At 72.4% G+C, this 113,620-nt stretch carries 94 protein-coding genes and 3 tRNA genes (1 of these 97 cut by a window edge); 49 read left to right on the top strand and 48 right to left on the bottom strand.

All coding sequences use genetic code 11. From position 1 onward, the window contains the following. Window positions 1-74: 74 nt before the first annotated feature. From kdpF to ACIP8Z_RS15325, 4 genes are read left to right on the top strand one after another with little or no spacing between them, the layout of a single operon-like run. The gene (kdpF, locus tag ACIP8Z_RS15340; protein WP_033204243.1) at window positions 75-164 is read left to right on the top strand and encodes a K(+)-transporting ATPase subunit F; all 90 of its coding nucleotides are present in this window, start codon (window positions 75-77) and stop codon (window positions 162-164) included. 8 nt (window positions 165-172) lie between these two features. After that, a complete protein-coding gene (gene kdpA / locus ACIP8Z_RS15335; RefSeq protein ID WP_402083316.1) occupies window positions 173-1,837 on the top strand; it encodes a potassium-transporting ATPase subunit KdpA in 1,665 nt (554 codons plus the stop codon). Next, entirely contained in the window at window positions 1,834-3,939 is a 2,106-nt protein-coding gene (gene kdpB / locus ACIP8Z_RS15330; protein WP_402083314.1) for a potassium-transporting ATPase subunit KdpB, read from the top strand. Before kdpA ends, kdpB begins: the two co-directional genes overlap by 4 nt. Window positions 3,940-3,941: 2 nt before the next feature. Next, window positions 3,942-4,616: a potassium-transporting ATPase subunit C gene (locus ACIP8Z_RS15325; protein WP_402083312.1), complete on the top strand. Its 675-nt coding sequence runs from the start codon at window positions 3,942-3,944 to the stop codon at window positions 4,614-4,616. A 48-nt stretch (window positions 4,617-4,664) separates the two neighbouring features. Here ACIP8Z_RS15325 and ACIP8Z_RS15320 read toward each other — a convergent pair whose 3' ends face one another. After that, on the bottom strand, window positions 4,665-5,816 hold the full coding sequence (locus ACIP8Z_RS15320) for a winged helix DNA-binding domain-containing protein (RefSeq protein ID WP_402083310.1): 1,152 nt from the start codon (window positions 5,814-5,816) through the stop codon (window positions 4,665-4,667). A 160-nt stretch (window positions 5,817-5,976) separates the two neighbouring features. On the opposite strand from ACIP8Z_RS15320, the gene ACIP8Z_RS15315 reads away from it, so the two are divergent. Beyond that, window positions 5,977-7,314, top strand: coding sequence for an esterase-like activity of phytase family protein (locus ACIP8Z_RS15315; RefSeq protein ID WP_402083307.1), 1,338 nt, complete (start codon window positions 5,977-5,979; stop codon window positions 7,312-7,314). 69 nt (window positions 7,315-7,383) lie between these two features. On the opposite strand, the gene ACIP8Z_RS15310 is transcribed toward ACIP8Z_RS15315, so the two are convergent. The 4 genes from ACIP8Z_RS15310 to ACIP8Z_RS15295 form a co-directional block, all read right to left on the bottom strand. Next, window positions 7,384-8,049 (bottom strand): class E sortase, encoded by a 666-nt coding sequence (locus ACIP8Z_RS15310; protein ID WP_402083304.1) that lies wholly within the window; start codon window positions 8,047-8,049, stop codon window positions 7,384-7,386. 241 nt (window positions 8,050-8,290) lie between these two features. After that, entirely contained in the window at window positions 8,291-9,550 is a 1,260-nt protein-coding gene (locus tag ACIP8Z_RS15305) for an MFS transporter (protein WP_402083301.1), read from the bottom strand. 267 nt (window positions 9,551-9,817) lie between these two features. Continuing rightward, complete coding sequence (locus ACIP8Z_RS15300) at window positions 9,818-10,435, bottom strand: hypothetical protein (RefSeq protein WP_402083298.1); 618 nt, start codon at window positions 10,433-10,435, stop codon at window positions 9,818-9,820. Then, the gene (locus tag ACIP8Z_RS15295; protein ID WP_402083296.1) at window positions 10,432-13,380 is read right to left on the bottom strand and encodes an AfsR/SARP family transcriptional regulator; all 2,949 of its coding nucleotides are present in this window, start codon (window positions 13,378-13,380) and stop codon (window positions 10,432-10,434) included. Before ACIP8Z_RS15295 ends, ACIP8Z_RS15300 begins: the two co-directional genes overlap by 4 nt. 80 nt (window positions 13,381-13,460) lie before the next feature. Here ACIP8Z_RS15295 and ACIP8Z_RS15290 point away from each other — a divergent pair, with 80 nt between their 5' ends. From ACIP8Z_RS15290 to ACIP8Z_RS15280, 3 genes are all read left to right on the top strand, one after another. Next, window positions 13,461-14,069, top strand: coding sequence for a carboxymuconolactone decarboxylase family protein (locus tag ACIP8Z_RS15290; RefSeq protein WP_402083293.1), 609 nt, complete (start codon window positions 13,461-13,463; stop codon window positions 14,067-14,069). Window positions 14,070-14,171: 102 nt separating this feature from the next. Then, window positions 14,172-15,149, top strand: a complete 978-nt coding sequence (locus ACIP8Z_RS15285; RefSeq protein WP_402083290.1) for a GNAT family N-acetyltransferase — start codon at window positions 14,172-14,174, stop codon at window positions 15,147-15,149. A 152-nt stretch (window positions 15,150-15,301) separates the two neighbouring features. Beyond that, window positions 15,302-16,519 carry a serine hydrolase domain-containing protein gene (locus ACIP8Z_RS15280; RefSeq protein WP_402083287.1) on the top strand — a complete coding sequence of 406 codons (1,218 nt, stop codon included), beginning with the start codon at window positions 15,302-15,304 and terminating at the stop codon, window positions 16,517-16,519. Window positions 16,520-16,724: 205 nt separating this feature from the next. Here ACIP8Z_RS15280 and ACIP8Z_RS15275 read toward each other — a convergent pair whose 3' ends face one another. From ACIP8Z_RS15275 to ACIP8Z_RS15265, 3 genes are all read right to left on the bottom strand, one after another. Further along, window positions 16,725-17,261, bottom strand: coding sequence for a hypothetical protein (locus tag ACIP8Z_RS15275; RefSeq protein WP_402083286.1), 537 nt, complete (start codon window positions 17,259-17,261; stop codon window positions 16,725-16,727). Window positions 17,262-17,301: 40 nt separating this feature from the next. After that, window positions 17,302-17,787 carry an Imm21 family immunity protein gene (locus ACIP8Z_RS15270; RefSeq protein WP_402083284.1) on the bottom strand — a complete coding sequence of 162 codons (486 nt, stop codon included), beginning with the start codon at window positions 17,785-17,787 and terminating at the stop codon, window positions 17,302-17,304. Between the two features lie 181 nt (window positions 17,788-17,968). Further along, a tRNA-Arg gene (locus ACIP8Z_RS15265) sits at window positions 17,969-18,041 on the bottom strand. A 302-nt stretch (window positions 18,042-18,343) separates the two neighbouring features. Between ACIP8Z_RS15265 and ACIP8Z_RS15260 the strand changes: the two genes are divergently transcribed. From ACIP8Z_RS15260 to ACIP8Z_RS15245, 4 genes are all read left to right on the top strand, one after another. Then, complete coding sequence (locus ACIP8Z_RS15260) at window positions 18,344-19,954, top strand: dynamin family protein (protein WP_402083850.1); 1,611 nt, start codon at window positions 18,344-18,346, stop codon at window positions 19,952-19,954. A 262-nt stretch (window positions 19,955-20,216) separates the two neighbouring features. Continuing rightward, window positions 20,217-21,923: a GTPase gene (locus ACIP8Z_RS15255; protein WP_402083847.1), complete on the top strand. Its 1,707-nt coding sequence runs from the start codon at window positions 20,217-20,219 to the stop codon at window positions 21,921-21,923. Between the two features lie 355 nt (window positions 21,924-22,278). Next, a complete protein-coding gene (locus ACIP8Z_RS15250; RefSeq protein ID WP_402083281.1) occupies window positions 22,279-22,839 on the top strand; it encodes a single-stranded DNA-binding protein in 561 nt (186 codons plus the stop codon). 227 nt (window positions 22,840-23,066) lie between these two features. Further along, the gene (locus ACIP8Z_RS15245) at window positions 23,067-24,500 is read left to right on the top strand and encodes an LAETG motif-containing sortase-dependent surface protein (RefSeq protein ID WP_402083279.1); all 1,434 of its coding nucleotides are present in this window, start codon (window positions 23,067-23,069) and stop codon (window positions 24,498-24,500) included. Window positions 24,501-24,611: 111 nt separating this feature from the next. On the opposite strand, the gene ACIP8Z_RS15240 is transcribed toward ACIP8Z_RS15245, so the two are convergent. Beyond that, window positions 24,612-24,809, bottom strand: coding sequence for a hypothetical protein (locus ACIP8Z_RS15240; RefSeq protein ID WP_402083276.1), 198 nt, complete (start codon window positions 24,807-24,809; stop codon window positions 24,612-24,614). Window positions 24,810-24,995: 186 nt separating this feature from the next. Here ACIP8Z_RS15240 and ettA point away from each other — a divergent pair, with 186 nt between their 5' ends. The 4 genes from ettA to ACIP8Z_RS15220 are packed head-to-tail and all read left to right on the top strand — an operon-like array spanning window position 24,996 to window position 28,175. Beyond that, window positions 24,996-26,660: an energy-dependent translational throttle protein EttA gene (ettA, locus tag ACIP8Z_RS15235; RefSeq protein ID WP_055600388.1), complete on the top strand. Its 1,665-nt coding sequence runs from the start codon at window positions 24,996-24,998 to the stop codon at window positions 26,658-26,660. Between the two features lie 2 nt (window positions 26,661-26,662). After that, a complete protein-coding gene (locus tag ACIP8Z_RS15230; RefSeq protein ID WP_336624850.1) occupies window positions 26,663-27,085 on the top strand; it encodes a thioesterase family protein in 423 nt (140 codons plus the stop codon). Beyond that, window positions 27,082-27,756, top strand: a complete 675-nt coding sequence (locus ACIP8Z_RS15225; RefSeq protein WP_402083273.1) for a hypothetical protein — start codon at window positions 27,082-27,084, stop codon at window positions 27,754-27,756. Before ACIP8Z_RS15230 ends, ACIP8Z_RS15225 begins: the two co-directional genes overlap by 4 nt. Beyond that, entirely contained in the window at window positions 27,753-28,175 is a 423-nt protein-coding gene (locus ACIP8Z_RS15220; protein ID WP_402083271.1) for a GNAT family N-acetyltransferase, read from the top strand. Before ACIP8Z_RS15225 ends, ACIP8Z_RS15220 begins: the two co-directional genes overlap by 4 nt. On the opposite strand, the gene ACIP8Z_RS15215 is transcribed toward ACIP8Z_RS15220, so the two are convergent. The 5 genes from ACIP8Z_RS15215 to ACIP8Z_RS15195 form a co-directional block, all read right to left on the bottom strand. Next, on the bottom strand, window positions 28,081-28,704 hold the full coding sequence (locus ACIP8Z_RS15215; RefSeq protein ID WP_402083268.1) for a hypothetical protein: 624 nt from the start codon (window positions 28,702-28,704) through the stop codon (window positions 28,081-28,083). The two genes, ACIP8Z_RS15220 and ACIP8Z_RS15215, sit on opposite strands and share 95 nt — an antisense overlap. A gap of 201 nt (window positions 28,705-28,905) precedes the next feature. Then, on the bottom strand, window positions 28,906-29,892 hold the full coding sequence (locus ACIP8Z_RS15210) for an ABC transporter ATP-binding protein (RefSeq protein ID WP_319309434.1): 987 nt from the start codon (window positions 29,890-29,892) through the stop codon (window positions 28,906-28,908). After that, complete coding sequence (locus ACIP8Z_RS15205) at window positions 29,889-32,720, bottom strand: FtsX-like permease family protein (RefSeq protein ID WP_402083845.1); 2,832 nt, start codon at window positions 32,718-32,720, stop codon at window positions 29,889-29,891. The genes ACIP8Z_RS15210 and ACIP8Z_RS15205 overlap by 4 nt, the downstream gene beginning before the upstream one ends. A gap of 86 nt (window positions 32,721-32,806) precedes the next feature. Further along, the gene (locus tag ACIP8Z_RS15200) at window positions 32,807-36,160 is read right to left on the bottom strand and encodes an FtsX-like permease family protein (RefSeq protein WP_402083265.1); all 3,354 of its coding nucleotides are present in this window, start codon (window positions 36,158-36,160) and stop codon (window positions 32,807-32,809) included. A gap of 207 nt (window positions 36,161-36,367) precedes the next feature. Continuing rightward, complete coding sequence (locus ACIP8Z_RS15195; RefSeq protein WP_402083262.1) at window positions 36,368-36,772, bottom strand: globin; 405 nt, start codon at window positions 36,770-36,772, stop codon at window positions 36,368-36,370. Between the two features lie 85 nt (window positions 36,773-36,857). Between ACIP8Z_RS15195 and ACIP8Z_RS15190 the strand changes: the two genes are divergently transcribed. Further along, window positions 36,858-37,832: a methyltransferase domain-containing protein gene (locus tag ACIP8Z_RS15190; protein ID WP_402083259.1), complete on the top strand. Its 975-nt coding sequence runs from the start codon at window positions 36,858-36,860 to the stop codon at window positions 37,830-37,832. Here ACIP8Z_RS15190 and ACIP8Z_RS15185 read toward each other — a convergent pair. The 14 genes from ACIP8Z_RS15185 to ACIP8Z_RS15120 all read right to left on the bottom strand — a co-directional run bounded on the left by ACIP8Z_RS15185 (window position 37,813) and on the right by ACIP8Z_RS15120 (window position 56,889). Next, window positions 37,813-39,189 (bottom strand): FHA domain-containing protein, encoded by a 1,377-nt coding sequence (locus ACIP8Z_RS15185; protein ID WP_402083256.1) that lies wholly within the window; start codon window positions 39,187-39,189, stop codon window positions 37,813-37,815. The two genes, ACIP8Z_RS15190 and ACIP8Z_RS15185, sit on opposite strands and share 20 nt — an antisense overlap. Before the next feature lie 40 nt (window positions 39,190-39,229). After that, window positions 39,230-40,561: a VWA domain-containing protein gene (locus tag ACIP8Z_RS15180; protein ID WP_402083253.1), complete on the bottom strand. Its 1,332-nt coding sequence runs from the start codon at window positions 40,559-40,561 to the stop codon at window positions 39,230-39,232. A 60-nt stretch (window positions 40,562-40,621) separates the two neighbouring features. Continuing rightward, complete coding sequence (locus ACIP8Z_RS15175; RefSeq protein WP_402083250.1) at window positions 40,622-42,040, bottom strand: PP2C family serine/threonine-protein phosphatase; 1,419 nt, start codon at window positions 42,038-42,040, stop codon at window positions 40,622-40,624. Window positions 42,041-42,042: 2 nt separating this feature from the next. After that, the gene (locus tag ACIP8Z_RS15170) at window positions 42,043-44,628 is read right to left on the bottom strand and encodes a tetratricopeptide repeat protein (protein ID WP_402083248.1); all 2,586 of its coding nucleotides are present in this window, start codon (window positions 44,626-44,628) and stop codon (window positions 42,043-42,045) included. A 79-nt stretch (window positions 44,629-44,707) separates the two neighbouring features. Further along, window positions 44,708-45,985, bottom strand: a complete 1,278-nt coding sequence (locus ACIP8Z_RS15165; RefSeq protein WP_402083245.1) for a hypothetical protein — start codon at window positions 45,983-45,985, stop codon at window positions 44,708-44,710. Window positions 45,986-46,038: 53 nt separating this feature from the next. Next, window positions 46,039-47,076: a glutamate ABC transporter substrate-binding protein gene (locus ACIP8Z_RS15160; RefSeq protein ID WP_402083242.1), complete on the bottom strand. Its 1,038-nt coding sequence runs from the start codon at window positions 47,074-47,076 to the stop codon at window positions 46,039-46,041. 11 nt (window positions 47,077-47,087) lie between these two features. Next, window positions 47,088-48,524 carry a hypothetical protein gene (locus ACIP8Z_RS15155; protein WP_402083239.1) on the bottom strand — a complete coding sequence of 479 codons (1,437 nt, stop codon included), beginning with the start codon at window positions 48,522-48,524 and terminating at the stop codon, window positions 47,088-47,090. 326 nt (window positions 48,525-48,850) lie between these two features. After that, the gene (locus tag ACIP8Z_RS15150) at window positions 48,851-49,840 is read right to left on the bottom strand and encodes an N-acetylglucosamine kinase (RefSeq protein ID WP_402083236.1); all 990 of its coding nucleotides are present in this window, start codon (window positions 49,838-49,840) and stop codon (window positions 48,851-48,853) included. Beyond that, window positions 49,831-51,096 (bottom strand): 6-phospho-beta-glucosidase, encoded by a 1,266-nt coding sequence (locus ACIP8Z_RS15145; protein WP_402083233.1) that lies wholly within the window; start codon window positions 51,094-51,096, stop codon window positions 49,831-49,833. Before ACIP8Z_RS15145 ends, ACIP8Z_RS15150 begins: the two co-directional genes overlap by 10 nt. A gap of 8 nt (window positions 51,097-51,104) precedes the next feature. Next, window positions 51,105-52,001 (bottom strand): carbohydrate ABC transporter permease, encoded by an 897-nt coding sequence (locus ACIP8Z_RS15140; protein WP_402083230.1) that lies wholly within the window; start codon window positions 51,999-52,001, stop codon window positions 51,105-51,107. A gap of 3 nt (window positions 52,002-52,004) precedes the next feature. Then, window positions 52,005-52,964, bottom strand: coding sequence for a carbohydrate ABC transporter permease (locus ACIP8Z_RS15135; protein ID WP_402083227.1), 960 nt, complete (start codon window positions 52,962-52,964; stop codon window positions 52,005-52,007). Window positions 52,965-52,983: 19 nt separating this feature from the next. Next, window positions 52,984-54,327: an ABC transporter substrate-binding protein gene (locus tag ACIP8Z_RS15130; RefSeq protein ID WP_402083224.1), complete on the bottom strand. Its 1,344-nt coding sequence runs from the start codon at window positions 54,325-54,327 to the stop codon at window positions 52,984-52,986. 49 nt (window positions 54,328-54,376) lie between these two features. Continuing rightward, window positions 54,377-55,591, bottom strand: coding sequence for an ROK family protein (locus tag ACIP8Z_RS15125; protein WP_402083222.1), 1,215 nt, complete (start codon window positions 55,589-55,591; stop codon window positions 54,377-54,379). 218 nt (window positions 55,592-55,809) lie between these two features. Beyond that, window positions 55,810-56,889: a mechanosensitive ion channel family protein gene (locus ACIP8Z_RS15120; protein ID WP_402083219.1), complete on the bottom strand. Its 1,080-nt coding sequence runs from the start codon at window positions 56,887-56,889 to the stop codon at window positions 55,810-55,812. 237 nt (window positions 56,890-57,126) lie between these two features. Here ACIP8Z_RS15120 and ACIP8Z_RS15115 point away from each other — a divergent pair, with 237 nt between their 5' ends. After that, entirely contained in the window at window positions 57,127-57,690 is a 564-nt protein-coding gene (locus tag ACIP8Z_RS15115) for an HNH endonuclease (RefSeq protein ID WP_030325842.1), read from the top strand. 79 nt (window positions 57,691-57,769) lie between these two features. Here ACIP8Z_RS15115 and ACIP8Z_RS15110 read toward each other — a convergent pair whose 3' ends face one another. Beyond that, on the bottom strand, window positions 57,770-60,964 hold the full coding sequence (locus ACIP8Z_RS15110; RefSeq protein ID WP_402083217.1) for a beta-N-acetylglucosaminidase domain-containing protein: 3,195 nt from the start codon (window positions 60,962-60,964) through the stop codon (window positions 57,770-57,772). A gap of 238 nt (window positions 60,965-61,202) precedes the next feature. Between ACIP8Z_RS15110 and ACIP8Z_RS15105 the strand changes: the two genes are divergently transcribed. From ACIP8Z_RS15105 to ACIP8Z_RS15095, 3 genes are read left to right on the top strand one after another with little or no spacing between them, the layout of a single operon-like run. Continuing rightward, complete coding sequence (locus ACIP8Z_RS15105; RefSeq protein WP_266974076.1) at window positions 61,203-61,400, top strand: hypothetical protein; 198 nt, start codon at window positions 61,203-61,205, stop codon at window positions 61,398-61,400. Window position 61,401: 1 nt separating this feature from the next. After that, window positions 61,402-63,522 carry a 4-alpha-glucanotransferase gene (malQ, locus tag ACIP8Z_RS15100; protein WP_402083213.1) on the top strand — a complete coding sequence of 707 codons (2,121 nt, stop codon included), beginning with the start codon at window positions 61,402-61,404 and terminating at the stop codon, window positions 63,520-63,522. Between the two features lie 20 nt (window positions 63,523-63,542). Further along, complete coding sequence (locus ACIP8Z_RS15095) at window positions 63,543-63,770, top strand: hypothetical protein (protein ID WP_266965942.1); 228 nt, start codon at window positions 63,543-63,545, stop codon at window positions 63,768-63,770. A 153-nt stretch (window positions 63,771-63,923) separates the two neighbouring features. Here ACIP8Z_RS15095 and ACIP8Z_RS15090 read toward each other — a convergent pair whose 3' ends face one another. Further along, entirely contained in the window at window positions 63,924-64,442 is a 519-nt protein-coding gene (locus ACIP8Z_RS15090) for a MarR family winged helix-turn-helix transcriptional regulator (protein WP_402083210.1), read from the bottom strand. A gap of 132 nt (window positions 64,443-64,574) precedes the next feature. Here ACIP8Z_RS15090 and ACIP8Z_RS15085 point away from each other — a divergent pair, with 132 nt between their 5' ends. Genes ACIP8Z_RS15085 through alc form a run of 4 tightly spaced genes read left to right on the top strand, consistent with a single transcriptional unit; the run spans window position 64,575 to window position 68,627 of the window. Continuing rightward, complete coding sequence (locus ACIP8Z_RS15085) at window positions 64,575-65,546, top strand: EamA family transporter (protein WP_402083207.1); 972 nt, start codon at window positions 64,575-64,577, stop codon at window positions 65,544-65,546. Between the two features lie 5 nt (window positions 65,547-65,551). Further along, window positions 65,552-66,493, top strand: a complete 942-nt coding sequence (locus tag ACIP8Z_RS15080; protein WP_402083204.1) for a DMT family transporter — start codon at window positions 65,552-65,554, stop codon at window positions 66,491-66,493. Window positions 66,494-66,513: 20 nt separating this feature from the next. Further along, entirely contained in the window at window positions 66,514-67,440 is a 927-nt protein-coding gene (locus ACIP8Z_RS15075) for a LysR family transcriptional regulator (RefSeq protein WP_402083201.1), read from the top strand. A gap of 59 nt (window positions 67,441-67,499) precedes the next feature. Further along, window positions 67,500-68,627 carry an allantoicase gene (alc, locus tag ACIP8Z_RS15070; RefSeq protein ID WP_402083198.1) on the top strand — a complete coding sequence of 376 codons (1,128 nt, stop codon included), beginning with the start codon at window positions 67,500-67,502 and terminating at the stop codon, window positions 68,625-68,627. Between the two features lie 105 nt (window positions 68,628-68,732). Here the strand turns inward: alc and pepN (ACIP8Z_RS15065) are convergent, their stop codons facing one another. The 3 genes from pepN (ACIP8Z_RS15065) to ACIP8Z_RS15055 all read right to left on the bottom strand — a co-directional run bounded on the left by pepN (ACIP8Z_RS15065) (window position 68,733) and on the right by ACIP8Z_RS15055 (window position 73,135). Beyond that, window positions 68,733-71,309: an aminopeptidase N gene (gene pepN, locus ACIP8Z_RS15065; RefSeq protein ID WP_402083195.1), complete on the bottom strand. Its 2,577-nt coding sequence runs from the start codon at window positions 71,307-71,309 to the stop codon at window positions 68,733-68,735. A 160-nt stretch (window positions 71,310-71,469) separates the two neighbouring features. Further along, window positions 71,470-72,489, bottom strand: coding sequence for an aspartate-semialdehyde dehydrogenase (locus ACIP8Z_RS15060; RefSeq protein ID WP_402083193.1), 1,020 nt, complete (start codon window positions 72,487-72,489; stop codon window positions 71,470-71,472). A gap of 103 nt (window positions 72,490-72,592) precedes the next feature. Next, a complete protein-coding gene (locus ACIP8Z_RS15055; RefSeq protein WP_402083190.1) occupies window positions 72,593-73,135 on the bottom strand; it encodes a CGNR zinc finger domain-containing protein in 543 nt (180 codons plus the stop codon). A gap of 139 nt (window positions 73,136-73,274) precedes the next feature. Here ACIP8Z_RS15055 and ACIP8Z_RS15050 point away from each other — a divergent pair, with 139 nt between their 5' ends. From ACIP8Z_RS15050 to ACIP8Z_RS15030, 5 genes are all read left to right on the top strand, one after another. Continuing rightward, window positions 73,275-73,730 (top strand): VOC family protein, encoded by a 456-nt coding sequence (locus tag ACIP8Z_RS15050; RefSeq protein ID WP_402083187.1) that lies wholly within the window; start codon window positions 73,275-73,277, stop codon window positions 73,728-73,730. Between the two features lie 14 nt (window positions 73,731-73,744). Continuing rightward, window positions 73,745-74,665, top strand: a complete 921-nt coding sequence (locus ACIP8Z_RS15045) for a pyridoxamine 5'-phosphate oxidase family protein (protein ID WP_402083184.1) — start codon at window positions 73,745-73,747, stop codon at window positions 74,663-74,665. Continuing rightward, the gene (locus ACIP8Z_RS15040) at window positions 74,662-75,231 is read left to right on the top strand and encodes an HPP family protein (RefSeq protein ID WP_402083182.1); all 570 of its coding nucleotides are present in this window, start codon (window positions 74,662-74,664) and stop codon (window positions 75,229-75,231) included. The genes ACIP8Z_RS15045 and ACIP8Z_RS15040 overlap by 4 nt, the downstream gene beginning before the upstream one ends. Window positions 75,232-75,240: 9 nt before the next feature. Next, on the top strand, window positions 75,241-75,708 hold the full coding sequence (locus tag ACIP8Z_RS15035; protein ID WP_402083179.1) for an NUDIX hydrolase: 468 nt from the start codon (window positions 75,241-75,243) through the stop codon (window positions 75,706-75,708). A gap of 134 nt (window positions 75,709-75,842) precedes the next feature. After that, window positions 75,843-77,000, top strand: coding sequence for a serine hydrolase domain-containing protein (locus ACIP8Z_RS15030; protein ID WP_402083177.1), 1,158 nt, complete (start codon window positions 75,843-75,845; stop codon window positions 76,998-77,000). A gap of 4 nt (window positions 77,001-77,004) precedes the next feature. Here ACIP8Z_RS15030 and ACIP8Z_RS15025 read toward each other — a convergent pair whose 3' ends face one another. Both ACIP8Z_RS15025 and pepN (ACIP8Z_RS15020) read right to left on the bottom strand, forming a co-directional pair. Further along, window positions 77,005-78,009 carry a hypothetical protein gene (locus ACIP8Z_RS15025; protein WP_402083174.1) on the bottom strand — a complete coding sequence of 335 codons (1,005 nt, stop codon included), beginning with the start codon at window positions 78,007-78,009 and terminating at the stop codon, window positions 77,005-77,007. Between the two features lie 234 nt (window positions 78,010-78,243). After that, on the bottom strand, window positions 78,244-80,805 hold the full coding sequence (pepN, locus tag ACIP8Z_RS15020) for an aminopeptidase N (protein WP_402083171.1): 2,562 nt from the start codon (window positions 80,803-80,805) through the stop codon (window positions 78,244-78,246). Between the two features lie 174 nt (window positions 80,806-80,979). Here pepN (ACIP8Z_RS15020) and ACIP8Z_RS15015 point away from each other — a divergent pair, with 174 nt between their 5' ends. Further along, window positions 80,980-81,615: a DsbA family protein gene (locus ACIP8Z_RS15015; RefSeq protein WP_319309385.1), complete on the top strand. Its 636-nt coding sequence runs from the start codon at window positions 80,980-80,982 to the stop codon at window positions 81,613-81,615. Between the two features lie 137 nt (window positions 81,616-81,752). On the opposite strand, the gene ACIP8Z_RS15010 is transcribed toward ACIP8Z_RS15015, so the two are convergent. Then, a complete protein-coding gene (locus tag ACIP8Z_RS15010; RefSeq protein ID WP_318209803.1) occupies window positions 81,753-82,397 on the bottom strand; it encodes a superoxide dismutase in 645 nt (214 codons plus the stop codon). A 191-nt stretch (window positions 82,398-82,588) separates the two neighbouring features. Between ACIP8Z_RS15010 and ACIP8Z_RS15005 the strand changes: the two genes are divergently transcribed. After that, a complete protein-coding gene (locus ACIP8Z_RS15005) occupies window positions 82,589-83,485 on the top strand; it encodes a hypothetical protein (protein WP_402083168.1) in 897 nt (298 codons plus the stop codon). Window positions 83,486-83,582: 97 nt separating this feature from the next. On the opposite strand, the gene ACIP8Z_RS15000 is transcribed toward ACIP8Z_RS15005, so the two are convergent. Both ACIP8Z_RS15000 and ACIP8Z_RS14995 read right to left on the bottom strand, forming a co-directional pair. Continuing rightward, entirely contained in the window at window positions 83,583-85,001 is a 1,419-nt protein-coding gene (locus ACIP8Z_RS15000; RefSeq protein WP_402083165.1) for an amino acid permease, read from the bottom strand. 116 nt (window positions 85,002-85,117) lie between these two features. After that, complete coding sequence (locus tag ACIP8Z_RS14995) at window positions 85,118-86,491, bottom strand: amino acid permease (RefSeq protein WP_402083162.1); 1,374 nt, start codon at window positions 86,489-86,491, stop codon at window positions 85,118-85,120. A 253-nt stretch (window positions 86,492-86,744) separates the two neighbouring features. Between ACIP8Z_RS14995 and ACIP8Z_RS14990 the strand changes: the two genes are divergently transcribed. After that, on the top strand, window positions 86,745-87,356 hold the full coding sequence (locus ACIP8Z_RS14990) for a biotin transporter BioY (RefSeq protein ID WP_319309378.1): 612 nt from the start codon (window positions 86,745-86,747) through the stop codon (window positions 87,354-87,356). A 96-nt stretch (window positions 87,357-87,452) separates the two neighbouring features. Here ACIP8Z_RS14990 and ACIP8Z_RS14985 read toward each other — a convergent pair whose 3' ends face one another. Beyond that, entirely contained in the window at window positions 87,453-88,913 is a 1,461-nt protein-coding gene (locus ACIP8Z_RS14985) for an amino acid permease (protein ID WP_402083158.1), read from the bottom strand. Window positions 88,914-89,109: 196 nt separating this feature from the next. Between ACIP8Z_RS14985 and ACIP8Z_RS14980 the strand changes: the two genes are divergently transcribed. Together ACIP8Z_RS14980 and ACIP8Z_RS14975 are read left to right on the top strand one after the other, a co-directional pair. After that, entirely contained in the window at window positions 89,110-89,604 is a 495-nt protein-coding gene (locus tag ACIP8Z_RS14980; RefSeq protein ID WP_402083156.1) for a ribose-5-phosphate isomerase, read from the top strand. Next, complete coding sequence (locus ACIP8Z_RS14975) at window positions 89,604-90,413, top strand: Fpg/Nei family DNA glycosylase (protein WP_402083153.1); 810 nt, start codon at window positions 89,604-89,606, stop codon at window positions 90,411-90,413. Before ACIP8Z_RS14980 ends, ACIP8Z_RS14975 begins: the two co-directional genes overlap by 1 nt. A 13-nt stretch (window positions 90,414-90,426) precedes the next feature. Here ACIP8Z_RS14975 and ACIP8Z_RS14970 read toward each other — a convergent pair whose 3' ends face one another. After that, entirely contained in the window at window positions 90,427-91,656 is a 1,230-nt protein-coding gene (locus ACIP8Z_RS14970; RefSeq protein ID WP_402083150.1) for a GNAT family N-acetyltransferase, read from the bottom strand. 106 nt (window positions 91,657-91,762) lie between these two features. On the opposite strand from ACIP8Z_RS14970, the gene ACIP8Z_RS14965 reads away from it, so the two are divergent. Together ACIP8Z_RS14965 and ACIP8Z_RS14960 are read left to right on the top strand one after the other, a co-directional pair. Further along, window positions 91,763-92,908, top strand: coding sequence for a PP2C family protein-serine/threonine phosphatase (locus tag ACIP8Z_RS14965; RefSeq protein ID WP_402083148.1), 1,146 nt, complete (start codon window positions 91,763-91,765; stop codon window positions 92,906-92,908). A 155-nt stretch (window positions 92,909-93,063) separates the two neighbouring features. Beyond that, window positions 93,064-93,258, top strand: coding sequence for a hypothetical protein (locus ACIP8Z_RS14960; protein ID WP_015033610.1), 195 nt, complete (start codon window positions 93,064-93,066; stop codon window positions 93,256-93,258). A 49-nt stretch (window positions 93,259-93,307) separates the two neighbouring features. Here ACIP8Z_RS14960 and ACIP8Z_RS14955 read toward each other — a convergent pair whose 3' ends face one another. Together ACIP8Z_RS14955 and ACIP8Z_RS14950 are read right to left on the bottom strand one after the other, a co-directional pair. Next, window positions 93,308-93,772 carry an amphi-Trp domain-containing protein gene (locus ACIP8Z_RS14955; RefSeq protein ID WP_402083145.1) on the bottom strand — a complete coding sequence of 155 codons (465 nt, stop codon included), beginning with the start codon at window positions 93,770-93,772 and terminating at the stop codon, window positions 93,308-93,310. 151 nt (window positions 93,773-93,923) lie between these two features. After that, a tRNA-Gly gene (locus ACIP8Z_RS14950) sits at window positions 93,924-93,997 on the bottom strand. 132 nt (window positions 93,998-94,129) lie between these two features. Here ACIP8Z_RS14950 and ACIP8Z_RS14945 point away from each other — a divergent pair. From ACIP8Z_RS14945 to ACIP8Z_RS14920, 6 genes are all read left to right on the top strand, one after another. Then, window positions 94,130-94,206: transfer RNA gene (locus ACIP8Z_RS14945), tRNA-Pro, on the top strand. Between the two features lie 171 nt (window positions 94,207-94,377). Beyond that, window positions 94,378-95,763 (top strand): trigger factor, encoded by a 1,386-nt coding sequence (gene tig, locus ACIP8Z_RS14940; RefSeq protein WP_402083142.1) that lies wholly within the window; start codon window positions 94,378-94,380, stop codon window positions 95,761-95,763. 240 nt (window positions 95,764-96,003) lie between these two features. After that, on the top strand, window positions 96,004-96,621 hold the full coding sequence (locus tag ACIP8Z_RS14935; RefSeq protein WP_383181482.1) for an ATP-dependent Clp protease proteolytic subunit: 618 nt from the start codon (window positions 96,004-96,006) through the stop codon (window positions 96,619-96,621). 62 nt (window positions 96,622-96,683) lie between these two features. Next, window positions 96,684-97,346 (top strand): ATP-dependent Clp protease proteolytic subunit, encoded by a 663-nt coding sequence (locus ACIP8Z_RS14930; RefSeq protein WP_361851363.1) that lies wholly within the window; start codon window positions 96,684-96,686, stop codon window positions 97,344-97,346. A 156-nt stretch (window positions 97,347-97,502) separates the two neighbouring features. Beyond that, on the top strand, window positions 97,503-98,786 hold the full coding sequence (gene clpX / locus ACIP8Z_RS14925; RefSeq protein ID WP_024755522.1) for an ATP-dependent Clp protease ATP-binding subunit ClpX: 1,284 nt from the start codon (window positions 97,503-97,505) through the stop codon (window positions 98,784-98,786). A gap of 180 nt (window positions 98,787-98,966) precedes the next feature. Next, on the top strand, window positions 98,967-99,239 hold the full coding sequence (locus ACIP8Z_RS14920) for a hypothetical protein (RefSeq protein ID WP_402083139.1): 273 nt from the start codon (window positions 98,967-98,969) through the stop codon (window positions 99,237-99,239). 80 nt (window positions 99,240-99,319) lie between these two features. Here ACIP8Z_RS14920 and ACIP8Z_RS14915 read toward each other — a convergent pair whose 3' ends face one another. Next, on the bottom strand, window positions 99,320-100,282 hold the full coding sequence (locus ACIP8Z_RS14915) for a hypothetical protein (RefSeq protein WP_402083136.1): 963 nt from the start codon (window positions 100,280-100,282) through the stop codon (window positions 99,320-99,322). Window positions 100,283-100,420: 138 nt separating this feature from the next. On the opposite strand from ACIP8Z_RS14915, the gene ACIP8Z_RS14910 reads away from it, so the two are divergent. Continuing rightward, the gene (locus tag ACIP8Z_RS14910) at window positions 100,421-103,042 is read left to right on the top strand and encodes a valine--tRNA ligase (RefSeq protein WP_402083134.1); all 2,622 of its coding nucleotides are present in this window, start codon (window positions 100,421-100,423) and stop codon (window positions 103,040-103,042) included. Window positions 103,043-103,105: 63 nt separating this feature from the next. On the opposite strand, the gene ACIP8Z_RS14905 is transcribed toward ACIP8Z_RS14910, so the two are convergent. The 4 genes from ACIP8Z_RS14905 to ACIP8Z_RS14890 form a co-directional block, all read right to left on the bottom strand. Then, window positions 103,106-104,449, bottom strand: coding sequence for a glycosyltransferase family 2 protein (locus ACIP8Z_RS14905; RefSeq protein WP_402083132.1), 1,344 nt, complete (start codon window positions 104,447-104,449; stop codon window positions 103,106-103,108). Between the two features lie 22 nt (window positions 104,450-104,471). Beyond that, complete coding sequence (gene wecB, locus ACIP8Z_RS14900; RefSeq protein WP_402083130.1) at window positions 104,472-105,611, bottom strand: non-hydrolyzing UDP-N-acetylglucosamine 2-epimerase; 1,140 nt, start codon at window positions 105,609-105,611, stop codon at window positions 104,472-104,474. 186 nt (window positions 105,612-105,797) lie between these two features. Then, window positions 105,798-106,490, bottom strand: coding sequence for a response regulator transcription factor (locus tag ACIP8Z_RS14895; protein WP_402083128.1), 693 nt, complete (start codon window positions 106,488-106,490; stop codon window positions 105,798-105,800). Beyond that, window positions 106,487-107,614, bottom strand: a complete 1,128-nt coding sequence (locus ACIP8Z_RS14890; RefSeq protein WP_402083125.1) for an ATP-binding protein — start codon at window positions 107,612-107,614, stop codon at window positions 106,487-106,489. Before ACIP8Z_RS14890 ends, ACIP8Z_RS14895 begins: the two co-directional genes overlap by 4 nt. A gap of 102 nt (window positions 107,615-107,716) precedes the next feature. On the opposite strand from ACIP8Z_RS14890, the gene ACIP8Z_RS14885 reads away from it, so the two are divergent. Further along, complete coding sequence (locus tag ACIP8Z_RS14885; protein ID WP_402083122.1) at window positions 107,717-108,847, top strand: sensor histidine kinase; 1,131 nt, start codon at window positions 107,717-107,719, stop codon at window positions 108,845-108,847. A 174-nt stretch (window positions 108,848-109,021) separates the two neighbouring features. On the opposite strand, the gene ACIP8Z_RS14880 is transcribed toward ACIP8Z_RS14885, so the two are convergent. After that, window positions 109,022-110,044: a rod shape-determining protein gene (locus ACIP8Z_RS14880; protein ID WP_402083119.1), complete on the bottom strand. Its 1,023-nt coding sequence runs from the start codon at window positions 110,042-110,044 to the stop codon at window positions 109,022-109,024. A gap of 100 nt (window positions 110,045-110,144) precedes the next feature. Here ACIP8Z_RS14880 and ACIP8Z_RS14875 point away from each other — a divergent pair, with 100 nt between their 5' ends. The 4 genes from ACIP8Z_RS14875 to ACIP8Z_RS14860 form a co-directional block, all read left to right on the top strand. Next, complete coding sequence (locus tag ACIP8Z_RS14875) at window positions 110,145-111,644, top strand: bifunctional folylpolyglutamate synthase/dihydrofolate synthase (RefSeq protein ID WP_402083116.1); 1,500 nt, start codon at window positions 110,145-110,147, stop codon at window positions 111,642-111,644. A 5-nt stretch (window positions 111,645-111,649) separates the two neighbouring features. Further along, window positions 111,650-112,015, top strand: coding sequence for a DUF4233 domain-containing protein (locus ACIP8Z_RS14870; protein ID WP_402083113.1), 366 nt, complete (start codon window positions 111,650-111,652; stop codon window positions 112,013-112,015). 66 nt (window positions 112,016-112,081) lie between these two features. Further along, window positions 112,082-112,495 (top strand): nucleoside-diphosphate kinase, encoded by a 414-nt coding sequence (gene ndk, locus ACIP8Z_RS14865; RefSeq protein WP_109185942.1) that lies wholly within the window; start codon window positions 112,082-112,084, stop codon window positions 112,493-112,495. Between the two features lie 299 nt (window positions 112,496-112,794). Beyond that, window positions 112,795-113,620, top strand: the 5' portion of a protein-coding gene (locus tag ACIP8Z_RS14860) for a rod shape-determining protein (RefSeq protein ID WP_030317599.1). It continues 194 nt past the right edge of the window; 826 of the gene's 1,020 nt are visible here — the first part of the coding sequence; its start codon is at window positions 112,795-112,797; the stop codon falls past the right edge of the window.

The raw sequence follows: 113,620 nt of genomic DNA, 5'->3' as shown, positions 1-113,620 counted from the left end.
GACGTGGCCTTCGTCGTCACCACGATCGCGGTCTTCGCGCTGGTGGCCTTCATCGCCAAGGGGGTGGCCAAGCTGTGAGTGCCGAGAACATCGTCGGTCTCCTCGTGGCCGCCGCCCTCCTGGGCTACCTCGTCCTCGCCCTCGTCAAGCCCGAGAGGTTCTGAGGCCGATCATGAGTCCCGTTCTTGCCGGCGCCCTCCAGCTCCTCGCCCTTCTGGTCGCGCTCGGCCTGTCGTACCGCCCGCTGGGTGACTACATGGCCAGGGTCTACTCCTCCGACAAGCACCTGCGGGTGGAGAAGTGGATCTACAAGGGCATCGGCGCCAACCCGTCGGTGGAGATGCGCTGGCCCGCGTACCTGCGCGGCGTCCTCGCCTTCTCCGCCGTGAGCGTCCTCTTCCTCTATCTGCTCCAGCGGGTGCAGGGTGCGCTGCCCGGCTCGCTCGGCTTCGTGTCGATCGACCCGGACCAGGCGTTCAACACGGCCGCGTCGTTCGTGGCGAACACGAACTGGCAGTCGTACTACGGCGAGCAGGCCATGGGCCACGTCGTGCAGACCGGCGGCCTGGCGGTGCAGAACTTCGTGTCGGCGGCCGTGGGCATCGCCGTGGCGGTCGCGCTGGTGCGCGGCTTCGCCCGGTCCCGCACCGGTGAGCTGGGCAACTTCTGGTCCGACCTGGTCCGGGGCACGGTCCGCGTCCTGCTCCCGATCTCCGTCGTGGGCGCGCTGGTGCTCGTCGCGTGCGGTGCGATCCAGAACTTCGCCGGCATCCACGAGGTCGGCCAGTTCATGGGCGGGACGCAGCAGTGGAACGGCGGGGCGGTGGCCTCACAGGAGGTCATCAAGGAGCTGGGCACGAACGGCGGCGGCTACTTCAACGCCAACTCGTCCCACCCCTTCGAGAACCCCGACGGGCTCTCCAACCTCTTCGAGATCTACCTGATCCTCGTCATCCCCTTCGCGCTGACGCGGACGTTCGGCCGGATGGTCGGCTCGCTGAAGCAGGGGTACGCGATCCTCGGCACGATGGCCGCGATCTGGCTCGGCTTCACGGCGCTGATGATGTGGACCGAGTTCGCCCACCACGGTCCCGCGTTCGACATCGCCGGCGGGGCGATGGAGGGCAAGGAGACCCGGTTCGGGATCGGCGGCTCGTCGATCTTCGCGGTCGCCACCACGCTGACCTCGACGGGAGCGGTGAACTCCTTCCACTCCTCGTACACCGGCTTCGGCGGCGGCATCACGATGCTGGGCATGCAGCTCGGCGAGATCGCGCCCGGCGGTGTCGGCTCCGGCCTCTACGGCATGCTGATCATGGCGGTCATCGCGGTGTTCATCGCCGGTCTGATGGTCGGCCGCACCCCCGAGTACCTGGGCAAGAAGATCGGCACCCGCGAGATCAAGTTCGCCGCCTGCTACATCCTCATCACCCCGGCCCTGGTGCTCTGCTTCACGGCGGTGGCGATGGCGCTGGACACGCCGTCGAACTCGATGACGAACTCCGGCGCGCACGGCTTCTCCGAGATCCTCTACGCCTACACCTCGGGTGCGAACAACAACGGATCCGCGTTCGCGGGCCTGAACGCGGACACCCAGTGGTTCAACTCGACCATCGGCATCGCGATGCTCCTCGGCCGGTTCCTGCCGATGGTGTTCGTCCTCGCGCTGGCGGGTTCGCTGGCCGAGCAGACGCCCGTGCCGGAGACGGCTGGCACCCTGCGGACCGAGAAGCCGCTGTTCACGGGCCTGCTGGTCGGCACGATCCTCATCATCACCGGTCTCACCTACTTCCCGGCCCTCGCGCTGGGACCGCTCGCCGAAGGGCTCGCAGCATGAGCACCATCACTCCCACCCGGCCCCCGCAGTCCGGGGCGCCCAGCGGCCGGCCGGCCGAGGCCGGACGCGTCGGCGGCGGACTGTTCGACCCGAAGCAGCTGGTCACGTCCTTCCCGGACGCGATCAAGAAGCTCGACCCGCGGGTCATGGTCAAGTCCCCTGTCATGTTCGTGGTGTTGATCGGCTCGATCGTCACGACCGTGCTCGCCGTCATGAACCCGGGGGACTGGTTCGGCTGGGCGATCACGGCCTGGCTGTGGCTGACGACGATCTTCGCCAACCTGGCGGAGGCGGTGGCCGAGGGCCGCGGCAAGGCGCAGGCCGACACCCTGCGCAAGGCCAAGACCGACACCGTCGCGCGCAGGATCATCGGCACGAACGAGGAGCGGGTCCCGGGAACCGAACTGCGCGTCGGCGACCTGGTGGTCTGCGAGGCCGGCGACATCATCCCCGGCGACGGTGACGTCGTCGACGGCGTCGCGTCGGTCGACGAGTCGGCCATCACGGGCGAGTCGGCCCCGGTGATCCGGGAGTCCGGCGGCGACCGGTGTGCGGTGACGGGCGGCACGAAGGTCCTGTCGGACCGGATCGTCGTGAAGATCACGACGAAGCCCGGCGAGACCTTCATCGACCGGATGATCAGCCTGGTCGAGGGCGCGGCCCGGCAGAAGACCCCCAACGAGATCGCCCTCAACATCCTCCTGGCGTCCCTCACCATCGTCTTCCTGCTCGCGGTCGTGACGCTCAAGCCGTTCGCGATCTACGCGGGCGCCGACAAGCAGACCTCGCTCATCGTCCTCACCGCCCTGCTGGTGTGCCTGATCCCGACGACGATCGGCGCGCTGCTCTCCGCGATCGGCATCGCCGGCATGGACCGGCTGGTCCAGCGCAACGTCCTCGCCATGTCCGGCCGCGCGGTCGAGGCCGCCGGCGACGTCTCGACGCTGCTGCTCGACAAGACGGGCACGATCACCCTCGGCAACCGCCAGGCCTCGGAGTTCGCCCCGGTCTCCGGGACGACGGAGGCCGAACTCGCCGACGCCGCCCAGCTGTCCTCGCTCGCCGACGAGACTCCCGAGGGCCGTTCGATCGTGGTCCTCGCGAAGGAGAAGTACGGCCTGCGCGAGCGCCACCAGGGCGAGCTCGTCGGTGCCGAGTGGATCGAGTTCACCGCCCAGACCCGCATGTCGGGTGTGGACGTGGACGGACGCAAGGTGCGCAAGGGTGCGACCGGTTCGGTCGTGGCGTGGGTGAAGGAGCGGGGCGGCAGTGTCTCCGAGGACGCGCAGGCGCTCACGGACCGGATTTCCCAGGCTGGTGGCACGCCGCTGCTGGTGGCTCTGGAGGATGACGAGGGCGCGCGCGTCCTCGGCGTCGTCCACCTGAAGGATGTCGTGAAGGAGGGCATGCGGGAGCGGTTCGACGAGCTGCGCCGCATGGGCATCCGTACCGTCATGATCACGGGTGACAACCCGCTGACCGCGAAGGCGATCGCCGAGGAGGCGGGCGTCGACGACTTCCTCGCCGAGGCGACGCCCGAGGACAAGATGGCCCTCATCAAGCGCGAGCAGGCGGGCGGCAAGCTCGTCGCGATGACCGGTGACGGTACCAACGACGCCCCCGCGCTCGCCCAGGCCGATGTCGGTGTCGCGATGAACACGGGCACGTCGGCCGCGAAGGAGGCCGGCAACATGGTCGACCTCGACTCCAACCCGACCAAGCTCATCGAGATCGTCGAGATCGGCAAGCAACTCCTCATCACCCGAGGTGCGTTGACGACGTTCTCGATCGCCAACGACGTGGCGAAGTACTTCGCGATCATCCCCGCGATGTTCGCCGTGGCCTACCCGTCGCTGGACAGGCTCAACATCATGGGCCTGGCCTCGCCCGAGTCCGCGATCCTCTCGGCCGTCATCTTCAACGCGCTGATCATCGTCGCCCTGGTCCCGCTCGCCCTCAAGGGCGTTCGCTACCGGCCCGCCAGCGCCGACTCGATGCTCCGGCGCAACCTCGGGATCTACGGACTCGGCGGCCTGATCGCCCCGTTCATCGGCATCAAGATCATCGACGTGCTCCTCTCCCTCATCCCCGGAATCGGCTGATCATGAACAACTCCGCAGGAAGCACAGGCCGTCTGCTCTGGGCGGGCCTTCGCGCCCTCCTCGTCCTCACCGTCGTGTGCGGCGTCCTCTACCCGCTCGCCGTCACCGGCATCGCCCAGGTGGCCTTCCCCGGCAAGGCGAACGGCTCCGAGGTCACCGACGCGAGCGGCAAGGTCGTCGGCTCGGAACTGATCGGCCAGACCTACAACCTGCCGCTGAAGGACGGGGAGGAGACGGCGGCGCCGGACCTGAGGTGGTTCCAGCCGCGCCCGTCGAACGGCCTGGGCTCCAACAGCGTCAACACCCGGTACAAGCTGATCCTCTCCGGTGCCACGAACCGCTCGGGCGACAACGACGACCTGATCACCTGGGTCAAGGACGCCAAGGCCGCCGTCATCAAGGACAACGCGACGGCCGACTACGAGGTGAAGCCGTCGGACGTCCCCGCCGACGCCGTCACCTCCTCCGGCTCCGGCCTCGACCCGCACATCTCCCCGGAGTACGCCGAGCTCCAGGTCCACCGGGTCGCCGAGATGAACAAGCTGGACGTCGAGGCGGTCGACAAGCTCGTCGCCGACCACACCGACGACCGCGTCCTCGGCTTCATCGGCGAGCCGCGCGTCAACGTCCTCCAGCTCAACATCGCCCTCAAGCAGCTGGTGACGGCGAAGGGCTGAGCCCCGGCCATCGGGGCGGCGACGGCCGCCGGCGGCCCTCGCCGGCGGTCAGCGCCCCGGCAGCACCCGGGTCTCCACCGTGGGAAGCCCCTTGACCCACCAGTGGTCGTAGCGGCTGTAGACCCGACGGTCACGGGCGGCGAGGAAGCCGTCGAGCGCCTCGGCCTCCTCCGCGAGTTCCGCCCAGACCCGGTCGGGCAGCGGGTGGAAGGCCGAGGCCTCGATGCCTCCCTCGACGGGGCGCCAGACCCCGGCCACGTACCCGTCGACGAGCAGCGTCGGCAGCGTGTCGCCGTTCACGCGGATCACATGCCCGCGGTACTCGGCCGGGATGACCCGGCTGCGGTCCGCGTAGGCCAGCAGGACGCTGTCCCACATCGCGAGCAGACGGGGCGGCGCCGGGACGTCCTCGTCGGGCCGGGGCGCCCCGGGCACGTCGTACAGGAGGATCCCGCCGGGCCCCTCCAGCCGCTCCAGCTCCCCCTCGACAAGCCGTACGGCCTCGCGGACCTTCCCCCGCGGCGCCAGCGTGAACTGCGCCATGTCGGGTACGGACGCCGGCCCGAAGCCCTCCAGATAGCGCCGGATCAGGACGGCGAGCCCCGCCGTAGCCGCCTCCGGATCACCGAGCACGGGCAGCGGCGCGCTCGCCGTCACGAACGACTGCGCCGCCCCGAACGACCACGGCGGCCCCGTCGGCGCGTGCCACAGCGGCGCGTACTGCCGCATCATCCGCCACACCACCGCCTCCACCGGCCCGCCGCGCGCCGCTTCGAGGCGCTCCCGCATCTGGGCCCCGCTCCGGGCCTCCCCGGCGAACTCGAGGAGAGCGGGCAGCAGCGCGTCGGCGTCGTCGGCCGTGAACCCCGCCGCCTTGAACCGGGGATCGTGGAGCCGCGAACCGCGCAGGGTCGGCTCCATGGCCTCGCGGAACGCCCGGTAGTCCTCGGCGTGCACCAGGTGCAGCGTGAGCCGCATCAGGGTCGACCTGACCAGCTCGAAACCCTCCACGGCCTTGTCGAGCAGCGCGGGATCGAAGCCGGCGACGCGGTTCCACAACGCCACGTAGGGCGAACCCGGTTGCTGCGCCTGCAGCGCCACCACCCGGCGCACGGCGTCCCCGACACCGATCGGCACCCGGTCGAGAAGGAGCTGCCGGGCGAGTGTGGAGCGGTTGAGGGCGCGCGCGGTGATCACCATGGCGCGATTGTCCTCCCCGGCACTGACACCCGCGGGCCGGAGTCGCGCGTTCACCCAGGGCTCGCCCCGAAGCCGCACACCCGACGCCCACCGTTGTGGCCGGAACTGGACCATGAAGTCGCCTCATGGGCGACATTCCGTGTGTTCAAAGGGAGTTCAGATGTATCCGCGCCTCATGCGCCGGCCCGCCGTCGTGGTCCTTCCGCTGTCCGCCGCGCTCGCGCTGACGGTGGTCATGGGTACGGCCGAGGCCGAGCCGGCGCGGCACGGCTCCGCCGCCCGGGTCGTCTCCACCTCGACCCTGCCGGACATCCCGCTGGCCGCCTTCAGCAACGGCCTGCTGCCCGGCAGCGTCGACGACGACCGGGACGTCGACCTGGGCGGCATCGGCAGCGACCTGTACCCGGCCGAGCGGCGCGGCGAGTACTGGACGGTCACCGACCGGGGCCCCAACGGCCAGATAGCGGTCGGCAAGGACAAGCGACGCACCTTCCCGGTGCCCGGCTTCGACCCGGCGATCGTGAAGGTCCGCGCGACCGGCGGCCGGATCCAGGTGCTGAGGTCCATCCCGCTCACCACCGCCTCCGGCGCACCCGTCACGGGCCTCCCCAACCAGCCGGGCCGCGACGAGGCCCCGTACGACCACAACGCCACGACCCCGCTCGCGTACAACGTGAACGGCCTCGACACCGAAGGGCTCGTCCGGGACCGGGACGGCAGCTTCTGGCTCGTGGACGAGTACGGCCCGTCGCTGGTGCACGTCTCCGCCACGGGCCGGGTTCTCGCCCGCCACGTCCCCAAGGGCCTCCACCTGACCGGCGCCGACTACCCGGTGATCGAGTCGCTGCCGTCGATCTTCCTCAAGCGCAAGGTCAACCGCGGCTTCGAGGGCCTGGCACTGCTCCCCGACGGCGACCTGGTGATGGCGCTGCAGAGCCCGCTGCTCAACCCGGACAAGGCCGCCGGCGAGGACTCCCGCACCACCCGCCTGCTGCGCTTCTCGACCCGCGGGAACCGGGTCACGGCGGAGTACGCGTACCGCTTCGACCCGGTGGGCGTCGTGGAGCCGGGCCAGACGAAGACGTCGGAGCTGAAGATCTCCTCGATCGTGGCCCTGGGCGGCGACCGCCTGCTCGTCCAGGAGCGCACGGACAAGGCCTCCCGCCTCTACGAGGTACGGCTCCGCCGCGGCGCCGACATCCTCGGCACCCCGTGGGACACGACGGCGAGCCCGTCCCTGGAGCAGCTCGACGACGAGGCGGCCGCCGACGCCCCGGTCCTGGCGAAGCGCCTGGTGGTCGACCTGAACACGGTCGAGGGCGTCCCCGGCAAGATCGAGGGCATCGCCGTGGAGGGCTCCTCGACCCTGGTCCTCCTCAACGACAACGACTTCGGCATGACGGACGGCCCGGAGGCCTTCGACGCGAACGGGCGCCTGGTCGACAGCGACGTGGAGACCACGCTGGTCCGCGTCCGGCTGCCGCACCGCCTGCGCTGACGCGGCGGCTGGGGGGCCGGGCCGCCCGGGCCGCCTGGGCCGGGCCGGCTGTGCTGAGGCGCCGGGACGCTACGCGGGCCGCGTGGACTTCAGGACGCCGATCTTGTCGATGCGGTGCTCGGGGTTGTGCTGGGCGTCCCGCCAGAAGTTGCCCGCGGCGTTGTCCTCGGGGGTCGCGCAGGTGGAGAGCGTGATCATGGCGCGGGTGGGCTTCTCGCCCGGCTCACCCGGCACGGCGGCCCGCTGCTCGGCGAGCGAGCGGGCCGACCGGAAGGACGTGGTCCGGGTCTCGACGATCTCGTACGTGTGGACGGTGCCGTCGGCGGTGACGTGCACCAGATCCCCCACCTCGACCGAGGGCAGGTCCCGCAGGGGCCCGCCGGCGGAGAGCCGATGGGCGGTCACCAGATAGTTGCCCACCTCACCCGGCCCCACGCCACCGCGCGCGCCGTGAGGACTCGCGGCCACGCCGCGGTCCTGGATACGCGTGCCCGCGCGGTCGTCGGTCGTCCCCTCGTACGGCAGGACGTCGAGGTCCTCGACACCGATCGAGGGTATGGAGAGCTCGGCGGCGACAGGCCCACGGGGCGAGGGGGCCGCCGAGGCGGAGGGGGCGGGGGAGGGCGTGGGGGGAGGAGCGGCGGCCGGTGACGCGGGGGAAGCGGCCGAGGGCGCCGGGGGAGGAGCGGAGGCCGGGGGAACGAGCGACACGGGCCCGGGCGCGCCGGTGGACACGCCGGCACCGCGATCCCCACCGCCGCTACCGCTGCCGCTCTCACCGCCCGCGCAACCGGCCGACGCAGTCAGGCCCAGGACGAGGGCGGCGGCCACGCCGACCAGGGCCGAGCGCGACCCTCGGCCGCGACTCCGCTTTTTCCCCGGGGACCCACCACGTACGGCACCCACACCCCAAGAATGACCCACCTTCCGGGCCGGGGCACCCACGGCGGGACCCCGGGCGCCTGCGGGGGAGTGGTCAGCCCGTCGCTTCCACCGCGACGGCCGGCTGCGGCCGGGTGCGCACGCCCCAGCGGGCCAGCGCGGGCCCGGCCGCGCCCAGGGCCGCGAAGAACGCCGCGAGGAGCAGCCAGCCCGCCGTGCCGAGGCCGAGCACCACCGTGGTCAGGATCGCGGGGGCCAGGGCCTGGCCCGCGCGGAAGCCGAGGCCGAGGAGGCCCTGGTACTGGCCCTGGGCGTGGTCGGGCGCGAGGCCGAAGCCCAGGGCGAAGCCCGCCGAGGACTCCCAGATCTCCCCGAGGCTGTGGACGAAGATCGCCGCGACGAGCAGGCCCGCCGCCGCCCAGACCGGCGTGTACGCCGCCAGCGCCATCATCGGGCAGCTGACGAGGAAGAGCAGCCCCGCGTTGCGGAACGCCCGGCCGCCGTCGAGCGGGGTCTCGATGCGGGAGCCGATCCTGGTCTGCAGGAGGACGCAGAAGGCCGCGTTGACGGCGAACACCGCCGCCACCGTCCAGCGCGGCGCCTCGGTGTGCTGGGAGATCCAGATCGGCAGGAGCAGGGACACCACCGAGTACTGCAGTCCCATGGCTCCGTACAGCGCGGTGAACGTCAGGTACGGGCGGTCCGTGAAGGCCGGCCGACGACGCTCTCGCGGCGGGGCCGGCAGCGCCGGGTAGTGCGGCAGCAGGAACAGGAGCAGCGCGCTCAGGGCGAAGCTCGCCGCGTTGCCGAGGATCAGCGCGACATAGGCGCCACGGGTGCCCGCCGCCAGCGCCAGCCCGGAACCCACCGTTCCGAAGATGACGCCCAGATTGACGAAGGTGCGCAGTTTCGCCCGGAACCGCGCCGGGCGTTCAGTCCCGACCCGGGCCACCAGAGCGCCCCAGGCAGCCCCGCCGGCCGCCGCGGCGATCTGGTCGACCGTCGCGAGGACGGTCAGCGCGGTCCAGCTCTCGACGAGCAGGAGTGCCGACATCGAGACCGCTTGGACCGCGAGGGCCAGCATCATGATCGTGCGGGCGCCGCGCCGGTCGGCGAGATGGCCGCCGGGTATCCCCGCGAACAGGCCGATCAGTCCGGCGATGGTGAGCGCGGCCCCGACCTGCACCGCGGGCAGGCCCACGATCAAGGTGAAGTAGAGCGCCGACGCCGCGTTGAACAGGCCGTTCCCGACCCGGTTGACGAAGCTGGCGGCGATCAGCACCCGCTCCGGGCTGTTGTCTCCCGCCACGCGGGCCAGGCGGGCTATTCGGTCGGTGGCGCTGCCCCTGATCATGAACCGCAGGCTAGCAGCGGCCGCGGAGGCGGCCGGGGCCGTACGAAGGGTCCCTGGGGGTCGTACGAAGCCGGCCCTGGCGGTCGTACGAAGCCGGCCCTGGTGGTCGTACGAAGCCGGCCCTGGTGGTCGTACGACGCCGGCCCCGGTGGTCGTACGACGCCGGCCCCGGTGGTCGTACGAAGCCGGCCCCGGTGGTCGTACGAAGCCGGCCCCGGTGGTCGTACGAAGCCGGCCCCGGCCACCGTACGAAGGCCGCCTCCGGACCTACGTGACCGTTTCCCCCAGCCTCCCCACGCGGTCGGCCAGGTCCTCCCACGGACGCGGAGCGACGACCGGCACACCGGCCTCCCGGGCCCGCGCGGCGAGCCATCGGCCGTACAGCACGCTGACGCGGGCGCGATGGCGCTGCGGCCCGGCCTTCGGCTCCCGGTGCAGGTAGTTGGCCGTCACCCGCGCCTCGTCGTCCTCGTGGAGGAAGACGCCACGGACCGGACCGCCGGGCGTCACCACGCGGGGCAGGAGGTAGTCGCCCTCCAGGATCACCGGGGTGTCGGTGCCCACGTGGTTGGCCACCACCGCCTCGACCGCCGGGGCCAGCGCCTCGGCGATCGCGATCTGCCGCTCCACCACGGACTCGGGCGCCCGCCGGGCGGCCTCCGGGTGCGTGCGCCAGAAGTGGACCTCCGGCAGGTGCTCGGGCAGCGTCACCGCGAGCAGCGCCTCCACGATGTCGTCGACCTCCACGACGGGCACGCCGTACCGCCGCGCCAGTGCCCGCGCGACACCGGTCTTCCCCATCCCCGACGCGCCCCCGACGACGAACACCCGCCAGCCGGGAGGCCCAGGCACCTCACCCGTGCCGTCGACGGACCGGCCGTTCACGAGCCCTCCACCGCCGCCACCGGCGCCGTCTCGGTGAGGAATGCGCGGATCTCATCGGCCTCGGGGACGGCGAGCGCGGTGTACAGATCGAGGGCCTGTCGGGCGTGATCGTGGGCGAGGCCGGTACGGCCCAGGCCGCGGTGGACATGCGCCAGGCCCCGGTGGGCCCGGGCCTGTTCGGGGAGGTAGCCGAACTCGCGGGCGAGGGCCAGCGCGGAGTCGTGCTCGCCCGCCGCCCGCTCCAGGTCGCCCAGGGAACGGGCCGCCTCCGCCAGGGCGTTGAGGGACTCGGCCTCGTCGCCGGGGAAGTCGAACCTGCGGCTCAGCTCCAGGGCCTCGTCATGATGCCGTCGCGCCTCGTCGTGACGGCCCTGCCGCTGGTACAGCAGCCCGATGTTGTTCAGGACGATGGTCTCGCCGATGCGGGATCCGGTCTCGCGGTACGCGCGCAGGGCCTGGCGGTGGTGGTCGTGGGCCTCCTCGTACCGGCCCTGGCGCTCGTGGTCGATGCCGAGACCGGTCAGGCACCGGGCCTCGCCGGCGCGGTCGCCGAGTTCGCGGAAGAGCGACAGGGCCTCCCCGCAGTGCTCGTGGGCCCGGTCGTGGTCACGCCGCCGCCTGGCGACGTCGCCGAGGTTCTGCAGCGCGCGGGCGGCGGCGATCCGGTCGCCGCACTCCCGCGCGAGGCCCAGGGCGTGCCGGTAGTGCTCGGCCGCCCGCTCGTACGCGCCGTGCCACCAGAAGTGGACCTCGCCGACGTCGATGAGGGTGCGCGCCTCCGCGGTCGTGTCGCCGCTGCGGCGGCTGGCTCCGAGCGCCAGGCCGTGGAGGGTCAGCGCGTCGGCCTGGTGGGCGTGGCCCAGCAGGTAGCGGTGCAGGGTGGCGGCCAGTTGGCTGGTGTGCGGGCGCCCGTCGTGCTCGGCGGGGTACTGGCCGACCGCCATGAGGTTCGCGCGCTCGACGTCCAGCCAGGCGATCGCCTCGGCCCCGTCCCGCGGGGTCGGGGCGGGGGTCGGGGCGTCCGGGGCGGGGATGCGTGGTCTGCGGTTCCGGCCCTCGGGGTAGAGGTGGTCGACGGCCGCGCTCGCGGTGTGGAGATAGTGGTGGACGAGCCGGTCGACGGCCTCGTGCCGGGCCTGGGGAGGTTCCTCGGCGGCCGCCGTGGCCAGGGCGTGCTCGCGCAGCAGGTCGTGGAAGGTGTAGCGGCCGGGCGTGAGCTGGATCAGGACATGGGCGTCCAGGAGGTCTTCCAGGAGCGTCTCGGCCTGGTCGAAGGGGAGGCCGGCCAGCGCGGCGGCCGCGTCCGGACCGATGTCCCGGCCCGGCTGCAGCCCCAGGAGCCGGAACATCCGCTGCTGGTCGGGCGCCAACTGCTCGTACGACAGCGTGAACGCCGCCGCCACCCCCCGCTCCGAGGTGGCGAGCTCGGCCAGCCGACGACGCTGGTCACGGAGCCGGTCGGCCAGGTAGGCGACGGTCCAGCTGCGTCGATGGTGCAGCCGGGCGGCGGCGATGCGGACGGCCAGCGGCAGGAAGCCGCACAGCTGCAGGACGTCGAGGACGGCCAGGGGTTCGGCGGTCGCCCGTTCGCCCACGATCGACTCGAACAACTCCACGGCGTCCGCGGCGGGCAGCACGTCCATGGACAGGGCGTGTGCCCCGTCCAGGTCGGTCAGCCGGCGGCGGCTCGTGATCAGGATGAGGGCGCGGGAGGAGGCGCCCGGCAGCAAGGGACGGATCTGGTCGGTGCCGAGGGCGTTGTCCAGTACGGCCAGCACCCGGCGGCCGGACAGCTCGGACCGCCACAGCGCGGCGCGATCGGCGACCGACGCCGGGATGTGCTTGGCCGGCACGCCGAGTTGGCCCAGGAGGACCTCGAGCGCGGCACCGGCGTCGAGCGGTGTCTGACCGGCGGTGTGGGCCTGCAGGTCCACGAAGAGCTGTCCGTCGGGAAACTGCTCCGCGAGACGGTGCCCGGCGTGGACCGCGAGCGTCGTCTTGCCGACCCCGGCCATCCCGTCGATCGCCGAAATCGTCACGACGGCACCGCTGTTGCCCGTCAACCGGCGGGTCAGCCCGTCGAGCTCGCCGTCGCGTCCGGTGAAGTCCGGGACGTCGTACGGCAGGAAGTTGCCGCCCTGCGGCCGCGCGGGCGCGGAGGCCGGCGCCCGGAGGTCGGGCGCGTCCCGCAGGATGTCCTGTTCGAGCCTGGTGAACGCGTGGCCGGGGTCGAGGCCCTGCTCCTCGGCGAGCGCGGTCCGGAAGTCCCTGGCCACCCGCAGGGCCTCGGGCTGGCGTCCCGCGCGGTGCAGGGCGAGCATCAGCCGGCAGCAGAGCCGCTCCCGCAGAGGATTGGCCGCCAGGTGGGCGGCCAGTTCGTCGATGAGGTCGTCGTGACGGCCCAGGGACAGCTCGAGCTCGGCCAGCCGCTCGACGGCGGTCAGCCGCTGTCCGTTCAGGCGCGCTCTGGCGGCGGGGACGTAATGGGCGGTGAGGTCGGCCAGCGGCTCCCCCCGCCACAGGGCCAAGGCGGCGCGTATCCGGTCGGCGGTCTCGGCGGTCTCGGCGGTGTCCGCAGAGTCCGCGGTGTCGGCCTTGCCGTCGGAGCCGGCGGGCGCCTTGGCGATCAGGCCGGTGAACTCCTGCAGATCGAGTTGTCCCGGCTCGGGGGTGATCACGTACCCCGCCGGGCGGCTGGCCAGCATGTCGTCGGCCCCCGAAGCACGCAGCATCCGGCGGATCGCGGCGATCGTGGTCTGGATCTGCGCGCGGGCGGAGTCCGGCGGGAGCGGCCCCCACATCGCGTCGACCAGGCGGTCCGCGCTGATCACGACCCCGGCGTGCAGCAACAGATAGGCGAGTACGGCCCGATGGCGGGGCGCGAGACCGGGCGAATCCGGACCGGGAGCCTGGACCTCCACCGGGCCGAGAACCGTGAACCGCATTCCGTCACTCCGGGGGTCACCAGCACGTGCATCGAAGAAGCATCGGGAATGTATCAAGATCCACCGGCAGGGTTACCGGCATGCCAGCACCCCACACCGCAGCACCCCACACCGCAGCACCCGGCACCACAGCACTCCACACCGTCGACCCGGAGAGGGCGACCGGCCAGACCGCGTCCCTTCTCACCGCCACGCACCGAGCCCTGGGGGTCGTCCCCCGGCTGGCCAGGGTGATGGCCAACAACCCGACCGTACTGAAGGGATACGTGGACGTCGTCACCGCCCTGAGCACGCGGGGGACCCTGGCGGCGGATGTGCGCGAGCGCGTCGCGCTGCTCGTGGCGCAGGAGAACCGGTCCGACTACTGCCTGTCCGTGCACATGTTCCGCGGGACCAAGCTGGCGGGGCTGACCACGGCCGAGGCCGGCCGCGCACGGCGGGGCGAGGCGGACGACCCCTGGGCCGCCGCTGTCCTGGACCTGGCCGCCGCGGTGGTCCGCGACCACGGCGTCGTCTCCGACGAGCGGCTGGAAGCGGCCCGGCACGCCGGCCTCTCCGACGGGCACGTCGTCGAGATCATCGCCCATGTGGCGCTCGGCGTGTTCACCAACTACCTGGCCACGGCGGCGCGCGTCGACATCGACTGGCCGCTCGTGCGTCACACCGACGGCGAAAACGCGATGGCCTGAACGTACGTGATGACCCAGGCTGGGCCCGATCATCCGAGCGGCTCTCCGAGCCGCCCCCATGACACACGGGCGACAGAAGTCGTCCCCACCGAGGAGTTCCCCTTGATCAACGCCATCCCGCTCACCCAGGTCTCGACCGAGGACGCCACCGCCTGGCACGCGGTCGTGTCGGCCTCGCTCGCCGCCGATCTGCCCGAGGAGCCCAGGCCCACGGTCGAACAGATCCACGCCCAACTCTCCGTCACCGGGCGGCACAACCGCCGGCTGCTGTGGCTGGCCACCGACGCCGACGGCGCGGTGGTCGGTGTGGCCGGACTGCGGCTGTTCACCTCGTCCGGCCAGCTGCACCTGGCGGAGCTGGAGCTGCACGTCACCCCGGACCGGCGGCGCTCGGGAGTCGGCTCGCACCTGCTGGCCACGGCCGTACGGGCGGCACGGGACGAGGAGCGCCGCAGCCTGGTGGCCGCCGCGCCCGGTGAGGGACCGACCGGCGCCTTCTGCGCCGCTCGCGGCTTCCGGCGCGTCCTGGCCTTCGACCACCTGCTGCTCGACGTCGCGGACGCCGACGTCGCCGAGGCCGAGGCCGAACACCCCGGCTACGAACTGGTCAGCTGGACCGGCACGGTTCCCGACGAACTGGCGGAGGCCTTCGCCTCGGTCAAGAACGCGATGAACGACATGCCGATGGGCGACATGGACTACGGAAGCCAGACCTGGACCGCCGACCGGGTCCGCGCGATGGCCGAAGTACTGGCCGACCGTGGTGACCTGCTGCTGACGACCGCCGTGCTCGGCAAGGGCGAGATGGCGGGATACACCGAGATCGTCATCCGCTCCGGGGAGACCCAGCGGGCCCTGCAGTACGACACCGTCGTGGCGCCGGCTCACCGCGGCCACCAGCTGGGGCTGTGGGTCAAGGCGGAGATGGTGCGCAGGCTCCGCGCCGAGCACCCCGGCATCGAGGAGATCGAGACGGACAACGCGCAGGAGAACACCCACATGATCGCGGTGAACCGCCGACTGGGCTTCCGCTTCCACCGCAGCACGCACGAGTACCAGCTGGACCTGTCGGCCGAGTGACGAGAGCGCACCTGCCCGCCCGCCCGGATCGCCCCGTCCAGATCACCCCCCACCGAGACCACCCCCGCCCAGACCACCCCCACCGAGACCACCCCCGTCCAGATCACCCCCACCGAGACCACCCCCACCACCTGACCAGGGAGCACCCCACCATGTCCCACTTCACCGCAGCAGGGCAGCGCAAGATCCACGACGTGCTGGCCCGGCACGTCGAGTCCGGCAGGATCCCCGGCGTCGTCGCGCTGTACGGCAAGGACGACGAGACGCATGTCGAGACGCTCGGCACGATGCGGCACGACGGCGGCGCCCCGATGCGCCGGGACACCGTCTTCCGGATGGCCTCCTCCTCCAAACCGCTGTCGATAGCGGCGGCGATGGTGCTCCTGGACGAGTGCCGGCTGCGGCTGGACGACCCCGTGGACCCGTGGCTGCCGGAACTGGCCGACCGTCAGGTGCTGAAGAGGTTCGACGGCCCGCTCGACGAGACGGTCCCCGCGCGCCGTCCGATCACCGTCCGGGACGTGCTGACCTCGACCTTCGGCCTCGGGATGGACATGACCTCGATCGGTACGCCGATCATGAACGAGGTCTTCGCGCAGGGACTGACGCCCAACCTGCCCACCCCGATGCCCGACCAGGACGAGTGGCTGCGCCGCCTGGGCGCGCTGCCGCTGATGCATCAGCCCGGTGACCAGTGGCAGTACCACATCGCCAGCGACCTGGCGGGTGTGCTGGTCTCCCGGGTGACGGGCAAGCCCTTCGGGGAAGTGCTCCGCGAGAGCGTGCTCGACCCGCTGGGGATGGGGGACACCGGCTTCCACGTCCCGGACGAGAAGGCCGACCGCATGCCGGTCCTCTACGCCCCCGATCCGGCGTCGGGCGAGTTCCACGTGTGGGACGAGTCCCGGGGCGGCCGGTGGAACACGCCGCCGGCGTTCCAGGGCGGCGGGGGCGGTCTGGTCTCCACCGCGGACGACTACCACGCCTACTTCAGGATGCTGCTGAACGGCGGCAGGCACCGCGGGGATCGGATCCTGTCCCGGCAGGCCGTGGAGCTGATGACCACCAACCGCCTGACCCCCGCGCAGAACGCCGCCCGCACCGAACTGGCCACCAGCAACGTCCACATCTCCTTCGGCCAGGGGCAGCACGGAGGCTGGGGCTTCGGGATGGCGGTACGGACGTACCGCGGCGACTACGCGCCCATCGGCCAGTTCGGCTGGGACGGCGGCTCCGGCACCTCCACGTACGCGGACCCCGCCAACAACGTCGTCGGCATCCTCCTCACCCAGGTCGGCAGCTCGGCCCCCAACTCGGTCCACCTGATGCACGACTTCTGGACCACCCTCTACCAGGCACTGGAGGACTGAGCACCCCGAAGGTCCTGTCACGGTTGCGGTCACGGTCGCGGCGAAGGACGTGGCGCCCCACCGGGACGGTGAGCTGAGCTGCTGCAGCGGGCCGGTAGGCCGGGGGTTGGTGTCGGAAGGTGTGCGTGCGGCTGAGCCGAGCCGGATCCCCGGCAGCGACACGGGCCTCCTGGGCTCCCTGTCACTGTGGTCCCGGCAGGTGCCGTCAGTCGTTCAGGGCGTCGTACAGCTCGGCGTCGTCGGGGATCCAGGGGAAGGCTATCCAGGGGTGGGCGGGCGAGCGGTCCTGGAGGTCGAAGGCGAGGGCGGCGTCGATGAACTCCCGGGGTGGCAGGTAGTTGTGGTCGAGTACGTAGTGCCCGATCAGAGAGGGGGCCGCGTAGGCGGTTCCCGGCGCCCCGGGCACCCGTATCTCGCCCGTGCCGGCGCTCGCGCGCCGGTGCCCCTGCCGGGGTTCGTACCAGGGGTGGGCGTCGTCGAGCGGTTCGGGGCACAGGTCACACTCGTGCAGGCCGAGAGCCTCGTTCACGGCCTGCGTCTCCAGTACTGTCAGCAGCTTGGACGTGAACTCCGCGGGCGCAGGCCCGGTCGTCCAGGGCCGTCCCGTTTCCAGCCAGCCGATGTTGAGCCGCCGGTAGGAGCCCCGCACGGTGACGAAGCGCGTGCCGGTGCTGACTTCGGTGAACACGTCACCGTCCTCCGCGGCGCAGTAGGCGTAAGGGCTGAGGTCGTAGTAGTGCATGACCGCATCCCACCAGAGGAAGGGCCGGTGGGCCGACCGACTATTCGGGCAGCAATCGGTCCAGCATGAACTGCGTGTTCGGGTCGGGATCGATGGTCAGTGACTGGACGCGGTAGCGGCCCGGTGGCAGCTCGACACGAAGTGCTTCCGCCGGCCGGCGTGCGTCCCGCAGGGAGCCGAGGATCCTGTCGGCCTCGTAGGCGGCGTCGATCAGCACGTATCGCCCTCCGAGTTCGAGGGAGAGGACGTCCTTCCAGCCGTCGGCTGTCGTGGCGGCACGGACGGCGGACAGCAGTCCCGTGTCGTCGTCGGCGTAGCACCAGCGTGCGAACGTGAGGGGCTCGGCGAGCCAGGTGACGGACAGGGGCTCGGCGCCGAGCGTCAGGACGTCGCGGCCGGCCATCCGGAGGGCCGAGACGTACTCGTCGATCACGTCGTCCGCCTCGGTCCCTTCCCATGCCGGAAGGAGTTCCTCCGGGATGAGCGCGTAGCGGGCGAAGTCGGTGCTGTCGAGCCAGGTAGCCATGCGGCGGATCATCCCACCCGCTTCTGACAGGCACCCCGTGCGGTCGCGCTGACGGCCGGGCGGGCGTCCCGAGACTTCGGTCCGAGCCACCCGACGCCCTCTCCCCGGCGCCCCCCGCCCGTGGCCGAAAACTGCCCCTGAACAGCAAAAAGACCCTCCCGAAGGAGGGTCGATCGCGGAGCGCCCCCGGCAGGACTCGAACCTGCGGCCAAGTGCTTAGAAGGCACCTGCTCTATCCACTGAGCTACGGGGGCCGGGTGGTGGCCGTGTGGCCAGGAGCCCCTTGTGGGTGGGGTGTGGCCTGCCGGGACAAGGATAGGGCTCCGATCGCCTTGGCCCGGTTGCTTCACCTGCGTGGCACGATGTGGAGGTTCGGTGAAGCGGAACGATAATCGCAGGCAGGTGCGATTCGCGCAGCGCTTTTCGCATCGCTCGGGGCGGGTGTTGTGCACTCGTTATGCCTGAGGTTCCGGTCACCACCTCTTTGTTCGGCGCGCAGGGCCGCAATAGGCTTCAAAAACACTCATAAATTGGGCATTCTTCGCATGTGGTGACCTTGGACGAACGGCCTCAGCTGATCGACGCACTCTCCGCCCTGCGCGACCGTGTCGCCGCCGTGCGCCTTCCCCTCCCCCTCCCCGACACACCACGCGCCCGGCAGACCCGGGCCGAGCTGCTCGCTCAGCTCGACGACTATCTGGTGCCCCGGCTCAAAGATCCCGACGCCCCGCTGCTCGCCGTCGTCGGCGGGTCCACCGGGGCCGGCAAATCCACGCTCGTCAACTCCCTCGTCGGGCGCCGCGTCAGCGAGTCCGGCGTGCTCCGGCCCACCACCCGCACCCCCGTGCTCGTCTGCCACCCCGAGGACCACCACTGGTTCGCCGGGATGCGGGTCCTCCCGCAGCTCACCCGCGTCTGGCTGCCCCAGGCCGACGACGACCACGCCGACGACGCCCCGCCCCCCGAGGAGAACGCGCTCCGCGTCGAGACCGCCGCCTCCATGCCCCGCGGCCTCGCCCTCCTCGACGCGCCCGACATCGACTCCCTCGTCGTCGAGAACCGGCTCCTCGCCGCCGAGTTGATCTGCGCCGCCGACATCTGGGTGATGGTCACCACCGCCTCGCGGTACGCCGACGCCGTGCCCTGGCACCTCCTCCGTACCGCCAAGGAGTACGACGCCACCCTCGTCACCGTCCTCGACCGTGTCCCCCACCAGGTCATCGGCGAGGTCTCCCGCCAGTACGAGGCCCTCCTCGACAAGGCCGGTCTCGGCGACGTGCCCCGCTTCACCATCCCCGAACTCCCCGAGTCCGCCGACGGCGGCAGCGGCCTCCTCCCCGACTCCGCAGTCGCCGCCCTGCGCGGCTGGCTCGCCCACCGCGCCCAGGACCCCGCCGCCCGCCAGCAGGCCGCCGACCGGACCGCCACCGGCGTCATCGACTCCCTCGACGCCCGCCTCCCCGAACTGGCCGGCGCCGTCGCCGCCCAGTACGCCGCCTCCGTCCGCCTCGGCGGCGCCGTCCGAGCCGCCTACGGCGAACAGGCCAAGCGGGTGCGCGAACAGCTCGGCCGCGGCGCCGTCCTCGCCGGCGACGCCCGCACCCGCTGGCGCGCCTACCCCCGCGACAGCACCGCCGACGAGCTCCTCGACGCACTCACCGAGTCCCTCGCCGCCCTCCTCCACTGCGCCGTCTCCGCCGCCGAGGAACGCGTCCGCGACGCCTGGCGCCGCGAACCCGCCGCCGACGCCCTCGGCCCCGCCCCGACCGGCGGCGACCGCGACACGGCCGAGCGGATCGGCGTGGAGGTACGGCGCTGGCGCCGCGTCCTGGAGGAAGTCGCCGAGGAGGAGGTGCGCACCGTCGAGCGCCCGTCCGCCCCCCGTACGGCCGCCCCCGAGGCCGACACCGTCGCCGCGCTCCTCGCCGCCGCCCTCCTCGGCGGCCGCCGCACCAGGGCCGCGGGCGAGCGCCTCGCCGAACTCCTCGGCGCCCAGGCCGCCCTGCGCCTGCGCGACAAGGGCGGCGAGCTGGTCCTCTCGAACGTCGACCGTGTCCTGCACGCCGAACGCGACCGGCGCCTCGCGCCCCTCGAAGCGCTCGACGTGACCCCCGAGCCGCAGGCGGAGCTGATCGCCGCGCTCTCCGTACTGCAGAAGGAGAAGTGACGCCGTGGACGACGACGAGTCGCGCGCCGGAGCCCGTGCCGATGGGGGAGGAAGCGATGCCGGGGCCCGTGCCGGCGCTCCTGCCGGTGCCCCTGCCGCGGGAGGCGGCGGAGACCACACCCGTACCCGCGACAGCGACGGTACCCGCGACCGCGACGGTACCCGCGAGCGCGATCGCGAGCGCGATCGCGAGCAGTCGGGCCGCTGGGACGACGGGCTGATCGCGCGGCGCGCCGCCGAGCGGGGTGCCGCCGTCGGCGACGTGCTCCCCGGCGACACGCAGGAGCCCGACACCCTGCCGCCCCTCGGCGGGAGTTACGGCGGGCCCCTCCGCGCCCGCCTCGACGCCCTCCACGAACTCGTCGGGCTCTCCCGCACGCGGGTCGAGAGCGAGGCCCTCGCCGAGGCCGGACGGGTCCTCGACGAGGCCGCCGCCCGGCAGCGGCTCTCCTCCCGGCACACCGTGATCGCGATCGCCGGCGCCACCGGCAGCGGCAAGTCCACGCTCTTCAACGCCCTCGCCGGCGTCCCCGTGTCCGAGACCGGACTCCGCCGCCCCACCACCTCCGCGCCCATCGCGCTCTCGTGGTCCGAGGGCGCCGCCGGACTGCTCGACCGGCTGGCCGTCCCCAGCCGGTTGCGCCGCCGGCCGCTCGCGGGCGGCGCCGTCGACACCGGGCTCCAGGGGCTCGTCCTCATCGACCTCCCCGACCACGACTCGGCGGTCACCGCCCACCGCGACCAGGTCGACCGGGTCCTCGGCCTCGTCGACGCGGTCATCTGGGTCGTCGACCCCGAGAAGTACGCCGACGCCGCCCTCCACGAGCGCTACCTCCGGCCGCTCGCCGGGCACGCCGAGGTCACCTTCGTCGTCCTCAACCAGATCGACCGGCTCGGCACGGAGGCCGCCGACCTCGTCCTCGACGACCTCCGCCGCCTCCTCGACGAGGACGGCGTCGCGCTCGGCGAGCACGGCGAACCCGGTGCCACCGTCCTCGCCGTCTCCGCCCTGACCGGCGAGGGCGTACCCGAACTACGGGACATGGTGGCCGGATTCGTTCAGGAACGTACCGCTCCCGAGCGCCGGCTCGCCGCCGACGTCGACGCCGCCGCGGCCCGGCTCCGCCCCGCCTATCTCGCCGAGGGCCGGTCCGGACTCGACGAGCGCGCCCGCGACGCCTTCACCGACCGGCTCGGCGTCGCCGTCGGAGCACAGGCCGCCGGCGAGGCCGCCGAACGGGTCTGGCGCCGCGGCGCCATCCGCGCCTGCGGCACGCCCTGGCTGCGCCTCTACCGCTGGTACGAGCGGATCCGCGAGCACGGCTCCACCGACCCGCACCTCGCCACCCCGGTGGAGGACGAACTGACGGCGCGCCAGCGCGTGGAGCAGGCGGTGCGGGTCGTCGCCGACGAGGCCTCCCGAGGTCTCCCGGCCCCCTGGGCGCAGGCCGTGCGCGAGGCGGCGGCACGCGGGGCGGAAGGGCTGCCCGAGGCACTGGACGAGCTCACGGTCACCATCGGCGACGCGGCGGCCCGGCCGCCCCGCCCCGCCTGGTGGCCCGCGGCCGTCCTCGCCCAGGCGGTGATGACGCTCCTGCAGATTTTCGGCGCGCTGTGGCTGGTGGGGCAGATCGTCGGCGTCGTCGAGCCGGGACTGCTGCCGCCGGTCCTCGTGATGCTCGGCGGCATCATCGGCGGACCGCTCGTCGAATGGGCCTGCGAGGGAGCCGTCAAGGGCCCCGCGCGGCGGTACGGGCAGGAGGCCGAACGCCGGCTGCGCGAGGCCGCGGCGGCCTGCGGCCGGGCCCGGGTGCTCGACCCGGTGGCGGCGGAGTTGATGCGCTACCGCGAGGTGCGCGAGCAGTACGCGACGGTGGTGGGCACGCGCCCGTCGGCCCGGATCGTCGGCGGAAGCCGCGGTGGTACGGGGCGGCTGGGTGCGACGCGGACGGGGGTACGGGGGAGGTAGCGGCGCCCTCGTCCCGCGGGTTCCTTCCCCTCGGTGCGCCTCCGCCATCCCTTCGGCGCGCCTCAGGCGCCCCCGCGGCACCCCCTCCCTGCACGCCTCCGGCACCCCCCTCCCGGCACGCCTCCGGCACCCCCCTCCCGGCACACCTCCGGACCCCCTCCCGGCACACCTCCGGACCCCCTCCCGGCACACCTCCGGACCCCCTCGGAGCCCTCCGACACACCCTTCCGGGTGAGGGAGTTGTCCACATTCCCGCCCCTGTCCACAGCCCCCGGCGGCATCTTCTCCGCGGCCCCACGATGGTGTCCGACCGGTGAAGAGACAGCAGCGTGAACGCAGGGTGGGGGAACGGACCATGAACGACACGACCGTGACGCTCGTCGGCAACGTGGCGACGGCGGTGGAGTACCGGGACACGGCGACGGGCGGGTTCGCCAGGTTCCGCTTCGCGGTGACGGCGCGCCGCTGGGACCGTGAGAAGGGGCTCTGGTCCGACGGACCCACCAGCTTCTACACGGTGTCGGCCTGGCGCTCCCTCGGGGCCAATCTGGCGGCCTCGGTGTCCGTCGGTGAACCGCTCGTGGTGCACGGCAGGCTGAGGGTGCGTGAGGACGAGCGGGACGGGCAGCGCAAGACCTTCGTGGACGTGGCGGCGCTGGCCGTGGGGCATGATCTGAGCCGGGGAACGGCGGCCTTCCGGCGGGCGGCACGGCCGCTCAGGGCCGAGGCGGAGCCGGGAGTCTGGCCAGGAGGCGGGCCAGGAGCCGAGCCGGGGGCAGGGCCTCCGGTGGAACCAGGGGCGGGGGCGGCGGAGAGGGATGTGACGCTCGGTCCGGCGCCGGACCGGGACCCCTGGGCGGTGGCGGCGGTGGAGGCCGCGGCGGAGTCGACGGCGCGGTTGGTGACCGTGCCCTGACCTTGTGTTGTGGCGATTTGTCGACCAACTCGCCCTGCGTGATAACGATTCCGATTCGGAATGGTTATCTGACCGTATGGCCGGGCACCCGGGGGTTCCGCATCCCTAGGATTCCCGGGTACTCATGTGGCACGTGAGCCCATCGGGTCTGTGATCTGCTGGCGTGCGCTCCCCCCACGCGAAACCAGTCCATGGTTCGTGGAGCGACTCGCCCGGAGGGGAAAGCAATGTATTCAGTTCGTGGACGAGGCGCCGCGCGTCTCGCCGCAGCCGCCCTCGTGTCCGGCCTTGTCATGGCTGGTGCGATAGCGACCGCCGGTCCGGCGCTGGCCGACGACCCTGCCCAGGGCACCGGAGGTGTGACGGCGAAGCTCGGCGGGATGACCGACCGGGACGACGTCGAGATCGCCGAGAAGGACGGCTCGAAGTGGGGCGTCAAGGGCGGCCTCTTCAAGATGCAGGTCGAGGGCGGGGGAACTCTCCAGACCTACTGCATCGACCTCCGGACGCCGGCCAAGCACGACTTCGACTACAAGGAAGTCGGCTGGGACGAGTCCTCCCTGCACAACAACGAGAACGCCGGAAAGATCCTCTGGATCCTCGAGCACGGCTACCCGAAGCTCTCCGCCGAGGAGCTCGGCAAGAAGCTCGACGTCGACCTGTCGAAGGACGAGGCCGCCGCGGCCACCCAGGCCGCCATCTGGACCCTGTCCGACGACGTGACGGCGACGCCGAAGAGCGCCGACGCCCAGAAGCTCACCGAGCAGCTCCTGAAGGACGCGGTCAAGCTGGAGGAGCCGAAGGCCTCCCTCTCGCTCTCCCCGTCCTCGGTCGCGGGCAAGGCCGGTGACCGGCTCGGCCCGATCACCGTCTCCACCAACGCCCAGATCGCCAAGCTGACGACCGCCGCGGGCACCCCGGACGGCGTCAAGATCGTGGACAAGGACGGCAAGGCCGTCACCGAGGCCAAGAACGGCGACCAGGTCTTCTTCGACGTTCCCGCCGGCACCGCCGACGGCACCGCCGAGCTGACCGCCGAAGCCTCCACCAAGGTCTCCCTCGGCCGTGCCTTCGTCAGCATCAAGGGCAAGAGCCAGACCCTGATCCTGGCCGGCTCCAGCGAGTCGACCGTCAGCGCCAAGGCCTCGGTCACCTGGGCCAAGAAGGGTGCCGTCCCGGCCGTCACGGTCGCCAAGGACTGCGCCAAGGGCGGCCTCGAGGTCATCGCGTCCAACGAGGGCGACGAGCCCTGGACCTTCGACCTGAAGGGCACCTCGTACACCGTCGCCCCCGGTGAGAAGAAGACCATCGCGGTCCCGCTCGCCGAGGACGAGGCGTACAAGTTCACCATCACCGGCCCGAACGGCTTCGAGGAGACCTTCGAGGGCGTCCTGGACTGCAAGACGGCCACCCCCGGCCCGAAGCCGTCCGAGACCCCCACCACGGAGCCCTCGACCGAGCCCTCCCCGTCGACCACCGCTCCCACGACCGGTGACACCACGGGCGGCACCACCGGCTCCACCACGACCGGTGGCGGCGACCTCGCCGAGACCGGCAGCTCCAACGCCACCCCGATGATCGCGGGCATCGCCGCCGCGCTCGTCGTGATCGGCGGCGGCGCGGTGTTCTTCCTCCGCAAGAAGAAGACCGCCGGCGCCTGATCCCAGGCCCCTGGTGCCGGCCCCGCCGGCACCGGGAAGCCGCCCGATCCCGTGGAGTGATCCGCGTCACCTCATGATCACCCCGTGATCACCGCACGACCCCGGAACGCGTCAGCGTCCGGGGTCGTCGCACGTCCGGGCTCCGGGCTCCGGGCTCCGGGCTCCGGGCTGCGGGCTGCGCGCGCCACCCGCGCCGGTCTGCGGCGCGGAAGCGACCAGGTCGTCGCCGTCGTCGTCCGGCGGGGCGCGCGGAAGGAAGTCGGCGAGCTGCTCACGCGCGCACGCCACCCGGTCGTCCTCGCCCAGCATGTCGATGAGGCTGCGGGGGTCGGCGGGCAGAAGTGATGATCGCGACCAACAGTGACAGACCGGATACGCGGGTGTCCCGAGAACCCGCACGTCAGCGGGCTCCTCGCCTACTGGTTCGCCCCCGGGGGTGGCGGTCAGGCAAGATGGGGTGTATCTGCCCACTCACTCCTTGCCGGACGGTTTCTCTTGGCTGAGTACATCTACACGATGCGCAAGACGCGCAAGGCGCACGGCGACAAGGTCATCCTCGATGACGTGACGCTGAGCTTCCTGCCGGGTGCGAAGATCGGTGTGGTCGGCCCGAACGGTGCCGGTAAGTCCACCGTTCTCAAGATCATGGCTGGCCTTGAGCAGCCGTCCAACGGTGACGCGTTCCTGTCGCCCGGCTTCACCGTCGGCATGCTCCTCCAGGAGCCCCCGCTCGACGAGACCAAGACCGTCCTGGAGAACGTCCAGGACGGCGCCGCCGAGGTCATGGCGAAGCTGAAGCGCTTCAACGAGGTCGCCGAGCTCATGGCGACCGACTACTCGGACGCGCTCATGGACGAGATGGGCAAGCTCCAGGAGGACCTGGACCACGCCAACGCCTGGGACCTCGACGCGCAGCTCGAGCAGGCCATGGACGCCCTCGGCTGCCCGCCCAGCGACTGGCCGGTCACGAACCTCTCCGGTGGCGAGAAGCGCCGCGTCGCGCTCTGCAAGCTCCTCATCGAGGCGCCCGACCTGCTCCTCCTCGACGAGCCCACCAACCACCTCGACGCCGAGTCGGTGAACTGGCTGGAGCAGCACCTCGCCAAGTACCCCGGCACCGTCGTCGCCGTCACCCACGACCGGTACTTCCTCGACAACGTGGCCGAGTGGATCCTGGAGCTCGACCGCGGTCGCGCCCACCCGTACGAGGGCAACTACTCCACCTACCTCGACACCAAGGCCACCCGCCTCAAGGTCGAGGGCCAGAAGGACGCCAAGCGTGCGAAGCGTCTGAAGGAGGAGCTCGAGTGGGTGCGGTCGAACGCCAAGGGGCGTCAGGCCAAGTCCAAGGCCCGTCTCGCGCGCTACGAGGAGATGGCGGCCGAGGCCGACAAGATGCGGAAGCTGGACTTCGAGGAGATCCAGATCCCGCCGGGCCCGCGTCTGGGCTCGATCGTCGTCGAGGTCGAGAACCTCTCCAAGGCCTTCGGCGACAAGGTCCTCATCGACGACCTGAGCTTCACCCTGCCGCGTAACGGCATCGTCGGTGTCATCGGCCCGAACGGCGCCGGCAAGACCACGCTCTTCAAGATGCTCCAGGGTCTGGAGACCCCGGACTCCGGCTCCGTCAAGGTCGGCGAGACCGTCAAGATCTCGTACGTCGACCAGAGCCGCGCCAACATCGACCCGAAGAAGACGCTGTGGGCCGTCGTCTCCGACGAGCTCGACTACATCAACGTCGGCCACGTCGAGATGCCCTCCCGCGCCTACGTCTCCGCGTTCGGCTTCAAGGGCCCGGACCAGCAGAAGCCGGCCGGTGTGCTCTCCGGTGGTGAGCGCAACCGTCTGAACCTCGCGCTCACCCTCAAGCAGGGCGGCAACCTGCTGCTCCTCGACGAGCCCACCAACGACCTCGACGTCGAGACCCTCTCCTCGCTGGAGAACGCGCTGCTCGAGTTCCCGGGCGCGGCCGTGGTCATCTCCCACGACCGCTGGTTCCTGGACCGGGTGGCGACGCACATCCTCGCGTACGAGGGTGAGTCGAAGTGGTTCTGGTTCGAGGGCAACTTCGAGTCGTACGAGAAGAACAAGGTCGAGCGTCTCGGCCCGGACGCGGCCCGCCCGCACCGTGCCACGTACAAGAAGCTGACCCGAGGCTGAGCGTGCGCCACATCTACAGCTGTCCCCTGCGCTGGTCGGACATGGACGCCTTCGGGCACGTCAACAACGTCGTCTTCCTGCGGTACCTGGAAGAGGCGCGGATCGACTTCATGTTCCGGCTCGCGCCGGGGGACGGTTCCCCCTCGTTCTCCGGCGGGTCCGTCGTGGCCCGGCACGAGATCGACTACGTGCGGCCGCTGGTCCACCGGCACGAGCCGGTGACCATCGAGTCCTGGGTGACGAAGATAGGCGCGGCGTCGCTGACGATCGCGTACGAGATCAAGGACCCCGAGGTCACGTACGTACGGGCGTCCACGGTCGTCGTGCCCTTCGACCTGGAGGCACAGCGGCCGCGCAGGATCTCCGCCGAGGAGCGCGAGTTCCTCCAGGAGTACGTCGACGACGGGATGACGTCCGCAGCATGACCGTGCTCGCGCCGCTGCACTTCGCCGACGCCAGGGAGGCGGCGGCCCTCGCCGCCTTCCTGACCCGGCTGGTCCACTACGACCGGGCCGCCGCCGTCCGCCTCCAGGCGGGGGGCGGGGCGCTGGCCGTCTTCGGTCGGCCGGCGTCCTTCGAGGTGCTCGCGATCCGTACGGCCCGGCTGGTCGACGACGTCGACCTCGACGTCACCGTCTCCGCCGGTGAACTCCTCGAAGGCGTCGAGGAGTCGGCGGGCAAGGCGGTCGTACCGGACTCCGTCACCGGGCCCCCGTGGACCGGTGTCCTCCCGCCCCGCGCCGGCTGGCGGCCGGTCGCCGGGCTGCCCGGCGCCGCCGAGATGCGTGGCGCGGTCGCCGCGGCCGTCGCCGAATTCCGGGCGCGGGACGAGGAGTTGTCCGAGGAGCTCCGCACCAGGGCCGAGCGCGACCGGATCGGCCGTGAGATCTGGTCCCGGACCCTCGGGCCCACCGGACTCCCGCTGCGGGCCGTGCACGCCGCGCAGTCGCTGGGCTTCCTCCCGGCCGCGGACACCGAGGCCCCGGTCGCCCTCTTCGCCTCCGGTCCCTGGCTGCGACTCCGCACCCCGTACGGCTCGATCGCCGTCCGTACGGTGTCCATGGCGCTGACCGTCACCCCCGGCGGCCCCGCGTGACGGACCTCGTCGTCGAGGTCGACGCGGAGCTCACCGGCGACGAGCTCAACGCCCTCTTCCACGCCGCCTGGCCCGGGCACCGGGACACCGACTTCGGCCCCGTCCTGACCCGCAGCCTCCTCCGGGCCACCGCCCGCCGGGCGGGCAGGCTCGTCGGGTACGTGAACGTCGTCGGGGACGGGGGCGTGCACGCCTTCCTCCTCGACACCACCGTCCACCCCGACGAGCGCCGGCAGGGGCTCGGCGTCACCCTCGTACGGGCCGCCGCCGAGGCCGCCCGGCAGCGCGGCGCGCACTGGCTGCACGTGGACTTCGAGCCGCACCTCACCGCCTTCCACGAGCGGTGCGGCTTCCGGCCGACGGCGGCCGGTCTGATGGACCTGACCGGGTCTCCCGCTCCCGTCGGCCCGCGCGGCTGAACCTCCGCGCCCCCGCCGTCGCGGCCGCGAGCAGCAGGACGGCGAAGACCGCCTGGCCCCAGGGCGGGGACGAGCCCGCCACCGCCGGTGCCACCCGTCGCCGGGGATCGTAGGCGACCCGTACCTCACCGCCGTCCGGGGCGAGCCGGCGGTTCTCCGCCAGGGCCGACGGATAGGCGCCCGGGCAGCGCAGGGTGTGGCGGTACACGGTCCGCTCGCCGCCGCCCTCGCCGACCGAGACGTGCTTCTCCTCGTGGACCTTCACCACGACACAGTCCGCGACCGCCCCGCGCGAGGCCCACTGGTCGGCGGTGGCCACCGTGAGCAGCAGCGCGCCGACCAGCGCCAGCGCGCCCCAGAGGCCCATCACCCCGTCGACGAGCAGGTAGTAGGCCACGGCCGCGGCGAGGACCGCCGCCCCGCCGACCATGACCGCGACCGTGGTGGACGGCGCCGAGGCGCTTCCGAAGGACCAGGCCGACCAGGCGTAGACGGCCACCGCGCAGAACGCGGGCAGGAGCGTGGCCACCCAGCCCTTCGCGCCGGCCCGGCTCTGTGCCTTTGCCGGGTTCTCCGCCCCCGCCGGGCTCCCCGTACCCGCCGGGCTTCCCGTACCCGCCGGGCTCCCCGCGCTCGACGGACTTCCCGCGCCCGACGGGCGCCCCGTACCCCTAGATGACATGGACATCACCCCCGCAGGGTGGGACGTCCCGCGGCGCCGCCCGGTTGCTCAGCCCTCCGCGTCGTCCGGCCACACCCCGATGTGGTCCTGCTCCAGCTCCAGGGCCACCCGGTGCTCCATGCCGAGCGCCTGCGTGTAGTCAGCCGGGAGCTGGAGCCGGCCGGCGCGGTCGAGCATCGCGTACTCCCGGGCCACCAGGGACTCCTTGCCCTGCTCGTCGACCTCCGTGCGGCGCAGGACCTCCGAGGAGGTGCGGCCGTCGCGGATGGCGACCGTGCGGCGGACCTCGGAGGCGACCGCCTGGTCGTGGGTGACGATCACGATCGTCGTGCCCAGTTCCTCGTTGGCGCGGCGGAAGGCCGCGAAGACCTGCTCGCCGGTGGCCGAGTCCAGCTCGCCCGTCGGCTCGTCGGCGAGGAGCACGGCCGGGTTGTTGGCCAGGGCGACCGCGATGGCCACCCGCTGCTGCTGGCCGCCGGAGAGCTGGTGCGGCCGCCGGTCGCGGGCCTCCGCGATGCCCAGCATCGCGAGGAGCTCCTCGGCGCGCTCCGCCTTGTGCTTCGCGCGGCCCTTCAACTGCATCGGCAGCGCCACGTTCTGGGCTGCCGTCAGATAGGGGAGCAGGTTGCGGGCGGTCTGCTGCCAGACGAAGCCGACGACCTCGCGTCGGTAGCGCAGCCGTGCCTTGCCGTCCATCGCGAGCAGATCGGCTCCGGCGACCCGGGCCGCGCCGGCGGTCGGCACGTCCAGGCCCGCGAGGATGTTCATGAGCGTCGACTTGCCGGAGCCCGAGGCGCCGACCAGGGCCATCAACTCGCCCTCCTTCACGAGGAGGTCGAGCCCCTGGAGCGCCTGCACCTCCACCCCGTCCGTGGTGAAGATCCGGACGAGGCGGTCGCAGGCGATGAGCGCGTCATGGCCGTACGAGGGCCGGTCGCGCCGCGCGGTCGCCTTCCGCTCCAGCTCCTCCAGAGTGGTGGGGTCGGAGGCGGACCCGACCGCACCGGCCCGGATCGACGTGTCGGTCTTCGTCATCGTGCGTCTCCTGCCCTGAGTTCCTTGATCGAGCCCCTGCGTCCCGCCCACCAGGCCTGTCCGGCCGCCGCCACCGCCGTGATCAGGACGACCGCGACCGCCGGCACCACCAACGACCACGGGTCCGCCCGCAGCGGCGCGCTGTCCAGCGGGGCGAAGCCCGGTGTCGTCGCGAGCGCGAGCCGGAACAGGTCGATGCCGGGCGCGAGCAGCGGCACCGTCGCCCAGCCGACGAGCGTGCCGCCGAGCGCCGCGAGGATCGCCTGCGGCAGCGCCTCGAGGCCGAGCAGCCGCCGGCCCTGCTTGCGGGTCAGGCCCATCGTCCGCAGCCGCGCGAGCAGCGTGGTCCGCTCCGGGGCGCTCTGCATCAGCGAGAGCAGCACGGCCACCACGGCGAACCCGGCGCCCGCGCCGATCGCGCCCAGGTACATCCGCTCGGCGCCCGACTGGAGCGGCGAGTCCACATAGCCGGCCCGCTCCTCGGTCCGCATCGACACCAGGAGCGCGTCGGACCGGCCCTTCACCGCGGCCCGCAGCGCGGCCCCGTCCCTCGGGCCCGTGACGAGCAGCGCCGTGTTCGCCCGGTGGGTGAGGTCGGCGGCGTTGACCAGGAGGAAGTCGGCGCCCTGCAGGGCCGGGGTGGTCGACCGGACCGCGACGATCCGCACCCGGAACACCCCGGCCGCCGACACGATCTCCTGCGGCGCGCCGCCGAGCCGCGCGGCGACCGAGGGCGAGGCGATCGCGGGCAGGACCCGCTCCGTGTCCGCCGCGGCCTCCTTGCCGCCCTTGCCCGTCGAGGCGAGCAGCGCCGCCGGGAAGGCGCCGAAGCCGGTCCGCCGCGCGTGCCGGGTGTACGAGTCGGGTTCGACGCCCACGAGGGCCGAGCTCATCGGCTGGGCGGAGGTGTTCCCGGGGGACGGCAGCGACACCCCGTACTCGATCTGCAGCGGTGTCACGTCCCGTACGCCCGCGGTGCCGCGCACCGCATCGGTGAGGCCGGCCGGCAGCGGGGTCCACTCGACCGAGCCGTCGATCCGGGCGTCCGCGCCGGTCGCGAGGAGCGCCGCCCGGTCGCGGGCGTCGGCGACGCCGGCCAGGACGGAGCCGCCGAAGGCCGCCGTGGTCAGGGCGAGGACGAGCGCGAGCAGGGGCAGGGTGCCCGCCGATGACGTGCGTCCTGCGCGGGCCAGGGCCAGCGGGCCGACGGCCCCGCGCAGCCGGCGGGCCGGGCGGGCCGCCCACCGCAGGGGCAGCGGATAGATCCGTACGAGCACCATGGCGGCGATCAGGCCGACGAGCACCGGGGCGGCGCTCACCAGATGGTCCCCGGAGTCTCCGGTGCCACGGAGCCGCAGCGAGGCGACCGCGCCCACGGCCAGGACGAGCAGGGTGAGTTCGAGGACCGTACGGCGCCGGGAGGGGCGGGCGGTGAGCAGATCGTCGCGCCCGCCGTGCAGCCGCGGGCGCCGGTGCAGGACGACGGCCCGCAGCGGCAGGACCAGCATCGCGACGAGGGCGACGGCGGAGGCGGCGAGGACCGAGGGGAGCAGCGGGATTCCACCGAGGACGCCGTCGGACCCGCCGTCCGGGCCGCGTACCGTCACCACCGCGAGTCCCAGGGCGAGCACCGCGGCCGGTACGGCGACCGCCGAGGTCTCGCCGAGCAGGCGCAGCCCGATTCCGGTGAGCGAGGCGCCTCGGGAGCGGATCAGGGCCAGTTCGCTGTCCCGGCGGGCGACGAAGAGTCCGCCGGTCATGGCGAGGACGACCGCCGCGACCGCGCCGATCCCGAAGACGGCGACGGCCACGACCGGATTGATCGCCTCGCGCATCGAACCGTACGAGCCGACGATCGAGTCGAGCTGGGTGGTCAGCGCACCGGTGGGTCCCACGACTTCGCGGATCCTGACCAGGTCGGGGCCGCCGGCCGCCGCGTCGAGCGCCGCGCTCAGCCGGTCGGTGTCCCGCCCGGTGAGATGTCCGGCGGTGGGCATGTACCGGAAGAAGACCTCGGGCTCGCCGGTGGTGGAGAGCAGCGCGGGCGCCGAGGTGGGGGAGAGCAGCAGTGCTCCCTGCCAGTAGTACTTGATCTCGTCGCCGACCAGGGGGGCGAGCGTCGGGGTGCGGAGCAGCGGCTCCACCGCCCAGTACGGGCCCTCGGGGCGGCGGGGCTCCACGATCCCGGTGATCGTCAGGGCGATCGGTTCCGCGCTGACCCGGCCCGGTACGTGCACGACGGAGCCGGGCTTCAGGCGCAGCGCCTCGGCGGTCTTCGCGGTCACCACCGCCTCCGGGGCGCGGGCCGTGCCCGCGGCGAGGCGGCCCTCGCGGAGCGTGGTGTGTTCCGGCAGGCCCGACGGGGAGGAGAGCACGAACTCGGGGGAGATGCCGTCCGGCCGGGGCAGCCACGGGTCGAGCCCCTCGACCCGCTTGACCGTGCGCAGGCCGTGGACGGTCTGCTCCGGGTCGGTCCGCAGCGGCTCGGGCAGCAGGGCCCGCGCCTCGTCGCGCTGCTTCCGGAGCACGGCGGGGGCCAGGCCGGCCTCGCGTACGGGCAGGTCGAGTTCGAGGCCCGGCGGCTCGGCGGTCAGTTCGAGGACGCTGTTGCGGGGTGCGGCGGTCCGGATGTCGTGCCGCAGCCCCTCGGTCTCGTACGCGTCCACGGCGCGCGGCAGCGCGGCCGCGAGGTAGGCGGTGACGAGGACGAGGGCGGCGAGGGAGGCGGCGGCCCAGGGCGCGGTCCGCAGCCGGGTCCGCACCCAGGGGGCGACGGCGCGGGCGGGCTTCTCGGACCGGGGCGACCGGGGCGACCGGGACCGGGACATGTCGGGTGCCTTCCTGCGTACGGCGGGTGTGTCGGGGGTCTTCCGGTGCGGGCCCTCGTCCGGGTGCTCCCCGGCCGTGCCGGACATCAGTTCTCCCCCTGGTGGCGCAGCGTCACGACCGGGTCGGTGCGCCGCAGGGCGATCGCGGCGACCATGGCGAGCGGCAGCGCGGCGACGCCGGCGAGCAGCAGGACCACCTGGCCGAGGGGCAGTTCGACCAGGACCGGGGGTACGGGCCGGGCTGCCTGGCCGGTCAGGACGACGAGCGGGACGACGGCCCGGGCCAGGACGGCGCCGAGCCCGATGCCGATGACGAGGCCGATGCCGATGAGGAGCCCCTGTTCGGCGGCGATCAGCCGGGCGAGACGGCGGCGGGGTGCGCCGAGCGCCCGCAGGACGCCGAACTCGGCGGACCGTTCCCGCATGGCGCCGGCCGAGCCGACCGCGAATCCGACGGCGGCGAGCGCCGCCGCGGCGGCGGCGACCGCCATGAGCGCGGCGTTGGGGCCGGCGCCGAGCGGGTCGCCGAGCAGTTCGGCGGCGATCTCGTCGCGTACGAGGACCTGGGCGGGGTCGGCGTTGGGCCGGGCGCGCAGGGCGGCGGCGACGTCGTCGGCCCGGCCGGGGTCGACGGTCAGCCACCACTCGGTCGCCGCCACGGTCGAGGCATCGCCGGTGGACAGGTACTGGTTGACGGAGGCCAGGTCGAGGAGGATCGTTCCGCCGTCCTCGGGGGTGGCGACGGGGCTGGTCGCCGACGCGACCTGGGCGCCGGGGCCTGTGGTGGGCAGTTCCTCGACGACGCGGGAGACGGTGACGTTGATCCGGCGGCCGCCGAGGGCGATCTCGATCACGTCGCCGGGCCTGGCGCCGGCCGCCGTCATGAAGGTTCCGGTGGCCACGGCCGAGAGGCGGCCGGGCGCCTTGGGCCCGGGCGCCTTCATACGGACGACGAACTCCTCCGCCGACCAGAACATCTCGCTCAGGGGCGTGCCGGAGACGGCGAAGGTGAGGGCGTACGGGGCGGGGCGGCCGCCGGGGCCGGCGGCGCCGGGCACGCCGGAGGTGGGGACGGGGTTCTGGGGGTCGCCCTGCTTGGTCTGCTCGAAGGAGTGCGACCAGGAGCCGAGGACCGTCCCGGGGGCGTGGACCTTCTCGCCGCCGTCCGCGCCGACGACCCCGAAACGCTCCACGTGGAGGGTCTGGGAGCCCTTCGCGTCGGCGGTGATCTCTCCGTTGAACTCCAGCCCGACGAGGGTGAGCAGCCCGGCGGAGCCACGGGTGCCGTCGGCGCCGCCGGGGCGGGCCAGGGAGGCGATGTCGAGGGTCAGCCGGTGCGTCCGGCCGTCGTCGGGCAGCGACCCCAGGGCCCGTCGGTACGGGACGCCGTTCGGGTCCTCCAGGACCGCGGTGACCCGGGTGCCGCCCTTCGGCTCGGCGAGCCGCAGGTCGGCGGTGAGCGTCCGGGTGCCGGCGGGCAGCGGGAGGCCGGGGCGGGTGGCGGCCTTGGGGGCCAGCGGGGAGAGGAGGGAGCGGACGGGGGCGTCGGCGAGGTCGGAGCGGAGCAGCATGCCGTCGGCGGCGTTACGGGTGTCCACGGCCAGGACGGTCGCGTTCTTCCCGGTCAGGTCCATGGTGGTGCGGTGCACCGGGGCCACGGCACGGACGCCGGGCACCTTGCCCAGCTGTTCGGTCTCGGTGGGTTCACCGGGGCCGGCGCTGAGGACGCGGACGGCCGCGCCGACGCGGAAGTCGGCCTGGTCGCGCTGCGAACGCTCCCAGGAGCCGCTCTGTCCGATGGCCAGCATGCCCATCGCCACGGCGAGGACGAGCAGCAGGACGGGGCCCGCGCCGCGCAGCGGCCGCCGGCTGAACTGCCAGCCGGCGAGGGCCGCGGAGAGACCGCGCCCACCCGCCGCGCGCCGCTCGGCCAGCTTGGCGGCGGGCGGCAGCAGACGCAGCGTCAGGACGGTGCCGGCGAGCAGGGCGAGGGCGGGCGCGGCGACCAGGACCGGGTCGATGGAGCCGCCGCCGTCCCCGTCCGCGCCGAGCGTGCCGCCCGCGGCGGCGGGCCGCTGCAACTGCCAGTAGGCGACGGCGGCGATGGCGAGGAGGCCGAGGTCCGCCCCGGCCCGTACGGGACCGGGCAGCGAGGCCGAGCGGGCCTTGCGCAGCGAGACGACGGAGCCGTCCCCGGCGGCCAGCGCGGGCGCGACGACGGCCGCGGCGCAGCACAGGGCGACGGCGGCGGCCACCAGCCACACCTGGAGCGACGGGGCCGTCTCCAGCCGTACGCCGAAGGAGGAGAGCGCGGACCGCTCGGCGAAGAGCCGGGTCAGCGGTTCGGACAGGAGCGGGGCGGCGACCGCGGCGGGCAGGGCGAGCAGCAGCGCCTCGGCGGCGGCGAGCCCGGCGATCCGGCGGCGCGAACCACCGCGGGCCCGCAGCAGAGCGGTCTCCCCGGACCGTTCGGTGCTGAGCAGCCGGGCGACGAGCAGCAGCGCGTACGCGGCGAGGAGGATCAGCTGGACCGCGACGATCAGCAGGGTGGAGCGGGAGACGAGCAGGGACCGCTGGGTCTGCTCCAGGACGGTGGGGAGCGCGGTGGACGCGGCGACCGTCGTACCGAACCGGTCGGTGGCACCGGCCAGCGCCTTCGGGCCCTCGGTCGCGGTGGCGCGCAGGGTGTCGATGCGGTCGGTGGTGAAGCCGGTGAAGTCGGCGGAGCCCAGCCAGGACGTCTCGCCGATGGTCAGCGCGCCGGAGGCCATGACGGCCGGGTCGACGAGCAGCGGCCCGTACGTCGTGAACGCGACCGTCCGCACACCGCGGCCCCCGGCCGGATCCAGCTGCCAGTACAGGTCGGCGGTGTCGGCGGGCCGGTAGACGCCGGTGACCCGGGCCTTCACCTTCCGGGCGTCGAGCCGGTCGGTGAGGTCGAGCACGGCCCCGGGAGCGATCTTCAGCCGCCGTGCGGCCTCCTCGGGCAGCGCCGTCTCGACGACACCGGCCGTGCGGGCGGCCGAGGGCCAGGCGCCCTTGACGAGGGAGAGCCGCGAGCGGTCGAGCGCGGCGAAGTGCGTCAGGTCGGGGTCGCCCTTACGGGCGGCGGGCGGCTGAAGACTCCGGGGCAGCGCGTACGGCCCCGAGCGCTCGAGCCGCCGTACGGTCACGGGCAGCCCGTCGAAGGTCTGCCGCATCCCCTCCTGGACGGCCTCCTCGGCGCTCGCCCTGTTGGCGGCGGGCACCTGCCCGCTCACGAGCAGCGAGGCGGCGGCCGCGGAACGTCCCCGCAGCCCCGCCTGGAGCGCGGCGTCCCCGATCGCCCCGGAGAACGAGGCGAGGGTGGCGAGCACCGAGGTCGTCAGGAGCACGGCGAGGAGTGCCGCGGCGAGCAGCAGCCGGTGCGCCCTGACACGCAGAAATACGAACCCCGTCACCCATCCCCCTGGCCACCCTGATCACGGTGCGCACGTCGAACATGTGCCGAACGCTCCCGAAACTTCTCTCGGATGCTTTCAGAGTGCATGTGCCGCTGGAAACCGCTTGCGGTCCCACCTTGATCCGATCGTGACCGTTATTCGGGGTTCCGACTCCGGAATGTGTCCGTCCGTGGAGGTGGGGCGGCGAGGGGGTGTGAGGGGCCGTCAGCCGGCCGTGTTCACCATCGACGCCGCCGCGTACGTCAGATAGCGCCACAGCTCGGCCTCGTGCTCCGGGGCCAGTCCGAGGCCGTCCAGGGCCGCGCGCATGTGACGGAGCCACGCGTCGTGGGCCGCCTGGTCCACGGTGAACGGAGCGTGGCGCATCCGCAGGCGCGGGTGGCCGCGGTGGTCGCTGTAGGTGCGGGGGCCGCCCCAGTACTGCATGAGGAAGAGCGTGAGACGCTCCTCCGCCGGGCCCAGGTCCTCCTCCGGGTACATCGGGCGGAGCAGCGGGTCACCCGCGACGCCCTCGTAGAAACGGCGGACCAGACGGCGGAAGGTCTCCTCGCCGCCGACCTGCTCGTAGAAGGTCTGCTCCTGCACTGTTTCCCCGGGAATCTCGTTCACCATTCCATCGTCTCAGATGCCCCGACCTAGGTCGGGAGGTCCAGGACCGCTCGCCGGGGCCTCCGGGCGGCGGGACAGTGGAGGCATGGGTGAGCGGCGGGACGAGTTCGCCGAGGCCGGCGCGCGGGCGCGACGGGCGCTCGTGCGGGAGATCGAGACCGAGGGCGTGCTGCCCGACGCCCGCTGGCGGAAGGCCTTCGCCGAGGTCCCGCGCCATCTCTTCGTGCCCTACTACTACGTCCCCGGCACCGGCGGCTACGAACGGCTCTGGTCCGGCGATCCCGAGCCCGGACGCCGGGACCGCTGGCTGGACGGGGCCTACGCGGACACCGCGATCGCCACCCGGGTACGGGACGGGGAGCTGGTCTCCTCCGCCAGTCAGCCCTCCCTGATGGCCCTGATGCTCCACGCCCTCGACGTCCGCGACGGGGACGACGTCCTGGAGATCGGCGCCGGGACCGGCTACCACGCCGCCCTGCTCTGCCACCGCCTCGGCGCGGAGCACGTGACCACCGTCGACCTGGACGAGGAGATCGCCGAGTCCGCCCGGACCCATCTGGCCGCCGCCGGGTACGGGCCCGCCGTGATCGCCGCCGACGGCGCCCGCGGCTGCCCGGAGCGGGCCCCGTTCGACCGGATCGTGGCGACCTGCGCGATGCCCTCGGTCCCGTACGCCTGGCTCGCCCAGTGCAGGCCCGGTGCCCTGGTGCTCGCACCGCTCTCCACCGGGCTCCTGCGGCTGCGGGTGCACGACGTCGCCCACGCGGAGGGACGGTTCCTCGCGACCTCGGCGTACTTCGTGGCGCTGCGGGGCGTCGCGGGACGGGTCCCGCGCCACGGCCCGGCCGGGGACGAGCGCTTCCGCTTCTTCTGGGGTCTGGTGGACCAGGCCCTGGACAGGAACGAAGCGCTCTCGCTCTGGCTGCGCGAGGGGCGGCCCGAGCGGGAGCGCTTCGGTGTGACGGTCAGCGGCGAGCGACAGTGGGCCTGGCTGGACGACCCCGGAGGGCCGTACGCCTGGCCGCTGCTCCGAGAGGGACTCAGCCCACCCGGATCGTGATCGTCGTCCAGGCGCCGACGTGCACCCGGTCGCCGTCCTGGAGCTGGACGGGGACGTAGGGCTGGATCGGCTCCTCGCCGCCGTTGATCGTGGTGCCGTTGGTGGAGTTCTGGTCCACCACCGCCCACGAACCGTCCGGCTGCTGCACGAGCACGGCGTGCTGGTGCGAGACGCCCGGGTCCTCCGGCGGCACCGCCAGGTCGATGTCCGGGGACTCGCCGGTGGAGTGCCGGCGACGGCCGATGGAGATCTGGTTGCCCTGGAGCGGCAGGTGCTTGTCCGGCGAGTACGCGGGCAGGTTCAGCCCGCCGGCCTCCGGGCCGCTGCGCTGCATCATCGCCATGAAGTACTCGCGGTCCGGACCGATGACCGCGGTCCAGGTCAGTGGCTGCCGCGGCGGCTGGAACTGCTGCTGCGGGGGCGCCTGGAACTGCTGCTGCTGTGGCGGCGGCGGTGCCATGTGCGGCGGGGGTCCCTGGTGCTGCGGCTGCTGCGGGGGCGCCTGGTGCTGCTGCGGAGGCGGCCCCTGGTGTTGCGGCGGCTGCGGAGGTGCCTGGTGCTGCGACGGCGGCGAGAGCACCCAGTCGTCGTCCGCGCGGGGCTGCGGCGGCGCGGGCGGCGCCGGGGCCTGGGGCGGAGCGCCCGGCGGCGCGGACGGGGTCTGGAGGTACGCCGGAGGCGCGGGCGACTGCTGACCGGGCGGCCCGAAGGGGTCGCCCTGACCGGCCGCGCCGGGCGGCTGCTGCGCCGGCGGGCGCTGCGGCGGGGCCTGGTGGTGCGTGGGGTCGCTGCCCAGCGGCTCGGCGGGACGGTTCACCTGCGAGGGCCGCGAGCCCTGGTAGCCGAACGGGTCCTGCCCCGGCGGCGGTCCCTGCTGCCCGTGCGGTCCCTGCGGACCGGGCTGGCCCGGGTGGCCCTGCTGCGGACCCGGCTGGCCCTGCTGCGGGCCCGGCGGCGTGGACTGGAAGCCCGGCGGCAGGTTCAGACCGGGCGGCGGGCCCGCCGGGCGCGCGTTCTGCGGGGCCACCGGCGTGTACGAGGTCGCCGTGTTCGTGAGGAAGTTCCAGCGGCACTCCTCGCAGAACGGCGCCATGTGCTCGCGCGGCGTCCGGCACTGCGGGCAGAGCTCGGCCTGGGCCGTCGCGTTCGGGTCGCCACCGTGGCCGAAGCCACCGGGAGCACCGGGTGCGTCGTAGCCACCGGGGCCACCAGGGCCGGGATATCCGTACGCGGGGGGCGGCGGCGGGGGAGGCGGCGGTACGGCACCCGTCGGCGCACCCGCCCCGGCCATGCGATGGCCGCAGACCTCGCACCAGTCGTCGGAGACCGACTGGTGTCCGTTCGGGCAGGTCGGCATGTCGGTGCTTCCCCCTCTCGTCGTCCGGCCCGTGGCCGGGCTACCTCTTGACGCGAACGGTCTTGGTGGAGCGGGTCTCGAGTGTCATCTCGTCCGCTTCCGCGACCTTCGCCTTCAAACGCACAGTACCGGTCGCCGCATCGACGACGTCGACCACCTTCGAAAGCAGTTTCGCCGTATCCGCGTTGCCGGAGGCCGCCGCGAGCTGCACCGCGCGGCCCAGTTTCGCCGTCGCACCGTCGTGATCGCCCGATTTGCGGGCATCCAGCCCCTGCTGGATGACGTCCGCGAGCTCGGCCTGGCCCGTGTAGTGGGCGACCTGGGGGTTGATCGACGTCGACATCGCCAGGTCGTCGGTCCACACCGCCCGTACCAGTCCTTGGGACAGCGGCTTCGGGTCGCCGCCCAGCGGGTCCGGCGCGATCAGGGAGACCCGGGCCGCCAGCATCTCCTGGCCGATCGCGGCCTGCGGGACCCGCACGCTCACGTGGTAGTCGCGGGACTCGTCGCCCCAGGAGCCCGTCGGGTAGTCCCCGGCGCGCGGTCCGGCCTCCGTACGGCGCCCGGTCAGGTCCTCGACCGTCGGCGCCACCTGCTTCACATAGGCGATCTCCACCCCGACCGGGGTCCACAGCCGCAGTGCGACGTCCGCCACGCCCTTGCCCATCGCCTGCTCCATCATCGCCGTGAAGTCGGCGGCGAGGGCGGCCGGGTCGGCGACGATGTCGGCGGAGCCGAGGAGCGCCGAGGCGATCCCGGTGACCTCCTTGACCTCCCAGTCGGTGCCCACCCCACGGGCGTCGCAGGTGAAGCGGCCGGCGCAGGCGTCGAGCGCGGCCCGCAGCTCCTCCGGCGACTCGTGCTCGTTGCGGCCGTCGGTGAGCAGGATGCCGTGCCGGATGGTGAGCCCGCCGGTGGAGAGCAGCCGGTCCGCGAGCCGCAGCCAGGTGCCGATGGCCGTGCCGCCGCCCGCGCTCAGCCGGCGCAGCGACTCCTTGGCCTCGGCCCGGGTCCTGGCGTCGGCGACGGCGAGCCCGCCGTTCCCCGGGTAGACCTCCTTCGCCACGTGCGTACCGGCGACGACGGCGAAGGCCGTGCCGTCGCGCAGGGTGTCCACGGCGGCGGCGGTCGCCTCACGGGCGCCGCGCATCTTGGTGGCGGGGTAGTCCATCGAGCCGGAGCAGTCGACCATGATCACGACACCGGCCGTGCCGCCGCCCGCCGGGACGAGCGGCTGCCGGCCGGTGGTGCCGCCGCCGGTCGAGGTGACCGTGACGATCGCGCTGACGTCCCGGCCGCCCTCGGGCAGGAACTCGTTCTGGTAGACGTCCACCGAGAACTGCGGCACGGTCGACTTGGAGAAGTTCGCCATCTGTTACGGCTCCTCGGGCAACAACGGTCAATCGGTGGAGGGACGGGGATCGGCGACCGCTCAGGCGGATCCTGCCCCTTGGGGAGCGACGGTGAACGGCACGAGCGCGACCGTGATGTTGTCGTGGCCTCCGCCGTCCAGGGCGTGGCCGACGAGGACCTGGGCGCTGTGCAGCGGCCGGTCGGACGCGTCGGCCGGCACGACCCTGGCCATGTCGTCGGCACCCTCGGCGTAGTTCCACAGGCCGTCCGTGCAGACGACGACCACACCGGACCGGTCGGGCTTGAACGCGGCCGTGTGCGGGTCCAGTTCGTACGCGTCCGCGCCGAGCCAGCCGGTGATCGCGTGGGCGCGCTCGTCCGCGTACGCCTCCGCCTCGTTCATCAGGCCGGCCGCGACCATCTGCGCGGCCCAGGAGTCGTCCTCGGTGAGCCGGGCGGCCGGGGTGGCCCGGTCGTCCGGCACCCAGTAGACGCGGCTGTCGCCGACCCAGCCGACGACGAGCAGGCCGTCGGCGACGACGGATCCCACGATGGTGCAGGCCGGGGCGTTGCGGTGGCGGTGCGGGTCGTGCTCGGCGCCGTCCTGACCGGGCTCCTCCGCGAGGGAGTTGACGGCCTCGGCGGCGGCCACGATCGCCTCGTGCATCGCCTGCTGCGGGTGCGTTCCCCGGGGCAGCGCGGCGAGCAGCGAGGCACCGGCCGCCTCGGCGGCGGCGGCGGACGCCTCGTCGGGCCGGGTCGCCGAGGACACGCCGTCGCAGACGATCGCGAGGGTGGCGGGGGAGCCGTCGGGGAGCGTGGTCGCCGAGACGGCGAACGCGTCCTCGTTGCGGTGATGGCGCAGCCCCCGGTCGGAGACGGCGGCGACGCTGCCGAGCTCCCGCTCCATGTGGTCGCGCTCGCGGGGCTGCGCGTGCCCGCAGTTCTCGCAGTAGCCGTCGGTGTCCACCCGCCCGGCCCGGCAGGCCACGCACAGGGCGGGGCCGGGGGCGGCGGCAGGTGCCGACGCCGATGTCTGAGTCGCGGGGGCGGGTGTGGGAGCGGGGGAGGGCGCGGGTGCCGGGGCCGGTGAGGCCGGCGGCGGGTCCACCCGTACCGCCGCACGCGGGTCCGGCGCGGCCAGCTCGAAGTCGCCGCTGCCCGTCGTGGTCTCCCCGGCGGGGTCGGCGCCGTGAGGCACCGGCCCGTCCGTGCGGACCGGCATCGTCGGCAGGTCGCGGCCACCGGAGTCGGTGCCCGGGAGGTCGCCCGGGTGCTGGGTGGCGGTCGACAGCGAACCGGGGTCCCGGGGCGGGGCGTCCGGCCAGGCCACGGGGGTGCCGATGGCCACGGTCGGGCGGTCCGGCTCGACCCCGGCGACCGGCACGGCCGTCAGGTCGTGACCGCACGCCCCGCAGAACCGGTCACCCGACTCCAGGGGCTCCGCGCAGTCCGGGCAGACGGTGAGGCCGTGCGACGGCTTCGGCTTCTGGGACATCCTCACACCCACGTCCGGGGGCGGAAGCGGTTGGCCCGCTCCACCAGTTCGATCCTCTCCTCGCCCCGCTGGGCGAGCCGGGCCAGCACCCGGTACGAGCGTTCGAGGCCGAAGCGCAGTCCGCGCTCGTCCAGTTCACTCCCGAGCAGCAGCGTGCCGCCGCCCGGTTCCGCACCGGGACTCCCGGAGAGTACCCAGTCGAGGGCGGTCCCGAGGACCTCCGTCGACAACTGCTCCCGGCGCACGGCGTCCAGACCGAAGCCCTGGAGCGCCGAGACCTGCGCGGCGGCCGCCGTCAGATCGGCGGCGAGCGGCTCCCACGCCGGGCGCCGCCGCAGCCGCGCCCGCACGGTCGCGACCCGCGCCGCCGTGTAGTGGATCGAGGCCTCCGGCACGGACTCAAGGGTCTGTACGGCTCCATTCCGGTCCCCGGCGGCGAGCTGCACCCGGGCGAGCCCGAAGGCGGCGCTGACGAAGCTCGGGTCGGTGGCCCACACCAGGCGGTAGTACTCGGCGGCGTTGTCCAGCTGACCCAGCACCTCGGCGCAGATCCCGAGGGCCAGCTTCGGCGAGGGCTCGCCGGGGAAGGCGTCGTAGACCGCGTCGAAGGCGAGCGCCGCGTGCTCGTGGTCGCCGGTCACCAGGGAGGTGACGCCCCGGTACCAGACGACCCGCCAGTCGTCCGGGTCGCGCTCCTCGAGACCGGCCAGCGTCCGGGCGGCGGACGGCAGGTCGCCCAGCTCCAGCTCGGCCCGCAGGGTCCGCAGCCGCAGCTCGGCGGAGGGCGCGGGCGCGGCCTGCAGCGCGGCGAGCAGCTCGCCGGGCGCGGCGGCGGCGAGACCGGCGAGGAAACCGGCGTTGGGGTCGCCCGTGTCGACGCGCGGGACGGGCAGCGCGAGCGCGGTGGCGGGCGTGTCGAGCGGCGCGAGCAGCGCCCCGAGCCCGAGCCCGAGCTCGGGTGCGGTGGCGGGGGCCTCGGCACCGGACCCGGCGGGCGGCACGACCGCGGGCGCCGAGCCTGACACGCCACCGGGCGCGGCGCCCGGCAGTGCGGGCCCGGACACGGCCCCCGGCGCGGCGGCGGGCAGTGCGGGCTGCTTGCGGCCCCGGCGGGCCCCGAGCAGGGACACGTCCTCCGTCAGTTCGGCGAACAGGGCCGTGTCCGTGACCCGTACCTCCGTGCCGAACAGCGTCGACAGCGCCGGCCGCGGCCGCCCCGACTGGAGCGCCACGACCTCCCGCAGCACACCCGTCAACTGCTCCGCCATCTCCTGCGCGGAGGCGAACCGGCGTGCCGGGTCCGGGTCGGTGGCGCGGACCAGGAAGCGGTAGAACGACTCGTACATCCGGAAGACCGTGATGTTGTCCGGGTCGGGCAGCGAGTCCACGAAGACGTTCGTGTAGCCCTGGAAGTCGAAGGTCATCACCGCGAGGGTGCGCGCCACCGTGTACAGGTCGCTCGCCACCGACGGGCCGACCTCGGCCACCTCGGGCGCCTGGTAGCCGACGGTGCCGTAGATCGCGGACTCGTCGTCGTCCATCCGCCGGACCGCGCCCATGTCGATGAGCTTCAGCTGGTCCTCGGACTGGATGGCGTTGTCGACCTTGAAGTCGCAGTACAGCAGATTGCGGCTGTGCAGGTGGCCGAGCGCCTCCAGGGCCTCGATCCCGTACGCGCAGGCCTGCTCGACCGGCAGCGGATCGCGCCGGCCGTCCGGGGTGCGCCGGTCGTTGGCGATCTCCTTGAGGGACTTGCCGCCGACGTACTCCATGACGATGTAGCCGTCCATGGAGCCGGTCCGCTGGTCGAGGTGCTCGACGAAGTTGTAGATGCGGACGATGTTGGAGTGCTCGATCTCGGCGAGGAAGCGCCGCTCGGAGATCGCGGCGGCCATGGCGTCCTGGTCGCCGGTGTCGAGGAGGCCCTTGAGGACGACCCAGCGGTCGGAGACGGCCCGGTCGACGGCGAGGTAGATCCAGCCGAGGCCGCCGTGCGCGAGACAGCCCGCGACCTCGTACTGGCCGTGGACGATGTCCCCGCCGCGCAGCTTCGGCACGAACGAGTACGGGTGCCCGCACTTGGTGCAGAAGCCCTCCGTGCGGCCCGGCCGCTCACCGCGCGAACGGCCCACGGGCGCGCCGCAGTCCGAACGGGAGCAGAAACGCTTCCGCTCGGGAACCTCGGGGTTCTCCATGACCGCCGCCCGCGGGTCCGGACGCGGCACCTCGGGGATCGTCACCAGACCGGCGCCCAGCCGGTTGCGGGCGGACTGACCGGTCGACGTCCCGGAACTGCGCACCGACACGGAGCGGGACGTGGAGGCCCCGGAGAGCGAGCGCGAGAGCCGCCCGGAGACCGAACGGCGGGAGGTCGACGAGCGCGACGAGGCCCGCGAGGACGCCCGCGAACTGCTCCGCGAGGAGCTGGAGTCCGGCCCCCCGATGCCCGAGCCGCCCCCGGCGCCGCCGCCCGTGCCCGTGCCCCTGCCCGGCACCGCCACCCCCGTGGGCGTCGAGCCGATGAGCCCGCCTGCCGCGACCACCGGGGCGAGGCCGCAGGTGTCGCAGTACAGCTCGCCGCCTCCCATGTCCTCGTACGAACCCTCGCACGAAGGACGCTGACAGCTCCCCACGCCCGTCTCCCCGCCGCTCACCACTGTTCCCCGCTCACCACTGTCGTCCTCCCGCGTCTCTCGGGCCGGACAGTACGTCCGCCGCCGCCTGCTGGTAGCGCAGGACGGCCTGTTCCGCGACCCGCAGATCGCAGGGCGCGCTCCACAGCATCCGGCGGGCCGCGTCGTACCGCTCCACGAGCAGCGGATCCTCCGCCGCACCGAGCCGCGCCACCTTCGCCTTGTACGCGTCGAGCCTGCCGCGCAGCTCCGCCCGGACCGCGAGCGGGGCCGTGACCGCGGTCAGCGACTCCCGGGCCCGCAGCAGTTCGTCCTCCGCCTCACGCTCCAGGGACTCCAGGAGCGGGGAGAGCCGGTGCCACTGGGCGTGCCTGCGGTACTCGGCGGCCGCCACGAGCCGCTCCTGCAGTACGATCGGCGGCCCGCTGACGGCCGGCACCTCGGAGGCGGCGATCTTCGCGAGGACCTCGCCGCGCGCGGCCCGCGCCTCGGCGAGCGTCCGGTCCGCCCGCGACAGCACGTCCCGCAGCCGGAGCAGCCGGTCCTCGGAGTCCTGCCGGACCGCGAGCACCGCCTCGATCTCCCGCCGGATGTCCTCCAGGGCCAGGGCCGCCCGGTCGTACCGCTCGGTGTCGGGACGGCCCCCGCCGGGCGCCGAACTCCCCGCCGCCGGGCGCCAGAAGGCCAGCGGATCGGTGACGACCTGGGAACGCAGGGCGGTCAACTCGGCGGTGATGTCCTCCAGCTCGTCGCCCGCCGGGTGCTCCCCGGGCCGTACGCCGACCGAGTGCGCGAGCGAGCGCGTCCGGCCCAGTTCGGCGGCGAGGAGGTCTATCCGGGCGGGCAGCGCCGACCAGACCGCGTCGGCGGTCACCACCACGTCCAGCGAGGACGCGTACAGCTCGTTCATCCGCCGGACGAGGCCCTCCAGGGTGAACCGCTCGGTGAGCAGACCCTGTTCGCCCGCGCCGCCCGCCACGTGGACGCTCTCGCCGCGCAGCCGGTCGGTCAGCTCCACGAGCTCGTCACGGCCGGGCCAGCGGCGCCGGGCGCGCACCTCGCGGGCGTCCCGCAGGGCGCCGGTGTACACGTCGAAGCAGGTCCAGAGCAGGGTGATGGTCCGCTCGGTCGCCGCCCAGCGGTCCCGGGTCGTGCCGGTCAGCTCCGCCCCTTCGAGCAGCCTGCGGCCCGCGTGGTCCTGGAGCGCGAGGAGCGAGTCCTCGACCGCCTTGTGCTCGGCTCCGAGGCGCGCCAGCGCACGGTCCACCTCGTCCCGGTCCATCACCGGCCCAGGGGGTCCCGTGACGCCCATCGATCACCTCTTCCTCTCCGTGTACAGGGCTGGCTGTACGGGGCTGCCCGGCGCTACTTGTACAGGGGAGCGGGCGGACCGGTTATCCCCGGCAGGTCCTTCTCCAGCCAGTGCTTGTACGCCTGTTGCCAGGGTCCCTGGCGGTAGCCCACGAGGACCTGGTTGACCCGGCGGACCAGGTCGTCGTTGCCGAGCTTGGCGGCCACGCCGTAGTACTCGGTGGTGAACGGGGTGCCCTTGAGCTCGACCGCCGGGTCCTGGGCGGCCTGTCCGGCCGCCAGGGCGTTGTCGGTGACGACGGCGTCGACCTCGCCCATCTGGAGCCGGGCCAGGCAGTCCAGCTGGTTGGGAACGGTCAGCAGGTCCTTGTCGTCCTTGGTGCCGTCGGCCTCGTCCTTGAAGAGCGCGCCGAAGGACTTCTCCTCCAGGGCCTCGTAGGCCGTGGAGCCCTCGGCGGTGCAGACCCGCTTGCCCTTGAGCGAGGTGTCGTAGCCGGTGATGTCCGTGGCCTGCTTGGGCGCGAGGACCTGCTGGCCGGCCTGGAAGTAGGCGGTGGAGAAGGCGGCCTGCTGGATGCGCTTGCAGTTGATCGTCATGGTGCGCACGACGAGGTCGACCTTGCCGCTGTCGAGGGCGGCGATCCGCTGGTTCGTGGGGATGGCCCGGAAGATGACGGCGTCCGGGCTGCCCAGGATGTCCTTGGCGATGGCCCGCGCGAGATCGATGTCGAAGCCTTCGAGCGCGCGGGTCTCCGGGTTGCGGTAGCCCCAGCGGTAGCTGGACTGGTCGACGCCGACGACGAGCTTGCCGCGCTGCTTGATCGCCTCGATGGAGGGGCCGTCCGCCGTCGAGGGGGTGAGGGAGGCCCAGGGCTTGTCGCAGGTGTCCGCCTTGACCTGGACCCCGGTGCCGACGCCGGGCCCCGGCCCCGCGACGCCGGGTACGGCCGCCGCGTCGCCGCCGCCGTGGGCCAGCGGGAGCAGGGTGAGCGAGGCGGTGAGCCCGCAGGCCACGGCCATCGCGGCCACCCCGCCCCAGCCCCGGAAGCGCTGCGCCGTCCGCCGCGCCAGCGGGTACGTGCCGTTCGGCATCCCGCCCCCTCTCACCGGTACTCCGACAGTCTGCGGTTGATGCCGAGCACGGCGCCCGCCGCGCCCAGGATCCCGAGGGCCAGCGCGCCGAGCGGCAGGGCCGTCAGCGCGTCCCTGGCGTCCCCGGCGGAGCGGGTGAACTCGGTCTGCTCGTGCGCCAGGGCACGGTCCAGGGCGGCGTCGACCTGGTCGAAGGACTGCCCCGTCGACTGCGCCGAGTCCTTGGGGCCGACGATACGGCCGAGGGCGCCCTCGAAGTCGCCCGCCTCGTCCTTGGCGCGGGCGTCCTTGTGACGCTGCTTCCACTCGGCCGTGCGCGAGGCGGCCTCGTCGACGGGGACGCGGCCGGCGTCGTCGTCGGCCAGCTCCCGAGCCGTGGCGAGCGCGTCCGTCAGGGTGTCCGTGCTCGACGTGTACTCGGCCTCGTACTTGTCGTTCTTGCCGTCCTCGGTGAGGACGGCGCCCCGGGCGACCAGGGTCAGGAGTTCGTTGGCGCGGGCCGTGAGCGAGCCGATCCGGGCCGTGTTGAGGGCCTGGAGGGATTCCTGCCCGTGCGTGCGCGCGTCGTCGAGGCCGCTGCGGGCGACGGTGTGCGCGGCGAGCAGCCAGAGCAGCACGGTCAGCGTGGCGGCGGTGGCGGCGAGCAGCCCGTGGTTGAAGACCCGGTTCGTCCGCGTGTAGGTGCGGCGCTGGGCCCAGACCAGGGCGGCGAGGGTGAGCAGTCCGAGGCCCAGGGCGAGGAACGGCCAGGTGCGGGCCGACTCGTCGTCCTTGTGGAGCCGTACCGTCTCGGCCTCGTACAGCCGCTCGGCGGCGGGCAGCAGGATGCTGGTCATCTGCTGGTTGGCGTACCGCAGATAGGCCCCGCCCAGCGGGAGGCCCTGCCGGTTGGCGGCGCGGGCGCGCTCGACCAGGCCCGTGTAGCGCGGGAGCTGTTCGTTGAGGGTGGCGATCTCGCGGGCCGACTCGCCCGAACCGTCCGTGCTCGCGGCGGCCTTGACGAGCAGCCGGGCGGCGGTGGCGATGTCCCGGTCGTACCGCGCGCGGGAGTCGGCGGGCTCCAGGGTGCCCGCGAGGAAGCCGCCGGCGGCGGTGGTGTCCGCGTCGGCGAGGGAGCGGTAGATCGCGGCGGCGTCGGCGGACAGCGGCTGGCTGCGGCTGACGACGTCGTCGGCGGCGGTCGTCCGGTCGTCGACCTGGAAGGCGGTGACGGCCCCGAACGCGACGACGAGCAGCGCGAGAACGGCCCCGAGGATCTGGAGCCGGCCCGGCTCGGTCGTCGTGGCGACCCGCAGCCGCTCCCGGCCCACGTCCCAGGCGCTGCGCCCCGCGGGCGGGGCGGCGCCCGGCGCGGGCGACGGCTGCGCGGGCACGCCGGCCGGGCGCGCGGGCGCCTGCGCCGTGCTCCGCGCCGCCGGGGCGGCGGGTGCGTTCGGCGGGTGTGTCACGTGACCTCCCCCTGGGTCGCCGACTTCGGCCGGTCCGGCCTGCAGTATGGCCGCAGGGGGCCGTCCGCACACCGGGATTGACTGGATCTTGTTCTTATCGTGCCGCATGCCCCCGGCACATCCGCGGGCGAACCCCCTCATGCCGAAGGGGCGAACCCCCTCCCATCGAGGGGCGAATCCCCTCACTCTGAATACGTCACTCGGCCGTGATCGGTTCCGTATCGGACATCGCTCGAACAGGTGAACATGCCTGCGGGGCGTCTCCTCCGGCAGAGGAAACGCCCCACGATCACACCCCCACAGGCCCGGCAGGGCCGACAGGCCACTCAGGCCCCGTAGCGCTCCCGCAGCCGGGCCGCCGCCTCCGGGCCCGCCGCCACCTCGTCCAGGGCCAGCAGCCCCGCCCCGAGAACCGGCGGCGCCGTCACGAAGCCGATGACGGCCTCGGGCGCCCGCTCGGCGAGGAGTTCCCGGATCTTCGCCTCCAGCTGCGGATGCCGCGCCGCGAGCACGCTGCCGCCCAGCATCACCGGCGCCTCCTCCTCCAGGAGTCCGAGCCGCCCGAGCGCGACCGCCGACAGCGCGACGACCTCCTCGGCGAGCCGGTGCACCAGCGACAGCGCGACCGGGTCGCCGTCCGCGCTCACCCGGAACAGCACCGGCGTCAGCTCGTGCCGCCGCTCGAAGGGCACAAGTCCCAGGTGCAGCGCCTCGATCAGCGCGTACATCGTCTCCAGACCGAAGTGCGCCGGCAGCGCCCGCGCCAGCTCGGACGGCTCGCCGCGCCCGTCCTCGGCGCGCGCCGCGAACCAGAGCGCCTCCTCGGCCATGCCGCTGCCGCCGCCCCAGTCCCCGGAGATCTTGCCGATCGCGGGGAAGCGCGCGGTCCGGCCGTCCGGGGTCATGCCGACACAGTTGATGCCCGCCCCGCACACCACCGCGACACCGCGCGGCTCGTCGAGCCCGGCCCGCAGGATCGCGAAGGTGTCGTTGTGCACCCGCACCGACCGGCTCCAGCCCCTGCGCAGGAGTTCGGCCTGGAGGGCGGTCTCCTCCACCGGCAGGTCCGCGTTGGCGAGACAGGCCGCGACATGGGCGAACGCCGGGGGGAGACCGGCGCCGCCGGCCTCCGCCCACGCCCGCCCGACGATCTCCGCCAGGGTGTCGACGGCCGTCTCCACCCCCACCACCGGCGGCTGGAACCCGCCGCCGCGCGCCGCGCCGAGGACGGTGCCGTCCGGGGCGAGGACCGCGACGTCGGTCTTGCTGTTCCCCGCGTCGATCGCGAGGAGCACGCCGTTCAGGTTCACGCCCACGCGAGGTGCTCCCGGTTGTGCGCGATCAGCCGGTCGGTGAGCCCGTCGGCGTACGCGTACTGACCCACCAGCGGGTGCGCGAGCAGCGCCTTGAACACCCGGTCCCGGCCGCCGCGCAGCGCCGCTTCGAGCGCCAGGTCCTCGTAGGCCGTGACGTTCGCGACCAGGCCGGCGTACAGCGGGTCCACCGGCGCGACCGGCAGCGGCGCGGCACCGTGGGCGCCGACCGCGGCCTGCGTCTCGATGACGGCGTCGTCCGGCAGGAACGGCAGCGTGCCGTTGTTGTACGTGTTGACCACCTGGTACGGCGAGCCCCCGCCGCCGAGCAGGGAGGCGGCCAGGTCCACGGCCGCCTCCGAGTAGAAGGCGCCGCCGCGCTTGGCGAGCAGGGCCGGCTTCTCGTCGAGCGCCGGGTCCCCGTACATCTCCAGGAGTTCCTTCTCCATCGCGGCGACCTCGGCGGCCCGCGAGGGCTTGCTGCCGAGCTCCCGGACGACCTCGTCGTGCGCGTAGAAGTAGCGCAGGTAGTACGAGGGGACGACGCCGAGCCGGTCCAGGACCGGGCGCGGCAGCCTCAGGTCGTCGGCGATCGCGTCACCGTGCTCGGCGAGCAGCCGGGGCAGCACGTTCTCGCCCTCGGGGCCCCCGAGGCGTACGGCACGCTCCCAGGTCAGGTGGTTGAGCCCGACGTGGTCCAGGTGGACCTCGGACGGGGCCACGTCGAGGAGCCTCGCGAACTTCCGCTGGAAGCCGATGGCCACGTTGCACAGGCCGACGGCCTTGTGGCCGGCCTGGAGCAGCGCGCGCGTGACGATGCCGACGGGGTTGGTGAAGTCGATGATCCAGGCGTCCGGGTTGGCGCGGCGGACCCGCTCCGCGATGTCCAGGACGACGGGGACGGTGCGCAGCGCCTTGGCGAGACCGCCGGCGCCGGTGGTCTCCTGGCCGACGCAGCCGCACTCCAGCGGCCAGGTCTCGTCCTGTTCGCGGGCGGCCTGTCCGCCGACCCGCAGCTGGAGCAGGACGGCGTCGGCGCCCTCGACCCCGGCGTCGAGGTCGGAGGTGGTGGTGATCCTCCCCGCGTGGTCCTGCTTGGCGAAGATCCGCCGGGCGAGCCCGCCGACCAGGTCGAGCCGGTCCGCGGCCGGGTCGACGAGGACGAGTTCGGTGAGGGGCAGGGTGTCGCGCAGCCGCGCGAATCCGTCGATCAGTTCGGGGGTGTAGGTGGAACCGCCCCCCACGACAGTGAGCTTCATGGTGTGAGTCAGCCCTTCACTCCGGTCAGTGTGACTCCCTCGACGAACGCCTTCTGGGCGAAGAAGAAGACGAGGATCACAGGGGCCATGACCAGGACGGTCGCGGCCATGGTCAGATTCCAGTCGGTGTGGTGCGCGCCCTTGAAGGACTCCAGGCCGTAACTCAGCGTGTAGGCCGCCGGGTTCTCGGAGGTGTAGATCTGGGGTCCGAAGTAGTCGTTCCAGCAGTAGAAGAACTGGAAGAGGGCCACGGCGGCGATGCCGGGCTTCGCCATCGGGAGCACGACCTTGAGCAGGGTGCGCAGTTCGCCGCAGCCGTCGATCCTGGCGGCCTCGATGTACTCGTTCGGGATCGTCAGCAGGAACTGGCGGAGCAGGAAGATCGCGAAGGCGTCACCGAACGCCATCGGGACGATCAGCGGCCAGAGCGTTCCGGAGAGGTCCAGCTGCTTGGCCCAGAACAGGTACATCGGGATGATGATCACCTGCGGCGGCAGCATCATCATCGAGATGACGAGCAGCAGCGACAGATGCCGGCCGCGGAAGCGGAACTTGGCGAGCGCGTACGCCACCGGGACCGAGGACACCACCACGAGCGCGGTGCCGAGTCCGGCGTACAGCAGCGAGTTCTTCCACCAGCTCAGGAAGCCCGGGGTCTCGAAGACCCGGACGTAGTTGTCCCAGTGCCAGGTGTTCGGCGTGAGGTCGCGGGTGAGTGCCTGCTGGTCGCTCATCACGGACGTCAGGAAGACGAAGACGAACGGCAGCACGAAGAACAGGGCCGCGGCGATCCCGAGGGAGTGCACGGCGATCCAGTGCAGGAGCGCCTTGCGGCGGGCCGTCTTCTCGGCGGCTCCGGCGGACGCCCGGCGGACGGGCCGGTCGAGGATGGATGTGGAGGTCATGGATCAGTCACCCGAGCCGATCAGGCCGCCCCGCCGGCGCATGAGCAGCGCCGTGAAGGCCATGGAGAGGGCGAACAGGACGAGGGACACGACGCTGGCCGCGCCGTAGTCGAAGCGGCCGAAGCCGAGGTCGTAGACCAGCTGCGGCAGTGTGAGCGTGGAGTCGTCGGGGTAGCCCGGTTCGAAGGTCTGGCCGGAGCCGCCCATCACGCCCGAGGCGACCTTCGCCGCCACGATCGGCTGGGTGTAGTACTGCATCGCGCCGATGATCCCGGTGACCACCGCGAAGAGGATGATCGGCGAGATGTTCGGCAGGGTGACGTAGCGGAAGCGCTGCCAGGCCGAGGCCCCGTCCAGCTCGGCCGCCTCGTACTGCTCCTTCGGTACGTCGAGCAGCGCGGCCATGAAGATGACCATGAGGTCCCCGACGCCCCACACGGCGAGGACGGTCAGGGCCGGCTTGGCCCACGCGGTGTCGTTGAACCAGGAGGGCGCAGGGATCCCGACGGCCTCCAGGAGCGAGTTGACCGGCCCCGTGCCCGGGTTGAGCAGGAAGACGAAGGCCAGTGTCGCGGCCACCGGCGGGGCAAGGTACGGCAGGTAGAACAGGGTGCGGAAGACGCCCACACCGGTCTTGATCTTGGTGACGAGCAGGCCGATGCCGAGGCCGAACGCGACCCGGCAGGCGACCATGACGACCGCGAGCCAGAGGGTGTTCTGCATCGCCGGCCAGAACTTCGGCAGGTCGGAGAAGACGTAGTCCCAGTTCTCCAGGCCCCGCCAGGTCGGCGGGTTGAGCCCGTCGTACTTCATGAAGGAGAAGTAGACGGTCGAGACGAGCGGGTACGCGAAGAAGACGCTGAAGCCGATGAGCCAGGGCGACATGAACGCCGCGGTGCGAAGCGCGTTGCGCACGCGCTTCGACCGCAGCGCCGCCTGACGCCCGGCGAGGGTGTCGGACATGAGATACCGGTCCCGGGGCTTACTTCGCCTGGGCGATGTCGCGGTCGATCTGGGCGGCCGTGTCCGCGAGACCCTTCTTCAGGTCCGGGATCTGGCCCTTCTCGTACTTCTGGGCGAAGTCCTGGAAGGTGTCCTGGTACGTGGTGCCGTTCACCGCGCCGTCGGAGGTGGTGGACTGCGGGTGCTTGGCGATGTCCAGGAAGGTCTTGAAGCGCGCGTCGAACTTCAGGTTCGGCGACTTCAGCGCCTCCAGGGTGGAGGGGACGTTGCCGATGTCGTTGGCGAAGTTCACCACGGCGTCGGTGTCCATCGTCATGTACTTGACGAGTTCCCAGGCCGCGTTCTGCTTCTTGCTCTGTGGCGCGATGCCGATGATCGTGCCGGAGAGGTAGCCCTTGCCGTACTCGGCGACCTCGTCGTCGGCGACGGGCAGCGGCGCGACACCGACGTCGAGCTTCACGCCGGCGTCCTTGATGAAGTTGAGCCGCCACTCGCCGTCCAGCTGCATGGCGACCTGGCCGGTGTGGAAGGGGTGCTTGGCGCCCCACTCGTCACCGAAGGTGGTGCGGTACTTGTCCAGCTTCGCGAACCCGCCCAGGCCGTCGACCAGCGACTTCTGGTAGGTCAGCATCTCGGCGAAGCCGGGGTCCTTGGCGAGGAGCGACTTGCCGCTCTCGTCGAAGTACGTGTGGTCCCACTGCGACATGTAGTGGCTCGGGACGGTCTCGTAGCCGAGGTAGTTCGGCATGAAGCCGAGCTGCTCGTAGCTGTCGCCCTTGGTCTTGGTGAGCTTCTTGGCCACCTCGGCGAACTGGGACCAGGTCTTCGGCGGGGCCTCGGGGTCGAGACCGGCCTTCCGGAAGGCGTCCTTGTTGTAGTAGAGGCCGTAGGCGTCGGAGAGCAGCGGCAGGGAGCAGCGCCTGCCCTCGAACTGGGTGTAGTTCTGGAGGACCTTCGAGAAGGTCTTGTCGAGGTCGACCTTGTCCTTGTCCAGGAAGGGCTTCAGGTCCGCCAGGGCGCCGGTGTGGCAGAACTTGCCGACGTTGGACGTGGTGAAGGAGGCGGCCACGTCCGGCCCGTTGGAACCGCCCGCGCGCAGGGCCTGGCCGAGCTTGGCGTCGTTGATGTCGCCGACGACCTTCACCTTGATGTTCGGGTGGGCCTTCATGAAGCGGTCGATGTTGTTCTGGATCGCCTTGACCTCGGCGGGCGCCGACCAGCCGTGCCAGAAGGTGATGGTCGTCTCGGCCTTGGGGTCGTCGGAGGCCGCGTTGTTCGCGGAGCCCGTACAGGCGGAGGCGAAGAGGGCTATCGAGGCGGTGGCGGCGAGCGCTGCGGCTGCTCTGCGCGGAGGGACGGGCATGACGGTGTCTCCCTGGGGCGGGTCGGGGCGTGCGGAGGGGCAGGGACGGTCAGCGAGAGGTGTCGAAGACCTCGTCGCGCGTGGTGGCGAGGGCGCTTTCCAGGGCGCCGCGCAGCACGGGGCGCCGGGGGACGGAGGCGAGCACGAGCCGTGGCCGGGAGGCGGCGAGGTCGGCGAGTTCGGACTGCACGCGCGCGCGGAGGGGTTCGCCGCCGGCGACGAGGACGTCACCGGAGAGCACGATGAGTTCGGGGTCGAGGACGGCGACGATCGAGGCGAGTCCGATGGCGACGCGCTCGGCGTACCGGTCGAGCAGCTCCGCGTACCGGGGGTCCTCGCCGTGCGCCTCGGCGGCGTGCGCGAGCAGTCCGCTCGCGATCGCCACGTACGGCTGCTCGGGGGTGTCGATCCCGATGGCGCGGGCGATCCGGGGCACGGCCTGGACGCCGGCGAGCTCCTGGAAGCCGCCGGAGTTGGCCTTGGTGACCTGGCGTACGAGCGGGGTGCCGGGCACGGGCAGGAAGCCGACCTCACCGGCGCCGCCGGTGAAGCCGCGGTGCAGCCGCCCGCCGAGGACGAGGGCGGCGCCGAGGCCCTCCTCGTTCCACAGCAGGGCGAAGTCCGTGTGACCGCGGGCCGCGCCGACACGCTGTTCGGCGACGGCGACGAGGTTGACGTCGTTCTCGTACTCGAACGGCATCGGCAGGACGGCGGCCAGCTCCTCCAGGAGGGTGGGGGAGTGCCAGCCGGGCAGGTGGGAGGCGTACCGCAGGTGCCCGGTGGCCGGGTCGAAGGCGCCGGGGGTGCCGATGACCAGGCGCCGGACGTCCTCGCGGGTGATCCCGGCCGCCTTGACGGCCCCGTCGAGGGCGTCGGTGACCTGGCGGACGACTCCGGAGGCGGCGCGCCCGGGGGTGCGGAGCTCGTACTCGCCGACGATCTCGCCCGTGATGTCGGCGACGGCGGCGTGGATGCGGAACGGGTTGACGTCGAGTCCGGCGGCGTACGCGGCCCGCGCGTTCACCGCGTAGAGCTGGGCGTTCGGTCCGGGCCGGCCCGCGGTGGTGCCGGTGGCGACGACGAGACCGGCCGCTTCGAGGCGGGCGAGCAGCTGGGAGGCGGTCGGCTTGGACAGGCCGGTGAGCTTGCCGATCCGGGTCCGCGAGAGGGGGCCGTGCTCCAGGAGCAGGTCCAGGGCGGCCCGGTCGTTCATGGCGCGCAGCACGCGCGGCGTGCCGGGGGTTCCCGGGGTCGTACCGGCCATGAGGTCGCACCTGCCCTTCGGTTCCTGGTCGGGCCATTCTGCTGCCTCGTGGCGGCCCGTCTCCCCGACTTCACTGTTAGGAAAGTTTCCTATTCGATGGGAGGAAAATAAGGCGGCCGTCACGGGGCCGTCAATACCCGGGCACGCGAGACGCCCCCGAAGGCAACCAAAGCGTTACCTGCGGGGGCGTCGCGCACGCGCGCGTTCTGTCCGGGTAGCTACTTCTGGAGGTCCGCCTTCGGCAGCGGGGTCGCCGCCGCCGACTGCGGCGAGGTCGCCGAGGAGAAGGCCGACGGCGCCGCCATGCCCGCGGTCGGATCCGCGGCCGACTCCTCGGCCTGCGCCGGAAGCCCGCCCACGATCCGGATGCCGGCCCGGTCCAGGCCCTGCTTGATCCGCCAGCGCAGCTCGCGCTCCACGCCCAGTGCCTTCCCCGGCATCGTCTTCGCCGAGACCCGGACGGTCATCGAGTCGAGCAGCACCTCGCTGAGGCCGAGGACCTCCACCGGACCCCAGAGGCGCTCGTTCCACGGCTCTTCCTTGGCCATGGCCTCCGCCGCCTCGACGATCACCGACCTCACCTTCTCCAGGTCCTCCGTCGGCCGGACGGTCACGTCCACGCCCGCCGTCGCCCAGCCCTGGCTGAGGTTCCCTATCCGCTTGATCTCGCCGTTCCGCACGTACCAGATCTCGCCGTCCACGCCGCGCAGCTTGGTCACCCGCAGGCCGACCTCCACGACCTCGCCGGAGGCCACGCCCGCGTCGACCGAGTCACCCACGCCGTACTGGTCCTCCAGGATCATGAAGACACCCGACAGGAAGTCCGTCACCAGGTTCCGCGCGCCGAAACCGATCGCCACACCGGCCACACCGGCCGAGGCGAGCAGCGGCGCCAGGTCGATCTTGAAAGCGCCCAGGATCATCAGCCCGGCCGTGCCCAGGATCAGGAACGACGCCACCGAACGCAGGACCGAACCGATCGCCTCCGAGCGCTGCCGACGGCGCTCGGTGTTGACGAGGAGACCGCCCAGGGCCGTCCCCTCCACTGCCTGCGCCGAACGGTTCATCCGCTCGATCAGCTTCGTCAGGGCCCGCCGGACGGCCATCCGCAGCAGTAGCGCGACGATCAGGATCAGCAGGATGCGCAGGCCCGTGTTCAGCCAGGTGGACCAGTTCTCCTCCACCCAGCTCGCCGCGTTCGTGGCCTTCTCCGCCGCCTCGTCGAGGGTCACCGGAATGGGCTCGGGTTCGGTGGCAGCCGCTGGGGCGGACCAAAGCACGGGGGGACCTCCAGGCATCGCGTACGCAGACCATCCACAGTAACGGGGCGTCGGACATGGTCCCGTAGCCCTGTTCGAGGGAGAGACGGACCTCACCCGGGCAAAGAGAAGGAGACATGCCGATGTGGTCGAGAACACGCCGGGCCCGTCACCCCGATCCCGGTACGTGGTGGCGTTCCGACCAGGCATGAGGAGAGACTGAGAGCAGTTCGTCCCGGCGCGAGCCACGCGCCGCCGGCGTCATAGGAGGCATCCGTGCCGCATGTCCTGGTCCTCAACGCGTCGTACGAGCCGCTCGGCGTCGTACCGCTCCGCCGCGCACTCGTCCTCGTCCTGGAGAACAAGGCTCTCTGCCTCGAGGAATCCGGCGCCTTCCTGCACAGCGAGACCCAAGTCGTCCCCGCGCCCAGCGTGGTGCGACTGAAGCGCTTCGTGCGGGTCCCCTACCGGGGGCCCGTTCCCTTGACCCGCAGAGCCCTCTTCGCACGTGACGGCGGGCGCTGCATGTACTGCGGGGGCGTCGCGACCAGCGTCGACCACGTCATCCCCCGCAGCCGCGGGGGCACGCACGCCTGGGAGAACGTGGTGGCGGCCTGCCGCCGCTGCAACCACGTCAAGGCCGACCGGCACCTGCGCGAGATCGGCTGGCGGCTGCGCCACCAACCGGCCCCGCCCACCGGCCTGGCCTGGCGGATCATCGGGACCGGACACCGGGACCCCCGCTGGCTGCCGTACCTCCAGCCGTACGGCGCCGAGGATGTGATGGCCCGGATCGACTCCGTCGCCGACGCCCCCGTGAGGGCGCTGACGACGGGTTGAGCCGGGCCTTTCGCGTCCGTACGCGCATCTCACGGGTACGGACGCGGGGGCGGGTACGGCACGGGGAGCGGTGTGCCCCTCAGGGGGCGGGCCGCTCCTCCGGCGTGCCCTCCTGCACGCCCTCCGGCGCGTCGTCCGGCACCGTGCCGCCCTCGGCCCCCGCCGGCGGCTCCGCCGGCGTCCGGGCGGGCCGACCCGGCGGCTCCGGCCGCTGCTGCCCGGCCACCGCGTAGGTCTCCACCGACCAGAGCGAATAGCCGTACTGCGTCGCCCGCGCGTCGCCCTGCACCCGCAGGAAGCGCGTGTCCGCCGCGTCCATCCGTACCGACTCCCGGCCGCCCCGGCCCTCCGCGACCGTCGCCGCCGTACGCCACACGCGCCCGTCGGCCGAGACCTGCACCCGGTAACGGGAGGCGTACGCGTCCTGCCAGTGCAGCACCACCTGCCCTATCCGGGCCGGCTCCGGCAGCTCCAGCTGCCACCAGGCGCCGTCCTCCGCCGGCGAGGACCAGCGGGTGGCCGGATCGCCGTCCACCGCGAGGGCGGCCGGGAAGTCCGGCGTCTCGTCGCCCGAGGAGGAGGCCGTCGCCGTCCGCGCAAGATCCGGGCCCGCCGTACGGGGGAAGGCCCGCACCGTCAGCACCCGCTCCTCGCCCGCGAACGACACCGGTACCCGGTACGTGCCCGCGTGCGCGTCCGGCGCCACCGACACCTCCAGGGGCACGGTCGACCGGGCGCCGCGCTCGACCACCGCCTGCCCCGGCAGCGTGACCGTGATCCCCTTCGGGGCCTTCGCCGTCAGCGGCCCCCGCACCTCGCCCGCGCGCAGGCCCGACAACTCCACGTCGACCCGCTGGGCCGGGCCGCCGATCTCCGCGTCCGTCTCCGTCCGGGCCAGGCCGAGCGCCGCGCGCGGCCCGTCCGCGAACCACGGCACCAGCGAGCGCACCGCGGGCGCCGGCCCGTCGCCGCTCCACACCACCCGCAGCGCCTCCGCCCGCAGCCCCTTGAGCTCGGTCTGCGTCCAGCCGGACGCCGACAGCGGACCGAGCGGCCGCCAGCCCTCGCCCTCGACGTACGCCTCCACGCGCGCGTCCCGCGGGTCACCGGCACCCGGATCCGTCATCACCGTCAGGGCCTCCACGGGCCGCGCCCGGTCGAGCCGCACGGTGTACGAGTCGGTGGCGCGGTCGGCACGGGCCTTCGGCGTCCGGTCGGCACCGGTCCAGGCCTTCGCCCGGTCCACCGCGCGCGTGAGGAACGGGTCGAGCACCCCCGCGCCGACCGTCACCCGGCCCGCCGCGAGGTCCTTCCGCAGAGACTCCAGGCTCAACTGCGCCCGCCAGGCCGCCGCCCCGTCACCGGACTCCTGGGCGACCAGCATGTCGACCGCCGTCTCGCCCGCCCGGCCGTACCGGGAGAGCCGCTCCAGCCAGGGGCCGGTCTCGTCGTCGAGGCTGCCGCCGGCGGTGCCCGCGAGCCGCCCCGGGGCCTCGCGCATCACGGTGAACGCGGCCCGCAGCTCCCGCGCCGCCTTCTCCCGGCCGGGGGCCGCGTCGGTCCCCGCGCTCGTGCGCGAGGCCCAGAAGGCCGCCAGGAGGGGCTTCAGGTACGCCGATTCGGCCGCCGGGTCGAGCACCGAGGAGGCGCCGTTCCCCGCGAGCGCCCGCAGCGCCTCGCGGGCGGCGGGCTCCGGGCCCGCGAGGTCGTCGACGGCCGCCCGCCAGGACTCCTCCGGCCGGTAGCCGCGCGGGTTCCAGGCGTAGTCGGCGGTGGTGAAGAGCGGGACGCGGGAGGCCGCGGGCTGCTCCATCGCGAGCGCGAGGAAGGCCGCGGAACCGGCGGCCACGGCCGGCTCCCGGCCCGTCGCGGGGCCGAGGAACAGCCGGTCCTGCGCGTAGTCGTTGACCGGGTAGTTGTCCATGGTGACCAGCGGATGGCGCAGGGCGGCCCGGGTCCGCGCCAGCTCCCCGCCGGTGATCGAGCGCGGCACGACGCCGACGCCGGTCCAGACCACCCGCACGTCCGCGTCGAGCGCCTCGCCGAGCCGGGTGCGGTAGGCGGTCGCGCCGTCCTGGTAGTACTCCGTCGGCATCACCGTCAGCGGCTCGGCGTCCGGATACCGCTCGGCGAGGTGGCGGGCGACCGTGTTCGCCACGCGCGCGTGGGCGGACGCGGCGGCCTCGGGGCCCCGCCCGAAGGTGTCGGCGTCCCGGTCGCAGTGCCACTCGTCGTACGAGGCGTCCTGGAACTGGAGCTGGAAGGAGCGCACCCCGAGCGCCCACATCGCGTCGAGCTTCCGCGTCAGGGCCGCCATGTCGCGGCCCGAGGACAGGCACATGGACTGGGCGGGCGCCACGGCCCAGCCGAGCGTCACGTGGTTGGCGCGGGCCCGCTCCGCGAGCGTGCGGAACTCGGCCTGCTGCGCGGCCGGGTAGGGGTCGCGCCACTGCACGCCCCGGTACGGGTCGTCGCCGGGCGCGTACAGATAGCGGTTCTGCTTGGTCCGGCCCAGGAAGTCGATCTGGGCGAGCCGCTGGCCGGCCGTCCACGGCGTCCCGTAGAAGCCCTCGGTGATCCCGCGCTCGGCCGTGCCCGGCCAGTCGCGCACGACGACCCCCGGGATCTCCCGGCCACCGCCGAGGAGCTGACGCAGCGTCTGCACGGCGTGGAACGCTCCGTCGCCGCCCACCCCGTCCAGGACGACCGTGTCACGGCCCCCGAGACGGCCCGTGGCGAGCCGGTAGCCGCCGCGCGGCAGATCGAGCCGGTCGGGCACCCGCAGGGCGCTCAGCGCGTCCTCGGCGGCCTCGCCGGAGGGGCCCGCGACCCGGAAGAGCGGCCCCCGGCCCGGGAGTCCGGTGTGGACGGTCCGCACCCCGGCGGCCCGCAGCAGCTCGCGCAGGGCGGCGAGGGCGTACGGATCGGCGTCGTCGTCCGCGAGCAGCGTCACCTCGTCCCCGAGGGTTACGGCGGGCCCGGCGGCGGTCAGCGACTGCGGGCGCGGCCAGACGGCGGGCACGCGCGCGGAGGCGGAGCCCGCGGAGGAGGCCGAGGTCGAGGAGGCCGAGGTCGAGGAGGCCGTGGGGGAGGAGGTCGTGGGGGCGACCGGGTCCCCCGGGGCGAACGGCGCGGCCTTCGGGCGCTCGTTCGGGCCCGCCCCCGGGACCGCCTGCGCCGAGCCCGGCACCGCGCCGCCGAGAAGGCCGCCGATGACGGCGGCGGCGACCGCCGTCGCGGTGCGCCTGCTGCGCCCGAGATGCCCGAGGTGCACGGGGGTCTCCCTTCGGCCGGGGCCGCCGGCCGCTCGCCGGTTTGGTCACGAGTGGGTCACGAGCCCACCACCCGTCGCACTGAGGTGTCAATGCACATGGCCGATGTGTCGGCTTTGCCCGGCGAGCCGTCGGCGAGGTGACGTCACTTCGCCACTTTCCGCCGGTAAAACGAGGTGCGGTGGGTAGGGCTCAGTCGTTACCCAAGTCCCACCAGTCGAGACGAATCGGGAGACCCCCGTGACCACGACCGCCCCGCACCTCGGACGGATACGGATTCCGCAGCAGCCGGCCAGGGCAGACGAACCGCTGACCAGCGAACCGCCGCTCCCCGACGCCGCGCCCCTCACCAGCGAGCCGCCCCTGACCGTGGCGGCCCCCCTCACCAGCGAACCCACCGCCCCAGGAAGTGCGGGCACGGAGTCCCCCGGAGTGTGAAGTGACCCTGGCCCGTCTCGCCGCCCTGCACGGCGTCGCCACCGCGTACAGCCCCTCCGCGGGGGTCACCGTGCCCGTGCCCGACGCCACCGTGGTGGCCGTCCTCGGCGCCCTCGGTGTGGACGCGGGGACGCCGGAAGCGGTCGCCGCCGCCCTCGCCGCGGCCGAACGGGCCGACCGAGAGCGCCTGTTGCCCCCGACCCTGGTCCGGTGGCGCGGCGCGGAGCCCGCCCGCCCGCCGGGGGACCTGCCGCCCGGCACTCGGCTCCGGGTCACCACCGAGGACGGCTCCGCCGTCACCGGGGACGACTGGGAGCACCTTCCGCTCGGCGTCCACGCGGTCGAGGCGCAGGCCCCCGACGGGCGCGCCGCCACCGCCACCCTGATCGTCGCCCCCGCGCGCGTGCCCGCCCCCGAGCGGCGCGCGTACGGGCTGCTCGTCCAGCTCTACTCGCTGCTCTCCACCCGCTCCTGGGGCATGGGCGACCTCGGCGACCTGCGCGAACTCGCCACCTGGGCGGGCCGCACGCACGGCGCCGGCTTCGTCCAGGTCAACCCGCTCCACGCGGGCGTGCCCGGGGCGCCGAGCGACCCCTCCCCGTACCGCCCGTCCTCGCGCCGCTTCCCCGACCCGGTCCATCTGCGGATCGAGGAGATCCCCGAGTACGCCCTGGTCGGCCCCGAGCGCCGCGAGGAGCTCGACCTGATCCTCACCGACGCCGCCGACCTGCGTGAACGGGTCCTCGGCAAGGGCGCGGTGATCGACCGGGACGCCGTGTGGGAGGTCAAGCGGCGCGCCCTCGAACTCGTCGTCGGCGGCGTGGAGCTCGGCCCCGGCAGGCGCGCCGACTTCCATGACTTCCTCGCCGCGCGCGGCCGCGCCCTGGAGGACCACGCCACCTACCAGGCCCTCGCCGAACGGCACGGCCACCACTGGCGGACCTGGCCCGAGGAGCTGCGCTCCCCGCGCGCGGCGGAGGCCGTCGTCCGCGACGACCCGGCCCTCGCCGCCCGGGTCGACTTCCACTGCCGGCTCGCCTGGCTGACGGACCGGCAGCTCGCCGACGCCGCCGCGGCCGCCCGCGAGGCCGGGATGGCGGTCGGGATCGTCCACGACCTGGCGGTCGGCGTCCACCCGGAGGGCTCCGACGCCTGGGCCCAGCAGGACGCCTTCGCGGCCGCCATGTCGGTCGGCGCCCCGCCCGACGCCTTCAACTCCCGCGGTCAGGACTGGGGCCTGCCACCCTGGCGGCCCGACGCCCTGGCCGCCGCCGGCTATGCCCCGTACCGCGGACTCCTGCGCGAACTCCTGCGCCACGCGGGCGCGCTGCGCATCGACCATGTGATGGGCCTGTTCCGGCTCTGGTGGGTGCCGGAGGGCCGCGAGCCCACCGAGGGCACCTACGTCCGGTACGACGCCGGGGCGATGCTCGCCGTCCTCGTCCTGGAGGCCCACCGCGCCGGCGCCCTCGTCATCGGCGAGGACCTCGGCACGGTCGAGTCCGGGGTGCGGGAGGAGCTGGCCGCGCGCGGGGTGTTCGGGACCTCGGTGCTCTGGTTCGAGCGGGACTGGGCGGCCTCCGGTCGTCCGCTGGCCCCGGCCGAGTGGCGTGCGGAGTGCGTGGCCACCGCCACGACCCACGACCTGCCCCCGACCGCCGCCCGGCTCTCCGGCGATCACGTCACCCTGCGGCACCGCCTCGGCCTGCTCCCCGGAGACCTGGCGCGCGAGCGGGCGGCGGACGCGGCCGAGACCGCCGAGTGGCTGGGCCTGTTCCAGCGGCTCGGTCTGCTCCCGGAGGGCCCGGGGGGCGAGGAGGCCGAGATCAGGGCCGTCCACCGGTTCCTGCTCGACACCCCGGCCCGGATGGTGGGCGTCTGGCTGCCGGACGCGGTGGGCGACCGCAGACCGCAGAACCTGCCCGGCACCTGGGACGAGTACCCCAACTGGCGGCTTCCGCTGGCGGACGCGGACGGGCAGCCGATGACCCTGGAGCGCCTCGCCGCCTCGCCCCGGGCGCACGCCCTGCTGCGCGAACTCCACGCGTGTGCGGCGGTCCCGGAGGGCAGTGCCACCCCGTCCGACGCCCGTACGGCACCCCCGGGCGCGCGGTCCGATTAGGTGTTCGCTACGTTTGCACCGTGGACAAGAAGAACGCACTGCGCGCCGGCTCGCTCGCGGCCGGTACGACGCTGATGATGCTGCTCATGTCGTCCCCCGCGCTCGCGCTCACTCGCGACGACGGCGACGACCCGGCCCCCAAGCTGTCGGTCATCGAGACCCTCGGCCTGTTCGTGGCCGCACCGCTGGTGCTGTTCCTGGTCATCATCGGACTGGTGATGCTGCTCGACAAGTCCAAGAAGGCCTGACCGCCTCCTCCTCCGCTTCGCCGAGGGCGCCGCACGGTACGACGTACCGTGCGGCGCCCTCGCGTGCGCGGAACCGGGCGGAGCCGCCTCGGACCGCGCGCGAAATCTCGTCCGGAACCGCGTCCGGAACCTGTCCGGAACCGCGTCCGGCCCCTACGCCGTGGTCGCCAGCAGCTTGCGCAGCAGACCCGCCAGCTGAGCCGCCTCCTCCTCGCTGAGCGCGCTCTCCAGGGCCGCCCGCTGCTGCGCGAGACCGGCCGAGACGGACTGGTCCACCAGTTCCCTGCCGTGCTCGGTGAGCGTGACCCGCAGTCCGCGCCGGTCGTGCGGATCGGGGCTGCGGGTGACGAGCCCCGCCTTCTCCAGCTTGTCCAGCCGGCCGGTCATCCCGCCGGTGGTGATCATCAGCGTCGCCGTCAGCTCGCGCGGCGAGAGCGTGTACGGCTCCCCTGAGCGGCGCAGGGTCGCGAGCACGTCGAACTCCCCGAGAGCCAGGCCGTAGGGCGCGTACGCCTTGTCCACCCGCCCGCGCATGGCGTTCGCGAGCCGGTAGATCCGCCCGAAGACGGCCATCGGCACGGTCTCCAGGTCGGGGCGGACCGCCGCCCACTGGTCGGTGATGGCGTCGACGGCGTCGTGGGCGGGGCCGGGGCCGGGGGTCTTCGTGTCCATGCGAGCAGTCTCCTCTTCCGCGTGACTCGATGGCAAGAAAGCCACTTGCAAGTAAGTAGCTTAGTGGTAAGTTAATTACCGCCAAGCCAGTTCGCCGTCCGGACCGGCATCCGCAGCAAGGGGGAGACCGTCATGTCCCGCAAGGCAGCCGTCGTCGCACTGACCGCCCTGGCCCCGATCTCCTGGGGCTCCACCTACTTCGTCACCACGGAGTTCCTGCCGCCCGACCGGCCGCTCTTCACCGGCCTGATGCGCGCCCTGCCCGCCGGACTCCTGCTCCTGGCGCTGACCCGCAAGCTCCCGCGGGGCGCCTGGTGGTGGAAGTCCGCCGTCCTCGGAGCCCTCAACATCGGCGCGTTCTTCCCGCTGCTCTTCCTCGCCGCCTACCGGCTCCCCGGCGGTGTCGCCGCCGTCGTCGGCTCGGTCGGCCCGCTCTTCGTCGTCGGCCTCGCCGCCCTCTTCCTCGGCGAGAAGCCCACGGCGCGGACCCTGCTCACCGCCATCGCCGCCGCCTTCGGAGTCAGCCTCGTGGTCCTCAAGGCCGGGGCGGCGTTCGACACCGTCGGCGTGCTCGCCGGACTGCTCTCCTCCCTGTCGATGTCGGCCGGCGTCGTCTTCACCAAGCGCTGGGGCCGCCCCGAGGGCGTCGGCGCCCTCGCCCTGACCGGCTGGCAGCTCACCGCGGGAGGTCTGGTCATCCTGCCGATCGCCTTCCTGGTCGAGGGTGCCCCGCCGGCCCTGACCGGCACCAACCTGGCCGGGTACGCCTACCTCGCCCTCGGCAACACCGCGATCTCGTACTTCCTCTGGTTCCGCGGCATCGAGCGGCTCAGCGCCTCCTCCGCCACCCTCCTCGGCCCGCTCTCGCCCATCACCGCCGCGATCATCGGCTGGGCGGCGCTCGGCCAGGCGCTCGGCGCGGTGCAGCTGCTCGGCATGACCATCGCCTTCGGTGCCACCCTGGCGGGCCAGCTGAGCCCCCGTACGCCGAAGGGGACCGAAGCGGCCGTCGAGGCGGGTGCCGTAGCCGAATCGTTCAGCGCAACTGAAGGGAATCGTCAGGAAGTTTCGATGGACCTGGAAGGTTCGGGAGTGCGACGGTAGGCCCCATGAGCCTGATCACCGCACGCCACCCGACCCCCGTCGACACCCGGAAGCCGGCGCCCGCCCGAGGCGCCGGCTTCGGCGTGCTCCTCGCCCTGCTCGCCACCGTCGTCTGGTCCGGCAGCTTCGTCGCCGCCCGCGCCCTGCACGACACCGTCCCGCCCGTCCAGGCCGCCTTCTGGCGCTGGATCGTGGCGATCCTGGTCGTCACCCCCTTCGCCGCCCGCGCCACCTGGCGGCAGCGGCACCTGATCCGCCGTCACCTGGGCTTCGTCGTCCTCGCCTCGCTGCTCGGCATCACCGTCTACAACACCCTCGTCAACCAGGCCGGACTCACCGCCTCCGCCGGCAACATGGGCATGATCATGGCCGCCTCGCCGGTGGTCATGGCGCTGTACGACCGGTTCGGCGGCGCCCGGCTCGGCGCCCGGCGCGTCACGGGCATGGCCATCGCCTGCGCCGGCGTGCTGCTCCTGGTCGGCAAGGGGGCCCTGCCGACCAGGCTCGGCGCCGGCGACCTGTGGATGTTCGCCGCGGCGCTCAGCTTCGCCTCGTACAGCGCCCTGCTCAAGCGCCGGCCGGAGGGACTCGGCGGGGTCGTCTTCCTCTATGCGACCTTCCTCTTCGGCGCCCTGATGCTGCTCCCGGTGTACGCGGCCGACCTCGCGGTCCACGGCGGTTTCGAGCCCACCGTCGGCACCGTCGGACCGCTCGTCCACGTCGGCGTGCTCTCCTCCGCCGTCGCCTTCTTCGCCTGGAACAAGGCCATCGCCCTCATCGGCGCCGCCCGCGCGGGCGGCGTCTACCACCTCCAGCCCGTCTGCGTCGCCCTCCTCTCGTACGCCCTGCTCGGCGAGCGAATCGGCGTCCTCGGCGTGGCCTGCATGGTGCTCATCCTCGGCGGAGTGGCCCTGAGCTCGGCGACCGGCGCACGCCGGGCCGCATAGCTCCGGATAGGTTGCGCCCCATGACCGAGTGGGACATCAAGAAGCTCCAGATCCTTCGCACCCTCCGTGACCGCGGCACCGTCACCGCGACCGCGGAGGCGCTGCTCATGACCCCCTCGGCCGTGTCGCAGCAGCTCACCAACCTCGCCAGACAGCTCGGCGTACCCGTCCTGGAGGCCCAGGGCCGCCGCGTCCGGCTCACCGACGCCGCCCATCTCGTGCTGCGGCACGCGGAGGTGGTCTTCGCCCAGCTGGAGCGCGCCGACGCCGAACTCGACGGCTATCTGCGGGGCGAGGCCGGAGAGGTGCGGGTGGCGGCGTTCTCGACGGCCGTGCCCGCGCTCGTCGTGCCCGCCGTACGGCAGTTGCGGAGCGCGCACCCCGGGCTCGACGTCCGGATCCGGGAGGCCGAGGCGGCGGAGGCGTACGAGCTGCTCTCGGCCGGCGAGGTCGATCTGGCCCTCTCGCTCGCCGCCCACGCGCCCTCCGCGCGCGACCCCAAGTTCAGCCGGGTCCCGCTGCTCGCCGACCCCCTCGACGTGGCCCTGCCCGCCGGGCATCCGCACGCCGACGCGCCCGGCCTGCGGCTCGCCGACCTCGCCGCCGAGCCGTGGATCTTCGGTGGCTCGGGCCCCTGGTCGGAGATCACCACCGCCGCCTGCGAGGCCGCCGGGTTCGTGCCCGAACAGGCCCACAGTGCCTCCGGCTGGACCGCGATCCTCGCCATGGTCGAGGCCGGGATGGGCATCGCCCTGGTGCCCCGGATGGCCTCCGCGGAGCGCCGGGGCGGCGCCGGGGTCGTGATGCGCGTCCTCGCCGCCGACCAGCCGCGCCGCCATGTCGTCGCGGCGGTACGGCGCGGGGCGGAGGACGGCCCGGCGGTGGCGCGGGTGCTCGCCGCGCTCCGGCAGGCGGCGGCCCAACGGGAAACCGTTCAGCAGAACTGAAGACGCCCATCGAAAACATTCGATGGACCCACCAGGTCTCCGCGGCGCACAGTCGACACATGACCTTCGAGACGAGCCAGGACCAGGACCCGCACGCCAACGACGCCGCCCCGTACTCCGGCGGCGACCCGTACGCCGACTACCGGACCGGTGACTTCCCCTTCACCGAGCTGGTCGACCTCGCCGACCGCCGTCTCGGCGCCGGCGTCGTCGCCGCGAACGACGAGTTCTTCGCCGAGCGGGAGAACCTCCTCGTCCGTGAGCGGGCCGTCTTCGACCCCGAGCACTTCGGCCACAAGGGCAAGATCATGGACGGCTGGGAGACCCGCCGTCGCCGCGGCGCCGACGCCGAGAACGTCTTCCCCGCCCCCGAGGACCACGACTGGGCGATCGTCCGCCTCGGCGCCCCCGGTGTGATCCGCGGGATCATCGTCGACACCGCCCACTTCCGCGGCAACTACCCGCAGCGCGTGAGCATCCAGGCCACCTCGGTGGAGGGCTCGCCCAGCCCCGGGGAACTGCTGGACGCGAAGTGGGAGGAGCTCGTCCCGCCGACCCCCGTCCGGGGCCACGCCGAGAACGGCTTCACCGTCACCGCCGAGCGCCGCTGGACCCACCTCCGGGTCTGCCAGCACCCCGACGGCGGCATCGCCCGCCTCCGCGTCCACGGCGAGGTCGTGCCCGACCCCGAGTGGCTGGAGCTGCTCGGCACCCTCGACCTGATCTCCGTGCTCAACGGCGGTTCGTACGAGGACGCCTCGGATAGGTTCTACTCCTCGCCGACCCAGATCATCCTGCCCGGCACCTCCCGCAAGATGGACGACGGCTGGGAGAACCGGCGCCGCCGGGTGCGCGGCACCAACGACTGGGTGCGCTTCCGGCTCGCCGCGCAGGGCGCCGTCCGCGCCGTCGAGATCGACACCGCCTACCTCAAGGGCAACTCGGCCGGCTGGATCGCCCTCCAGGGACGCAACGGCGAGACGGGGGAGTGGTTCGAGATCATCCCCCGCACCAGGCTCCAGCCCGACACCCTCCACCGCTTCAAGCTCCCCGCCCAGGCCGTCGTCACCCACGTCCGCCTCGACGCCTTCCCCGACGGCGGCGTCGCCCGGATGCGGCTGCACGGAGCGCTGACGGAGCGGGGCGCGGCCGACCTGCGCGCCCGGTTCACGGCCCTCGGCGGCTGAGCGCGGCCGCGAGCCGCACCCGCCCGGTGCCGGCGAGAAGCGCCGATACGCCGAAGGGGCCCCGGACCGACACGGTCCGGGGCCCCTTCCTCCCTACGGGGTGCGTTACTTCGCCGCCGCCGCGTCCGCCGCCCGCGCCCGGAGCGCACGCTCCACGCCCGCGCGGCTCTCCGTCACCAGGCGGCGCAGCGCCGGGGCCGGGTTGTGCTCGGCGATCCAGGCGTCCGTCGCGTCCAGGGTCTCCTGCGAGACCTGGAGGCTCGGGTAGAGACCGACCACGATCTGCTGGACGATCTCGTGGCTGCGGGTCTCCGAGACACCCTTGATCGACGCGAAGTACTTCGCCGTGTACGGGGCGAGCAGCTCGCGCTGGTCGGCCTGCACGAAGCCGCCGATGACGGCCTCCTGCACGGCGTTCGCCAGCTTGTCGTCCTCGACGACCGAGGCCCAGGCCGCCGCCTTCGCCGCCTCCGTCGGACGGGCCGCGCGCGCGGTGGCCGCGTGGCGCTCGCCCGCCGCGGTGCGGTCGCGCTCCAGCTCGGCGGCGATCTCCGGCTCGTCGTAGACGCCGGTGGCCGCGAGCCGCTGGACGAACGCCCAGCGCAGCTCGGTGTCGACCGCCAGACCTTCGACGGTCTCGCGGCCCTCCAGGAGGGCCGCGAGCAGATCCAGCTGCTGCGGGGTGCGGGCGGTCGCCGCGAAGGCGCGCGCCCACGCCAGCTGGTGGTCGCTCGCGGGCGCGGACGCCTGGAGGTGCGCGAGGGTGGCCTCGGTCCAGCGGGCCAGCCCGGCCTCGCGCCACTCCGGCGCCGCGTACATCTCAAGGGCGGCCTTGACCTGGCCCTGGAGCGACTGGACCACGCCGATGTCGGACTCCTTGGCGATACCGGAGAGCACGAGCTCCAGGTAGTCGCGGGTGGCCAGCTCGCCGTCGCGGGTCATGTCCCAGGCCGAGGCCCAGCACAGGGCGCGCGGCAGCGACTCGGCGAAGTCGCCGAGGTGCGCGGTGACGTTCTTCAGGGACACCTCGTCGAGGCGGACCTTGGCGTACGACAGGTCGTCGTCGTTGAGGAGGACGACGGCCGGGCGGGCCTTGCCCACGAGCTGCGGGACGGCGGTCAGCCCGGCGGCCTCGATGTCGAGTTCGAGGCGCTCGGTGCGGACCAGCTTGCCGGCCGCGTCGAGGTCGTAGAAGCCGATCGCGATCCGGTGCGGGCGCAGCACGGCCTCGCCCTTGGCGCCGGCGGGGAGCGCGGGCGCCTCCTGCTTGACGGCGAAGGAGGTGATCGAGTCGTTCTCGTCGGTCTCGATCTCCGGGCGGAGGATGTTGATGCCGGCCGTCTCCAGCCATGCCTTCGACCAGGTCTTCAGGTCGCGGCCGGAGGTCTCCTCCAGGGCGCCGAGGAGGTCGGAGAGGCGGGTGTTGCCGAAGGCGTGGGCCTGGAAGTAGGCCTGGACGCCCTTGAAGAACTCGTCCTGGCCGACGTAGGCGACGAGCTGCTTCAGGACCGAGGCGCCCTTGGCGTACGTGATCCCGTCGAAGTTGACGAGCACGTCCTCCAGGTCGTTGATCTCGGCCATGATCGGGTGCGTGGACGGCAGCTGGTCCTGGCGGTAGGCCCAGGTCTTCTCCGCGTTGGCGAAGGTCGTCCAGGCGTTGGGCCAGCGGGTGCCCGCCACCGAGGCCTGGCAGGCGACGGAGGTGTAGGTGGCGAACGACTCGTTCAGCCAGAGGTCGTTCCACCACTCCATCGTCACGAGGTCGCCGAACCACATGTGGGCGAGCTCGTGCAGGATGGTCTCGGCGCGCCGCTCGTACGCCGCGTCCGTCACCTTGGAGCGGAAGACGTACTGGTCGCGGATGGTGACCGCGCCCGCGTTCTCCATCGCGCCCGCGTTGAACTCCGGCACGAAGAGCTGGTCGTACTTCGCGAACGGGTAGTCGTACGCGAACTTCTCCTGGAACCAGTCGAAGCCCTGGCGCGTGACGTCGAAGATGTGGTCCGCGTCGAGGAACTCGGCGAGCGACGGACGGCAGTAGATGCCGAGCGGGACGCTCTGCCCGTCCTTCTCGTACGAGGAGTGCACCGAGTGGTACGGGCCGACGATCAGCGCGGTGATGTACGTGGAGATCCGCGGCGTCGGCTCGAAGACCCAGAGGTCGTCCTTGGGCTCCGGGGTCGGCGAGTTGGAGATGACCTTCCAGCCCGCGGGCGCCTTCACGGTGAACTGGAAGGTCGCCTTGAGGTCGGGCTGCTCGAACGAGGCGAAGACGCGACGCGCGTCCGGGACCTCGAACTGCGTGTACAGATAGGCCTGGTCGTCGACCGGGTCGACGAAGCGGTGCAGACCTTCGCCGGTGTTGGTGTACGCGCAGTCGGCGACGACCTTCAGCTCGTTGCGGCCCTCGGCCAGGTGGGCCAGCGCGATCCGCGAGTCGCGGAAGACGGCGGCGACGTCCAGGGCGTGGCCGTTCAGCACGACCTCGTGGACGGCGGGGGCGACGAGGTCGATGAAGGTGGAGGCACCGGCCTCGGCGGAATCGAAGCGGACGGTGGTGACGGACCGGTAGGTGCCGCCCTCCTGCGCACCGGAGAGGTCGAGTTCGACCTCGTACGCGTCCACGGTGAGCAGCGCTGCCCGCTGCTGAGCCTCTTCACGGGTCAGGTTTGTGCCAGGCACCCGGTCAACTCCTCGGTTTTGTGATGTTTGGCCCATCCTTCCACGGGGTGTGTCGGCAGCGCACGAGACATTTCCCAGGGCGAACACGGGAGCTTTCCCGGGCGGACGCGCGAGGGCGGCCACCCGTCTCCGGATGGCCGCCCTCGTGGCGTCGCGGGTGTCAGGCGCCCGTGAGCTCGGCCGCGACCAGCTCCGCGATCTGCACGGCGTTCAGCGCCGCGCCCTTGCGCAGGTTGTCGTTGGAGAGGAAGAGCGCGAGGCCGTTCTCGACGGTCTCGTCCACCCGGATGCGGCCCACGTACGAGGCGTCCTTGCCGGCCGCCTGGAGCGGGGTCGGGATCTCGGAGAGCTCGACGCCCTCGGCGTCCTTGAGCAGCTCGTAGGCGCGCTCGACGCTGATCGGGCGGTCGAAGCGGACGTTCACCTGGAGGGAGTGGCCGGAGAAGACCGGGACGCGCACGCAGGTGCCGGAGACCTTGAGGCCGGGGATCTCCAGGATCTTGCGGGACTCGTTGCGGAGCTTCTGCTCCTCGTCGGTCTCGAAGGAGCCGTCGTCGACGATCGAGCCGGCCAGCGGGACCACGTTGAACGCGATCGGGCGCTTGTAGACGGCGGGCTCGGGGAACGCGACGGCATCGCCGTCGAAGGCCAGCTGGTCGGCGGTCTCGGCCACGGCGCACGCCTGGGTGCGCAGCTCGGCGACACCGGCCACGCCCGAGCCGGAGACGGCCTGGTAGGTGGTGGCGATCAGCGCGGTGAGGCCGGCCTCCTGGTGGAGCGGCTTGAGGACCGGCATCGCGGCCATCGTGGTGCAGTTCGGGTTGGCGATGATGCCCTTGGGGCGGTCCTTGATCGCGTGCGCGTTGACCTCGGAGACCACCAGCGGGACCTCGGGGTCGCCGCGCCAGGCGGAGGAGTTGTCGATCACGACGGCGCCCTGGGAGGCGACCTTCTCGGCGAGGGCGCGGGAGGTGGCGCCGCCGGCGGAGAAGAGGACGATGTCCAGGCCGGTGTAGTCGGCGGTGGAGGCGTCCTCGACCGTGATGCCGTCCACGACGGTGCCGGCGGAGCGGGCGGAGGCGAAGAGCCGCAGCTCGTCGAGGGGGAAGCTCCGCTCGGCCAGGATGCTGCGCATGACTGTGCCGACCTGACCGGTGGCTCCGACGATTCCGACCTTCACGGGGACTCCTCCGTACGTATGTGCAGGTTGCTGCCGGTCCATGATGCGTATGTCCCGGGGCGCCTTGTCCAATCCATTGTCCAAGGGACGGGACGAAAGAGGGTCAGCTCTCCTTCGTGCGGGCGTAGTGCCGGGAGGCCTTGGCGCGGTTGCCGCAGACGGCCATCGAGCACCAGCGGCGGGTGCCGTTCCGCGAGGTGTCGAAGAAGTGCAGGATGCACGCCTCGTGAGCGCAGGCCCGGATCCGGTCGGGGGCGGTGCGCAGCAGGTCGAGGTAGTCGCGGGCGGCGGTCCAGCCGGGGCCCCAGGCGGGGTCCGCGAACTCGGGCCGCTCGCCGGGGCCCTCGGCGGTGAGCGTGGCCCGGATGCGGCCGTGGCCGAGGACGGCGTCGACGCGGGCGGTGGCGGCGGGGTCGCCGGGGCGGTCGACGAGCGCGGCGAGCGCGTCGCGGGCGGTGAGGGTGTGGCGCAGGGTGGTGGCGTCGGCGGTGAACCGCTCGTCGAGCCCGTTGGCGGCGAGCCAGACGGTGAGCCCCCCGACCCCGGCGAGCAGGTCCTGCCGACCGCCCTCCTCGTTCCAGCGGGTGTTGAGCAGATCAAGGGAGACGGGCTCGCCGACGAGCGGCCGTGGGTCGATCGCGGTCATGACGGGAACCCTCCTCGATGAACTAACCCCTCAAGGGTACGTGAGCGGTTGACGTCCTTCGTATCTAACCTCTAAAGTCGAATTAAGAGGTTAGCCCGGAAGAGGGCCGGCCGTCGTACCAGGAACGGATGGAACCGCCATGACCGCGATCGGCACGCTCACCACCCACCACGTCGGCCTCAACGTCACCGACCTGGACCGCTCGCTCACCTTCTACGGAGAGGTCCTCGGCTTCGAGACGCTCGGCGAGGGCACGGAGGGGGACAGCCGCTTCGCCTTCCTCGGCCGGGACGGCCGCCTGGTCCTCACCCTCTGGCAGCAGGCCGGCGAGGCCTACGCGCCGGGCCGCGCGGGCCTCCACCACCTCGCCTTCGAGGCCGAGTCCCTCGACCACGTCCGCGCCGCCGAGGCCGCGCTGCTCGCCCGGGGCACGACCTTCGCGTACGAGGGCGTCGTGGCCCACCGCGAGGGCGCGGCCTCGGGCGGCATCTTCTTCCACGACCCGGACGGCACCCGCCTGGAGATCTCGATCCCGAAGGGCGCGGAGGGCGCGGAAGCCCCGTCGGACTCCGCCCCGACCTGCGGCTTCTTCTAGAACTGGAGGACCCCGTGCCTGCCCACGACCACGCGACCGCCTACAACCAGGGCTCGATCGACGTCCAGGCCCGCGTGGGCGTCCAGGACCTGGCCGCCCACATCGCCCCCTCCGTCCGCCCCGGCATCCGCCCCGTCGCCGCCGCCTTCCTGGAGGCCCAGCCGATGCTGATGATCGGCGCCGCGGACCGGGACGGCCGCGTCTGGGCGAGCCTCCTCACCGGCGCGCCCGGCTTCACCCACGCCACCGGCCCGCACACCGTCTCCGTCGCCGGCGGCATCCCCGCGTACGACCCGCTCGCCGACGCGATCACCCCCGACGGCACACCCGTCGGCACCCTCGCCCTCGACCCCCGCACCCGCCGCCGCATGCGCCTCAACGGCACCGCCCGCCCCAGCGCGCGCGGCGTCACGATCGAGGCCGAGCAGGTGTTCTCCAACTGCCCGAAGTACCTCCAGAAGAGAGAGTGGTACGGCTCCGATCCCGCCCGCCCCGGGACCGGCACCGTCCACCACGGCGAGGAGCTCACCCCCGCCCAGGTGCGCCGGATCCGGACGGCGGACACCTTCTTCGTGGCCACCGTCGCGTCCGACGGGGTCGACACCAGTCATCGCGGGGGCAACCCCGGGTTCGTCCGGGTCGACGCGCCCCGGGAGCTCAGCTGGCGTGACTACCCGGGCAACGCGATGTTCCTGACCCTGGGGAACCTGGAGTCCGACGGCCGCGCGGGGCTGCTCTTCCTCGACTGGGAGACCGGGACGACCCTGCAGCTCAGCGGCCTCGCCCACACCGAGTACGGCCCCGAGGGACGCGTCACCCGCTTCCGTGTCGAGCGCACGGCCGAGACCCCGGCCGGCAGCCCGCTGCGCTGGTCGCCGCCGGAGTACTCCCCGGCCAACCCACCCGCCGACCCCACCCCGAGGACCGCTCCGTGACCACCACCCCGGCCCCCGACACCACCCTGCCCACAACCGCCGCCGAAACCGCCCCCTCCACGGTTCCGGCGGCAGCCGTCGCGCCCAGGCGCCCCGGCCCGCCCCCGCGCCCCCGGCCCCGGGTCCTCCTCCTCTCGACCGCCGGGAGCGTCGCCGCGCTGCTCCTCCTGGTCGCCGTCGGGACCGTGCTCGACCAGCCCCTGCTCATCCCGCCGCTCGCCGCGAGCATGGCCCTGGTCGCCGGCGCTCCCGATCTGCCGCTGTCCCAGCCGCGCTCGGTCGTCGGCGGCCAGCTGCTCTCCGCCCTCACCGGCTTCGCCGTCCTGACCGTGGCAGGGCCCGGCCTCTGGGGCGCCGCCGTCGCGGGCGGTCTCGCCCTGGGCGTGATGATGCTCGCCCGTACCCCGCACTCGCCCGCCGCCGCCACCGCCGTCATCGTCGCCCTCACCTCGCCCCCCTTCTGGTCGTTTCTCGGCCTTCTCGCGCTCGCCTGCCTCCTCCTCGTCGCCGTCGGCCTCGCAGCCGCCCGCGTCAGCGGCCGGACGTACCCCGTGTACTGGTTCTAACCTCGGTTCATGAAGAAGGAGTTGAGGGTGGCGGCCTACGCCGTGTGCGTGCGGGACGGTGAGATGCTCCTGGCCCGCTGGGTGGCGCGCGACGGCACCAAACGGTGGACGCTGCCGGGCGGCGGCATGGACCACGGCGAGGAGCCCGTGGACACCGTCGTCCGCGAGGTGGAGGAGGAGACGGGCTATCTCACCGAGCCCACCGCCCTCCTCGGCATCGACTCCATCCGCCGCGACTGGCTGCGCCGCCTCGGGGGACCCGGCGACTTCCAGGGCCTGCGGATCATCTACGAGGCCCGGATCACCGGCGGTGGGCTGCGCAACGAGACCGACGGTTCCACCGACCTCGCCGCCTGGCATCCGCTCGACGCCGTCCCCGGACTGCCCCGCGTCGGCCTCGTCGACATCGGCCTCGACCTGTGGCGCGAGCGGCCCCCGGTCGGCCGCTCCCGGCTCGCCGATCCGTCGATGAGCTGAGGACCGACCGCACGGCCGGGGTTCGGCCGAAAACCGCTCAACCGGTGCGACCCCGCTCAACCGTCCCGCGGGCCCCCGGGTCCTCCCCGCCGACCGCAGCACACGCACCGCGGCACAGTCTCAGGGGAGCCCGCATGTCAGCCGTACGCACGACCCGCACCGTCCTCGCCGCCGTCCTGGTCGCCGGACTCACCGCCACGGCCCTCGCCACCCCGGCCCTGGCGGCGTCCGCGCCGACGGCCTCGGCACCGGCGGATGATCACGCCGCCACCCGGGCGGCGCTCCAGGCCGCGGTCGACGCCGGTGTGCCCGGGGTCGTGGCCCAGGCCCGGGACGGCCGGGCCAACTGGACCGGCACCGCCGGCGAGCGCCGGGGGAACGACCGCTTCCGCGTCGGTTCCATCACCAAGACCTTCGTCGCCACCGTCCTCCTCCAGCTCCAGGCGGAGGGCCGGCTCGACCTCGACGACCCGGTCGAGAAGTGGCTGCCCGGCGTCGTCCGGGGCAACGGCCACGACGGCCGCAAGATCACCGTCCGTCAGCTGCTCAACCACACCAGCGGCGTCTACAGCGTCACCTCCGACCCCGGCTTCCAGGAGAAGATCTTCGGCCCGGGCTTCCTGGAGCACCGCTACGACCGCTGGACCCCGCGTCAGCTCGTCGACATCGCCATGACCCACGCGCCGGACTTCGCCCCCGGCACCGACTGGAACTACTCCAACACCAACTACGTCCTCGCCGGGATGGTCATCGAGAAGGTCACCGGGCGTCCCTACGGCAAGGCGGTCGAGAACCGCATCATCAAGCCGCTCAAGCTCCGCGCCACGAGTGTCCCCGGCACCGACGTGCGGATGCCGAAGCCGAGCTCCCCCGCCTGGTCCACGCTCTCCGCCGACCCGGACGCGCAGGTCCACGACGTCAGCGAGCTGAGCCCCACCATCGCCTCCGCGGCCGGCGAGATGATCTCCGACTCCAACGACCTGCAGACCTTCTACCGCGCCCTGCTCAAGGGCCGGCTGCTCCCGAAGGCCGAGATGAGGGAGATGACCACCACCGTCCCGGTGTCCCCCGAACTCCCCGGCGCGGGGTACGGACTCGGGCTCATGAAGCAGAAGCTGAGCTGCGGCAAGGAGATCTGGGGTCACGGTGGCGGCATCCACGGTTCCTCCTCCGAGGCCCAGGCCACCCGCGACGGCGGGCACTCCCTCGCCCTGAACTTCAACGCCGACTGGACGGGCGACAGCACGGCCGTCCTGGAGGCCGAGTTCTGCGGCGTCACGCCGAAGCGCTGACCCCTCACCGCGGCAGGACGACGACATACGCGGCGGGCTGCCGGTCGGGCGCGGCCATCAGGGCCGTACGCACCACGGTGGCCTGCTGGTCCATCGCCTCGCGCAGCTTGCGCGGGGTGAGGTGGACGACCGTGATGCCGAGCCGCTCCAGATGCTCCCGCTTGCGGGTGTACTCGGACCACAGCGCGTCCTCGTCCTGCCGCGGCGCCCGGGTGTCCAGCTCGACGGCGACGGCCTGGTCGGGCCAGTAGGCGTCCACCCCGCCCAGGTGCGGGCCGCCCGGCAGCCGCAGGTCCACGTTCCACAGCGGGTCCGGCAGGGCGAACTCCCGCACCATCTCGTACAGCCGCTCCTCGGACAGCGAGCGCCCCTCGGCGAGCAGCGCGTCCACCGCGTCCACCACGTGCGGCCGGGTGAGGAGCCGGGCCCGGTTCAACTCGCGTACCACCGCGCCCGGTTCGCAGTGTCCGCCGCGCACCGCCTCGGTGAGCAGCCGGCGTACGGCCTCCGCGTCCGAGAGCCCGGACACCGCGTCGGCGACGGCGCGGGCGACCGGGGCGACGGGCACGCCCGTCAGCTCCACCGGCTCCGGGGACTCGGGGGCGCGCACCACGCGCACCCAGCCGGTGGAGCGCAGCCGCCGGGTGCGGGGGACCAGGACGTCGATCCGGTCCACGGCGGTGAGCGGGGGAGCGGAGGAGAAGCGGTGCAGGGTCAGCGCGGCGAGCCCGGTGATCATCGCGTCGGGACCCTGCGGGGGTACGGCCCCGGTCCTGCGGGCGTAGAGGAGCGCGGCGTGGAGCCGGTCCTCGCTGGTGGGGGGCCCCGGCTGGAGCAGGAAGACGCCGGGGAGGAGCTGCTGCCAGGCGCCCGGGCGGCAGCGCGCGGCGACCTCGCCGGCGGGGATGCCCTGGGCCCTCAACTGGTCGGCGGACGCGAGGCGTTGTGCCCGGCCGGTGTGGGGGGAGAGGGGGAGGGGGCGGGGGGTGATGGGGGTGTTGTGGTTCATGCCGGGGGTCTTCCGCTCCCGAAGGCCGCCCTAACCCCTGTTACACGTTCGTCGACAATTGGGGACAACCCCGTCCTAAAGTACGCGCGTTCGAGTGCCGATGAGGGGCCCGCCCCGGGCCGCCCCCCGCTCGCTCCCTCCTCGGCCCCCCGCCCGCCCCCGCGACGGGCCCGGAAATACCGGAGGGGGCCGCGGACCGAAGTCCGCGACCCCCACCGTGATCGACCGAGGGCGTCAGCCGGCCAGGCGGTCGCAGTCCTGCGCCCGCAGCGCCCGCGCCAGGTCGTCCCGCGACTCCAGGACCAGCCTGCGAAGGGCCGGGGCGGCCGCCTCGTGCGCCGCCAGCCAGACGTCCGTCGCGGCCAGCGTCGCCTCGTCGTCCTGGAGCCCCGGGAACAGGCCCCGGACGATGTCCATGCCGATCTGGATCGACCGCTCGGCCCACAGCCGCTCGATGACCGCGAAGTACTTCTCCGCGTAGGGGGCGATCAGTTCGCGCTGCGAGGGCTGGACGAAGCCCGCGATCGTCGCCTCGACGAGCGCGTTCGACAGGGTGTCCGACTCGACGACCTGCGCCCAGGCCTGCGCCTTGACGGCCGCCGAGGGCCGCGAGGCCAGCAGGCGGACCTGGTGGCGCTTGCCCGTCGCCGTGTCGTCCCGGGTCAGCTCCTCGCCGATCCGCGTCTCGTCCGCGCGGCCGTGCACGGCGAGCGGCGTGAGCAGCGACCAGCGCAGCTCCTGGTCGACGTCGAGCCCGTCGATCTTCGCCGTACCGTCGAGCAGCCCTTCGAGGAGCTGGAAGTCGGCCTCGGACGAGGCCGTCGCGGCGAAGAACCGCGCCCAGGTCAGCTGGTGCTCGCTGCCCGGCTCGGCCACCCGCAGCTCGCGCAGGGCGCCCTCGGCGAGCAGCCGCCCGCCCTCCTCGCGCCACGCGGGTGCCGCGTAGTGGGTGACCGCCGACTTGCCCCAGGCGTGCACCATCTGGAGGACGCCGATGTCGGTCTCGCGGCCCGCGAAGGCGAGGACGACGGAGACGAAGTCCCGGGCGGGCATCAGGGCGTCGCGGGTCAGGTTCCACAGCGCCGACCAGCACAGGGCGCGGGCCAGGGGATCGGTGATGTCGCCGAGGTGCGCGCGCAGGGTGGCGAGCGAACCCTCGTCGAAGCGGACCTTGCAGTACGTGAGGTCGTCGTCGTTGACGAGGACCAGGTCGGGCTTCTCCTCGCCCGCCAGGTCGGCGACGGCGGTCCGGGCGCCGGTGATGTCGGCCTCGGCGCGCGCGTACCGGACGAGCTCCCCGCCGGAGAGCCGGTAGAGGCCGACGGCGGCGCGGTGGGGGCGCAGCTCGTCCCCCTCCTGGAGGACCGCGAGCTCGGTGATCCGGCCCTCGGCGTCGTAGGTGACGGCCGGCGTCAGCGTGTTCACGCCGGAGGTCTGGAGCCAGGACTTCGCCCAGGCCTTCATGTCACGGCCCGAGGTCTCCTCCAGGATGGTGAGGAGGTCGGCGAGCCGGGTGTTCCCGTACGCGTGGCGCTTGAAGTAGCGGCGCGCGCCCTCCAGGAAAGCGTCCCGGCCGGCGTACGCGACGAGCTGCTTGAGCACCGACGCGCCCTTGGCGTACGTGATGCCGTCGAAGTTGAGCTTGGCGTCCTCCAGGTCACGGATGTCGGCCGTGATCGGGTGCGTGGACGGCAGCTGGTCGGCGCGGTACGCCCAGGCCTTGCGGTTGTTGGCGAAGGTCACCCAGCTGTTGGTGAAGCGGGTCGCCTCGGCGAGCGAGAAGGAGCCCATGAAGTCCGCGAAGGACTCCTTCAGCCACAGGTCGTCCCACCACACCATGGTGACGAGGTCGCCGAACCACATGTGCGCCATCTCGTGCAGGATGACGTTCGCCCGGCGCTCGTACGCCGCCTGCGTCACCTTGCCCCGGTAGATGTACTCCTCGCGGAAGGTCACCATGCCCGGGTTCTCCATCGCGCCGAGGTTGTACTCGGGGACGAAGGCCTGGTCGTACTTCCCGAAGGGGTACGGGTAGTCGAAGTTGTCGTGGAAGAAGTCGAAGCCCTGCTTGGTGACCAGGAAGACGTCGTCCGCGTCGAAGTGCTTGGCGAGCCCCTTGCGGCACATCGCGCCGAGCGGGATCTCCAGCTCGGTCCCGTCGGCCAGCGTCCGCGTGTAGCGGTCCGTGACGTAGTGGTACGGACCCGCCACGACACAGGTGATGTACGTGGAGATCGGCGCCGTCTCGGCGAACCGCCACACACCCTCGGCGTCCCGCTCGCCCGCGCCGTTCGACCAGACCGTCCAGCCCTCGGGCGCGGTCACCGAGAAGCGGTGCGGGGCCTTGAGGTCGGGCTGCTCGAACGTGGCGTACACCCGACGGGCGTCGGCCGGCTCGTACTGCGTGTAGAGGTAGACCTCGCCGTCCTCCGGGTCGACGAAGCGGTGCATGCCTTCGCCGGTCCGGCTGTAGGCGCACCGCGCGTCCACCACGAGGACGTTCTCGTCGGCGAGGCCGTCGAGCGCGATCCGGGAGCCGTCGAAGACGACCGCGGGGTCGAGGGAGCGGCCGTTGAGGGTGACCGCGGTCACGGACGGGGCGATCAGATCCACGAACGTGCTCGTGCCCTCGCCGGTGCGACGGAAGCGGATCGTCGTCTCCGAGCGGAAGGTGCGCACGGTCTCGGCCGAGTCGCCGACCGCCGAGCGCAGGTCGAGGACGACCTCGTACCCGTCGACGGACAGCAGGGCCGCCCGCTCGTGGGCCTCGTCGCGGGACAGATTCTCACCGGGCACGGTCACTCCTTCGTGGCACGTTCGAAACAGCACCGATCCTCCCATGTGCAGCTGTCACCCCGGACACGGGAATGACTTCGTGCGTCCGGCGGTTCCCTCCTTTCGGCGCACCACCGTCTTTTTTCCGCCTTTCTTTCCCTCTTTGTTTCCGCCACTGCCGTACCGAGGAGCGACATGTCCGAGAGCAGGACCACCGCCGACTTCTACTTCGACCCGCTGTGCCCCTGGGCCTGGATGACCTCCCGCTGGATGCTGGAGGTGGAGCAGGTCCGTCCGGTCGACGTGCGGTGGAAGGTCATGAGCCTGGCCGTGCTCAACGAGAACCGTCTCGACGAGGTCCCCGCCGAGTACCGGGAGATGCTGGAGACCCAGGCCTGGGGCCCCGTCCGGGTCGTCATCGCCGCCCAGCAGCTGCACGGCGACGAGGTCGTCGGCAAGCTCTACACCGCGCTCGGCACCCGCTTCCACAACAACGGCGAGGGCCCGACCCGCGAGGCGATCGTGGGCGCCCTGACCGACGCCGGCCTGCCCGAGGACCTGGTCGAGTACGCCGACAAGGACACCTACGACGCCGAGCTGCGCGCCTCCCACACCGAGGGCATATCGAAGGTCGGCCAGGACGTCGGCACCCCGGTCATCGCGGTGCCGGGCGCGGACGGCGACGAGGTCGCCTTCTTCGGCCCCGTCGTCACCCCGACTCCGCGCGGCGAGGCGGCCGCCCGGCTCTGGGACGGCACCCTGCTCGTGGCGTCGACGCCGGGCTTCTACGAGATCAAGCGCACGCGGACGGCGGAGCCCAGCTTCAACTAGTCCGTGCGGCCTCTCCCGAGGCGTGGAAGAACCCCCGTGATTCACGTCATCACGGGGGTTCTTCTTTCATCCGCCTGCGAGTGAAGGTTGAGAAGACGATCACGAGCAGGGCGACAGGGGGCCCTTCCGGGCGCCGCTCAGAAGGAGATCAGCGGTACGGAGGCCTTGGCGGCGTGGTAGCGCTTGCTGACGTCCTGCCAGTTGACGACCTGCCACATGGCCTCGATGAAGTCCACCTTCTGGTTCTTGTACTGCAGGTAGAAGGCGTGCTCCCAGGCGTCGAAGACCAGGACCGGGACCGAGCCCTGGCCGACGTTGCCCTGGTGGTCGTAGACCTGCTCGACGATGAGCCGGCCGCTGATCGGCTCGTAGGCGAGGACGCCCCAGCCCGAGCCCTGGGTGGTCGCGGAGGCCTTGGTCAGCTGGGCCTTGAACTTGGCGAAGGAGCCGAAGGACTCGGTGATCGCGTCCGCGAGGTCACCGACGCCGTCGGCGGCCAGCGGCTCGCCGCCGCCCCCGTCCTTCGGGCTGTCCATGTTGTTCCAGTAGATGGAGTGGAGGATGTGGCCGGAGAGGTGGAAGGCCAGGTTCTTCTCCAGGCCGTTGATCGCGCCCCACTGGTCCTTGTCGCGCGCCTCCTCCAACTGCTCCAGGGTGTCGTTCGCGCCCTTGACGTACGCGGCGTGGTGCTTGTCGTGGTGCAGCTCGATGATCTGCGGATTGATCACCGGCTCCAGCGCCGCGTAGTCGTACGGCAGCTCCGGAAGTGTGTAGATCGCCATGTGCCCGGCCCCTTCGATGGCTCCTGCTTATTGCAACCTATATGCAAGTGCAGGCTAACAGTAGGTGCGGCCAGAGTTGATCAGCCCTTGGTCCTAGACCGCACGCCCGATCGCGGAGTGCTTCCGCGCGCTCCGCCGTACGGGTCAACCGGTGCTGGGGCCGGGCCCTTCAAGATCCATAACGTGCTCGCATGAGACTCCCCCTGAGACTTCTCGCGGCGACCGCGCTCCTCGCCGCGCTCGGCGCCACCCCCGCCGTCGCCGCCCCCGAGGACTGGCAGCGGGTCGGCACCGACGCGCGCGGCGGCATCAGCGGCATCGCCCACGAGGGCGCCGGCGCGCTGGTCGTCCACGACAACAAGCGGACCGGACAGCAGCGCCTCTCCCGCCTCGTCCACGCGGAGGGACCCGCCACCGTCACCCCGCTCACCTGGACCGGGGCCGAGCCCGTCGACCTGGAGGCGATCGAGGCCGTCCCCGGCGCACCCGGCGAGTACCTGGCCCTCGCCGCCCGCGGCATCGTCTACCGCGTCAAGGTCGACGGCGACGCCGCCACCGTCCTCGACCACTCCCCGCTCCCCGGGATCGGCGAGGGCGACGACTTCGAGAGCTTCGCCCTCGTCTTCCGGGACGGGAGGTTCGCCGCGCTCTGGGCGGACCGCGGCGCCGGTACGGACCGGCCCGCCACCCTGTACGCGGCGCCTGTCTCGTTCGCGTCCTGGGGCCAGGTGCTGTTCGGCGCCGTCAGCCAGCGGGTCTACCGGTCGACGTACCCGGCCGACGCCGGGACGCGCCACATCTCCGACATCACGGTGACCGACTCCGGCCGGATCCTGATCGGTTCGGCGGCGGACGCCGGGGACGACGGCCCGTTCGACTCGGCCGTGACCGACGCGGGCCGGGTGACCCTCTCGGCAGCCGGCCGGGTACGGATCTCGCTCGACGCGGCACCGAAGGTCCTCGGCACCTTCCCCGGCTACAAGATCGAGGCCGTCGAGTGCCTGCCCGGAACGGGCGACGCCCTGCTCGGCACGGACGACGAGAACGCCGGCGGCTCCGTACGGACGGCCCCGTACTGCGGAGTCTGACCCCGCACCGGCCCGGCACGGTGCCGTCCGGACACAGCACCGCGCCCCGCCGAGCACGAGCTGCTCGACGGGGCGCGGTCGCGAGGGAGGGGGAGGCTCAGGACTCCTCGGTCACCGGCCCCCGCAGCTTCTGCCGCGCGAAGCCGACGGCGGCGAGCAGCAGCGTCAGGCCGCCCGTCCAGTACAGCTGCACCCGGGTGCCCTCCTCGCGGGCCATCAGGACGAAGATCGCCGCCATGCCGGCGAGCGCCACCCAGGTCAGCACCGGGAAGGCCCACATCCGCACGACCAGCTTCTCGGGCGCCTCGCGCTCGGTGCGGCGGCGCAGCACCAGCTGGGAGGCGGCGATGAAGAACCAGACGACCAGAATGATCGCGCCGATCGTGTTGAGCAGCCAGACGAAGATGTCGTCCGGACGCCAGTAGCTGAGCAGCACGCAGGCGAAGCCGAAGACGGAGGAGACGAGCACCGCCGGGCGGGGGACCCCGCCGAAGGTGCGGCCGAGCGCCTTCGGGCCCTGGCCGCGCGAGACGAGCGAACCGGCCATGCGGGAGGCGCCGTAGATGTTGGCGTTCATCGCCGACAGCAGGGCGACGAGCACGACGACGTTCATGATCTGGCCGGCCGCCGGGATGCCCAGGTGGTCGAGGGTCGCGACGTACGGTCCCTTCTCGACGACCGCCTTGTCGCCCCACGGGACGAGGGTGACGATGACTGCCATCGAGCCGATGTAGAACAGCGCGATCCGCCACATCGCCGTGCGGACCGCCTTGGCGACGCCCTGCACCGGGTGCTCCGACTCGGCCGCCGCGATGGTGACCGTCTCCAGACCGCCGTACGCGAAGACGGAGGCGAGCAGACCCACGATCAGGCCCTCGGAGCCGTGCGGGAAGAAGCCGCCGTCGCCGGTGAGGTTCGTGGTGCCGGGGGCGTCCGTGCCGGGCAGGACGCCGACGATCGCGAGGACGCCGATGCCGAGGAAGAGGACGATCGCGCCGACCTTGAGCGCCGCGAACCAGAACTCGAACTCGCCGAAGTTCTTCACGGCCGCGAGGTTGGTGACGCAGAAGACCAGCATGAAGAGCGCGACCCAGGCCCACTCGGGGCTGTCCGGGAACCAGCCGGTCATGATCTTCGCGGCGCCGATGCCCTCCAGGCCGACGGCGACGCAGAGCAGGAACCAGAAGGCCCAGCCGGCGGTGAAGCCGGCCCAGGGACCGAGGGCCCGCTCCGCGTGGACGGAGAAGGACCCGGAGGCCGGGTTCGCCGCGGACATCTCACCGAGCATGCGCATCACCAGCATCACGAGGATGCCGGAGATCGCGTAGGCGATCACGATCGAGGGCCCGGCGGCGGCGATACCGGCTCCGGAGCCGACGAAGAGCCCGGCGCCGATGACGCCGCCGAGGGCGATCATCGAGAGATGGCGCTGCTTGAGGCCGTGGCCGAGACCTTCGGCGGGTGCGGTCGCGCCGTCCTTGCGGTCGGCCGGCGCGGGCGCGGTGGTCCGAGACATGGGCGAGCCCTGTTCACTAGCTGAGACGGGGAGGGAGCCCACAGTCTGTGGGCCACCCCCGCTCACAGGGAACGGATGTCCGCTATACGGGCACGACCTTCACACAAGGTGAAGATCTAACCTCGCTTCGTACGCAGTTCCCTGACCCAGGCCACGAGGAGCACCGCCCCGGTCGCCGCCCCCGACCACAGCACCTGCGGCCGGGCCGCGTCGTCCGTCAGCATCAGGACCAGGACCGCGCCCATCGCCGCGAGTGCCACCCACGTCAGCCAGGGGAAGCCCCACATCCGCAGCGTCAGCGTCTCCGGGGCCTCGCGCTCGATCCGGCGCCGCAGCCGCAGCTGCGAGACCGCGATCAGCGCCCAGACGAAGAGCAGCACCGCGCCGACGGCGTTGAGCATGTAGAGGAAGACGGAATCCGGCCACTTCAGATTCAGCAGGACGGAGACGAAGCCGAAGGCCACCGAGGCGAGCACCGCCCGCCGCGGCACCCCTCCGCCGGAGACCCGGAGCAGCCCCTTCGGCGCCTCGCCGCGCTCGGCCAGCGAGAACACCATCCGCGAGGAGCCGTACAGGTTCGCGTTGAGCGCCGAGAGCAGCGCCACGAACACCACCACGTTCATGATCTCGCCCGCCGCAGGCACCCCGATCGCGTCCAGGACGGCGACGTACGGCGACTCGCCCGGCTCCATCGACGTCCAGGGCAGCAGCGTCACGATGACCAGCATCGAGCCCACGTAGAAGAGGAGGATCCGCCAGACCGCGCTGCGCACCGCCCGGGCCACGTTCCGCGCCGGGTCGTCGGACTCGGCCGCCGCGATCGTGACGACCTCAAGACCGCCGAAGGCGAAGACGACGGCGAGGACCCCGGAGATCACTCCCGACCAGCCGTTGGGCAGGAAACCGCCCTGCCCGGTCAGATTCGCCGACCCCACCGGGTCGGTGTCCGGCAGCAGGCCGACGATCGCCAGCGTGCCGAGGATCAGGAAGAGGACGATCGCGCCGACCTTGAGCGCCGCGAACCAGAACTCGAACTCGCCGAAGTTCTTCACCGCCGCGAGGTTGGCCACCGTGAACACGATCATGAAGATCAGCACCCAGCCCCACTGCGGGACCCCCGGCACCCAGCCGTTCGCGATCCGCGCCGCGCCCGTCGCCTCCACGGCGAGGACGACGACGAGCAGGAACCAGTACAGCCAGCCCACCGAGAAACCGGCCCACCGGCCGAGCGCGCGCTCGGCGTGCACGGAGAAGGCCCCGGACGCGGGCATCGCCGCCGACATCTCCCCCAGCATCCGCATGACCAGCATGGCGAGGGCGCCGGCGATCAGATACGAGACCACGATGCCGGGTCCGGCGACGGCGATGCCCGCGCCGGAGCCGACGAAGAGACCGGCGCCGATCACACCGCCGAGCCCCAGCATCGTCAGATGACGCTGCTTCAGACCGTGGGAGAGGGGCTCCGGTTCGGAGGCGAGGGAGTCGTGCATGCGGGGGCTCGTGCTCTCTGACGGTTTATGGAGACCCCACAGTCTCTCCAGTGAACGACCCCTGGCGCAAAAGGGACCTCCGCGCAGGACTTCCCAGTGACAAGCGTCACGTGGCGAGAAGGGTGCTCGGCGCGGTTTGTTCGATCTCCACGAAGCACGTGACCGTCGCTTTGTCGGCGGCTGACGGTGATCGGGCGTTCACTCCTGGCATACCGTCGAGGCGTCCCACCCACCCTCACCCCGCGGAGTACCGATGAGCACCGCCGCCGCCCCCGTCCGTTCCCTCCGTGCGGGAACCGTCCTCGCCGACCTGCTGCCCGCGAGCGGCAGCGTGGCCGCGAGCCGCGCCCGCGACATCGCCCTGGTCGTCGGCGGCGCCGCCCTCACCGGCCTCGCCGCGCAGCTCTCCGTACCGGTCCCCGGCTCGCCGGTCCCGGTCTCCGGCCAGACCTTCGCCGCCCTGCTCGTCGGCACGGCGCTCGGCGCCCGCCGCGGCTTCCTCGCCCTGGCCCTGTACGCGGTGGCCGGCATGGCGGGCGTGCCGTGGTTCGCACAGGCCTCCTCGGGCTACGGCATGCCGTCCTTCGGTTACGTCCTCGGCATGCTGCTCGCCTCGACCGTCGTCGGCGCCCTCGCCCGCCGGGGCGCGGACCGCTCGGTGCTCCGCACGGCCGGCGCGATGGTCCTGGGCTCCGCGATCATCTACGCGGTGGGCGTGCCGTACCTGGCGCTGGCCACCGGCATGACCCTCGGCCAGGCCGTCGCGGCGGGCCTCACCCCGTTCCTCATCGGCGACGCCCTCAAGGCGGCCCTCGCGATGGGCGTCCTGCCGACCGCGTGGAAGCTGCTCGACCGCAAGGGCTGAGCCGTCACCCCGTCCGTCCGGTGCCCAGGCGCACACGAAGAGGGCCCGCCGTTCCCCGAAGGAACGGCGGGCCCTCCCGCGTGGGTGCCCCCGGCGCTAGACGCGCTCGGAGAGCTCCGTGGCGGCCTCCGTCGAGGCCTTCGTGAACCGCTCCTTGACCAGCGCGATCACGATCACGAGCGCGGCCACGAGCAGCGACAGGACGACCTGCTCACGGGCGCTGCCGCCGTCGTAGATCATGTAGCCGAGGACGAAGACGATCATGGCGATCGTCGCCCAGGTCAGGTACGGGAAGAGCCACATCCGCACGACGAGCTTCTCCGGCGTCTCGCGCAGGATGATGCCGCGCATCCGCAGCTGGGTCACACAGATGACCAGCCAGACGAAGAGCGCCACCGCGCCGGAGGAGTTCAGCAGGAACGCGAAGACGGTGTCCGGCCACTTGTAGTTGAAGAAGACCGCGACGAAGCCGAAGACGACCGAGCCGAGGATCGCCGCCACCGGCACGCCCCGCTTGTTGACCTTGGCGAAGGCCTTGGGCGCGTCACCGCGCCGGCCGAGCGAGAAGGCCATGCGGGAGGCGGTGTAGAGGCCCGAGTTCAGGCAGGAGAGCACGGCCGTGAGGACGATCACGTTCATGATCTGGCCTGCGTGCGCGATGCCGATGGAGTCGAGGGCGGCGACGTACGAGCCCTTCTCGACGATCGACTTGTCGTTCCACGGCAGCAGGGTCAGGACGACGAAGATCGATCCCAGGTAGAAGACGCCGATGCGCCAGATGACGCTGTTGGTGGCCTTGGTGACGGCCCGCTGCGGGTCCTCGGACTCGCCGGCGGCCAGGGTGACGATCTCGCTGCCCATGAAGGAGAAGACGACCATCAGCACACCGGTGAGGATCGCCCCCGCGCCCATCGGGAAGAAGCCCCCGCTGTCGGTGAGGTGCGCGAATCCGGCGCCCGGGTTGTCCGAGCCGGGCAGCACGCCGAAGACGGCGAGCATGCCGATGACGACGAACGCGCCGATCGCGACGACCTTGATGCCGGCGAACCAGAACTCGAACTCGCCGTACGAGGCCACGGAGCCGAGGTTGGTGGCGGTGAGCACCACCATCACGATGAGTGCCCAGCCCCACTGCGGCACGGCCGGGATCCAGCTCTCCAGGATCTTGGCGCCAGCGGTCGCCTCGACGGCGAGCACGACGACCCAGAAGAACCAGTAGAGCCAGCCGATGCTGAAGCCGGCCCAACGGCCGAGCGCGCGGTCGGCGTAGGCGGAGAAGGAGCCGGAGGACGGCCGGGCGGCGGCCATCTCGCCGAGCATCCGCATCACGAAGACGACCATGGCGCCGACGAGAGCGTACGAGAGCAGGATCGCGGGACCGGCGGCGGCGATGCCGGAGCCGGAGCCGACGAAGAGACCGGCACCGATGACGCCACCGATGGCGATCATCGACAGGTGACGGTTCTTGAGACCGGCCTTGAGGCCGTCGGAGGAGTGCGGCGCCCCGGGGGTGCCGGTCTCCTCGCCGTCCTTCGTCAGGGTCGGTTGCGTGTTCATGAACGCTTCCTTGCGTGTGGGGGGCGCTCGGATCGCGAGCCCGAGCATTGAACACCGGGAACGGGTGTGATCGGAAGACCTCATTCCGGATCGTTGTGTGGACCACGTCGCGAGAGTCGAAGGTCCGTACCAGGCCGGGTGAAGGTCCCGACCCCGCTGCCTGCTACCCGGCCCCGGACATGCCACACTCGGTTTCATGCGCGTCTACATCGGTTCCGACCACGCCGGCTTTGAACTCAAGAACCACCTCGTCGAGTGGCTCACGGCACACGGCCACGAGCCCGTCGACTGCGGTCCCCACATCTACGACGCCCTGGACGACTACCCGCCGTTCTGCCTGCGTGCCGCCGAGAAGACGGCCGCGGACCCGGACAGCCTGGGCGTCGTCATCGGCGGTTCGGGCAACGGCGAGCAGATCGCCGCGAACAAGGTGAAGGGGGTGCGCGCCGCCCTCGCCTGGAGCGAGCAGACCGCCGCCCTCGGTCGCGAGCACAACAACGCCAACGTGATCTCCGTCGGTGGCCGGATGCACACCCAGGAAGAGGCGACCAAGTTCGTCGAGATCTTCCTCAGCACCCCGTACTCCGGTGACGAGCGCCACACCCGTCGGATCGACATGCTCACCGCGTACGAGAACACCGGCGAGCTCCCCCCGATCCCGGCCCACCACCCGCAGGAGCCGACCGCCTGATGCCCGAGGGGCACACGATCCACCGACTGGCCGCCGACCACCGGGAACGGTTCGGCGGCCGGTCCGTGCGGGTGACCAGCCCGCAGGGCAAGTTCACGGACTCCGCGGCGCTGCTCGACGGCACCGTGCTCGACACCACCGAGGCCCACGGCAAGCACCTCTTCCTCGGCTTCGCCGGCATGGGCTGGGTCCACATCCACCTCGGCCTCTTCGGCAAGGTGAACTTCGGGGACGCGCCCGCCCCGCCGCCCACCGACACGGTCCGGCTGCGCCTCGCGAACCCCGAGTCGTACGTCGACCTCCGCGGCCCCACCACCTGCGCGCTGATCACGGACGCCGAGAAGCGGGCGATACACGACCGCCTCGGCCCGGACCCGCTCCGCGACGGCGACGACCCCGACCGGGCCTGGCACCGCGTCTCGAAGTCCCGCACCACGATCGCCGCGCTGCTCATGGACCAGAAGGTCATCGCCGGCGTCGGCAACGTCTACCGCGCCGAGGTCCTCTTCCGGCACGGCATCGACCCCTACCGCGCGGGCAAGGACCTGACGCGCCGGGAATGGGACGCGATCTGGACGGACCTGGTGGAGCTCATGCGCGAGGGCGTCCGCCTGAACCGCATCGACACGGTCCGCCCCGCACACACCCCCGAGGCGATGGGCCGCCCGCCGCGCGTGGACGACCACGGCGGCGAGGTCTACGTCTACCGCCGCGCCCACCTGCCCTGCCACCTCTGCGCCACGGAGATCCGCACGGCGGACCTGGCAGCCCGCAACCTCTTCTGGTGCCCGGGCTGCCAGACGCGCTAGAGGGCGCGCCCCACTAGAACCCGTGCGGCAGCCACGGTGCGACCGGCGACCCGAACGCGACGGACGCCTCGGTCAGCGCCCCCTCGCGCTGCTCCCGCACCCGTCCGGCCCCCGCCAGCGACGCCAGCGAGATCCCGCCCAGGTAGGCCGCGCCCAACTCCCGTACGGAAAGGGAGAGATCAGCCGCGTCGGCCGTCCGGACGCACGTCGCGCCCTTCTGGTCCCCGACCAGCCGCCACCGCCCCTCGTTCCACGGGCAGAACGCGTCCTCGACCTCGAACACCACGTCCACCGGCGCCTGATACGTCCGCGCCTCCAGCGCCGCCCCGACCTCCACGAGGCGCAGATGCAGGGCGTCCCGCAGGCGCGGCGCGCAGCGCCGGATGTCGCTCACCAGGTGCTGCCAGCCGTCGTCCACCGGCCGGCTGAGGATCCGTACCTCCGAGGTCAGGTCCACCGAGCAGAGGAACCGCCACAGTGCCGCCTCCGCCGCCGGGTCGAGACCGAACAGCCGGTGCACGATCACCGCCCCCGTCGCCCCCTCGAACGACCAGTCGGGCTTGATCGCGTAATGGGCGTACCCCACGACCCCCCCGTCCCGCTCGGCGAGCACACAGAGCCGTGGCGACGCGCCCTCCCGGTCGCCCGCCGGATCGAGCAGCGCGAGGCGCTCCCAGCCGGGCATCGAGGCGAGCATGCCCGGCCGCGTGGGCACGAGGCGCGCGTACACGGCCTCGCACGCCGCCGCGGACTCGGTGGGATCGGCCAGCCGGAGCCGCACCTCGTCCGTGCCCTCCGGCACCGTGAGCCGCACCCGCGTGGTGTCGATCGTCGCCCGCGCCGTGTACGCGGTGACGCCGTACCCGAACCGCCCGTAGATCTCCGGCTCCGAGGCCGTGAGCACCGCGATCGACTCGCCCGCCGCCCGCAGGTCGTCCAGCTGCCGCCGCATCATCGACGTCAGGATCCCGCGCCGCCGGTGCGTGCCTGCCACGCTCACCATCGTCACGCCGCCGGCCGGCACCGACGCCCCGCCCGGCACCGTGAGCCGGAACGTGAACGCCCCCGCCGTACCGACACACTGGTCACCGTCCCAAACCCCCAGGGAACGGTCGAACTCGGTCAGGTCGCGCCACAACTGCCGTTCCTCCGGGGCCTCGGGCACACCCCCGAAGGCGAGTTCGAGGACTCCGTACCAGCGGTCCCACTCCGTCGGGTCCAGAACCCGCAGTTCAGTAGTCATATGCCATCGATATCAGCGGCGCCCGCCCGGGGCGACCCGATTTCGCGCACATTGTCACAGGGGTACCCCTGCGCGATGCCGGACGGGATGGATAGGGTCCAGGCCAATGGGACACCGCGCCGGAGTGAAGACGTACGCGGCCCGGATGCGCCGACGCGCCCGCCGGGCCCGCATCGCGCTGCGCAGATCCGGCGTCGACTACTTCCGCGGGGACGGCTCCGACTGGCTCGCCTTCGCCGGACTCCTCCTGATGATTCCGGCCATCGCCTGCGGAACGCTCCTCGACCCCGTCTGGTGCGCACCCGCCGTCCTCGTCCTGCCGATCGTGGCCGGCGGACTGCTGCTGCGCCCCGCGAGCCTGCTCGGTCTGTACGCGGCCGCCGCCGGCGCCCTCATCGTCGAGTCCATCATCCTCGGCCCCTACACCCAGGGCCCCGCGCGCGTGACCCCCGGCACCGTCCTGGTCGTCGCCGCCTGCGGACTCTTCGGACTCCTCATCGCCCAGTTCCGGGCCCGGGTCGGGGTGCCCTGGCGGCGCGGCGGCACCATGCTCTTCGACCTGCGCGAGCGCATCCGCGTCCAGAGCGCCCTGCCGCGGCTCCCGCAGGGCTGGCACCGCGAGATGGCCCTGCGCCCGGCCGGCGGCCAGTCGTTCTCCGGCGACTTCGTGGTCGCCGCCCGCACCCACGGCGGCCGGACCCTGGAGGTCGTCCTCACCGACGTCTCCGGCAAGGGCATGGACGCGGCCTCCCGCTCCCTGCTGCTCTCCGGCGCCTTCGGCGGACTCCTCGGCTCGCTCCCGCCGCACGGCTTCCTGCCCGCGGCCAACGGCTATCTGCTCCGCCAGAACTGGGACGAGGGCTTCGCCACCTCCATCCACCTCGTCCTGGACCTGGAGTCCGGCGACTACGAGCTCTTCTCCGCCGGCCACCTGCCCGCCCTCCAGCTGCACGCGGGCAGCGGGCGCTGGGAGGAGAAGGCCGCCGACGGGCCGCTGCTCGGCGTCTACGACGGCGCCGAGTTCCACCCGGACAAGGGGTCCCTGCGCCCCGGCGACGTCCTCATGCTCTTCACCGACGGCCTGGTCGAGGCCGCCGACCGGGACATCGCCGAGGGCATCGACCGCCTCACCGGCGAGGCCGACCGCTGCGTCGTGGAGGGCTTCGACGGCGTCGCCTGGGATCTGATCGAGGCCGTCGCCAAGGACGTCAACGACGACCGGGCCCTGCTGCTGATCTCCCGCCGGGGCTGACCCGCGTCCCCGCGGCGACGTGATCTTGTGCACGACGATTCGTCACCTGGCAGCGGGGGCAGGGGGGTTGGTGGCACGATGGAGACAGCGGGGGGTGTTCCGGGACACGGGCTCCCTGGTGGGCAAGGCGGGACCGACCGAGGGTGTGATCAGTTGTGGCCATTTCACTGTCTGTGGTGTTGCTGTTGGCAATCATCCTGGTGGTGCTGATCCGCGGGGGGAACCTCAAGGGCGGCCCGGCCGTGGTCGCGGTCCTCTTCGGCTTCTTCCTCGCCTCCACCGGCATGGCCGACGACATCCAGCGCTTCCTGGACTCGATAACGCAGACGGTCGCCTCGATAAAGTTCTGAGACCGACAAAGTCCTGAGACGACCGACCCCGGAACCCCTGGGGCGACTCTCAGGTCGCCGTGGCCGCTGCCGTCTGCTTCGCCGCCGCCCGCTTCGTCCGCCGGCCGCCACCGGAGGCCGACGCGGGCCCTGCCGCCGCCTTGCGCGACGCCCGCTTCGCCGGCGTGGCCGAAGTGGCCGCCGTCGTCTTCTTCGCGGCTCTCTTCGGCGTGGCCCTCGCCGCCGTGGTCTTCGACGCCGTGCTCCCGGCCGACTCGGCCGGCTTCGCGGGCGCGCTCTTCCGGGCGCGGCCCGTCGGCCACTTGAACTCGATCTCCAGCTCGATCTCCCCGTCCGACACCTCGAATTCCAGCTCGCAGCGGAGCTCGTCGGGGATGCGCAGGCTCAGGGTTCCCGCTCCCAGCTCCAGCTCGGCCTCCCCGCCCTGACGCAGGGCGGCGGCGAGGGCGGTCAGCTGATCCGCCGCCTCGGCACGGGACAGCGAGCGCTTCTGCTCGAACTTCAGGTCCTTCATGGACGGCCTCCGGTGCGGAGAAGGACGGGGCTGATCTCAGCCCAGTCTGCGGCCGTCCGCCCGACCCGGCATCTCGCACGGTCGGGGGACACCCCGGAAAACGCCTCGGGGCCGGTCAGGAGAAGACGACTCCTGACCGGCCCCGAGCACATGGAGCGGGTGACGGGAATCGAACCCGCGTAGCTAGTTTGGAAGACTAGTGCTCTACCATTGAGCTACACCCGCACAGCATCGCGCCGCAGGTCACGAGGACCGCGGCACGAAGAGCATGGTAGCGGTTCGGGGGCCCTTCGCGCACACCCCGAAATCAGGGGGCGCCGCACAGTCCCCGTCCATGTACCCTACGTGTCGCACCGACGGGGTGTGGCGCAGCTTGGTAGCGCGTCCGCTTTGGGAGCGGAAGGCCGTGGGTTCAAATCCCGCCACCCCGACCATGACGATCACGCGCACAGCTCGCGCGCTCTTGATCACGTTGTGGGCGTCATCCCGCTTGCGGTTACTATGCAAGCTGCGTGCCCGTGTGTCTTTCTGACCGGGCCGACCCGCCGGAACCGCCACACGCGGCGCCGGTGGATTCCAGGAATCAGCCACAAGGAGACCGAACCGTGAAGAGCGCCGTGGAGACCCTGAACCCGACCCGGGTTCGGCTCACTGTCGAGGTGCCCTTCGAGGAGCTCAAGGACAGCCTCGACGCGGCGTACAAGAAGATCAACCAGCAGGTCACGGTCAAGGGCTTCCGTAAGGGCAAGATCCCGGCTCGCGTGATCGACCAGCGGTTCGGCCGCGGCGCCGTGCTGGAAGAGGCCGTCAACGACGCGCTCCCGAAGTTCTACACCGAGGCCGTCAACGAGGCCGAGGTCAACCCGCTCGGCCAGCCCGAGGTCGACATCACCGAGCTGAAGGACGGCGAGCTGCTGGCCTTCACCGCCGAGGTCGACATCCGCCCGACGCTCGAGATCCCGGACTACTCCGGCATCGAGGTCACCGTCGACGCGGTCGAGGTCACCGACGAGGACGTCGAGAAGTCCGTGGAGCAGCTCCGCGAGCGCTTCGCCTCGACCTCCGCGGTCGAGCGCGCCGCCCAGGACGGCGACGTCGTCACCATCGACCTCGAGGCCAAGGTCGAGGGCGAGGTCCTGCCCGACGGTGTCGCGAGCGACGTCTCGTACACCATCGGTTCGGGCGAGCTGCTCGACGGCATCGACGAGGCCGTCAAGGGCCTGGAGGCCGGTGGCGAGGCCACCTTCACCTCGCAGCTGAAGGGCGGCTCCGCCGAGGGCAAGGACGCGGAGGTCACCGTCAAGGTCACCACCGTCTCCGCCCGTGAGCTCCCCGAGCTCGACGACGAGTTCGCGCAGATGGCGTCGGAGTTCGACACCCTCGACGAGCTCAAGGCCGACAGCCGCAAGCGCCTCGAGAACATGAAGCAGTTCGACCAGGCCACCCAGGCCCAGGAGCGCGTCCTCGACGAGCTCCTCAAGCTGGTCGAGGTCCCGATGCCCGAGAAGCTTCTCGAGGACGAGATCAACACCCGCAAGCACAACCTGGAGCACCACCAGCTCGGCCAGATGGGCCTCGACCTCGCGAAGTACCTGGAGATCCAGGGCAAGACCGAGGAAGAGTTCCTGGCCGAGACCAAGGAGCAGGCCGAGAAGGGCATCAAGACGCAGTTCATCCTCGATGAGCTCGTCAACAAGGAGAAGCTCGACGTCTCCCGCGAGGAGCTCACCGAGCACCTGTTCCGCCGTGCCGCCTCCTCCGGCATGAGCCCCGACCAGTTCGCCCAGGCCGTGGCCGAGGGTGGCCAGGTTCCGATGCTCGTCGGCGAGGTCGCCCGCGGCAAGGCCCTCGCGGTCGTCGTCGAGGCCGCCAAGGTCGTCGACAGCAACGGTGAGGTCGTCGACCTCTCCGACGACGAGGACGAGGTCGAGGCCGCCGCCGAGGCCGTCGAGGCCGTCACCGGCGAGGCCGAGGTCTCCGAGGACAAGTAAGGGGCCCTCCGCCCCGCGCGGACCCCGCTCCACGGGCCCGTACGCACTCCAGTGCGTACGGGCCCGTGGACGTACGAGGACCCGGTCATGCGCCCCCAACTACCTTGCGCTCCCAGCGAACAGTTCGGGAACCGGGATGGCGTTGTCCTACCTGCGCGTTAGGGTCCATGAAGAGAGGGCAGTGCCCTCGGTACGAGACGCTGAGACGGCCCTGGCCGTCGGAGACGAGCAGGTGGATACGTGACGAATCTGAAGCCTTACGCCGCGGGTGAGCCGTCCATCGGTGGCGGCCTCGGCGACCATGTCTACAACCGGCTGCTCGGCGAGCGGATCATCTTCCTCGGCCAGCAGGTCGACGACGAGATCGCCAACAAGATCACCGCGCAGATGCTCCTCCTGGCCGCCGACCCGGAGAAGGACATCTACCTCTACATCAACAGCCCCGGTGGCTCGGTGACGGCCGGCATGGCCATCTACGACACCATGCAGTACATCCCGAACGACGTCGTCACCATCGGTATGGGCATGGCGGCCTCCATGGGCCAGTTCCTGCTCACCGGCGGCGCCGCCGGCAAGCGCTTCGCGCTGCCGAACACCGACGTCCTGATGCACCAGGGCTCCGCCGGCATCGGCGGCACCGCCTCGGACATCAAGATCCAGGCCGAGTACCTGCTCCGCACGAAGAAGCGCATGGCCGAGATCACCGCGCTCCACTCCGGTCAGACCGTCGAGACGATCATCCGCGACGGTGACCGCGACCGCTGGTTCACGGCGGAGGAGGCCAAGAACTACGGCCTCATCGACGACATCATCACCCACGCCGCGGGCGTTCCCGGCGGCGGCGGCACGGGCGCCTGAGCCCGGCAGCCGCTGAAGAGCCCCAGCCCCCGCCGAACGCCACCAGGACGGTGAACACCCAGATGCAGAACAACCTCTCCGCGAGCGGCCTCTACACCGGCGCGCCGATGGACAACCGCTACGTCGTGCCGCGCTTCGTCGAGCGCACCTCGCAGGGCATCCGCGAGTACGACCCGTACGCCAAGCTCTTCGAAGAGCGCGTGATCTTCCTCGGCGTGCAGATCGACGACGCCTCCGCCAACGACGTCATGGCGCAGCTCCTGTGCCTGGAGTCGATGGACCCGGACCGCGACATCTCCATCTACATCAACAGCCCCGGCGGTTCCTTCACCGCGCTGACGGCGATCTACGACACGATGCAGTTCGTGAAGCCGGACATCCAGACGGTCTGCATGGGCCAGGCGGCCTCCGCCGCGGCCGTGCTGCTCGCCGCCGGTACCCCCGGCAAGCGGATGGCCCTGCCGAACGCCCGCGTGCTGATCCACCAGCCGTCCGGCGGCACCGGCCGTGAGCAGCTCTCCGACCTGGAGATCGCGGCCAACGAGATCCTGCGCATGCGCAGCCAGCTCGAGGAGATGCTGGCCAAGCACTCCTCGACGCCGATCGAGAAGATCCGCGACGACATCGAGCGTGACAAGATCCTCACGGCCGAGGACGCCCTGGCGTACGGCCTGGTGGACCAGATCGTCTCGACCCGTAAGAGCACGGCCGCCGCGGCACACTGACGCCCGACCTTCCCGTGGCACGGTGCGCGTGGCCGAATCGCGACCATGTGAACCGTGCCAAGGGGGGCCCGAACGGGGGGCCCGGCAAGGTACCGTCGAATATGAGGCACCAGGAGTCGCTGAACCAGGCGCTCCCAGGCGAAGGGGAAGCACCTCGTGGCACGCATCGGTGATGGCGGCGACCTGCTCAAGTGCTCGTTCTGCGGAAAGAGCCAGAAGCAGGTGAAGAAGCTCATCGCGGGACCCGGTGTGTACATCTGCGACGAGTGCATCGACCTCTGCAACGAGATCATCGAGGAAGAACTCGCGGAGACGAGCGAGGTGCGCTGGGAGGAACTCCCCAAGCCCCGCGAGATCTACGAGTTCCTCGAGGGGTACGTCGTCGGGCAGGAGCCCGCGAAGAAGGCCCTCTCGGTCGCGGTGTACAACCACTACAAGCGCGTCCAGGCCGGCGAGAACGGCGGCGGGGCGGGGCGGGACGACGCCATCGAGCTGGCGAAGTCCAACATCCTGCTGCTGGGCCCGACGGGCTCCGGCAAGACGCTCCTGGCCCAGACGCTGGCGCGCATGCTCAACGTCCCGTTCGCCATCGCCGACGCGACGGCGCTGACGGAGGCCGGCTATGTCGGCGAGGACGTCGAGAACATCCTGCTCAAGCTGATCCAGGCGGCCGACTACGACGTCAAGAAGGCCGAGACCGGGATCATCTACATCGACGAGATCGACAAGGTCGCCCGTAAGAGCGAAAACCCGTCGATCACCCGCGATGTCTCCGGCGAGGGCGTGCAGCAGGCCCTCCTGAAGATCCTGGAAGGGACGACGGCCTCGGTGCCGCCGCAGGGCGGCCGGAAGCACCCCCACCAGGAGTTCATCCAGATCGACACGACGAACGTGCTCTTCATCGTGGGCGGCGCCTTCGCCGGCCTTGAGAAGATCATCGAGTCGCGGGCGGGCGCCAAGGGCATCGGCTTCGGGGCGACCATCCGCTCCAAGCGCGAGATCGAGGCGAGCGACCAGTTCCAGGAGGTCATGCCGGAGGACCTGGTGAAGTTCGGGATGATCCCCGAGTTCATCGGCCGCCTCCCCGTCCTCACCTCCGTCCACAACCTGGACCGCGAGGCGCTCCTCCAGATCCTGGTCGAGCCGCGGAACGCCCTGGTGAAGCAGTACCAGCGCCTCTTCGAACTCGACGGCGTGGAGCTGGACTTCGACCGCCCGGCCCTGGAGGCCATCGCCGACCAGGCGATCCTCCGCGGCACCGGCGCGCGAGGCCTGCGGGCGATCATGGAGGAGGTCCTCCAGTCGGTGATGTACGAGGTCCCGTCCCGCAAGGACGTGGCCCGCGTGGTCATCACGGCGGACGTCGTCCGCAACAACGTGAACCCGACGCTGGTCCCGCGGATCGTGAAGAACGACGGCAGGCACGAGAAGTCGGCCTGAGCCCCACACACAGGGAGAGGCCCGGTTGGTTCATCGAACCAACCGGGCCTCTCCCTGCGTGCGCTATGTAGTGGACATGAAGAAAGGGTGATCAAGCCATTCCTTCGATCCGTCCTTGACGATCCAGTACTCGAATCGAACTATTAGGTCAACTGTTCGAGAGATTGGGATGCGTGAGGGATGCTCGTGCTCCGCTCAAAAGTTCAGCGGGTGCTGGTCGCCGCATGTGTGGCCGGCGCTGCCGCAATCCTGCCGGTGACGACCGCCGCTCCTGCCCAGGCGTCGATAGTTGACTGCCAGACCTACCTGAACTACGAGGGATACAAGGTCGGCCCGAAGGTCACCCATGCCTGTGGCCTCGGCCTGTGGTGGCAGTACGGCAGCTGTCTGGGGTTGCTCCTGCAGGCGGGCGTGAGGCAGGAGCACGCGACCACGGCCTGCAACATGGCGTAGCTCGGAACCCCTTTTGTCGTCATGGTGATGCCCGGCCAGTTCGAGGAACTGGCCGGGCATCACCGCGTTCACACCGGGGGTTAGGCCTTGGAGCGTGAGGCCTTGTACTGCTGGGCCGTCAGTTCGGCGACCTGGTCCAGGGTGAAGCCCTGGCCGCCGGTCAGCATCGTCGACGGGTCGATCGCGTTGACGACGCCCACGGTCCCGTAGTCCGCCCAGATGCACGTGGGTACCGTGAACGACTTCGGGCCCGGGGTGGTCTCCGTCTTGGTGCTTTCGAGCGTGAGGTTCTGGCACTTCATCAGTGCGCCCTCGAACCCGGCCGGGGTCTTGTCCTCGGGGCTGCCGACTGGGGTGACCTTGAGGTCCTCGGACTTGCCGCCCTGGTTCTTCCCGTAGTTCGCGAACGCGGCGTCGATCGCCTTCTCCGGATCGGCGACCTCCCCCCACATCCCGTTCAGGCTCATGTTCTTGCCCTTGAGGGGATCGGTCGAGTCACCGGCCTTGTACGAGGCCTGGGCCTGCTGCGGGTTCTTGATCCCCATGGCATCGGCGGCGACCTTCTGCTCGGGGGTCAGATCGCCACTCTTGCCGGCACCATCCTTCTTGTACTCACCGATCGTCGCCGCCGGAGTGATTTTGTACCCCTTGGTGTCGTCGGCCACGGCACCGTTTCCGCTGCCGCCCAGCACGAAGTACGCGCCCACGCCGATCGCCGCCACCACCGCGACCGCGCCGATGATCCAGCCCGCCTTCGACTTCTTCGGGGCCGGCGGGTGGGGGACGTAGCCGCCGGGGCCCTGGGGGGCGCCGTACGGGGGCTGCTGGCCGTACGGGCCGGGCTGCTGGGGCTGCTGGGGGTAGCCGTACGGAGGCTGCTGCGGCGGGACGCCCTGCGGGGCCTGCTGGGGGTAGCCGTAACCGGGCTGCGCGCCGTACGGTCCCGGCTGCTGCGGCTGCTGCCCGTACGGGCCCGGCTGCTGGCCGTAGGGCCCGGGCTGCTGCGGCTGCTGGCCGTACGGGCCCGGCTGGTTGTAGCTCATCGACAGGTTCCCCTCACAGGATGTTTATGCCTACCGAACATCCTGGCGGAACCGCGGGGGCGTCAGTGCGGCGGGGGCCACACCGTTACCGAACCAAAGCGTTTCAGGACAGCACCGAGACACCCCTAAACTGGCCCCGTGACCGAGAACACTCAGCAGCAGACAGCGCCCACCACCGAACTGCCGACCCAGTACGCGCCGGCCGAGGTAGAGGGGCCGCTGTACGAGCGCTGGGTAGAGCGCGGGTACTTCGAGGCGGACGCGAAGAGCGAGAAGCCGCCGTACACCATCGTCATCCCGCCGCCTAACGTCACCGGGTCCCTGCACCTGGGCCACGCCTTCGAGCACACGCTGATCGACGCCCTCACCCGCCGCAAGCGCATGCAGGGCTTCGAGACGCTGTGGCAGCCCGGCATGGACCACGCCGGCATCGCCACCCAGAACGTCGTCGAGCGCGAGCTCGCCAAGGAGGGCAAGTCCCGCCACGACCTGGGCCGCGAGGCCTTCGTCGAGCGCGTCTGGCAGTGGAAGGCCGAGTCCGGCGGTCAGATCTCCGGCCAGATGAAGCGTCTGGGTGACGGCGTCGCCTGGTCCCGTGAGCGCTTCACCATGGACGAGGGTCTGTCCCAGGCCGTCCAGACCATCTTCAAGAAGCTCTACGACGACGAGCTGATCTACCGCGCCGAGCGCATCATCAACTGGTGCCCGCGCTGCCTGACGGCGATCTCGGACATCGAGGTCGAGTACCAGGACGACGACGGCGAGCTCGTCTCGATCCGGTACGGAGAGGGTGACGACTCCCTGGTCGTCGCCACCACCCGCGCCGAGACGATGCTCGGCGACACGGCCGTCGCCGTCCACCCCGACGACGAGCGGTACAAGCACCTGATCGGCCGCCAGATCAAGTTGCCGCTGACCGACCGCACGATCCCGGTCGTCGCGGACACCCACGTCGACCCCGAGTTCGGCACCGGCGCCGTCAAGGTGACCCCGGCGCACGACCCGAACGACTTCGAGATCGGCCAGCGCCACAACCTGCCGAACCTCGCCGTCATGGACGAGCGCGCCATCATCACTGCCCACGGCCCCTTCCAGGGCCTGGACCGTCTGGAGGCCCGTTCCGCCATCGTCGCCGCGCTGCGCGCCGAGGGCCGGATCGTCGCCGAGAAGCGTCCGTACACCCACTCCGTCGGCCACTGCTCGCGCTGCAAGACCACCATCGAGCCGCGCCTGTCGATGCAGTGGTGGGTCAAGGTCGGCCCGCTCGCGCAGGCCGCCGGTGACGCGGTCCGCGACGGCAAGGTCAAGATCCACCCGCAGGAGATGGAGAAGCGGTACTTCGACTGGGTCGACAACCTGCACGACTGGTGCATCTCGCGCCAGCTGTGGTGGGGCCACCGCATCCCCGTCTGGTACGGCCCGGACGGCGAAGTCGTCTGCGTCGGACCGGACGAGCAGCCGCCGACGGGCGAGGGCTGGCACCAGGACACCGACGTCCTGGACACCTGGTTCTCCTCCGGCCTGTGGCCGTTCTCCACGCTCGGCTGGCCCGAGCGGACCGAGAGCCTCGAGAAGTTCTATCCGAACTCCGTCCTGGTCACCGGCTACGACATCCTCTTCTTCTGGGTCGCCCGGATGATGATGTTCGGTCTCTACGCGATGGACGGCACCCCGCCGTTCCACACCATCGCCCTGCACGGCATGGTCCGTGACCAGAACGGCAAGAAGATGTCGAAGTCCTTCGGCAACGTCGTCAACCCGCTGGACTGGATGGACACGTACGGCTCCGACGCCGTCCGCTTCACCCTGGCCCGCGGCGCCAACCCGGGCGTCGACGTCCCGATCGGCGAGGACTGGGTCCAGGCCTCCAGCAAGTTCGCCAACAAGATCTGGAACGCCACCCGCTTCGCGCTGATGAACGGCGCCACCGTCGAGGGCGAACTGCCCGACCCGTCCGAGATGTCCGCCACGGACCGCTGGATCCTGTCGCGGCTCAACAAGACGGTCGCCGAGGTCGACGCGTTCTACGACGACTACCAGTTCTCGAAGCTGTCGGACGCCCTCTACCACTTCGCGTGGGACGAGGTCTTCGACTGGTACGTCGAGCTGTCGAAGACGACGTTCTTCGCCGGCGGCGAGGGTGCCCGGGTCTCCGGCCGGGTCCTCGGCGAGGTCCTCGACGTCATGCTGCGCCTGCTGCACCCGGTGGTCCCGTTCGTCACCGAGACGCTGTGGACCACGCTGACCGGCGGCGAGTCCGTCGTGATCGCCGACTGGCCGAAGGACAGCGGCTTCCGCGACGCGGCCGCCGAGCAGGAGATCGCCCTCGTCCAGCGGGTCATCACCGAGGTCCGCAGGTTCCGCAAGGAGCAGGGCCTCCAGGACGCCCAGAAGGTGCCCGCCCGCCTCGCGCTGGAGGGCACCACGCTCGCCGCGCACGAGGCGGCCATCCGTCAGATCCTGCGCCTCCAGCCGGAGGGCGAGGGCTTCTCCGCCACCGCCTCCCTGCCGGTCGCCGGGGCGACGGTCGCGCTCGACCTGTCGGGCACGATCGACGTCGAGGCCGAGCGCAAGCGCCTCGCGAAGGACCTCGCGGCGGCGGAGAAGGAGAAGGCCCAGGCCGAGGCCAAGCTCGGGAACGAGGCCTTCCTGGCCAAGGCCCCCGACAACGTCGTGGACAAGATCAAGAGCCGGCTCGCCAAGGCGGACGAGGACATCGCCCGTATCCAGACGCAGCTGGCGACCCTGCCGCAGGCGTAACCCGTACGGAAGGGGCCCGGAACCGACTCGGTTCCGGGCCCCTTCCGCGTGTCCGCGTACCCCTCAGGCCTCCGTCGCGACCGGGCCGACGCCCGCCGCCTCGGCGTTCCGCCGGGTCTTCGCCCAGCCCGTCCGGCCGCGCAGCAGCCGGACGAAGCCGCGTGCCGAGACGATGAACAGGTGGTATGCGTACAGCCAGAGCGCGAACCCCCACAGCAGGCCCTTCAGCCGGGAGCGGTCCGGAGCGAACTCGCGCCGGTAGACCGGTCCCCAGAGCAGGAACGGGACGATCGACACGACGGCCAGCGCGAGCGCGAGCGGCCACGCGGCGAGCAGCACCTCGGCCGTGCCGCCGCCGGTGGCGAGGGCGATCAGCATGACGACCGTCAGCGCCAGCGTCGCCAGGTGGGCGAGGGGCTGGAAGAACGTGTAGAGGGACTCCAGGACGCCCCGGGCCTGGTAGTGGCGGGAGCCGACGATCCGGTTCGCGTACCGCACGCACTGGATGTTGCCCTGCGCCCAGCGGGTCCGCTGGGTCAGGAAGCGGCGGGTGTACGGGAGTGCCTCCTGGGTGACCCAGGTGTCGGCGACATGGGTGACCCCGTAGCCGGCGAGGCGCATGTGCAGGCCGAGCTCGTAGTCCTCCAGGAGGGCGTCCCGCTGCCACGGGCGGCGCTCGGCCGCCGCGATCCGGTCCAGTGCGGTGAGCCGGGTGAACTGGCCGTTGCCGCCGAGGCCGACGGAGCCGGTGCGGCGGCGCAGCAGCTGCATGCCGGTGTTGGAGACGGCGAACTCGACGTCCTGCATGCGGATGAGGAGCCGGGCGTACGCGTTCCCGAGTCGGCCCCGGTGTTCGAGGGGGCGTTCGTCGTCGACGTTCCGCATCCGCACGCCGATCTGCACCCCGCCCATGTCCGGGTCGCCGAAGGCGTCCGGGCCGCTGACGTAGGCGAGGGCGTCGGGGGAGACCTGGCCGTCGGCGTCGACGACACAGACGATCACGCGGGCCCGGTCCGCCTCGCCGAGGTGTGCGTCCAGGGCCGCGTAGGCCGCGTTGAGGGCCGCGCCCTTGCCGACGCGGGCGTCGGGCCGGCGGCGGGAGACCAGGTGGACGCGCGGGTCCCGCTCGGCGAGCGCGGTGACGATCGGGGCGGTGAGGTCGTCGCTGGCGTCGTCGATGACCCAGACGTGCGCTACGGGGAAGTCGGTGCGCAGCCGGGTGACCGTGGTCGCGACGACGGCCTCCTCGTCACGGCAGGGAACGAAGAAGTGCCAGTCGTAGGCGGCCGGGTCACCGGCCTCGGTGGGGCGGCGGCGGGCGTAGGAGTGCCGGGCCCCCGCCCAGTAGACGAGGAAGCCGGCGAGCAGGAGGAAGGGGAACACGTACAGGAGGAGGTGGAGGCTCATGGGGGTCTCCGGGGGAGGCGGGTCAGGCCGCGAGGGCGGTCAGGTCGCGGGAGCGGGTGGCGGTGACCAGATCGGTGATCAGGGCCGCGATCCGGTGGGAGGCGGTGCCGTCGCCGTACGGGCTGGGGAGGGTGGCCAGGCGGCGCAGGCCGGGTCCGCCCTCGGCGAGGCGGCGGCGGGCCGCCTCGCCGAGGCCCGGGCCGGGCTCGACGAGGTCCGCGAAGTCGGTGAGGGACTCGGGGCGTTCGGTGGACCGCCGGACGACGACCAGGGGGCGGCCGAGGACGGTCGTCTCCTCCTGGATGCCGCCGGAGTCGGAGACGATCAGGGCGGCGTGCCGGGCCAGGGCCAGGAAGGTGCCGTAGCCGGCCGGCGGCAGCACCGTCAGTCCGTCGAGGAGCGGCAGCAGTCCGGCCGCCTCGATCCGGGCGCGGGTGCGGGGGTGCAGGGGGAGGACGACGGGCAGGTCGCGGGCGAGGGCGGCGAGCTCCTCCAGGACGGCGGTGAGGGCGGCGGGGTCGTCGGTGTTCTCGGGCCGGTGGACGGTCGCGAGGACGTAGCCGTCGGGGACGAGACCGCTGACGGCGAGCAGCCGGGCGCGCTCCGCGGGCGGCGGGAGGTGGTCGTGGACGGCCTCGACGACGGTGTTGCCGGTGACGGCGATCCGGTCCTCCGCCACGCCCTCGGCGAGCAGCAGCGCGCGGTTGTCGGGGGTGGCCGCGCAGAGCACGTCGGCGAGCCGGTCGATGAGGACCCGGTTGTGCTCCTCGGGCATGGCCCGGTCGTGGCTGCGGAGGCCCGCCTCGACGTGGACGAGGGGGAGGCCGCGGGCGTTGGCGGCGAGGGCGCCGGAGAGGGCGGCGTTGGTGTCGCCCTGGACCACGACGGCGAGCGGCGGCTCGGCGGAGAAACGCTCGTCGAGGCCGGTCAGGGCGGCGGCGACCTGCACGGCCCGCGGCTGCCCGCCGACCCCGGTCAGATACTCGGGCTCGGGCAGCCCCAGCTCGTCGAGGAAGTCGCCGGAGAGCGCGTCGTCGTAGTGCTGTCCGGTGTGCACGACCCGGGCGGCGGGACCGAGGGCCCGGATCAGCTCGGCGAGCTTGACCAGCTCGGGACGGGTACCGAGGACGACGGCGACGCTGCGGGCGGGGAGAGTCTTCATACCGTCGAAAGTGACGGGCCTCGGTCGCGTCGTGCGGTGGTCCTCGGTTGCCGGACGGTTGCGGTGGTGCGGGCCGGGGTGGGTCGGGACGTCCGTCCGGGCCGTCCGGCCGGTGCCGGCCGGGACCAAGGTCCCGTCCGGCCGGTGGGATCTCCCGCCGGGCCCCGGTCCCTGCCGGTGGGACCGTCAGGGCCCCGCCCCGCTCTCGTAGCGGTACCCCAGGCCCCGGACCGCCTCCAGCGGGTCCCGGGAGCCGGGGCCGCCCGCCGTGCGCAGCTTGCGGCGCAGGCGGAGGACGGCGAACTTCACCCGGTCGCGGCCGATGGCCGTCGTGTCGTCCCAGACCTGGTCCAGGAGCTGTTCCGTGGTCACCACCCGGCCCCGGTTGCGGACGAGGAGCTGGAGCAGCCGGTACTCGATGTCGCTGAGCCGGATCTCGCTGCCCTGCCAGAGGGCGGCGCGGCGCTCCGGGACCAGCCGGAGGTCCTCCTCCACCGGTTCGCCGGCCCACTGGCGCGGCCCCGACCTGCGGAGCAGCGCCTCGACGCGGGCCAGGAGCTCCGTGTGGGCGAAGGGTTTGACCAGGTAGTCGTCGGCGCCCGAGCGCAGCCCGCGGACCCGGTCGTCGACGTCGCCCAGGCCCGACAGGACCAGGACCGGCAGGTCGCTCATGTCCCGGGTGCGGTCCAGGACCTCCCAGCCGTCGAGGGCGGGGAGGAGGAGGTCGAGGACCATGAGGGAGGGGCGCTGCGCGAAGAGGAGGCGGAGGCCCTCGCGGCCGTCGGCGGCGACGGAGACCTCGTAGCCCCGTCGGGTGAGGAGGACCCGGAGCGCCAGGGCCAGGTCCGGGTCGTCCTCGACGATCAGGAGCCTGGTCATGGGCGGCTGGTGACGGGCAGCCGGACGGTGAAGACCGCGCCGGGCCGGCCGTCGTGGTCGCGGACCGTGATCGTCCCGCCGTGCAGTCGCACGGTGTCGAGGGCGCCCGCCAGGCCGAGTCCGGTGCCGGGGAAGCCGCCGCGGCGGGCGTTGGGTGCCCGGACGAACGGGGTGAAGATCTCCTCGTGGTACTCCATCGGGACCCCGATGCCGTTGTCCCGGACCTCGATCGTCCAGTGGTCGTCGGCGGCCCTGCCCACGACCTCGACCCGCCCGTCCTCCGGGGTGAAGCGCAGCGCGTTCGCCAGGAGCTCCTCGATCGCGCCCGTCAGCATGCCCGCGTCGGCGACGAGGGGCGGCCCGCCCGGCGGGCAGTCGGCGGCGATGTACGGCCCGGCGCCGTCCGCCCGCTGGAGCGCCTCCAGGACCACCCGTTCGATCAGCTCGTGGACGAGGACCTGCCCGAGCCGGGGCTCGGCCGTCGGACCCCCGGTGGCGGCCTTCGGCAGGTTCTCGGCGACCGACCGCATCCTGATCGCGTTGCGGCGGATGGCGTCCACGTAGGAGGCCTGCTCCTGGCTCAGGGGGCCGCCCGCGGGGTCCAGGAGCAGTTCGGCGAAGCTGAGGACGGTGGCGAGCGGGGTCCGCAGCTCGTGCAGGGCCCGTCCGGCGAACGCCGCCCGTTCGTCGGCGAGCGCCGCCAGCTTCCGTACCTGCTCGTACAGGCCGTCCTCGGCCTCGCTGCGCCGCGTCACGTCCTCGACCAGCCACAGATGGCCGAGCAGTTCGCCGTCGTCGAGGACGGGCGCCCGCCGGCGGCGCAGCGTCCGGCCGTCCCGCAGGTGGTAGTCGGTCGAGCGGGTGACGGGCCCGTGCGTCTCGCTCTCCTCCAGGAGGCGCCTCCGTTCCTCCGGACGGGCCAGCAGGCCGGCCACCAGGTCGACCACCCGCTCGCGCGGTGTGCCGGGGGAGAGGCCGGCGCCGTCGGGCAGCCGGAGGAGCGTGGCGAAGCGGCGGTTGATGCGGACGACCCGCAGGTCACGGTCGAGGAGGAGCGCGGCCTGGGGGAGCGCGTCGAGCAGTGCGGCGGCGAAGGACAGCTGCTCCTGTGAGGCGTCGTGCACGGTTCCGAGTGAAACAGGAATAGGGACGAAGTGCCCGATGTCACATCAGACGGGACTTCAGGTCCGCGTCGTCGGGACGAAAGACCTTGGATGATGGAAGGCATGCTCCGCCTCCCCACCGTCCCCGCGCTCCGTCGATGCGTGGACCGGTGGGCGGTCTCGCCCCGCGCCCTCGACGTCGTCGCCGCGCTCAGCGCCTTCGGCCTCATGTGCCTGGACGTGCCGGGGCTCGCCCGCGCCGACAACTCCCTGACCGGCGTCACCGCCACCCTGGTCCTCGCGGCCGGCGCCGCCACCCTGGTGCTCCGGCGCCGGCTGCCCTGGGTGCCGTACGTGGTGGCGCTCGGCCTGATGGGCTGGCTGCACGAGCTGACCATGATCCAGTTCGCGCTGTACTCGATCGGCCGGTACCGGGGCCGCCGCGCCGCCGTCGTCGCCACCCTGCTGTACGTCGGCGTCGCCTACGGCCTCTTCCTGACCCCCGGCTGGCCCGCCCGGCACGGCGACACCCTGAGCGACTTCCTGAGCCTGGTCGTCCCGATCGGTGTCCTCGCGGCGGGCGTCGGCATCGCCGCGTACCGGCAGGACCTCGTCCGCGCGCTGGAGGTCCAGCGGCGCGAGGCCGCCGCCCGGCAGGCCGTCCAGGAGGAGCGGATCTCCGTCGGCCGGGACGTCCACGACCTGGTCGGCCGCGAGCTGACCGTGCTCGCGGTGCGGGCCGAGGTCCTCGCCGTACGGGCCAGGGGCGAGGCCCACCAGAAGGACTTCGAGGAACTCGCGGACACCGCCCGGCGCGCCCACCTCATGCTCAACGAGACGATCGTGCGCCGGGACGCGGCCACCCCCGGCCTCGAAGGCCTCGCCGAGCTCGCCGGGGAGAGCGAGCGGATGGGCAGCCCCGTCGAGCTGTCCGTCGCCGAGGAGGCGAAGGCCCTCTCGCCGCTGCGGCAGGCCGCCGTCCACCGGGTCGTGCGGGAGTGCCTGACGAACGCCGCCAAGCACGCCCCCGGGCTGCCCGTGACGGTCGAGATCACGGTGGAGGGCCCCGACCTGCGCATCGAGGTCCGCAACCCGCTGCCGAAGACCCCGCCGGACCCGGCCCCGGTCTCCACCGGCACCGGGCTCTTCTCCATGGAGGAACGGGTCACCAGCATGGGCGGCACCCTGAAGGCCCGCCGCGAGGGCGACGGCTACGAGGTGACGGCGCTGCTGCCGACGGGCCTGCGGCGCTGACACCGGCGGAGTCCGTCGGGCGTCGTGCCGGCACCCGCGGAGACCGTCGGGCGTCGTGCCGGCACCCGCGGAGTCCGTCGGCCGTCGTGCCGCGGAGTCCGTCGGCCGTCGTGCCGGCACCCGCGGAGTCCGTCCGCCCGGCGTCGACGGGGCTCGTCACCCGCTGAGGCGCGGTCAGCGCACCGTCTCCGCCTTCCCCATCACCCGCTGCAGCCCGTCGAAGTCCTCCACGCACCGACCCGACCCCAGCACCACGCAGTCCAGCGGCCGGTCCGCGACGAAGACCGGGATGCCCGTCGCCGAGGCCATCCGCAGGTCGAGGCCCGGCAGCAGCGCCCCGCCGCCGGTCAGCACGATGCCGTGCTCCATGACGTCGCCGGACAGCTCCGGCGGGCACTCCTCCAGGGTGACCCGCACCGCCGAGATGATCGCCTCGACGGGCTCGTCGAGCGCCGCCCGCACCTCGGGCACCGTCAGCTCCACCGTCCGGGGCAGTCCGCTGACCTTCTCCCGGCCGCGCACGGTGAAGGTCGCGCCCTCGCGCTCCTCCTCGCCCGGCACCGGCCAGGCCGTACCGATGGCGACCTTGACGTCCTCGGCGGTCCGCTCGCCGATGAGCAGCGAGTGCCGCTTGCGGACGTAGTCGGTGACGGCCGCGTCGAGACGGTCGCCGCCGACCCGCAGGGACTGGGCCGTGACGATCCCGCCGAGCGAGATCACCGCCACCTCGGTCGTACCGCCGCCGATGTCGACGACCATCGAGCCGCGCGGGGAGGAGACGGGGAGCCCGGCGCCGATCGCCGCCGCCATCGGCTCCTCGATCAGATGGACCGCCCGCGCGCCGGCCGAGAGCGAGGCGTGCACGATGGCCCGCCGTTCGACCTGGGTGACCCCGCTCGGCACACACACCACCATGCGGGTACGGGGCCGGCGGCGGCCCGGGACGGCCTTGCGTACGAAGTGCCGGATCATCTCCTCGGCCGCCTCGTAGTCGCTGATCACGCCGTCCCGCAGCGGGCGGATCGCGGTGATCGAACCCGGCGTGCGCCCGATGGTCTCCTTCGCCTCCGTGCCGACCGCGAGCGCCTGCCGCGAGCCCTCCTGCACCGCCACCACCGACGGTTCGTTCAGCACGATGCCCTGGCCCCGTGCGTAGAGGAGCGTGTTGGCCGTGCCGAGGTCGATCCCTATGTCCATGATCGCCAAGTTTGCCCGGCCGGTGCGGCGGACGGTGGACCGAAGGTCCCGAAAGGGGTGGGTCCAATGTCCTGTCGGTACCGCTCCGTAGACTGGGCCCGTGAGCGAGCCGAGCGACCCGAGTGACCAGTTCGACGACATCGTCGACGCCGAGACCGACCGAGACCCCGACCTGGCGGTGATCGAGGCCGGCAGCCGCACCCTGCGCACCCAGGGCGGCCGGCCCCAGGGCGACCCGGTGCCCAGCCGCCCGGAGGACCCGGAGCTCGACAAGGCCCTGCGCGAGGTCGAGACCGAGCTGTCCACCCGCTGGGGCGAGACCAAGCTGGAGCCCTCGGTCACCCGGATCGCGGCCCTGATGGACGTCCTCGGCGACCCGCAGCGCGCGTACCCGTCGATCCACGTCACCGGCACCAACGGCAAGACGTCGACGGCCCGCATGATCGAGGCCCTGCTCGGCGCCTTCGAGCTGCGCACCGGGCGGTACACCTCCCCGCACGTGCAGACCATCACCGAGCGCATCAGCCTGGACGGCGCCCCGATCTCCGCCGAGCGGTTCGTCGAGACGTACCAGGACATCAAGCCGTACGTGGAGCTGGTCGACGCCCGCGAGGAGTACCGGCTCTCCTTCTTCGAGGTCCTCACCGGAATGGCGTACGCGGCCTTCGCCGACGCCCCGGTCGACGCGGCCGTCGTCGAGGTCGGCATGGGCGGCACCTGGGACGCGACGAACGTCATCGACGGCTCCGTCGCCGTCGTGACCCCCATCGACCTGGACCACACGGACCGGCTCGGCGGGACGACCGCCGAGATCGCCGGCGAGAAGTCCGGGATCATCAAGCAGGGCGCGACCGTGATCCTGGCCCAGCAGCCGGTGGACGCGGCGCAGGTCCTGCTGAAGAAGGCCGTCGAGGCGGACGCCACCGTGGCCCGCGAGGGCATGGAGTTCGGCATCGTCGCCCGTGAGGTCGCGGTCGGCGGCCAGCTCCTCACCCTGCGCGGTCTGGGCGGCGAGTACGACAACATCTTCCTGCCGCTGCACGGCGCCTACCAGGCGCACAACGCGGCGGTGGCGCTGGCCGCGGTCGAGGCCTTCTTCGGGATCGGCGCGGAGCACGCGCGGACCCTGGACCTCGACACGGTCCGGCAGGCCTTCGCCCAGGTGGCCTCGCCCGGCCGGCTGGAGATCGTCCGCTCGTCCCCGACGGTGATCCTGGACGCCGCGCACAACCCGCACGGCGCGCGGGCGACGGCGGAGGGCGTCAGCGAGGCCTTCGGCTTCTCGCGGCTGGTCGGCGTGGTCTCCACGAGCGGCGACAAGGACGCCAGGGGCCTCCTGGAGGCCTTCGAGCCGATCTTCGCGGAGGTCGTCGTCACGGCGAACTCCAACCCCCGTGCCACGGACGTGGACGCGCTCGCCGCCCTTGCGGTCGAGGTCTTCGGCGAGGACCGGGTCGTCGTGGAGCCGCGGCTGCCCGACGCCCTGGAGGCGGCCATCACGCTCGCGGAGGAAGAGGCCGAGTACGGCGGCGCGGGTGTCCTCGTGACCGGTTCGATCTTCACGGTCGGCGACGCCCGGCTGCTGCTGCGAAGGGGCTGAACCCGATGCGTACGCTCTGTTCCTCGACGCTCATCGGCGAGTTCTTCGTGATCGGCTTCGCCGGTCTCGTCGCGATGAAGGACGACAGTCTCGCGATGTCCACCGTCTGGTGGGTCTGCGGTGCCGCGATGGTCATCTCGGTGCTGCTCTGTGGGATGGTCACCCGCCCCGGCGGTGTGCAGCTCGGCTGGGCCCTGCAGATCGGCCTGATCCTCAGCGGCTTCGTCGTGCCGACGATGTTCTTCCTCGGGGCGGTTTTCGCCGGTCTGTGGTGGGCCTCCGTTCACTATGGGCGACGGATCGACGACATCAAGGCACGGTGGGCCGAGGCCCAGGCCGCGGGGGCCTCGGCAGGGCCTGACGCTGCGTAATCGAGGGGCGTGCGGGGCCTGTAGCCTCGGAGGTCCCGCACACCGCTTTCCCGAAGGAGTTCCCCCGTGAGCCAGCGCACGCTCGTCCTGCTCAAGCCCGACGCCGTCCGCCGTGGCCTGGTCGGCGAGATCATCGGCCGCATCGAGCGCAAGGCCGGCTGGACCCTGGCGGCCCTGGAGCTGCGCGAGCTGGACCAGGAGACCCTGGAGCAGCACTACGGCGAGCACAAGGGCAAGCCCTTCTACGAGCCGCTGATGGGCTTCATGTCCTCCGGCCCCGTCGTCGCGCTCGTCGTCGAGGGCGAGCGGGTCATCGAGGGCGTCCGCCAGCTGGCCGGTCCGACCGACCCGATCGCCGCCGCGCCCGGCTCGATCCGCGGCGACTTCGGCACCATCGTCCGGGAGAACCTGATCCACGCCTCCGACTCGGAGGAGTCGGCCCTGCGCGAGCTGAAGATCTTCTTCCCCGGCCTCGCCTGAGCGGACCCGACATCGCTGACTCGGCGTCAGCCGAACGCAGCAGCCTGTGGGGCGACCGATGGAATTCGGTCGCCCCCAGGCATATGAACGCCGATCCCGGGAACGGATCGCCGCGTCCTACCGTCACCTGTACAGAGGTGGACCACCGCGCGGTATCCGGGCGGGCGGCACTACGATGGAAAACTCCACGCCGCACCACCTTCAGCCACCCACTTCAGCACCGTTTCGCCTGCCTGAGCAGCCGTCAACGCTCGCTGGGGAAGGCCCGAAGCATCCTCATGGGAAACAAGGGGAACTCAATGTCGTTCATCGGCCGTGACATGGCTATCGACCTCGGGACTGCCAACACGCTGGTGTACGTCAGGGGGCGTGGCATCGTCCTCAACGAGCCGTCCGTCGTCGCCATCAACACCAACACCGGCGGCATCCTCGCGGTGGGCGCCGAGGCGAAGAAGATGATCGGCCGGACGCCCGGCAACATCGTCGCCGTCCGGCCCCTGAAGGACGGCGTGATCGCCGACTTCGAGATCACCGAGCGGATGCTCCGCTACTTCATCCTCAAGATCCACAAGCGTCGCTACCTGGCCCGCCCCCGGGTCGTCGTCTGCGTGCCCTCCGGCATCACCGGAGTGGAGCGCCGCGCCGTCATCGAGGCCTCCACGCAGGCCGGCGCCCGTCAGGTGCACATCATCGAGGAGCCCATGGCGGCGGCCATCGGCTCGGGCCTCCCGGTCCACGAGGCCACCGGCAACATGGTCGTGGACATCGGCGGCGGCACCACCGAGGTCGCCGTGATCTCCCTCGGCGGAATCGTCACGGCACAGTCGATCCGGGTCGCCGGCGACGAGCTGGACAACGCGATCATCCAGCACATCAAGAAGGAGTACTCGCTCCTCCTGGGTGAGCGCACCGCCGAGCAGATCAAGATCACCATCGGCTCCGCGTACGACCTCGACAAGGACGAGCACACCGAGATCCGCGGCCGCGACCTCGTCTCCGGTCTGCCCAAGACCGTGGTCATCTCGGCCGCCGAGGTCCGCAAGGCCATCGAGGAGCCGGTCAACGCCATCGTCGACGCCGTGAAGACCACCCTCGACAAGTGCCCGCCGGAGCTCTCCGGTGACG

This window comes from Streptomyces sp. NPDC088553 (genome assembly GCF_044752965.1).
Classification (GTDB): Bacteria; Actinomycetota; Actinomycetes; order Streptomycetales; family Streptomycetaceae; genus Streptomyces.
Note: the sequence above shows the minus strand (reverse complement) of the source record. Positions and strands in the feature narration are given on the sequence as shown.

Excerpts from the sequence above, each read along its gene's own strand:
- kdpA (WP_402083316.1), top strand. The coding sequence starts at position 173 with ATGAGTCCCGTTCTTGCCGGCGCCCTCCAGCTCCTCGCCCTTCTGGTC.
- kdpB (WP_402083314.1), top strand. The coding sequence starts at position 1,834 with ATGAGCACCATCACTCCCACCCGGCCCCCGCAGTCCGGGGCGCCCAGC.
- ACIP8Z_RS15325 (WP_402083312.1), top strand. The coding sequence starts at position 3,942 with ATGAACAACTCCGCAGGAAGCACAGGCCGTCTGCTCTGGGCGGGCCTT.
- ACIP8Z_RS15320 (WP_402083310.1), bottom strand. The coding sequence starts at position 5,816 with ATGGTGATCACCGCGCGCGCCCTCAACCGCTCCACACTCGCCCGGCAG.
- ACIP8Z_RS15315 (WP_402083307.1), top strand. The coding sequence starts at position 5,977 with ATGTATCCGCGCCTCATGCGCCGGCCCGCCGTCGTGGTCCTTCCGCTG.
- ACIP8Z_RS15305 (WP_402083301.1), bottom strand. The coding sequence starts at position 9,550 with ATGATCAGGGGCAGCGCCACCGACCGAATAGCCCGCCTGGCCCGCGTG.
- ACIP8Z_RS15295 (WP_402083296.1), bottom strand. The coding sequence starts at position 13,380 with ATGCGGTTCACGGTTCTCGGCCCGGTGGAGGTCCAGGCTCCCGGTCCG.
- ACIP8Z_RS15290 (WP_402083293.1), top strand. The coding sequence starts at position 13,461 with ATGCCAGCACCCCACACCGCAGCACCCCACACCGCAGCACCCGGCACC.
- ACIP8Z_RS15280 (WP_402083287.1), top strand. The coding sequence starts at position 15,302 with ATGTCCCACTTCACCGCAGCAGGGCAGCGCAAGATCCACGACGTGCTG.
- ACIP8Z_RS15275 (WP_402083286.1), bottom strand. The coding sequence starts at position 17,261 with ATGCACTACTACGACCTCAGCCCTTACGCCTACTGCGCCGCGGAGGAC.
- ACIP8Z_RS15270 (WP_402083284.1), bottom strand. The coding sequence starts at position 17,787 with ATGGCTACCTGGCTCGACAGCACCGACTTCGCCCGCTACGCGCTCATC.
- ACIP8Z_RS15250 (WP_402083281.1), top strand. The coding sequence starts at position 22,279 with ATGAACGACACGACCGTGACGCTCGTCGGCAACGTGGCGACGGCGGTG.
- ACIP8Z_RS15245 (WP_402083279.1), top strand. The coding sequence starts at position 23,067 with ATGTATTCAGTTCGTGGACGAGGCGCCGCGCGTCTCGCCGCAGCCGCC.
- ACIP8Z_RS15240 (WP_402083276.1), bottom strand. The coding sequence starts at position 24,809 with ATGCTGGGCGAGGACGACCGGGTGGCGTGCGCGCGTGAGCAGCTCGCC.
- ACIP8Z_RS15225 (WP_402083273.1), top strand. The coding sequence starts at position 27,082 with ATGACCGTGCTCGCGCCGCTGCACTTCGCCGACGCCAGGGAGGCGGCG.
- ACIP8Z_RS15210 (WP_319309434.1), bottom strand. The coding sequence starts at position 29,892 with ATGACGAAGACCGACACGTCGATCCGGGCCGGTGCGGTCGGGTCCGCC.
- ACIP8Z_RS15205 (WP_402083845.1), bottom strand. The coding sequence starts at position 32,720 with ATGTCCCGGTCCCGGTCGCCCCGGTCGCCCCGGTCCGAGAAGCCCGCC.
- ACIP8Z_RS15190 (WP_402083259.1), top strand. The coding sequence starts at position 36,858 with ATGGGTGAGCGGCGGGACGAGTTCGCCGAGGCCGGCGCGCGGGCGCGA.
- ACIP8Z_RS15185 (WP_402083256.1), bottom strand. The coding sequence starts at position 39,189 with ATGCCGACCTGCCCGAACGGACACCAGTCGGTCTCCGACGACTGGTGC.
- ACIP8Z_RS15180 (WP_402083253.1), bottom strand. The coding sequence starts at position 40,561 with ATGGCGAACTTCTCCAAGTCGACCGTGCCGCAGTTCTCGGTGGACGTC.
- ACIP8Z_RS15175 (WP_402083250.1), bottom strand. The coding sequence starts at position 42,040 with ATGTCCCAGAAGCCGAAGCCGTCGCACGGCCTCACCGTCTGCCCGGAC.
- ACIP8Z_RS15170 (WP_402083248.1), bottom strand. The coding sequence starts at position 44,628 with ATGGGAGGCGGCGAGCTGTACTGCGACACCTGCGGCCTCGCCCCGGTG.
- ACIP8Z_RS15165 (WP_402083245.1), bottom strand. The coding sequence starts at position 45,985 with ATGGGCGTCACGGGACCCCCTGGGCCGGTGATGGACCGGGACGAGGTG.
- ACIP8Z_RS15160 (WP_402083242.1), bottom strand. The coding sequence starts at position 47,076 with ATGCCGAACGGCACGTACCCGCTGGCGCGGCGGACGGCGCAGCGCTTC.
- ACIP8Z_RS15145 (WP_402083233.1), bottom strand. The coding sequence starts at position 51,096 with ATGAAGCTCACTGTCGTGGGGGGCGGTTCCACCTACACCCCCGAACTG.
- ACIP8Z_RS15140 (WP_402083230.1), bottom strand. The coding sequence starts at position 52,001 with ATGACCTCCACATCCATCCTCGACCGGCCCGTCCGCCGGGCGTCCGCC.
- ACIP8Z_RS15135 (WP_402083227.1), bottom strand. The coding sequence starts at position 52,964 with ATGTCCGACACCCTCGCCGGGCGTCAGGCGGCGCTGCGGTCGAAGCGC.
- ACIP8Z_RS15130 (WP_402083224.1), bottom strand. The coding sequence starts at position 54,327 with ATGCCCGTCCCTCCGCGCAGAGCAGCCGCAGCGCTCGCCGCCACCGCC.
- ACIP8Z_RS15125 (WP_402083222.1), bottom strand. The coding sequence starts at position 55,591 with ATGGCCGGTACGACCCCGGGAACCCCCGGCACGCCGCGCGTGCTGCGC.
- ACIP8Z_RS15120 (WP_402083219.1), bottom strand. The coding sequence starts at position 56,889 with ATGCCTGGAGGTCCCCCCGTGCTTTGGTCCGCCCCAGCGGCTGCCACC.
- ACIP8Z_RS15090 (WP_402083210.1), bottom strand. The coding sequence starts at position 64,442 with ATGGACACGAAGACCCCCGGCCCCGGCCCCGCCCACGACGCCGTCGAC.
- ACIP8Z_RS15085 (WP_402083207.1), top strand. The coding sequence starts at position 64,575 with ATGTCCCGCAAGGCAGCCGTCGTCGCACTGACCGCCCTGGCCCCGATC.
- ACIP8Z_RS15080 (WP_402083204.1), top strand. The coding sequence starts at position 65,552 with ATGAGCCTGATCACCGCACGCCACCCGACCCCCGTCGACACCCGGAAG.
- ACIP8Z_RS15075 (WP_402083201.1), top strand. The coding sequence starts at position 66,514 with ATGACCGAGTGGGACATCAAGAAGCTCCAGATCCTTCGCACCCTCCGT.
- alc (WP_402083198.1), top strand. The coding sequence starts at position 67,500 with ATGACCTTCGAGACGAGCCAGGACCAGGACCCGCACGCCAACGACGCC.
- ACIP8Z_RS15055 (WP_402083190.1), bottom strand. The coding sequence starts at position 73,135 with ATGACCGCGATCGACCCACGGCCGCTCGTCGGCGAGCCCGTCTCCCTT.
- ACIP8Z_RS15050 (WP_402083187.1), top strand. The coding sequence starts at position 73,275 with ATGACCGCGATCGGCACGCTCACCACCCACCACGTCGGCCTCAACGTC.
- ACIP8Z_RS15035 (WP_402083179.1), top strand. The coding sequence starts at position 75,241 with ATGAAGAAGGAGTTGAGGGTGGCGGCCTACGCCGTGTGCGTGCGGGAC.
- ACIP8Z_RS15030 (WP_402083177.1), top strand. The coding sequence starts at position 75,843 with ATGTCAGCCGTACGCACGACCCGCACCGTCCTCGCCGCCGTCCTGGTC.
- ACIP8Z_RS15025 (WP_402083174.1), bottom strand. The coding sequence starts at position 78,009 with ATGAACCACAACACCCCCATCACCCCCCGCCCCCTCCCCCTCTCCCCC.
- ACIP8Z_RS15015 (WP_319309385.1), top strand. The coding sequence starts at position 80,980 with ATGTCCGAGAGCAGGACCACCGCCGACTTCTACTTCGACCCGCTGTGC.
- ACIP8Z_RS15010 (WP_318209803.1), bottom strand. The coding sequence starts at position 82,397 with ATGGCGATCTACACACTTCCGGAGCTGCCGTACGACTACGCGGCGCTG.
- ACIP8Z_RS15005 (WP_402083168.1), top strand. The coding sequence starts at position 82,589 with ATGAGACTCCCCCTGAGACTTCTCGCGGCGACCGCGCTCCTCGCCGCG.
- ACIP8Z_RS15000 (WP_402083165.1), bottom strand. The coding sequence starts at position 85,001 with ATGTCTCGGACCACCGCGCCCGCGCCGGCCGACCGCAAGGACGGCGCG.
- ACIP8Z_RS14995 (WP_402083162.1), bottom strand. The coding sequence starts at position 86,491 with ATGCACGACTCCCTCGCCTCCGAACCGGAGCCCCTCTCCCACGGTCTG.
- ACIP8Z_RS14990 (WP_319309378.1), top strand. The coding sequence starts at position 86,745 with ATGAGCACCGCCGCCGCCCCCGTCCGTTCCCTCCGTGCGGGAACCGTC.
- ACIP8Z_RS14985 (WP_402083158.1), bottom strand. The coding sequence starts at position 88,913 with ATGAACACGCAACCGACCCTGACGAAGGACGGCGAGGAGACCGGCACC.
- ACIP8Z_RS14980 (WP_402083156.1), top strand. The coding sequence starts at position 89,110 with ATGCGCGTCTACATCGGTTCCGACCACGCCGGCTTTGAACTCAAGAAC.
- ACIP8Z_RS14975 (WP_402083153.1), top strand. The coding sequence starts at position 89,604 with ATGCCCGAGGGGCACACGATCCACCGACTGGCCGCCGACCACCGGGAA.
- ACIP8Z_RS14970 (WP_402083150.1), bottom strand. The coding sequence starts at position 91,656 with ATGACTACTGAACTGCGGGTTCTGGACCCGACGGAGTGGGACCGCTGG.
- ACIP8Z_RS14965 (WP_402083148.1), top strand. The coding sequence starts at position 91,763 with ATGGGACACCGCGCCGGAGTGAAGACGTACGCGGCCCGGATGCGCCGA.
- ACIP8Z_RS14955 (WP_402083145.1), bottom strand. The coding sequence starts at position 93,772 with ATGAAGGACCTGAAGTTCGAGCAGAAGCGCTCGCTGTCCCGTGCCGAG.
- ACIP8Z_RS14930 (WP_361851363.1), top strand. The coding sequence starts at position 96,684 with ATGCAGAACAACCTCTCCGCGAGCGGCCTCTACACCGGCGCGCCGATG.
- ACIP8Z_RS14920 (WP_402083139.1), top strand. The coding sequence starts at position 98,967 with ATGCTCGTGCTCCGCTCAAAAGTTCAGCGGGTGCTGGTCGCCGCATGT.
- ACIP8Z_RS14915 (WP_402083136.1), bottom strand. The coding sequence starts at position 100,282 with ATGAGCTACAACCAGCCGGGCCCGTACGGCCAGCAGCCGCAGCAGCCC.
- ACIP8Z_RS14905 (WP_402083132.1), bottom strand. The coding sequence starts at position 104,449 with ATGAGCCTCCACCTCCTCCTGTACGTGTTCCCCTTCCTCCTGCTCGCC.
- wecB (WP_402083130.1), bottom strand. The coding sequence starts at position 105,611 with ATGAAGACTCTCCCCGCCCGCAGCGTCGCCGTCGTCCTCGGTACCCGT.
- ACIP8Z_RS14895 (WP_402083128.1), bottom strand. The coding sequence starts at position 106,490 with ATGACCAGGCTCCTGATCGTCGAGGACGACCCGGACCTGGCCCTGGCG.
- ACIP8Z_RS14885 (WP_402083122.1), top strand. The coding sequence starts at position 107,717 with ATGCTCCGCCTCCCCACCGTCCCCGCGCTCCGTCGATGCGTGGACCGG.
- ACIP8Z_RS14880 (WP_402083119.1), bottom strand. The coding sequence starts at position 110,044 with ATGGACATAGGGATCGACCTCGGCACGGCCAACACGCTCCTCTACGCA.
- ACIP8Z_RS14870 (WP_402083113.1), top strand. The coding sequence starts at position 111,650 with ATGCGTACGCTCTGTTCCTCGACGCTCATCGGCGAGTTCTTCGTGATC.